The 85,674-nt window shown below is 52.6% G+C and carries 71 protein-coding genes, 1 tRNA gene and 1 CRISPR repeat array; of the genes, 14 read left to right on the plus strand and 58 right to left on the minus strand.

What is annotated here, in order from left to right:
- Window positions 1-101: 101 nt before the first annotated feature.
- From C7J97_RS10605 to C7J97_RS10640, 8 genes are all read right to left on the minus strand, one after another.
- Window positions 102-731 (minus strand): 5-bromo-4-chloroindolyl phosphate hydrolysis family protein, encoded by a 630-nt coding sequence (locus tag C7J97_RS10605; RefSeq protein ID WP_113992555.1) that lies wholly within the window; start codon window positions 729-731, stop codon window positions 102-104.
- 103 nt (window positions 732-834) lie between these two features.
- The gene (locus C7J97_RS10610) at window positions 835-1,323 is read right to left on the minus strand and encodes a DNA-deoxyinosine glycosylase (RefSeq protein WP_113992556.1); all 489 of its coding nucleotides are present in this window, start codon (window positions 1,321-1,323) and stop codon (window positions 835-837) included.
- A complete protein-coding gene (locus tag C7J97_RS10615) occupies window positions 1,320-2,213 on the minus strand; it encodes an HAD family hydrolase (protein WP_242983500.1) in 894 nt (297 codons plus the stop codon). The genes C7J97_RS10610 and C7J97_RS10615 overlap by 4 nt, the downstream gene beginning before the upstream one ends.
- A gap of 138 nt (window positions 2,214-2,351) precedes the next feature.
- Window positions 2,352-3,239, minus strand: a complete 888-nt coding sequence (locus C7J97_RS10620; protein ID WP_097779234.1) for a putative manganese transporter — start codon at window positions 3,237-3,239, stop codon at window positions 2,352-2,354.
- Between the two features lie 301 nt (window positions 3,240-3,540).
- Window positions 3,541-4,311 carry a tRNA threonylcarbamoyladenosine dehydratase gene (locus C7J97_RS10625; RefSeq protein WP_113992558.1) on the minus strand — a complete coding sequence of 257 codons (771 nt, stop codon included), beginning with the start codon at window positions 4,309-4,311 and terminating at the stop codon, window positions 3,541-3,543.
- Between the two features lie 10 nt (window positions 4,312-4,321).
- Window positions 4,322-5,425: a tRNA 2-thiouridine(34) synthase MnmA gene (gene mnmA / locus C7J97_RS10630; RefSeq protein ID WP_113992559.1), complete on the minus strand. Its 1,104-nt coding sequence runs from the start codon at window positions 5,423-5,425 to the stop codon at window positions 4,322-4,324.
- A 68-nt stretch (window positions 5,426-5,493) separates the two neighbouring features.
- Entirely contained in the window at window positions 5,494-6,816 is a 1,323-nt protein-coding gene (locus C7J97_RS10635) for a CCA tRNA nucleotidyltransferase (RefSeq protein ID WP_113992560.1), read from the minus strand.
- On the minus strand, window positions 6,813-7,751 hold the full coding sequence (locus C7J97_RS10640; RefSeq protein ID WP_113992561.1) for a ribonuclease Z: 939 nt from the start codon (window positions 7,749-7,751) through the stop codon (window positions 6,813-6,815). Before C7J97_RS10640 ends, C7J97_RS10635 begins: the two co-directional genes overlap by 4 nt.
- 113 nt (window positions 7,752-7,864) lie before the next feature.
- Between C7J97_RS10640 and C7J97_RS10645 the strand changes: the two genes are divergently transcribed.
- On the plus strand, window positions 7,865-8,047 hold the full coding sequence (locus C7J97_RS10645) for a hypothetical protein (RefSeq protein ID WP_005920766.1): 183 nt from the start codon (window positions 7,865-7,867) through the stop codon (window positions 8,045-8,047).
- An 84-nt stretch (window positions 8,048-8,131) separates the two neighbouring features.
- Here C7J97_RS10645 and pyrB read toward each other — a convergent pair whose 3' ends face one another.
- Together pyrB and C7J97_RS10655 are read right to left on the minus strand one after the other, a co-directional pair.
- Window positions 8,132-9,082: an aspartate carbamoyltransferase gene (pyrB, locus tag C7J97_RS10650; protein WP_170126663.1), complete on the minus strand. Its 951-nt coding sequence runs from the start codon at window positions 9,080-9,082 to the stop codon at window positions 8,132-8,134.
- On the minus strand, window positions 9,079-10,389 hold the full coding sequence (locus tag C7J97_RS10655) for an adenylosuccinate synthase (RefSeq protein WP_439711670.1): 1,311 nt from the start codon (window positions 10,387-10,389) through the stop codon (window positions 9,079-9,081). Before C7J97_RS10655 ends, pyrB begins: the two co-directional genes overlap by 4 nt.
- A 251-nt stretch (window positions 10,390-10,640) precedes the next feature.
- Here C7J97_RS10655 and C7J97_RS10660 point away from each other — a divergent pair, with 251 nt between their 5' ends.
- Window positions 10,641-11,552, plus strand: coding sequence for a LysR family transcriptional regulator (locus C7J97_RS10660; protein WP_015537486.1), 912 nt, complete (start codon window positions 10,641-10,643; stop codon window positions 11,550-11,552).
- 145 nt (window positions 11,553-11,697) lie between these two features.
- On the opposite strand, the gene C7J97_RS10665 is transcribed toward C7J97_RS10660, so the two are convergent.
- Window positions 11,698-12,489: a YoaK family protein gene (locus tag C7J97_RS10665; RefSeq protein WP_112120961.1), complete on the minus strand. Its 792-nt coding sequence runs from the start codon at window positions 12,487-12,489 to the stop codon at window positions 11,698-11,700.
- 182 nt (window positions 12,490-12,671) lie between these two features.
- Here C7J97_RS10665 and C7J97_RS10670 point away from each other — a divergent pair, with 182 nt between their 5' ends.
- Window positions 12,672-13,082, plus strand: a complete 411-nt coding sequence (locus C7J97_RS10670) for a NifB/NifX family molybdenum-iron cluster-binding protein (protein ID WP_113992563.1) — start codon at window positions 12,672-12,674, stop codon at window positions 13,080-13,082.
- Between the two features lie 466 nt (window positions 13,083-13,548).
- Here the strand turns inward: C7J97_RS10670 and C7J97_RS10680 are convergent, their stop codons facing one another.
- The 4 genes from C7J97_RS10680 to C7J97_RS10690 all read right to left on the minus strand — a co-directional run bounded on the left by C7J97_RS10680 (window position 13,549) and on the right by C7J97_RS10690 (window position 17,788).
- Complete coding sequence (locus C7J97_RS10680) at window positions 13,549-14,430, minus strand: aldose epimerase family protein (RefSeq protein WP_113992564.1); 882 nt, start codon at window positions 14,428-14,430, stop codon at window positions 13,549-13,551.
- Between the two features lie 43 nt (window positions 14,431-14,473).
- A complete protein-coding gene (locus C7J97_RS15035) occupies window positions 14,474-14,623 on the minus strand; it encodes a hypothetical protein (RefSeq protein WP_170126664.1) in 150 nt (49 codons plus the stop codon).
- Between the two features lie 75 nt (window positions 14,624-14,698).
- A complete protein-coding gene (locus tag C7J97_RS10685) occupies window positions 14,699-16,189 on the minus strand; it encodes a UxaA family hydrolase (RefSeq protein ID WP_113992565.1) in 1,491 nt (496 codons plus the stop codon).
- Window positions 16,190-16,273: 84 nt separating this feature from the next.
- A complete protein-coding gene (locus C7J97_RS10690) occupies window positions 16,274-17,788 on the minus strand; it encodes a tagaturonate reductase (RefSeq protein WP_113992566.1) in 1,515 nt (504 codons plus the stop codon).
- Window positions 17,789-18,109: 321 nt separating this feature from the next.
- Here C7J97_RS10690 and uxaC point away from each other — a divergent pair, with 321 nt between their 5' ends.
- From uxaC to C7J97_RS10710, 4 genes are all read left to right on the plus strand, one after another.
- Complete coding sequence (gene uxaC, locus C7J97_RS10695; RefSeq protein WP_005920792.1) at window positions 18,110-19,543, plus strand: glucuronate isomerase; 1,434 nt, start codon at window positions 18,110-18,112, stop codon at window positions 19,541-19,543.
- Between the two features lie 246 nt (window positions 19,544-19,789).
- Window positions 19,790-20,674, plus strand: coding sequence for a YitT family protein (locus tag C7J97_RS10700; RefSeq protein WP_113992567.1), 885 nt, complete (start codon window positions 19,790-19,792; stop codon window positions 20,672-20,674).
- A gap of 185 nt (window positions 20,675-20,859) precedes the next feature.
- The gene (locus tag C7J97_RS10705; RefSeq protein WP_113992568.1) at window positions 20,860-22,518 is read left to right on the plus strand and encodes a glutamine--tRNA ligase/YqeY domain fusion protein; all 1,659 of its coding nucleotides are present in this window, start codon (window positions 20,860-20,862) and stop codon (window positions 22,516-22,518) included.
- Between the two features lie 27 nt (window positions 22,519-22,545).
- Window positions 22,546-22,935 (plus strand): FMN-binding protein, encoded by a 390-nt coding sequence (locus tag C7J97_RS10710; RefSeq protein ID WP_097783180.1) that lies wholly within the window; start codon window positions 22,546-22,548, stop codon window positions 22,933-22,935.
- 56 nt (window positions 22,936-22,991) lie between these two features.
- On the opposite strand, the gene C7J97_RS10715 is transcribed toward C7J97_RS10710, so the two are convergent.
- Together C7J97_RS10715 and C7J97_RS10720 are read right to left on the minus strand one after the other, a co-directional pair.
- Window positions 22,992-23,984, minus strand: a complete 993-nt coding sequence (locus C7J97_RS10715) for a D-2-hydroxyacid dehydrogenase (protein ID WP_113992569.1) — start codon at window positions 23,982-23,984, stop codon at window positions 22,992-22,994.
- A gap of 141 nt (window positions 23,985-24,125) precedes the next feature.
- On the minus strand, window positions 24,126-24,473 hold the full coding sequence (locus C7J97_RS10720; RefSeq protein ID WP_113992570.1) for an Hpt domain-containing protein: 348 nt from the start codon (window positions 24,471-24,473) through the stop codon (window positions 24,126-24,128).
- 345 nt (window positions 24,474-24,818) lie between these two features.
- Between C7J97_RS10720 and C7J97_RS10725 the strand changes: the two genes are divergently transcribed.
- The 3 genes from C7J97_RS10725 to C7J97_RS10735 all read left to right on the plus strand — a co-directional run bounded on the left by C7J97_RS10725 (window position 24,819) and on the right by C7J97_RS10735 (window position 28,220).
- A tRNA-Pro gene (locus C7J97_RS10725) sits at window positions 24,819-24,891 on the plus strand.
- Window positions 24,892-25,120: 229 nt separating this feature from the next.
- Complete coding sequence (locus C7J97_RS10730; protein WP_113992610.1) at window positions 25,121-25,810, plus strand: methionine synthase; 690 nt, start codon at window positions 25,121-25,123, stop codon at window positions 25,808-25,810.
- On the plus strand, window positions 25,797-28,220 hold the full coding sequence (locus C7J97_RS10735; RefSeq protein ID WP_113992571.1) for a homocysteine S-methyltransferase family protein: 2,424 nt from the start codon (window positions 25,797-25,799) through the stop codon (window positions 28,218-28,220). The genes C7J97_RS10730 and C7J97_RS10735 overlap by 14 nt, the downstream gene beginning before the upstream one ends.
- 733 nt (window positions 28,221-28,953) lie before the next feature.
- Window positions 28,954-29,407: a CRISPR direct-repeat array (repeat unit 27 nt; unit sequence GGATCACCCCCGCGTATGCGGGGAAAA).
- 187 nt (window positions 29,408-29,594) lie between these two features.
- Here C7J97_RS10735 and cas6e read toward each other — a convergent pair.
- The 22 genes from cas6e to C7J97_RS10835 all read right to left on the minus strand — a co-directional run bounded on the left by cas6e (window position 29,595) and on the right by C7J97_RS10835 (window position 58,240).
- Window positions 29,595-30,227 carry a type I-E CRISPR-associated protein Cas6/Cse3/CasE gene (cas6e, locus tag C7J97_RS10740; protein ID WP_113992572.1) on the minus strand — a complete coding sequence of 211 codons (633 nt, stop codon included), beginning with the start codon at window positions 30,225-30,227 and terminating at the stop codon, window positions 29,595-29,597.
- 15 nt (window positions 30,228-30,242) lie between these two features.
- Entirely contained in the window at window positions 30,243-30,905 is a 663-nt protein-coding gene (cas5e, locus tag C7J97_RS10745; protein ID WP_113992573.1) for a type I-E CRISPR-associated protein Cas5/CasD, read from the minus strand.
- Window positions 30,905-31,963, minus strand: a complete 1,059-nt coding sequence (cas7e, locus tag C7J97_RS10750; RefSeq protein WP_113992574.1) for a type I-E CRISPR-associated protein Cas7/Cse4/CasC — start codon at window positions 31,961-31,963, stop codon at window positions 30,905-30,907. Before cas7e ends, cas5e begins: the two co-directional genes overlap by 1 nt.
- 2 nt (window positions 31,964-31,965) lie before the next feature.
- Window positions 31,966-32,580 carry a type I-E CRISPR-associated protein Cse2/CasB gene (casB, locus tag C7J97_RS10755; protein WP_113992575.1) on the minus strand — a complete coding sequence of 205 codons (615 nt, stop codon included), beginning with the start codon at window positions 32,578-32,580 and terminating at the stop codon, window positions 31,966-31,968.
- 12 nt (window positions 32,581-32,592) lie between these two features.
- On the minus strand, window positions 32,593-34,206 hold the full coding sequence (gene casA, locus C7J97_RS10760) for a type I-E CRISPR-associated protein Cse1/CasA (protein ID WP_113992576.1): 1,614 nt from the start codon (window positions 34,204-34,206) through the stop codon (window positions 32,593-32,595).
- Complete coding sequence (gene cas3 / locus C7J97_RS10765; protein WP_242983501.1) at window positions 34,193-36,877, minus strand: CRISPR-associated helicase Cas3'; 2,685 nt, start codon at window positions 36,875-36,877, stop codon at window positions 34,193-34,195. The genes casA and cas3 overlap by 14 nt, the downstream gene beginning before the upstream one ends.
- Window positions 36,878-37,290: 413 nt before the next feature.
- Window positions 37,291-37,653, minus strand: a complete 363-nt coding sequence (locus tag C7J97_RS10770) for a helix-turn-helix domain-containing protein (RefSeq protein ID WP_015537470.1) — start codon at window positions 37,651-37,653, stop codon at window positions 37,291-37,293.
- Between the two features lie 123 nt (window positions 37,654-37,776).
- Window positions 37,777-39,150: a hypothetical protein gene (locus C7J97_RS10775; protein WP_113992578.1), complete on the minus strand. Its 1,374-nt coding sequence runs from the start codon at window positions 39,148-39,150 to the stop codon at window positions 37,777-37,779.
- Window positions 39,125-41,092: a hypothetical protein gene (locus C7J97_RS10780; RefSeq protein WP_207657570.1), complete on the minus strand. Its 1,968-nt coding sequence runs from the start codon at window positions 41,090-41,092 to the stop codon at window positions 39,125-39,127. The genes C7J97_RS10775 and C7J97_RS10780 overlap by 26 nt, the downstream gene beginning before the upstream one ends.
- 61 nt (window positions 41,093-41,153) lie before the next feature.
- Window positions 41,154-43,361 (minus strand): P-loop NTPase family protein, encoded by a 2,208-nt coding sequence (locus C7J97_RS10785; protein WP_113992580.1) that lies wholly within the window; start codon window positions 43,359-43,361, stop codon window positions 41,154-41,156.
- A 19-nt stretch (window positions 43,362-43,380) separates the two neighbouring features.
- A complete protein-coding gene (locus C7J97_RS10790) occupies window positions 43,381-43,707 on the minus strand; it encodes a hypothetical protein (protein ID WP_113992581.1) in 327 nt (108 codons plus the stop codon).
- Between the two features lie 71 nt (window positions 43,708-43,778).
- Complete coding sequence (locus C7J97_RS10795; RefSeq protein WP_113992582.1) at window positions 43,779-44,711, minus strand: helix-turn-helix transcriptional regulator; 933 nt, start codon at window positions 44,709-44,711, stop codon at window positions 43,779-43,781.
- A gap of 178 nt (window positions 44,712-44,889) precedes the next feature.
- Complete coding sequence (locus C7J97_RS15040) at window positions 44,890-45,054, minus strand: hypothetical protein (protein WP_015537467.1); 165 nt, start codon at window positions 45,052-45,054, stop codon at window positions 44,890-44,892.
- Between the two features lie 275 nt (window positions 45,055-45,329).
- Window positions 45,330-46,076 carry a hypothetical protein gene (locus tag C7J97_RS10800; protein ID WP_113998224.1) on the minus strand — a complete coding sequence of 249 codons (747 nt, stop codon included), beginning with the start codon at window positions 46,074-46,076 and terminating at the stop codon, window positions 45,330-45,332.
- 14 nt (window positions 46,077-46,090) lie between these two features.
- On the minus strand, window positions 46,091-46,291 hold the full coding sequence (locus tag C7J97_RS14875; RefSeq protein WP_147232756.1) for a hypothetical protein: 201 nt from the start codon (window positions 46,289-46,291) through the stop codon (window positions 46,091-46,093).
- A gap of 3 nt (window positions 46,292-46,294) precedes the next feature.
- On the minus strand, window positions 46,295-49,978 hold the full coding sequence (locus tag C7J97_RS10805; protein ID WP_113992584.1) for a hypothetical protein: 3,684 nt from the start codon (window positions 49,976-49,978) through the stop codon (window positions 46,295-46,297).
- 25 nt (window positions 49,979-50,003) lie between these two features.
- Window positions 50,004-50,966, minus strand: a complete 963-nt coding sequence (locus tag C7J97_RS10810) for a translation initiation factor 2 (protein ID WP_113992585.1) — start codon at window positions 50,964-50,966, stop codon at window positions 50,004-50,006.
- Between the two features lie 14 nt (window positions 50,967-50,980).
- On the minus strand, window positions 50,981-51,418 hold the full coding sequence (locus C7J97_RS10815) for a DUF4869 domain-containing protein (RefSeq protein WP_015537463.1): 438 nt from the start codon (window positions 51,416-51,418) through the stop codon (window positions 50,981-50,983).
- Between the two features lie 245 nt (window positions 51,419-51,663).
- The gene (locus C7J97_RS10820) at window positions 51,664-52,902 is read right to left on the minus strand and encodes a Wadjet anti-phage system protein JetD domain-containing protein (protein ID WP_113992586.1); all 1,239 of its coding nucleotides are present in this window, start codon (window positions 52,900-52,902) and stop codon (window positions 51,664-51,666) included.
- Window positions 52,862-56,245: an ATP-binding protein gene (locus tag C7J97_RS10825; protein ID WP_113992587.1), complete on the minus strand. Its 3,384-nt coding sequence runs from the start codon at window positions 56,243-56,245 to the stop codon at window positions 52,862-52,864. Before C7J97_RS10825 ends, C7J97_RS10820 begins: the two co-directional genes overlap by 41 nt.
- On the minus strand, window positions 56,196-56,843 hold the full coding sequence (locus tag C7J97_RS10830) for a DUF4194 domain-containing protein (protein WP_005920847.1): 648 nt from the start codon (window positions 56,841-56,843) through the stop codon (window positions 56,196-56,198). The genes C7J97_RS10825 and C7J97_RS10830 overlap by 50 nt, the downstream gene beginning before the upstream one ends.
- A complete protein-coding gene (locus C7J97_RS10835) occupies window positions 56,840-58,240 on the minus strand; it encodes a Wadjet anti-phage system protein JetA family protein (RefSeq protein WP_113992588.1) in 1,401 nt (466 codons plus the stop codon). Before C7J97_RS10835 ends, C7J97_RS10830 begins: the two co-directional genes overlap by 4 nt.
- A gap of 337 nt (window positions 58,241-58,577) precedes the next feature.
- On the opposite strand from C7J97_RS10835, the gene C7J97_RS10840 reads away from it, so the two are divergent.
- On the plus strand, window positions 58,578-60,281 hold the full coding sequence (locus C7J97_RS10840; RefSeq protein WP_113992589.1) for an AAA family ATPase: 1,704 nt from the start codon (window positions 58,578-58,580) through the stop codon (window positions 60,279-60,281).
- A gap of 81 nt (window positions 60,282-60,362) precedes the next feature.
- Here C7J97_RS10840 and C7J97_RS10845 read toward each other — a convergent pair whose 3' ends face one another.
- The 19 genes from C7J97_RS10845 to C7J97_RS10930 form a co-directional block, all read right to left on the minus strand.
- A complete protein-coding gene (locus C7J97_RS10845; protein WP_113992590.1) occupies window positions 60,363-61,037 on the minus strand; it encodes an RloB family protein in 675 nt (224 codons plus the stop codon).
- Complete coding sequence (locus tag C7J97_RS10850) at window positions 61,034-62,239, minus strand: AAA family ATPase (RefSeq protein ID WP_113992591.1); 1,206 nt, start codon at window positions 62,237-62,239, stop codon at window positions 61,034-61,036. Before C7J97_RS10850 ends, C7J97_RS10845 begins: the two co-directional genes overlap by 4 nt.
- A gap of 202 nt (window positions 62,240-62,441) precedes the next feature.
- Complete coding sequence (locus tag C7J97_RS10855) at window positions 62,442-62,804, minus strand: helix-turn-helix domain-containing protein (RefSeq protein WP_113992592.1); 363 nt, start codon at window positions 62,802-62,804, stop codon at window positions 62,442-62,444.
- A 112-nt stretch (window positions 62,805-62,916) separates the two neighbouring features.
- Window positions 62,917-63,324: an SMI1/KNR4 family protein gene (locus tag C7J97_RS10860; protein WP_170126665.1), complete on the minus strand. Its 408-nt coding sequence runs from the start codon at window positions 63,322-63,324 to the stop codon at window positions 62,917-62,919.
- A gap of 11 nt (window positions 63,325-63,335) precedes the next feature.
- The gene (locus C7J97_RS10865) at window positions 63,336-63,860 is read right to left on the minus strand and encodes an HNH endonuclease (RefSeq protein ID WP_113992594.1); all 525 of its coding nucleotides are present in this window, start codon (window positions 63,858-63,860) and stop codon (window positions 63,336-63,338) included.
- A complete protein-coding gene (locus C7J97_RS10870) occupies window positions 63,857-67,315 on the minus strand; it encodes an ATP-binding protein (protein ID WP_113992595.1) in 3,459 nt (1,152 codons plus the stop codon). Before C7J97_RS10870 ends, C7J97_RS10865 begins: the two co-directional genes overlap by 4 nt.
- Window positions 67,315-71,157 carry a tetratricopeptide repeat protein gene (locus C7J97_RS10875; protein ID WP_113992596.1) on the minus strand — a complete coding sequence of 1,281 codons (3,843 nt, stop codon included), beginning with the start codon at window positions 71,155-71,157 and terminating at the stop codon, window positions 67,315-67,317. The genes C7J97_RS10870 and C7J97_RS10875 overlap by 1 nt, the downstream gene beginning before the upstream one ends.
- Before the next feature lie 13 nt (window positions 71,158-71,170).
- Window positions 71,171-72,106: a helix-turn-helix transcriptional regulator gene (locus C7J97_RS10880; protein ID WP_113992597.1), complete on the minus strand. Its 936-nt coding sequence runs from the start codon at window positions 72,104-72,106 to the stop codon at window positions 71,171-71,173.
- A 165-nt stretch (window positions 72,107-72,271) separates the two neighbouring features.
- A complete protein-coding gene (locus C7J97_RS10885; protein ID WP_113992598.1) occupies window positions 72,272-72,451 on the minus strand; it encodes a hypothetical protein in 180 nt (59 codons plus the stop codon).
- A gap of 172 nt (window positions 72,452-72,623) precedes the next feature.
- The gene (locus tag C7J97_RS10890; RefSeq protein ID WP_113992599.1) at window positions 72,624-73,316 is read right to left on the minus strand and encodes a recombinase family protein; all 693 of its coding nucleotides are present in this window, start codon (window positions 73,314-73,316) and stop codon (window positions 72,624-72,626) included.
- A 248-nt stretch (window positions 73,317-73,564) separates the two neighbouring features.
- On the minus strand, window positions 73,565-73,915 hold the full coding sequence (locus C7J97_RS10895; protein WP_113992600.1) for an LPD28 domain-containing protein: 351 nt from the start codon (window positions 73,913-73,915) through the stop codon (window positions 73,565-73,567).
- A gap of 13 nt (window positions 73,916-73,928) precedes the next feature.
- The gene (locus C7J97_RS10900; protein ID WP_113992601.1) at window positions 73,929-74,645 is read right to left on the minus strand and encodes a Sak single strand annealing protein; all 717 of its coding nucleotides are present in this window, start codon (window positions 74,643-74,645) and stop codon (window positions 73,929-73,931) included.
- A gap of 59 nt (window positions 74,646-74,704) precedes the next feature.
- Window positions 74,705-75,637, minus strand: coding sequence for a YqaJ viral recombinase family nuclease (locus C7J97_RS10905; protein ID WP_113992602.1), 933 nt, complete (start codon window positions 75,635-75,637; stop codon window positions 74,705-74,707).
- Window positions 75,634-75,972 carry a DUF3848 domain-containing protein gene (locus C7J97_RS10910; protein ID WP_113992603.1) on the minus strand — a complete coding sequence of 113 codons (339 nt, stop codon included), beginning with the start codon at window positions 75,970-75,972 and terminating at the stop codon, window positions 75,634-75,636. Before C7J97_RS10910 ends, C7J97_RS10905 begins: the two co-directional genes overlap by 4 nt.
- Window positions 75,973-75,982: 10 nt before the next feature.
- Window positions 75,983-76,918 (minus strand): DUF932 domain-containing protein, encoded by a 936-nt coding sequence (locus C7J97_RS10915; RefSeq protein ID WP_113992604.1) that lies wholly within the window; start codon window positions 76,916-76,918, stop codon window positions 75,983-75,985.
- Window positions 76,919-77,344: 426 nt separating this feature from the next.
- Entirely contained in the window at window positions 77,345-79,078 is a 1,734-nt protein-coding gene (locus C7J97_RS10920) for a recombinase family protein (protein ID WP_113992605.1), read from the minus strand.
- A 90-nt stretch (window positions 79,079-79,168) separates the two neighbouring features.
- Window positions 79,169-79,312: a hypothetical protein gene (locus tag C7J97_RS15045; protein WP_015537439.1), complete on the minus strand. Its 144-nt coding sequence runs from the start codon at window positions 79,310-79,312 to the stop codon at window positions 79,169-79,171.
- Between the two features lie 73 nt (window positions 79,313-79,385).
- On the minus strand, window positions 79,386-80,981 hold the full coding sequence (locus C7J97_RS10925) for a DNA primase family protein (RefSeq protein ID WP_113992606.1): 1,596 nt from the start codon (window positions 80,979-80,981) through the stop codon (window positions 79,386-79,388).
- 468 nt (window positions 80,982-81,449) lie between these two features.
- The gene (locus C7J97_RS10930) at window positions 81,450-82,475 is read right to left on the minus strand and encodes a hypothetical protein (protein WP_147232757.1); all 1,026 of its coding nucleotides are present in this window, start codon (window positions 82,473-82,475) and stop codon (window positions 81,450-81,452) included.
- Window positions 82,476-82,912: 437 nt separating this feature from the next.
- On the opposite strand from C7J97_RS10930, the gene C7J97_RS10935 reads away from it, so the two are divergent.
- The 3 genes from C7J97_RS10935 to C7J97_RS10945 are packed head-to-tail and all read left to right on the plus strand — an operon-like array spanning window position 82,913 to window position 85,497.
- On the plus strand, window positions 82,913-83,776 hold the full coding sequence (locus C7J97_RS10935; RefSeq protein WP_113992608.1) for a DUF6017 domain-containing protein: 864 nt from the start codon (window positions 82,913-82,915) through the stop codon (window positions 83,774-83,776).
- 4 nt (window positions 83,777-83,780) lie between these two features.
- The gene (locus tag C7J97_RS10940) at window positions 83,781-84,608 is read left to right on the plus strand and encodes a ParA family protein (protein ID WP_113992611.1); all 828 of its coding nucleotides are present in this window, start codon (window positions 83,781-83,783) and stop codon (window positions 84,606-84,608) included.
- The gene (locus C7J97_RS10945) at window positions 84,565-85,497 is read left to right on the plus strand and encodes a ParB/RepB/Spo0J family partition protein (protein ID WP_113992609.1); all 933 of its coding nucleotides are present in this window, start codon (window positions 84,565-84,567) and stop codon (window positions 85,495-85,497) included. Before C7J97_RS10940 ends, C7J97_RS10945 begins: the two co-directional genes overlap by 44 nt.
- Window positions 85,498-85,674 lie beyond the last annotated feature (177 nt).

Here is an 85,674-nt window from a genome sequence, read left to right on the forward strand (position 1 = left end):
GCGTCAGGGTGGGCACTGCGGGGGCATCCAGATCAAAGTTCAGAGTATTGTCAGCCATAAGTGATTCCTTCCTTTCAAAATCCCGAAGGGATATTCTGGTTTTACTTGCTCAGACCCTGTCCTTTCAGCATATTCTGCAAAACGGTCAGGTCTGCGGACAGGTCCATGCTCTCTGCCGCGTACAGGGCATCCAGCTGGTTTTCAAAAGCCGTGGCAATGGAGGCGGCGTTGTGCTCCACCTCGGCGCGGATGGCGGCGGCGTTCTCGCCCCGCACACCCTGCTTTGCAAGCTTTGCGTACTGCTGCAAAACGTTTACGGCGTCCGGCAGATAGTAGTTGGCAAACCGGCGCACCTGCTTTGCCTTGGCGGGGTTTGCTTCCACGGATTCCACGATGGAGCGTCCCGCCTTTTCCATGCGGGTCATGGCGGCAGACAGCTGCGGATCGGGCAAAGCCTCGTTCAGTGCGTGCAGGGTGTCCAGCTTCTGCTGGATATCGGTCAGCATCTGGTCCACATCCTCCACACCGGTGTGGAAGGGTACCTCGTGCTCCACCACCCGGGGCGGGCAGGTCTTTTTTGCCACACCAAAGGCCACGGCGGCACCGCCCAGCGCCACCAGCAGCGCCCATAATTTGTATACCGGCAGCACCGCGCACAGCACCACAAACACCAGCGCCATAGCGTAAAAAGGCAGCACGCTGGGCTTTTGGGTGCGGATGATCTTGCTCATGGTCATTTCTCCTTGTCCGGGGCAGTGCGCCCCTTATGATATCCATAATACAACGTCCGCAAAAAAACGCAAGTATCCCGCAAAAGAATTTACAGCCTTGTCATCATTTTACGATCCAGTCCGCCAGCGCAGCGCCCCAAATCTCCTCCAGCCGGGCGGGGCTGCAGGCGGCGTTTGCGGGGCTTGTACTTGGCAGACGGACAGCCGGGATGCCGGTAAGCGGCTGCTGATATTTTGTGTAGATACGGTAAGCTGTGGCACCGTTGCAGAACACCGCCCGGATGGGCGCTTTGCGCAGCAGCCCGGCGATATCGTTGGGCACCACATCCCGGATGGAGGCATCCGATGCGCCGGTGATGGTGCAGCTTTCCAGCGTATCCCACAGCGCCAGCCCGTGGCGCAAAAGCAACTGCTTTTTGGCGGCGATATCCTCCCGCACGGGCAGCGGCTCCCCGGTCAACGCCGCCAGCAGCGGCCAGAACCGGTTTTGCGGATGGCCGTAGTAAAAGGCCATCTCCCGGCTTTTGGGGCTGGGCCATGTGCCCAAGATCAGCGCCCGGCTGCGGTCATCGTACACCGGTGCAAAGCTCATAAGCTGCCGCCTGCGCTTTCAATATTGCCCCATGCAGAGCCAAAGTCCTTGCCGGAGGGCTCCGCGCGGGGGCCGTCGAACCACAGCTCCTCGATCAGCGCCGCCACGCCGTCCTCCCGCACGTCCCCGATGATCCGGTCGGCAGCGGCCTTGGCGTCCGGGGTGCCGTTTGCCATGCAGGCACTCAGGCCCGCGACTTTCAGCATTCCCACATCGTTGGCAGAATCACCCACAGCCACGGCATCTGCCAGCGTAAGCCCCATCTGTGCACACAGGTCGGCAAGCCCTACGCCCTTATCCATGCCGCCGCGCACGATATCGTAGTAGCAGTAGCCGTCCGCGTTCTGCGCGCCCGTCTGCATCCAGTGCAGGCCAAGGTAGCCGTATTTTTCGTGGAAGCGCTCCACTTCCTGCGGCGGCATGGCGGCAAAGGCGGCGTGGGGCATATCCAAAAGATGCCTGTCCTGATCCTCGCCGTCCACGCAGTCCAGCCCGGGGCTATTCATCATCTGATAGCCGGTGTGCAGATACTCGTACTCGCAGTAGGCGTAATAGGCATCCCGGAAGTTGAATTGCAGCGGGTAGTTATAATCCTCACAAAAATCCACCAGCACATACATCTCCTCGCTGGTAAGCGGATGTTCGGCTATCACGTTGCCCTGCCCGTCCACCACGCAGGCACCGTTGCAGGTAATGGCGTAGTCGTACCGGATGCCGCCCAGCTGGTTTTTATCCCGGATACCCGGGTAGGAGCGGCCGGTGCTGAGCACAAACTTACCCCCGGCGGCTTGCAGCTTTTTTACCGCCTTTACCACCGCCGGGCGGGGCTTTGCTTCCCCAAAGGGCATCAGCGTGTTGTCGTAATCGCTTGCCAGAATCTTATATTGCATGGTCATCTCTCCTGTGTGCATCGTTTTCTCCCAGTATAACACATTTCAAAGTCCAGCGGGAGAGGGAGAAAAGAAAAATGGGACAGCAGAATACCCGCAGGCATCCCACTGTCCCGAAATTCAAAATATCTTTCCTTATCAGGCAAACACCGCCACGACCACCTGCATCGCCACGCCCACAAAGGCACCGGCAGCCCATGTCAGGCCGGTGATGAAGAGGTTCTGCTTCCACGAGGGATTAGCGCGCCACAGCACAGCCAAGCCCACACCCGCACCGGTGCACAGACCCGCCACAAGGCTGGAAAAGCGCAGCGCACCCTCCACATACAGCTGGGTCAGCAGCACGCTGGCGGCGCAGTTGGGGATCAAGCCCACCAGAGCCGCTACCACCGGCTGGAAGAAGCCCATGCCGCCCAGCATTTCGGCGAATACGTCCTCGCCCACGCCCTCCACGATCATGCCGAACACCAGACTGAAGGCGAAGATGAACACAAAGATCTCCAGCGTATGGCGCAGCGCCGCCTGCCAGATGGGCTTTTCGTTGCCCTCGGCATCATTGTGCTCCTCGTGGCAGTCCACCTCGTCCGCATGGCCGGTGTAGCCGCCCCGCAGCCCCTTGGGCAGCACGCCCCGCAGCACAAAATCCAGCACAAAGCCCACCACAATGGCGTACACCACCTTGATGACCATCAGGACGGCCAGCTTATCCCAGTAAGCGGGCATGGACACCAGCAGCGGGATCGCTTCGTCGCTGGTGGCAAGGTACACCGCCATCAGCGTGCCCAGCGTGATGACCCGGGAGGCGTAGAAGTTGGACGCAATGGCGGAGAAGCCGCACTGCGGCACACAGCCCAGTACCGCACCCGGCACAGCACCCCAGCGCCCGCCGCCCGCCAGCAGCGCCTCGATGCGCTCGCCGTGGCGGTGCTCGATATACTCGATCAGCAGGTAGGCCAGAAACAGAAAGGGCAGCATCTTGGCGGTATCCACCAAGGTTTCGCCCAGAACATCCAAAAACAATTCCATAAATAATCGCTCCAAAGACCCGCAGGGGGTCGTCTCTCAACAATTTGCAATCAGTTTGCATTTTCGTGCAGGGAAGATTATACACGATATCCTTCCCAATTGCAATACCAAATTGCAAATTGGTTGCAATTTTATGTTATGGAACATTGCAGCGCGTAAAAAAGCGTGAAAAAGAGGTTCTGAAAAGCCCGCGGGCTTTTCAGAACCTCAAAATTTCAAATCGTTCTTTCGCTGATGATGCGCAGAGCAACGCGGAGCGCATTCCAAATCGTCCCACGCAGCAAGGATGCTGCGGTCTGTTTTACCCCTTCAGCGGTACAAAGCCCACGAGGTCCTTGACGACCTCGCCGCCGATGATCAGACCGGCCACCGAGGGTACAAAGGCGTTGGATCCCGGCACAGTGCGCCGTGCGGTGCACTTGCGCTGGGTGCCCGGGGGACAGATGCAGTAGTTCTTGCAGCTGATGGAGTCATCCTCGATGGGAGTCATGACAGGCTCCTTGGAGTAGACCACCTTCAGGTGCTTGATCTTGCGCTTGCGGCACTCGGTACGCATCACCTTGGCCAGCGGGCAGACCGAGGTCTTGTAGATATCGGTCACCTCAAAGCGGGTGGGGTCCATCTTGTTGCCTGCGCCCATGGAGCAGATGATGGGCGTACCCGCCTCCTTGCACTTCATCACCAGCGCCAGCTTGCCGGTAACGGTGTCGATGGCGTCCACCACATAGTCGTACTGGGTAAAGTCGAAGTCGTCCTGCGTCTCCGGGCCAAAGAAGCACCGGTGGGTGGTCACCTTGATGTTGGGGTCGATATCGTGGATGCGCTGTTCTGCCACATCCACCTTATACTGCCCTACCGTGCTGCGGGTGGCGATGATCTGACGGTTGAGATTGGTCAGGCAGACCTTATCGTCATCGATCAGATCCAGTGCGCCCACGCCGCTGCGTGCCAGTGCCTCCACCGTATAGCCGCCCACACCGCCAATGCCAAACACTGCCACCCGGGCGTGGTGCAGCTTTTCCATAGCCTCTGCACCCAGCAGCAGCTGGGTACGGGAATACTGATCCTGCATTTTGTTCTCCTTACTTTTCTACGCGGGTGATGGTGCCGCCGCCCAGCACCACATCGCCCTGATACAGCACGGCAGCCTGCCCCGGGGTGGGGGCACGCTGAGGCTGGTCGAATTCCAACCGGAAACCGTTCTCTGCGGGGTAGACGGTGGCCTGCTGCTCGGCCTGATGATACCGGGTGCGGGCGGTGACCCGCAGCGGCTCGGTCAGCGCCGGAATGGCGATCCAGTTCACATCCTCTGCGTAAACGATGCGGTCGAACAGCTCGCTTTCCGGCCCGACGGTGACGGTATTGGCCTGCATATCCTTGCCGCAGACGTACACCGGCGCACCCAGCGCAAGGCCAAGCCCCTTGCGCTGCCCCAGCGTGTAGCGCACTGCGCCGCTGTGGGTACCCACCACCTTGCCGCTCTGATCCAGAAAATCTCCGGCGGGGTAGTGCTTGCCGGTAAACTGCTCCATAAAGCGGGCATAATCGCCGTCCGGCACAAAGCAGATATCCTGACTGTCGTGCTTTTGGGCGTTGATAAAGCTGTGCTCCTGCGCGATCTTTCGCACCTCGGTCTTGTGCAGCGCCCCCAGCGGCAGGCGGATATGTGCCAGCTGCTCCTGCGTGAGGTTATACAGCACATAGCTCTGATCCTTGCCCTCGTCCAAGCCCTTTTTCAGCAGCCAGTGGCCGGTGGCTGCATCCTGCTCCACCCGGGCGTAGTGGCCGGTGACCACATACTCCATGCCGTGTTCTTCCGCCCAGTCCAGCAGGTGGCGGAACTTCATATATTTATTGCAGTCGATGCAGGGGTTGGGGGTGCCGCCCGCCTCGTAGACGCGGATAAACTTTTCAATGATCTGCGCCCGGAAATCGGCGGTGAAATCCAGCACCTGATACGGCATATCCAGCGCAAAGGCCACCTCGGCGGCGTCCTCGATATCCTTTTCCGAGCAGCAGGTCTGGTAGCCGGACTGTCCCAGCGTTTCGTTGTGGGTAAGCCGCATGGTGATGCCGGTGCAGTCGTAGCCTGCCTGCTGCATCAGACAGGCCGCCACCGAGCTGTCCACGCCGCCGCTCATGGCAATGAGGGCGCGGGGACGGTTTGCAGGGTTCTGAGTGGTCATAGGTTCTCCTTTTATGGGTTCAACATACTAAAGCAGTAGTATAATACTACCGCAGCATAAACCGCTTGTCAAGACGCTATAATTTTCTGCGCCGCAGCCAGCAGTGCCGGTTTTTCGTTGGGGTACTCTGCGCGTATCACGCCGTCCAGCAGCGTCTCCAGCACCCGGCGCAGCGCAGGCCCTGCCGGGATGCCCGCCGCCATCAGGTCGCGTCCGTTCACCGCCAGCTGGCTCACCCGGCAGCATACGCCGTCAGCCTCCAGCTGCCGTGCCCGCTGCGCCGCAAGGGCGCACTCCGAGGCAGCTTGCGGGTGCAGCGCCGCGCACAGCGCACACAGCCGCTCCACGGTGCACAGCCCGTATCGGCCTAAAAGCCGCCGGATGGCAACCTCTCCCGCGTGTGCGGGAGTTTCTCCGAGGACCGTCCGCTGGGGTGGGACCCTGCTGCCGCAGGCAGTAGGGCGGGCGATGGAATGGCCCGATTCGTGTCCGAGGAGAAAGCTCCCGCACACGCCCTCCCCTGCCGTTTCCCGCACCAGCACGGCGGTCTCCTCGATGCAGGCGTTGGAGCGGCGCAGCCGCTTGAGCACCCGGCGGGTATCGGCCTCGCCCAGAGTGCCCAGCAGCGCAGCCCAGCGCACCGGCAGGTTTTCCTCCCCTGCCGGGCAGGCATCCACCACCGGCTTTGCGGCTTCAAGCGCCGCCGGGGTCAGCTCCGGCAGCACCACAGCCAGCACGGCGGGTTCCAGATACGCCCCCGGCTGCGGGGCAGCCAGCAGCTTTGCCAGTTCCTCCTGAATGCGCTCGGCAGAGATGCAGTCTAAGTGCAGTGCCATCTGCCGCGCCGCCCGGGCGGTGGCTGCGTCCAGTGCAAAGCCGAACCTTGCGGCAAAGCGGTACAGCCGCAGGATACGCAGTGCATCCTCAGTAAACCGCTGCTGTGGCTCCCCCACCGCCCGCAGCAGACCGTTTTGCAAATCTGCCTGCCCGCCAAAGGGGTCTACCAGCCCCTCGGCTTCATTATACGCCATGGCGTTGATGGTAAAATCCCGCCGGGCAAGGTCCTCCCGCACGTCCGGTACGAACTGCACCGCGTCCGGGTGACGGCCATCGGTATAGCTGCCCTCGGTGCGGAAGGTGGTGGTCTCGTACAGCTGCCCGCCGTATTTGATGGTGACCGTACCGTGCTGCAAGCCGGTGGGGATGCACTGCTCTGTCCCGAACAACTCCATCACCTGCTGCGGCAGGGCACTGGTGCACAGGTCCCAGTCGTGGGCGGTGCGTCCCAAAAGACTGTCCCGCACGCAGCCGCCTACGGCATAGGCTGCGTAGCCCGCCGCGTGCAGGGCGTCCAGCAGGGCAGCTGCCCCGGGGTCAAGTGTCAGCTTCATTCCTCGTTCTCCTCGTAATGCAGGGTGATGCGTTTGCCGTCAAAACCACATTCTGCCGCCGGGAAGATGCTTTGCGCCTGTGCAAGATGCTCCTCCGGGTCGGTGATCATGGGGGAATAGTGCACCAGCCACAGCCGCTTTACACCAGCCTTTGCTGCCAGCGCCGCGCTTTGACCAAAGGTGCTGTGCCCCCACTGCGCGGCCTGCTCCTGCTGCTCCGGCAGGGCATAGGTGGCATCGCAGAGCAGCAGGTCTGCCCCCTGCGCTGCCTGTTCCAGCGCCGGGCAGGGCGCACTGTCGCCGGAAAAGACGAACCGCAGCCCCTTGCGGGGCGCGCCCAGCACCTCGGCGGGCTGCACCATACGCTCTGCCAGCGGGACAGCCTGTCCCCGCTGCAAAAGCCGCCACTGGGTCACCGGTACGCCCAGTGCCCGCGCCTTTTCCGGGTCGAACCTGCCTGCCCGGGGCAAGTCCAGCCGGTAGCCCAGACTGCGCACCCGGTGCTTTGTTGCCACCGGCAGCAGCGTTGCCCCGGCGAGCCATCCATCCGAAAGAGCATCCAGCGCCACAGGCTGCCCGGCGCGGCAGACCAGCGGCTTTACTGCGTAGGGCAGCGGCCCGGTCAGGGCATACACTGCCCGCCAGACCTCCAAAAGCCCCTCCGGCCCCAGCAGCACCAGCGGACGGGTGCGCCCCTGCGCCCCAAGGGTCTGCAAAAGCCCGGGCAGACCAAAGATATGGTCTCCGTGGTAGTGGGTCAGGCAGATAGCGTCTGCGCGCATCAGGTTCACCCCGGCGCGGCGGGCGGCGGTCTGGGTGCCCTCGCCGCAGTCCAGCAGCAGGCTGTGCCCGCCGCACTCCGCCACAGCGGCGGTCAGGGCGCGCTCCGGCAGCGGCATGGTGGCAGCCGTGCCCAGCAGTGTAATGGTCAGCATAAGCAGTTCCTCCGTGGTTCTTCCCTGTTATCTTACCACAAACCCCGCCGGTGCACAATTCTTTCTGCCGCGGCATAAACTGGGCAAAGCCTTGAAAAAGGAGGGCACAGCCTATGCAGCGTGACCGCAGAAAACGCTATTCCCCCGCCCGGCATCCGGTGCTTTTGCGCAGGGTGCTTTTGGTGCTGTGCATTCTGGCGGTGCTGTGGCTGGGGTACAGCTGCATGATGCCGCAGCTGCTTTTTTCTGCCCGGGGCACCATGATTTTTGTGCCCGACCCGCCGCTGCGGGGGTAGCGGGAAAAATTTTCATTTCATGAATCACCAGACGCAAAAACAGGGCTGCTGCACGTTACTTTGTGCAGCAGCCCTGTTCACAACTTATATACTTTCCAGTACCTTTTTCCCGGTCAGCGGGTCGGGGATGCCCAGCAGCGCCAGTATAATGGCCATGCGGATATACACACCGTTATGCACCTGATCGAAATAAGCGGCGCGGGGGTCGTTGTCCACGTCCGGCTTGATCTCGTCGATGCGGGGGAGCGGATGCAGCACCGGCATGGTGGGCGGTGCCAGCTGCAGCAGCTTTTCGTCCAGCGCATAGCAGCCTTTCAACCGCAGATAGTCCTCTTCGTTGAAAAAGCGCTCCTGCTGGATGCGGGTCATATACAGCACGTCCAGCCCGGGCAACTCGGCCTCAAGGTCGGCGGTCTCCTTGTAGTTCTGGTGCAGCGGGGTCAGGGTCTCGTCCTTGACGTACTGCGGGATGCGCAGTTCCTCGGGCGAGATGAACACGAACCGGTTGCCCTCGAACTGGCTCAGCGCGGCGGTGAGGGAGTGCACCGTCCGGCCGAACTTGAGGTCGCCGCAGAAACCGATGGTCAAATGATCCAGCCGCCCTTTGCGCTGGCGAATGGTCATCAGGTCGATCATGGTCTGGGAGGGGTGGGCGTGGCCGCCATCGCCTGCATTGATGACGGGCACACGCGCATACATGGACGCCCGCAGCGGTGCGCCCTCCTTGGGGTGGCGCATGGCAATGACGTCTGCATAGTTGCTCACCACGCGGGCGGTATCAGCCACCGTTTCGCCCTTGCTGGCGCTGGAAAGCTGCGCCCCGGCAAAGCCCAGCGTCTTGCCGCCCAGCCGCAGCATGGCCGACTCGAAGGAAAGGCGGGTGCGGGTGCTGGGCTCGTAGAACAAAGTGGCCAGAATGCGGCCGTCACACAGGTGGGCGTAGGGCGCGGGGTCAGCCTCCATCCGGTCGGCAAGGTCGAGCAGTGCCAGCTGCTCAGCCAGAGAAAAGCTGCCGGGCTCAATAAAATGTCTCACAGCCATTCTCCCTTCAGCACAAACTTTTCGCGCTCGGCGCCGGTGGAAACGAACTGAATCTCGTGCCCCAGCTGCTTTTCAAGGAACTCCACATAGGCCTTGGCTTCCTTGGGCAGCTCTGCCCAGCTGCGGCAGCCGGAGATATCCTTGTTCCAGCCGGGCAGCAGCGTGACCACCGGCTGCACACGGTCAAGGTCGGACAGGGTGTCGAAGCGGGGGACTTCCACGCCGTCCAGCTTGTAACCGGTGATGACCGGGATCTGCTTCATGCTGCTCAGCACGTCCAGCTTGGTCAGCGCGATCTTATCCGCACCCTGACATTGCAGGCCATAGCGGCTGGCAACGCAGTCAAAAGGACCCACCCGGCGGGGACGTCCGGTGGCTGCGCCGTACTCGCCGCCGGCCTTGCGCAGCTTTTCGTTCCACGCTTCGTCCATTGCATTCTCTGCTGCAAAGGGGCCAGCGCCCACACAGGTGGAGTAGGCTTTCAGCACGCCCACCACATGGTCAAGCTTGCAGTTGGGGATGCCCGCACCCAGCGGCGCGTAGGCTGCCAGCGTGTTGGAGCTGGAAGTGAACGGGAAGATGCCGTAGTCGATATCCCGCATTGCGCCCAGCTGCGCTTCCAGTACGATGCGCTTGCCGCTGTCGTGCGCCTGCTGCAAGAAAGCGCCTACATCACAGATGAAGGGCGCAAAGTACGCAGCCTGCTGCCTGCACCAGTTCAGCAGGGCATCGTAGCTCATGGGCTCCTGATGATAGCAGCCCGCCAGCTCCATGTTTTTGGCGTCCAGGATCATGTGCAGACGGTTCTGGGTGCGCTCCTCGTCCAGATGCAAAAGGTCACCCAGCCGCAGGGTCTTTTTGCGGTACTTGTCGCTGTAAGCGTAAGCAATGCCGCGCCGGGTAGAGCCGAACGCGCCGCCCTTTTTGGCAAGGCGGTCCTCTTCCAGCCCGTCCTGTACCTTGTGCCACGGCATGGAGATGGTAGCTTTATCGGAGAGCTTCAGGTTCTCCGGCTCCACCTTTACGCCGCGCGCTTCAATGGCCTCCATCTCTCCGGCCAGATGCTCGAGGTCGATCACCATACCGGTGCCCAGCACGCAGGTCACCTCCGGGTGCAGGATGCCGGAGGGCAGCAGGTTCAGGATGAACTTGCCCTTCTCGGTCACAACGGTATGACCGGCATTGTTGCCGCCCTGATAGCGCGCAACGATATCGGCATTTTCGGCCAGCAGGTCGATGACGCGGCCCTTGCCCTCATCGCCCCAGTTGATTCCAGTAACAGCGGTCAGCATAAACTTCATTTACCTTCTTTTCATTCTTGTTTCCTGTTCGCGGTGTCTATTATACGAGCGTGCAGAGAATATGTAAAAAGTATCCTGTGTATAGCAGCAATATGTTTTTTACATTGCAGAGGCTGCTGCCCGCATCCGGCACAGCCAAGCCGTAAAAAGCGCTTGCAATTCCGGCGCGCCGTGCTATGATACAAGAAGAGCATAAAGCCGCTTCTGCCGCTGGCCGCGCCGGAAGCCCGACAGGAAAGAGGGCCGCACCTATGTATGTGGACTGGGAATACTACAAAATCTTTTACTATGTGGCAAAGTATCAGAACTTTACCCGCGCGGCGCGGGTGCTGGGCAATAATCAGCCCAACATCACCCACGCCATGAACCGGCTGGAAAGCCAGCTGAACTGCGTGCTGTTCATCCGCTCCAACCGGGGCGTCACCTTAACGCCGGAGGGAGAGCTGCTGTATTCCCGCATTGCCTCAGCAGCGGTGCAGATACAGGATGCCGAGGAGGAACTGAGCGCCACCGCCACGCTGGAGCACGGTGCCATCAGCATCAGCACCACCGAGACCGCTTTGAACATCTACCTGTCCGAAAAGCTGCGCGCTTTCCATACAGAGTACCCGGGCATCCGGCTGCGCATCTCCAACCACTCCACTCCGCAGGCGGTGCAGGCGGTACGCAACGGCGAGGTAGATTTTGCCATCGTGACCACCCCCGCAGAGGTGGAAAACGGGCTGAAAATGGTAGAGCTGATGCCCTTTTATGAAGTCCTTGTGGGCGGAAAGACCTTTACGGCGCTGGCCAGCCAGACCCTGAGCCTGAAGGAACTGGCCGGTTATCCCCTGATCTGCCTGAACGAGGAGAGCATGACCCGCAGCTTTTACCGGCAATTCTTTCTGGAACATGACGCAGTGCTGAAACCTGACACCGAGGCCGCCACCACCGACCAGATGCTCACGCTGGTCAAAAGCGAGTTGGGACTGGCCTTTATGCCAGAGCCCATGGCAGCACCCCTGCTGGCCAGCGGAGAGCTGGTACAGCTGCACTTGCAGGAGATCATCCCCTCCCGCTCCATCTGCCTTGTCTACGACCATCACCGCCCGCTGAACACCGCCGCCCGGAAATTCCAGCAGCTGCTGACCAAGGCCGGGACACGGAGCGCAGAGCGTAAATAAAACCAATACTCCGGGCGTTATTACACGACTGCAATCCTAACGGTTTCTACAAAAGGCTTCCCCCGGTCGGGGGAAGCCTTTTGTTCCGACAGCTTTCAGCCAAAAAGGGCTGCTGCACCAATGATGTGCAACAGCCCCTTTTTTGTTATTTCCGGGCGCTCTGCGTCAGCTCCCGCTGCTCCTCCTGCAGCTCCTGCTTCAGGGTGCGGTCGATCTCCCGGGTCTCCTGCCGGATGGCGGTCAGGTCTTTTTCGATGACCGGGTTCTCTTCCAGTTCCTCCCGGATGAACATCAGCGTAAAGCTGACCAGCAAAAAGCAACAGGAGAGCCAGATGGCTCTGCCGCCCAGCTGCGCCGCGCTCTTGCTGCCCAGCCCTGCCCCCAACGCGAACAGGAATATGATGCCGAAGTAGCGCACCATCCTATCCTTTGCGTGGGGTTCATGGGACTTGCGCCAGATGCAAAAGGCCTCCACGCCGCTGCGCAGGTCGCCGATGCACATGGTACTGGCAAAGGCGTAGCCGTTCACCTTGCGGAAAGCCTGTACCTGCATGGCGCAGGAGAAGGAAACAATGGCGTTGGCCAGCAGGTTCTGCGATTGCGGCAGAAAGCCCACCGCGAACAGCAGCAGCACCTCGCCCAGCACCACCAGCTGCCGCCAGTGCAGCCGCTGCATCGCCTGAAAGTGCTCCCGCATTTTTTCCGCAGCCAGAACCCCCAGCGCAAAGGCGCACAACGGCACCAGATAGTGCAGCACCTTATCCCACCGGCCATCCATGATATTGGTGCTCAGCAGCACGATATTGCCGGTCTGGGCATTGGCAAACACCTTGCCCCGGAACAGATAGGTGTAGGCATCCTGCAAGCCGCCGGACAGCGAAAGGAACACCGCCGTAAGAAAGGACTCGGACATTTGCCCGTGATGCTTTGTTTTCATACTTGTACCCTCTTTTCGGGCTCTATTATAATACATTTTGCAGCAGTTTCTGATATCATTTTTACATACCGGCTATGTTTTCCGCTCCAAAAGGCACAAAAAGCGCGGGTGTCCTTCCCTATTTCACCGCAATCTGTTAGAATAGGGAAAGAGAATATTGCATACAGGAAGGAGCTCTTATTATGAAGATCGCAATTCCCTACGAAAACGGTCAGGTGTTCCAGCACTTCGGCCACTCTGCGCAGTTCAAGCTGTACACCGCCGAGGAGGGCCGCATCACCGGTGCCGAGGTGGTCTCCACCGACGGGCAAGGCCACGGTGCACTGGTGGGCTTTCTGGTGCGCAACGGCGTAAATGTGCTGCTGTGCGGCGGCATTGGCGGCGGGGCACAGATGGCGCTGGCACAGGCCGGCATCCGGCTGTGCGGCGGCATTACCGGCGACGCCGACAGCGCTGCGGCGGCTTATCTTGCCGGCACGCTGGTCTTTGACCCCAACGCCCGCTGCACCCACCACGACCACGAGGAGGGCCACAGCTGCGGCTCTCACGCCTGCCACGCCGACAAGGGCGGCTGCACCGGCAATTGCCATTAAGAGCCGTTCCGCTTTCCGGGCTGGACGATTTTGAATGCCCTCCGCTTGCGCTCTGGGCATAAGCTAAGGAAAAAATATTTATAATTTCGGAATACCGGAGCGTCTGCGGACGCTCCGGTATTCCATTTTCACAGGTGGGTCGTGGCTGAAAACGGCATTCGCAGCGCCGCTTTCTGCGAAAGCGCGGCACTGCGGGTCAGCGTGCTAAATTTTCTTTACTGAAATCAAAAGCTTTGCACCATCCTGAGAAGAGTGCTCCTTTCCCGTGAAAAAGGGGCTCAGGAAAGTCCGCGTTTGCGCAGCAATAAAAGCCCCAGTGAGGCTTTTAAGCGGCAGAGCGGTCTGCGCAAGCAGATGGAGGGGCTTTGCCCCGACAAGCTCCGCAGACTTTCCTGAGCCCCAAATTAAGAATAATTTTTCCGCTGACTATGCGCAAAGCAGCGCGGCGCGCATTTCAAATGGTTTTTCAGGCCTTCTCGATGGTGATGCTCCACTCGCTGGTCATGGCCTCGTCCGGCTCCAGCACCTCGTGCTTGCCGTCCTCGTTCACGCTGTTGGCCCAGCCGTTCCAAGGCTCCATGCAGACGAAGCTCTCGGCATCCTGCTGCCACAGCACGCCGTTTTCAAAGGTCTCGTCGGCGTCCACGGTCACCTTGTGGCCGTTGCCCTTGTCGGTCAGGGTCATGGGGAACTGCACGCCGGTCAGCAGACGGACAGAATTGTCTGCGCCCTCCTTGCGGGTGAGGGTGATCTTTTCCGGGGCGGCGGGCTGCTCGCCCTTGGCGTTATCGGAGCAGGTGGCGCACTTGATGTCGAACTCCACGTTCTCCAGCTTGGAGGCGGTAAAGTAGGGATGGTAGCCAAAGCTGAAGGGCATATCCGTGTTGCCCTCGTTGATGACGGTCAGACTGACCAGTGCCTTGTTGCCCTCCAGATTATAGTTGAGCAGCAGGGTGAAATCGAACGGGTACAGGAACTTGGTCAGCGGGGTGGACTCCAGTGCCAGCGTCACGCCGTCCGGGCCAACGCTTTCCACTCCCCATGCGCACAGGTCGGCAAATCCGTGGGTCTCCATGGGGTAAGCCTTGCCGTCAAAGATATGCACACCGTTATCCGGGTTGCCGCAGCTGGGGAACAGCACCGGCACGCCAAAGCGGGGACGGTTGCACTCGGAGAAATTGGGGCGGCGGGTCCAGACGAACTCCTCGCCGTCCAGCGTAAAGCTGGTGATCATACCGCCGCGCTCGGGGGTGATGGTGAGGGCGGTCTTTGCCTCGGGGTCGGTGATGACGTACTGCTCGTAGCAGGCGCCGTTCTCGGTGATGTACCGGGTGGTGATCTGATTCATAAGTAAAAGCCTCCTATTATTACCGCAGGGTCGCCCCGGCGGGTCATTCCTTGTGCTCCGGCTGCTGTTCCAACTTCTGGAAGTAGTAATCAATGCCGTAGCGGATAAAATATTTGATCAATCGTACTGCACCATAAATGATAGCTGCATAAAGCAGCAGTGTCAACAGCAGTACCCCATTTGTGCCCAACATTCCATACACTTCCCTTCTTTTTATGCACAAAAAGGCCGCCGTACCGCTTTTTGCCGTACAGCAGCCCTTTTTCAGTTACAGAACCACGCCGTCCTTGAAGATGGAGATCTCGCGGAAGCCGTGCTTTTCCGCCTTGGTCTGCTCACCGCTGGCCACGCGGATGACCAGATCCAGCAGATCCTTTGCAGCCTCGTCGATGGTCTTTTCACCGTCTGCGATGACACCGGTGTTGAAATCGATCCAGCCGCCCTTCTTCTCTGCCAGCGGGGTGTTGGTGGAGATCTTCAGGGTGGGAGCCGGAGCGGAGAACGGGGTGCCGCGGCCGGTGGAGAACAGGATCAGGTGTGCGCCTGCTGCCGTCATGGCGGTGGCGGAGACCAGATCGTTGCCGGGGCCGTACAGCATATTCAAGCCCTTGGTCACCACGGGGTCGCCGTAGCCGATGACGTCCATGATGGGGGCGGTGCCGCCCTTCTGCACGCAGCCGCAGCTCTTATCCTCCAGCGTGGTGATGCCGCCGGCCTTGTTGCCCGGAGAGGGATTATCGTACACCACCTCGTTGTGGCTGATGAAGTATTCCTTGAAGCCGTTGATCATGTGCTCGGCCTTGACGAACACTTCCTTGTTGATGCAGCGGTCCATCAGGAAGCCCTCTGCACCGAACATCTCGGGCACCTCGGTCAGCACGGTAGAGCCGCCGCGCTGACCCATCATGTCGGAGAAGCGGCCGATGGTGGGGTTGGCGGTGATGCCGGACAGGCCGTCCGAGCCGCCGCACTTCATGCCCACCACCAGCTCAGACACGGGGATAGGCTGGCGCTCAAACTGCCCGGCATAGGCAGCCAGCTGTTTCAGGATATCGCGGGCGGCGGCAAACTCGTCCTCCACATCCTGACAGGTCAGGAACTTGACGCGGTCGTGGTCGTACTCGCCCAACTCCTCCACGAACTGATCGTGCTGCAGGTTCTCGCAGCCCAGATGCAGCACCAGAACGGCGGCAGCATTGGGGTGGCGCACCAGCGCAGCCAGCAGCTTGCGGGTCTGTGCGTGGTCGTGACCGGTCTGACTGCAGCCGAAGGGATGGGTGAAGCTGTACAGACCCTCGATGGAGCCGGTGACCAGATCCTGATTGTCGGCAACCATCTTCTTGGCGATATCGTTCACGCAGCCCACGGTGGGGATGATCCAGATCTCGTTGCGGATAGCGGCGCGACCATCCTTGCGGCGGAAGCCCATAAAGGTCTCCGGCTCGACCTTAGGCAGCGGAGCCAGATCCGGGGCGGGGTTATAGCTGTACTCCACCTCGCCGGACAGGTTGGTGTGCACATTATGGGTGTGCATCCAGGTGCCGGGGGCGGCGTCTGCGGTGGCATGACCGATGGGGAAGCCGTACTTGATGACGTTCTCGCCGTTCTTAATGGGCTTGACTGCCATCTTGTGACCCTGCGGGATATCCTCCCGTGCGGTGACGGCAAGGCCGTCCACCTCCACCAGCGTGCCCTTGGCAATGGGGTGCAGGGCAACGACCACATTGTCGATGGGGCTGATATGAATTGCCTGCGGCATAGTTGTTCTCCTTATCGTATCGCACAAAAGGGCTGCTGCCCAAAGCAGCAGCCCTTTGTTGTGCGGGTAGGTTGATTTTTCAGCTTACAGGCAGCTCTTGTAAGCAGCCTCGGCACCCTGGGTGCGGATCATTTCCAGATCTGCCAGCACAGCAGCCTCCAGACCCTCGATCTTGGTCAGATCCTGATCCCACATCTGGGTGTTGGTCAGCACAGCGTGCACCAGCTGCGCAGCGGTGTCGTCCTTGTGTGCGTAGTAGAAGTCCAGAGCCCATGCGTCGTCCTGGATCTTGTAGGTGTTGCCTGCGGGGCGCTTGCAGATCAGGCCGTCTGCGGTGCGCTCCTGAATATCGTTGGAGTAGAAGGCGATGTAGGCTGCCAGAGACATGGTCAGGCACTTGGGCAGCTGCTTCTGCTCCTCGATGTAAGCAAGGAAGGAGGGCATGTTGCGGGCCTTCCACTTGGAGGTGGAGTTCAGGGAGATGCTCATCAGCTCGTGGTTGACGAAGGGGTTGTTGAAGCGGTCCTCAACAGCAGAGGCAAAGTCCTCCAGATCCTTCTTGTCCAGCGGCAGGGTGGGGATGATCTCCTCATGCAGCATCTTGTTCATAAAGCCGCGCACGGTGTCGTTGTGCATGCAGTCGCGCACGATATCAAAGCCTGCCAGATAAGCGCCCAGCACAAAGCCGGTGTGTGCGCCATTCAGGATGCGGACCTTGCGCTTCTTGTAGGGGGTAACGTCGGGCACGACCATGACGTTGACGCCGGCCTTCTTGAACGGCAGCTTGTCCTCCAGACCTGCGGGGCCCTCGATGACCCAGACGCCGAACACTTCGCCCACGTCCAGAGCGGTATCGTGGTAGCCGTTGGCCTCTTCCAGAGCAGCCAGCTCCTGCGGGTCACGGATGCGGCCCGGAACGATGCGGTCCACCAGAGTGGAGCAGAAGGTGTTGGCGGTGTTCATCCAGTCGATGAAGGCGGGCTCCAGATCCCAATCCTTAGCGTAGTTGTTGCAGCACTTCTGCAGCTCCTTGCCGTTGTTGTCAATCAGCTCGCAGCTCAGGATGACCAGACCCCTATCGGCAGCGCCGTTGAAGGCCTTGTAACGCTCGAACAGCACGCGGGTCAGCTTTGCGGGGAAGCTGTTAGGGGGAACCTGATCGAACTGGCTGTCGCCCTTGGTGTAGGCAATGCCGGCCTCGGTGGTGTTGGATACAACAGTTTCCAGATCCTCAGAGCGAGCCAGAGCCAGAACTTCGTCCCACTTGCCATCGATGTAGGGGCACACGCAGTCGGACACGCAGGAGATCACCCGCTTTGCGTCCACCTTCTGGCCCTTTTCGCTGCCGCGCAGGTACAGGGTGTACAGACCCTCCTGCTCGTTGATCCAGTCTGCCATCTGGGGGAAGTTGCCGATGGGCTGCACCAGCTTGACCTTGCCGTTGTAGCCGGCCTTCTCGTTTGCAATATCGTAGAAATAGTCCACGAAAGCGCGCAGGAAGTTGCCCTCGCCGAACTGCATCACCTTAACGGGAGCATCCTTCAGGATGTAGCCGTTGTAGCCAGTGCCTTCCAGAACCTTGTAGTTCAAAGTTTCCATCTTATTGATCTCCTTTATAAACTTGCTTTGCATGGCAGGCTCTCGTTTTCCCTGCCATCTTCTGCTCCTATTTTATGCTGTTGTATACAAAGAAGTCAAGTGTTTTGTGCAATGTTTTTAGTCCAAAAATGGCTATTCAGCGCATTTCCAGCGGTTTATACAATTCTGAGGGTGAAATTTTGGCAGTTTTTCAGTTGTATACATCGGCGTTTTCCGGTATACTAAGGATAAGGCAGCCTGCCCGTTCCAAGCAGGTGCAATTTCATGCCCGTTTTTGTCTAAATTTTAACAAATTTATCAGAGAAAAGGAGTTAAAATCCCATGAAAGCATTTATGGATAAGGACTTCATGCTCCAGTCTGCTACCGCACAGCATCTGTATCACGACTATGCAGCTGCTATGCCCATCTGCGACTATCACTGCCATATTCCTCCCCGCGAGATCTACGAGAACCGCCGCTTCGAGAACATTACTCAGGTGTGGCTGGGCGGCCGTAACCCGGACGGCAGCTACTTCGGCGATCATTATAAGTGGCGCGTGATGCGTTCCAACGGCGTGCCCGAGGAGTACATCACTGGTGACAAGCCCGACCGCGAGCGCTTCCAGAAGTTTGCCGAGGCTCTGCCCATGGCCATTGGCAACCCCATGTACCACTGGACCAATCTGGAGCTGCACGTTTTCTTCGGCTACGACGGCGTGCTGAACGGCGACACCGCTGAGGAAGTGTGGAACCTGTGCAACGACAAGCTGCAGCACGATCCCAAGCTGACCGTCCGCGGCCTGATCGAGCAGAGCAACGTGGCCTTCATCGGCACCACCGATGACCCCATCGACGACCTGTACTGGCACAAGAAGATCAAAGAAGATCCCACCATCAAGTTCACTGTGGCTCCCTCCTTCCGTCCTGATAAGGCCATCAACATCAACAAGCCCGGCTTTGCTGAGTACATGGCTAAGCTGGCTGCCGTTGTGGGCAAGGAAAAGCTGGCCTGCATCGACTGCGTGACCGATGCCCTGACCAAGCGCATCGAGTTCTTTGCCGAGATGGGCTGCCGCGCTTCCGACCACGGTCTGGACTATGTGCCCTACCGTGAGGCCACCAAGGACGAAGTGAACGCCATCTACCAGAAGGTGATGAAGGGCGAGAGCTGCACCGTGGAAGAGGCTGAGAAGTACCAGACCTACATCCTGATCCATCTGGGCAAGCAGTACCATCGTCTGGGCATTGCCATGCAGATCCACTACAACTGCCTGCGCGGCGTAAACCGCAAGATGAACAGCCTGCTGGGCCCCGACACCGGCTTTGACATGATCAACACCGCCACCTGCGGCGGCGAGATCGCACAGCTGCTCAGCGCCCTGAACGACACCGACGAGTGCCCCAAGACCATCATTTACAGCCTGAACCCCGCCGACGATGCACAGATCGGCACCATTCTGGGCTGCTTCCAGAACAGCGAGGTGCCGGGCAAGATCCAGCACGGTTCTGCATGGTGGTTCAACGACCACAAGATCGGCATGGAGGATCAGATGATCCGTCTGGCAAGCCTTGGCCTGCTGGGCAACTTTGTGGGTATGCTGACCGACAGCCGCAGCTTCCTGAGCTACACCCGTCACGATTACTTCCGCCGCATCCTGTGCAACATCATCGGCCAGTGGGTCGAGGACGGCGAGTATCCCAACGATGAGAAGGCTCTGGAGAAGATCGTCAAGGGCATCTGCTTCGACAATGCAAAGCGTTACTTCAACCTGTAAGCGCTTTCCCCTTTTCCTGAACTGAATCTCCGCGCCGCCCGCAGACAATGCAGTCTGCGGGCGGCGCTTTGTTTTGCCCTTTTACGTTCAAAATGCACCGGGCATTCCTGTTTTTTCACCTTTTATCGGTTGTTTTCCGTCTTTTTCTACAACTTCTCCGTTATCCCTTGACTTCCCCGTATAAGGGGAGTATATTTTTGCATGGCATTCAGGCCAAATTACTGTATTTTTTGATGGAGGAAACCCATGAACGGTTTAAAAGAAGCCTTCAGCCGCGAGAATCTGCTGAAGGATCTAAATTTCTTTGCCCTGCTGAACCTCGGTCTTGTGCTCACGGCAGTGGGCATCGTATATTTTAAAAATCCCAACCACTTCGCCTTCGGCGGCACCTCCGGCCTGTCCATCCTGCTGGCAGACCTGTTCCCCCGCATCAACGTGGGCGGCTTTATGTGGATCATCAACATCGTGCTGGTGGTGCTGGGCTTTATCTTTTTGGGCGTCAAGTGCATGGGCTGGACGATCTACTCCTCCTTTGCGCTCTCCTTTTTCGTGTCCTGCTGCGAGTGGCTGTACCCCTCCGGCGTGTCCCTGAGCGGCGACGCCATGCTGGATCTGGTGTTCGCGGTGTTCCTGCCCGCGCTGGGCGCTGCCATCGTGTTTGACATCGGTGCCTCCACCGGCGGCACCGACATCGTGGCACTGATCCTTGCCAAGTACACCTCCATGGAGATCGGCAAGGCGCTGATGGTCAGCGATATCCTCATTGTGCTGGCCGCCGCCGTGCGGTTCGGTATGGGCACCGGTCTGTACTGTATCCTCGGCCTGATCGGCAAGTCCTTTGTGGTGGACGGTGCCATTGAAAACATCCGCCTGCGCAAGGTGTGCACCATTATGACTGCGAACCCGCAGCCCATTCTGGACTTCATCATCCACAACTTGAACCGCTCTGCCACGGTGGAAAAGGCCTACGGTGCCTACACCCACCACGAGCTCAGCGTGCTGGTGACCGTACTTACCCGCCGTCAGGCTTTGCAGCTGCGCAACTTTCTGCGGGAGAACGACCCCCACAGCTTTATCACCATCGTTAACTCCAGCGAGATCATCGGCAAGGGCTTCCGCTCCTTCAACTAAGACTGCTTCGTATCCTTTTTCATCCATTTTCCGCTAAAGGCTTCCCCCGGCCGGGGGAAGCCTTTATTCAGAGGATTGCCCCCGTGTTCCGCGCAACTCCGTACTTGAAGAAAAACGCAAAATAGTGTATTATATAGTATTATGAGTAAAAGGGGGCACACTGTGCCCTGACAGGGGGAACCTATATGGCTGATAAAAACTTTCTGACAGATATCATCGACGCCGACCTTGCCGAGGGCAAGGTGCAGCAGATCCACACCCGCTTCCCGCCGGAGCCCAACGGCTATCTGCACATCGGCAGCGCCAAGGCCATCTATATCAACTGGTCCATTGCCAACCAGTACGGCGGCAAATTCAACCTGCGTCTGGACGACACCAACCCCGCCCGCGAAGGCGAGGAGTATGTCAACAGCATCATCGAGGACCTGCACTGGCTGGGTGCCGACCCCAACGGCGGCATCTTCTACGGCAGCGATTACTTTGATAAGTGCTACGAGTACGCCGAGAAGCTGATCACCGAGGGCAAGGCTTATGTAGACGATTTGACCCGCGAGGAGATGCGCGAGTACCGCGGCTCCGATGCCGGCAAGCCCTCCCGCCCCTCTCCGTGGCGCGACCGCAGCCCGGAAGAAAACCTCGACCTGTTCCGCCGGATGCGTGCCGGTGAGTTCAAGGAGGGCGAAAAGACCCTGCGTGCCAAGATCGATCTGGCAAGTCCCAACATGAATATGCGTGACCCGGCCATCTACCGCATCAAGTACGCCGAGCATCACCGTCAGGGCAACAAGTGGTGCATCTACCCCATGTACGACTTCGCCCACCCCATTCAGGACGCCATCGAGGGCATCACCCACAGCATGTGCAGTCTGGAGTTCGAGAACCACCGCCCGCTGTACAACTGGGTCATCGAGAACATTTTCGGTGCCGAGTTCCCCAAGCAGCGCGAGTTCGCCCGCCTGAACATGACCAACACGGTCATGAGCAAGCGCTACCTGCGTGAGCTGGTGGAGATGGGCATCGTGGACGGCTGGGACGATCCCCGTATGCCTACTCTGTGCGGTCTGCGCCGCCGCGGCTACACCCCCACCTCCATCTTCACCTTCGTGCGGGAGGCCGGCATCTCCAAGTCTGACAACCTGATCGATATGCGTCAGCTGGAAGCCTGCATCCGCAGCGAGCTGGACCTGACCGCACAGCGCCGCATTGCCGTGCTGGAGCCGGTCAAGCTGGTGGTGGACAACTACCCCGCCGACAAGACCGAGTACTTTGACGTAGCCAACAACCCCAACCGCGAAGCCAACGATACCACCACCCGCAAGGTAGCCTTTACCCGCGAGCTGTGGATCGACGCCGAGGACTTTGCTGAGGTGCCGCCTCCCAAGTTCAAGCGCCTGACCGTGGACGGCGAGGTGCGCCTAATGGGTGCTTATATCGTCAAGTGCACCGGCGTGGACAAGAACGCCGACGGCAGCATCGCCGCCATCCACTGCACCGCCGACCTGGAGACCGGCAACGGCAACCCCGCCGACGGCCGCAAGGTCAAGGGCACCATCCACTGGGTAAGCGCCGCACACTGCGTGGACGCCGAGGTGCGCCTGTACGACAAGCTGTTCACCGAAGCCAACATGAACGCCATCCCCGAAGGCAGCGATTACAAGGACTACCTGAACCCGGAAAGCGTCACCGTGCGCACCGGCTGCAAGCTGGAGGAGAGCCTGAAGGACGCAAAGCCCGGCGAAAAGTTCCAGTTCGTGCGCACCGGCTTCTTTACCCCGGACAGCAAGAACCCCGGCGTGTACAACCGGGTAGTCACCCTGCGCGACAGCTTCAAGCCCGCAAAATAATCATCCCCAAGGAGAAGATACCATACCATGACCGCAAAAATGACCCGTAATATCCTGCTCATGCTGGTGGCCACCGTGCTGATGGGCATTGTGCTGAACCTGTATATCCACAACACCGGCACCGTACCCGCCGCCGACAACGCCGCTCCCCTGACCGATGGCAGCTACACCTCCTCTGCGCAGGGTTGCCTGAGTGAAGTGACCGTCACGGTCACCGTGACCGGCGGCAAGGTGACCGCCGTACAGGTGGACGCCTCTGCCGAGACCCCGGAGCTGGGCGGCAAAGCTGCCGAGACGCTGGCTGCCCAGCTGACACAGACCGGTTCCACCGCCGGTGTGGACGCCATCACCGGTTCCACCATGACCAGCGAGGCCATCTTTACCGCCATGGACGCCTGCCTTGCACAGGCGCAGTGATGCTGTAAACTACAAAAACAAAAACTGCCGCACAATTGTGCGGCAGTTTTTGCTTTTTACAGGGTGCTTTGCAGCCGTGCGCCGCTGGCGTACTGGGTGCGGCGGTCCATCTGGTTATCCAGCGGCTGACCGGCGGCATAGCGCTTGAGGTTGTGTGCAAAAATATCCACGATATTGTCCAGCGTCTTGGGCAGGCTGAAGCCGCCGGTAACGTGGGGCGTGATGATCACGTTAGGCTCCGCCCACAGGGGATGCTCCGGCGGCAGCGGCTCGGGGTCGGTCACGTCCAGCCCTGCACCGGAAAGCCGCCCGCTGTGCACGGCGGCTGCCAGCGCCTCGCCGTCCACGGCAGTGCCGCGTCCCACATTGAGCAGGATAGCACCGGGCTTGCAGAGCGCCAGCCGCTCTGCGCCGAACAGATGCAGTGTCTCCGGCGTACCGGGCAGGCTCAGCGCCACAAGGTCGGCCTGCGGCAGCTCTGCGTCCAATGCGCTCTGCGCCACCACACGGGTGCAGTAGTCCGGGCAGGGGGCGTCCGGGTGCACGGTGCGGCGCACGCCCACCACCTCAGCACCCAGCGCATACGCCCGCCGGGCAAAGTTCGAGCCGATATCGCCCATGCCCACGCACAGCACCCGGCTGCCCGCAATGCTGCCCACAGAGTGGCCGGTGGGTGCCCAGCGGTGTTCCCGCTGGTTGTCCCGGTAGGCGGGCAGCTCCTTGAGCAGGCTGAGCCACATTGCCAGCATACACTCACTGATGGCAAGCCCATAAGCGCCGGTGGCGTTGGTCACGATGCACTTCTCCGGCAGCACCCCCGGCTCCAGATAGTTATTGGGGCCCGCTGCGTTGGACTGGAACCACTCCAGATGGTCGTTCTGCCGGATCAGCGGCACCGGCAGATTGCCCAGCACGGCATCTGCCCACAGGGCATCCTCCACCGTGGCAGTATCCGGGGTGGTAAAGCGATATGCAAAGCCCTGCACCGCCTCAATGCGGTTCCTCTGCTCTGCGCTGATGGGCAGACAGACAAGGATATGTTTGGACATAACAGGATCTCCTTTCCCCTTTTTTGTCTATCATACCGCAAACTGTGCGGCGGCACAAGGGGGCGGTTCTGTGCTTTCAGACGCATCCCGTAAAAGAACAATGCCGGGCAGCCCGAAAGCCGCCCGACACCGCATTCTATTTTAGTCCAGTGCACGGATGGCGTCCATCGTGCATTGATACTGCTCTTCCACCTTTGCAAACTGCTCCTGTGTGCCCTCCAGCTGCCCGGCGCGCAGGGTCTCGGTCAGGGTATAGGCGGGCGCATACAGGTTGGAAAAGCCAAGATTCTGGCAGACGCCCTTGAGGGTATGCGCCCCACGGAATGCCTCTTTTACGTCTCCCCTGCGCAGCGCTTCCTCCAGGATCTGAAAGCTGTCGTCCTGCAAAAACATCCGCACAAATTTGCCGATCATGGCTTCGTTGTGCAGCCGCCCCAGCACCTCCTGATAGTCTGCGCCCATCTTTTTATAGCATTCCTGTATCGTCATCGCTTACGCCGTGCCTTTCTTTTCAGCCTCTGTCTAATTTCCCACCGCCACATCTCACTACGCTTCACGGCGATATAGTGCTATGATAGCACCTTTCCGGCTTGCTTGCAACTAGAGCGCAACAAATTTTGTGTTCTGTCCAGTTTTTGCATCCGCTTTTCGGCAGTTGCACCAAAACCTCACCTTTTTGCAAAAGATGCCTGTCATCGCCCGCTTCCTCACTGCTGCTCTTATTGGCTGAAAAAGTCGAAAAGCACCGATGTCCCTAACTGCGGATTCTGTATTGACGAACCGCGCAAAAAACGATATACTATATTCTGGCGGTGCAGCTGTGCCGCCAGATGTCGGGGTGTTGCGCAGTTGGTAGCGCGCCTGCTTTGGGAGCAGGAGGCCGCGAGTTCGAGTCTCGCCACTCCGATACTGCAAACGCACGTTGATTCGGTAAGGATCGGCGTGCGTTTTTGTTTTGCTTGTGAAACTGCCGGTAAAAATCCGACTGTGCGCAAAAACTGCGCACACTGCAAGACCGTTTTCCAAAAACAGAGCAGCCTTTTTCTATTTCCTCCCCTTTTGCGGGATTGATAAAAGCCCACAAGTGCGGTATACTGAATAGTACTTTATTCGAGCGAAGTAAGGAGGTGCGGCCCATGGCGATCGGTGTGCCCCGCCCGCTGGCGATAGAAAAACCGCAGGCCGTAGATCTTGTACAGGCGGCGCGGTATTTCGGCGCGCACGGCGAACCGGACGCTACCACGCTGGCACTGCTGCAAAAATGCGCCGTGCCGCTGCTGGCGGCGGCGATGCCCCGGGCGGTGTGGCTGCTGGCAGACACCCCTGCCCTGACCGAGGCCGGGCTTCTGCCCGGCGAGGATGTGCACAAGCACCTGACCGGCTGCGGGCAGGCCATTCTGCTGGCGGTGACGCTGGGTCCCGGGGTGGATGCCCAGATCCGCCGGGCGGGCGTGGGCGATATTGCCGCCGGGGTAGCCTCCGATGCCTTGGGCAGCGCACTGGCTGAGCAGGCCGCCGATGCCGCCGAGGCACAGCTGCGTCAGTGGGCGGCAACAGAGGGAAAGTATCTGACCGGGCGCTTTTCGCCCGGCTACGGCGATTGGGACATCGCGGTGCAGCCGCTGGTGGCAGCAGCGCTGGACACCGTGCGCAAGGCCGGGCTGTGCGTCACCGACACCAACCTGATGACCCCGCGCAAGAGCGTGACTGCCCTGTTGGGGGTCAGCGACCACCCGGTAAAAGGACAACTGGCCGGGTGCGGCCATTGCGTGCTGCGCACCCGCTGCGAATACAGAAAGAGGGGAAAGACCTGTGCAAGTGAATGAACTTTTCAGACAGAGCAATACCATCCTGCTGGACGGCGGCATGGGCACCATGCTGCAAGCTGCCGGGCTCAAGCTGGGCGCACGCCCGGAAGAGCTGAACATCACCGACCCGGCGCTCATCGAGGGCATCCATGGGCAGTACGCTGCGGCGGGCAGCCGCATCGTCAACGCCAACACCTTTGGTGCTTCTGCCCACAAGCTGGCAGGCAGTGCCTACACGCTGGAGCAGGTCATCACCGCAGGCATTGAAAACTGCAAGCGCGCCTGTGCGCCCTACGGTGCGCTGACCGCGCTGGACGTAGGCCCGCTGGGCGAGCTGCTGGAACCCAGCGGAACGCTGGCCTTTGAGGATGCTGTGGCTGAGTATGCCCGCATCGTCAAGGCAGGCGAAGCCGCCGGGGCGGACCTGATCTTTTTTGAGACCTACACCGACCTGTACGAGTTGAAGGCCGCCCTGCTGGCTGCCAAGGAGAACACCCACCTGCCCATTCTGGCCAGCATGAGCTTTGAAGCAGGCGGGCGCACCTTTACCGGCTGCACAGTGGAAAGCTTTGCCGCCACCGCCCGGGGCTTGGGGGCAGACGCCGTGGGCATCAACTGTTCGCTGGGACCCAAAGAGATCTTTCCTATGGCAAAGCGGCTGGCCGAGGCTGTACCCGGCAACTTCCCAGTGTTCGTCAAGCCCAACGCCGGTCTGCCCCGGGCGGACGGCAGCGGCTACGACATCACCCCGCAGCTGTTCGCCTTGCAGATGAAGCCCTACCGGGAGCTGCACCTGTTTGCCGCCGGCGGCTGCTGCGGCACCACCCCGGAGTTCATCAAGCTGCTCAACGGCACCTTTGCAGGCTGCACCCCGGGGCGTCCTGCGCACCGGATGCCCTCGGTGCTGTGCACCCCGGTGGACACCGTTACGGTAGACGGCATCACGGTGGTGGGCGAGCGCATCAACCCCACCGGCAAAAAGCGCTTCCAGCAGGCATTGCGGGAAGGCGACATGAACTATGTGCTGGAACAGGCCGTCAGTCAGGCAGAGGCCGGGGCGCAGATTCTGGACGTGAACGTGGGCGCACCCGGCGTGGACGAGCCGGTGCTGATGGAGCAGGTGGTCAAGGCTCTGCAAAGCGTGACCAGTCTGCCTTTGCAGCTGGACTCCTCCAACGTGGAGGCGCTGGCGCGGGGTCTGCGGGTGTACAACGGCAAGCCCATCGTCAACTCCACCAACGGCGAGCCGGAAAAGCTTGCCACCATCCTGCCGCTGTGCAAGAAGTACGGTGCCGCCATCGTGGGACTTGCCATCGACGAAAAAGGCATCCAGCCCAAAGCCGCAGACCGCGTAGCCATTGCCCGCCGCATCACCGAGGCGGCGCTGGCAGCGGGCATTCCCCGGGAGGATATCTACATCGACTGCCTTACCCTGACCGCCAGCGCCCAGCAGGAGGATGTGCTGGCCACGGTACAAGCGCTGGAAGCCTGCAAAAAGGAGCTGGGAGTGCGCACCGTGCTGGGCGTGTCCAACATCAGCTTTGGTCTGCCATGCCGCACCTACCTGAACACCACCTTTTTGACCATGGCCATGTACGCCGGGCTGGACCTTGCCATCATGAACCCCTCCAGCGAAGAGATGATGGCGGCGGTGTACGCCTACAACGTGCTGACCAACCGGGACAAGCAGAGCACAAAGTACATCGAGCGCTTTGCCGACCGTGTGCCCGCCAGCACCGCACTGGCACAGGCTGCAAAAGCCGCGCCTGCCGCCAGTGCTGCCGAAGCAGAACTTACCGGTCCCTACGCCGCCCTGATGAAAGCGGTGGAAAAGGGCTTGAAGGGTGACGCCGCCGCCCATACCCGCGCCCTGCTGGCAGAAAAGCAGCCGCTGGAGGTGGTGGACAAAGCCTTGATCCCCGCTTTGGACATCGTGGGTGCCAAGTACGAAAAAGGCACTCTCTTCCTGCCACAGCTGCTGCAGGCTGCCAGCGCCGCCCAGAGCGCCTTTGAGGAGATCAAAACTGCCATTGCCCAAAAGGGCGAGGGCAGCGCCAGCAAGGGGCGTATCGTCCTTGCCACCGTCAAGGGCGATGTACACGACATCGGCAAAAACATCGTCCGGGTCATTCTGGAAAACTACGGCTTTGAGGTACTGGACCTTGGCCGGGACGTACCGGTGGAGACGGTGGTGGACACCGTGCGGGAAAAGGACGTGCATCTGGTAGGTCTTTCGGCCCTGATGACCACCACCCTGAAAAGCATGGAGGAGACCATCGCCGCCCTGCACGCCGCTAAGCTCGACTGCAAGATCATGGTGGGCGGTGCCGTGCTGACCCCGGAATACGCCGAAAAGATCGGCGCGGACTGGTACGCCAAGGACGCCAAGCGCAGCGCCGACATCGCCAAGGAGTTCTTTGGAGTGTAACGCGGAATATTTCAGATTCAGACTGCTGAAAAGTGCGGACTTTTCAGCAGTCTTTTTTCATGGGCAGGGCGTTTATCGCAATTTTCAAAAACAGTGCCTGTCAAAACGGCATATTTGCGATATGCAGTTTGCGGATGTTGCTCGGACATTATAAACGCAAACTGCAATATTTGCAAACTGTTCAAATTTACCACAAAGAATTGCCACGATTGTCTGGCATAATAAGGGTGCACTCAGGGAGAACGGAACGGACATCCCCCATAACCTCCGAAAGGTTCTCCCCGCAAAAACCCATGCAGGCACATTTCCCTGCGGGTGCGGCCGCAGCAGCGGCGCACAGCAGGCCCATAAAAAACTGTCTCCCGTTTCTATGCGAGGCAATAGCCAGAACGGCGGACAGACTACCAAATCCCTCCTGATCAAGCCGCAATGTTCAGGGGTTCCTATACAGCAGGCAGTGTCGCTTTCCTCCTCCTTTCCACGACACTGCCTGCTTTTTGTTTACGCATTTTCCCCTGAAATGCCAGAAAGCGCAAGGTCGGAGGAACTGCCCTTGCCCCCGGTCTCCTGCATACAAAACCGCCCCGGCTTCCATCACGGAAACCGGGGCGGTTCGTTTGCTTTATGGGTACTTTTTTCAGGCGCTCACGCAAAACCTTGCGAGGGGGCTTTTGGTAAGCCCCGCGGATGCAGGGAAAAGGTCCGTAGGAGGAATAGACATCAAGAGGGTCTAGGATCACCCCCGCGGATGCAGGGAAAAGATAAGGCAGAGCATCTGGTACAGCACCACGTAGGGATCACCCCCGCATATGCGGGGAAAAGCGGTTATCGCCGTAGCCAACCGGATGCAAGCCGGGATCACCCCCGCGCATGCGGGGAAAAGATTGCCGCGAGTATGTGCCCCATCTGGGTGCGAGGATCACCCCCGCGTATGCGGGGAAAGGGCCACCTGACGCTTGCAGTCAGCCATATGCATAGGATCAACCCCGCGTATGCGGGGAAAAGTAGTCCATCATGCCGCGGAAGTTGGCGTTGCAGGGATCACCCCCGCGCATGCGGGGAAAAGATTTGTTGTTGCGTATATCCACGCAATAACATAGGATCACCCCCGCGTATGCGGGGAAAATGCCGTTGCCATCATTCGATGATACTCGTGAATGGGATCACCCCCGCGTATGCGGGGAAAAGACTAAAAAGATCCCGTAGCACCGTGTCTCCCGTTGCTATTGTACCGCTGTTCCCTTCAGTTTGCAATAAACCTGTTGTATCAAATGGCAGTCCGGCAGGGCGCGATGCTCCACTTTTTCTGCCAGCTGAAAATACTGTGCCAGCGCCTGCAGGTCCGGCCGGATCATGCCCGGCATCTCGTCCCTCTCAGTTTCCTCCGCGCATAATGGTCATCAGCCCAAGGCCGTAGGCCTTGCCGCGCCCTATGCCCTGACACAGCAGCGCCCGGAACTGCTCTGCATCGGTCACCTGTAAAACGCCCTCGTAGGTCACTGCCAGCAGGGTCACCGGCCGGGTGCCGTGCTTGGCAAAGTGCTGCCACTGCACCCGGGTCACGGTAAATTCCTCCTCCCGCAGGGCAAAGCCGTGCTTTTCAGCGCGCTCCAACAGCCACTGCTTCTGGTACTGTGTTGTGCAGTGTGCGGCCACGGTCCCCCGCGCTGCGGGGTTTTGGGGGTCTTTGCAGCTTTTGGTGGGGTTTGCAGTCAGCCGAAACTGCCAGCAGCTGCCCGGCTCCACCCGCTGCAAAAGCGGGTCGTAGCTGCGGGTCTCCGCAGCCGCTCCGGTGCCAAACTGCTCCACCACGCCGGACAGCTCCGGCGCGTCCTCGCTGAGCAGCAGCAGATACAGCCGCTCTCCCAGACGATCCAACCGCCACAGCCTGCGGCGGCGCTCCCCTGCAAAAGCGCTTTCCACTGCGCCATGCAGTTTTTGCGGTGCCGCCAGCGCAGCCATCGTGCTGCGGCGGGTGAGATCGAGTTCTACCCGTGATAAATACATTCTCTCGCCCCCTTTTTACAATTCCCGGAACGGATCGTGCTCCGTAGTCTCCGGGCTGTCCGGCATCTTCTGCCATAGTTCCCGTACCGAGCGGTAGCCGTACTGCCGATGATGCGGGTCAAAGCTCACCGGCACATCCCGCTGCGGAGCCGTGCCCGGCTCCAGCGGATCGGCGTCCAACAAGATCCGGCTCTGCCGTCCCGGGCACAGGGGCGGTTCCGCTTGCAGCACCTCCTGCAAGCTGCCCGGGCGTACGCCCAGACAGAGCGGCAGGGTAGGCGGGCAGCAGCGGCGGCCGAGATACAGCGGAAACGCCGGGTGCAGAAGCGCCTGCTGCAGTTGCTGCAAAAGGGCGGCATCCTCGCTTTCAATGCCGGCCAGAAACACGGCATCCTGCAAATAATGGCGGTAGGTCACATAAGAGGTCTTTTCGTCCTGCGTCTTTGCCGTGTGGTAGTCCACCAGCAGCTGCCCTTCCCGCTCCACACGGACACCGAACCGCAGCCCGGTCAGCCGGGTCAGCGCTTCGCTCTCGTCCCGCCGCAGCCCCAGAGCTGCCGCCAGCAGACCGATCACGCCGCTCTTGGTGGGTTCCCGGCCCGTCTTGCGGGTCTCAAATTTAGAGTCCGCGCCCCACGCCTGCAAAGGCGCTGCCAGCCGAAGCAACAGCGTTGCCATTACCCCACCTCATTTCCGGCAAGCGCATCCCGGACAGCCTTTTCCAGTGCGTCCAGCATCGCCTTTGCCGTCTGCGCCGGAGCCAGCACCTCCAGCCCGCTGCCCACGGTAAAGCTTTGCGCGGGAGCCTCGGCAAAGCTGCTGTACATCTGCTGCGCATACTGCGCCAGTGCCGCCTTGGAAGGTGCGGCGTAACCCTGCGCACTGCGGGGCACGGCACGCTCGAATGCGCCGCACAGGTTCACCGGCTGATCCTCCCGCAGGGTCACATATACCGCGTCCGGCAGAGTGCGGTTTGCAAAGGTGTTCTGCTTGCCGGTGGGCATGGAGAAGAGGAACGCCTCACCAAAGGCCCGCACCGTCTCCGCTGCCTGCGCTGCACCCAGCTGCCCGGCCAGCTCCATCACGTTCACCGTAGCATAGCGGTACAAGGTGGAGGAGTTGTACTCCACCGTGCCCAGATGGCTTGCACCGGCGTTGTCCTCTGCCTGACAGTCATCCACGGCGGTAAAGTAATCGTACTCGTTCTGCACGGCATGGGTGGAGATGCTGTGCGCCACCTGCGCAGCGGCGTCATAGTTCAGAGAAGGGTCATCTGCCACCATGCGGCCAAACAGCGCCATGTCCATCGAGGGCACTGCTTTCAGGGCATCCCGATACTGCTTTTTATCCGCAGAGCCCTCCACAGCCAGCTCTGCCAACGCCTTTGCCTGCGCAACGCTCATGAAGAACAGTGCCTTGGTGCCCTTATCGTCGCTCTTGATGCCCGCATTCTCCAGCGCTTTCTTTGCCAGCTTGTCCGCATCCAGCTCCGGAGCCAGTGCAAGGATCTGCGCCTTCACCAGTTCTGCGGCCTTTTTGGTGCGCTTGCCCACGTCTAGCTGAGCATTCTCCGCAAAGGCTGCGCGCATGGCGTGCTTCCATGCCTGTGAGGAAACTCTGGCGCGGAGCACACCGCCGTACACTGCCGTTTTGGGGCTGCCGGTATCGTCCCGGTTGATGCAGCTGGGCGGGACGGTCTGCAAAATGTGGAAATCAACATACAGGCGCTTATTCATGATCAATTCTCCTTTTCTTTCTCTTCCGGTGCAGGCTTCGGGTCGCGGTACAGATCCTGCCCCCACCGCAGACGGACATTGGCGGGAATCTGTGCATACCGCGGGTCGGTGCATTGCAATTCATACAGGTCTGCCGCAAGCTGCGGATAGTCCAGCGGGATGCCGCCATCCTTTGCCGTGCTCAACAGCTGGATCATGCCCCGCAGATGGTGGCTGATCTCGGTAATTTCTTCTGCGGTGGCCAGCGCATTGAACCGCCGGAGCACACTGGCCTCGGTCCAGTCCTGTCCGGCACTGCTCCGCTCTGCCAGCTGCCGCACCGCACGCCCCAGCGTGTTGCCGGGGCAGTTCATGGGGCGGTCGTTCCCCTGCTGATGCATAGCATACAGGGTCAGGGCGAGGTAGACCGCCCACTCTGCCGCCGAGGGAGCACTGCGGCCCTGAAAGCTTTCCGGCATTCCCAGCAAAAAACTTCCCCACAGTTCCGGCAGCTCGCCGGGTGCGTGGCCGATACCCCGCCGCAGCTTTGCCAGTTCTGCCCGCCGCTGGTTGTCCGGCAGAGCCTGAAGCCTGTGCAGCTGCTGCGCCGCATACAGTTTGACATCCTGTGTTTTCATACAACTCCCCCTTTATGGTTCTGCTTTGGGATAGATCTCCCAAAGCCTTGCGCGGAAATGATTATAGGCCTTTGGCGCGGTATACAGAATGGTGCGCTCGGTCTTTTTGTCCTTATCCACCACAATGCGGTGTCCCTTCAGGGCGGCGTTTCCGGCCTCCATCACCATCTGCTTTCCCAGCTTTTCCGCGATGCTGCGCGCCCGTGTCTGCCAGCGCAGTGCCGCCTCATCCGGGTCGTCCTGCTCCGGGTCGATCGCCTGCAGCCACTGCCGGAAAGGCTGATCCACTGCAAAGTAGAATTGTGCACGAACCGCGCCGCCTGCATTTTCATTCCGGTCACCGGCGGCAATTGCCAGCTCCTGTGCAAAACGCCCGATCAGCGCCGCTGTCTGTTCACAGCGCTCGATTTCTCTGACGATCCGGCTCTGCCATGGACGCCCTATCTCATCCAGAATCCCTGCCTGAAAGGTCAGGCTGTCGCTGAAAGAATCATTTACAAAGAAGTCCTTATCGCCATATTGGACACCGGAGATACGGAAATGTACCTTTCTGCGGGGATCCAGAAGTTTCAATCTCTTTTCCTGCAACTTTTCGATCCAGCATACAACGCCCGGGCGATGCCCGCTGCCCTGACAAAAGACCGCCGGGAACTCCCGCCAGAATTGTTTGGCCGGGTCATGACGGCAGGGCACAAACATCACCGGTTCATTTTTCTTGATTGGCATCGTGCGCCAGATGGTCATCTGTTCAGCAAAGACGTTTTCTCTGGGGAAGAAATCTCCTCCCAGCAGACAGAACCCATCCACATTCTCCCCTGTCCTGTGCAGCAACAGCCTTCTGGATTGCAGGGTGAGCAGCTGTGCCGGGTTGTCCGGGCAGCAAATTTCTGTCCGTTCCGCGCTCTTTGGTGCTTCCAGTTCCCAACAGGGCTTGCTTTCGCCCCAGCATTCCCGGCCGTCGCGCAGCAGTGTCAGGTTCAGCATCAGGGTCTCGTACAGATTATCACCCTGTGCCTGAATAAAACCGATCTTGCCCAGCCACCCGGCTCCTACGGACGGAAGTCCCTTTCCTTTTGGCTTTGCAGAGGTGTCATCATAGCCGTTCACACACAGCAGCCACCGCGCCGCCTGCGGATAGCTCAGCTGATCCTTGCTCTGCCCCGCATACAGAGGAAAGAGCCGGAGTTTATTGCTGCTTTCCGACATTTCACCGTTAAGTTTGGCCGCACCGTATTCCGTGCCGATCTTTGCCTGCGGCACCTGCCAGAAGGGGTGTGTCGGGTGGAACAGCCAGAAGCGGTCCTTCCACTGCTCCAGATAGTCCCGGACAGGCGCCGCCGGAAAATGCCCAAGCTGCCACAGCACGCTCCAGCGCTCCAGTGCATCATCGCTCTGCATCAGCGGGCGGGGCGCTCCCTTTGCATCCACCCGGGAGAACACGGTGAACAGCACCGCCAGCAGCAGCCGCAGCACTGCGGCGTTCTGGGTGGGCATCTCGCCCGCAAGGTCCGCATAATCCTGCGCCGACACCAGCGCCTCGGTCAGGGACACCTCCCGCACCGTGTTGTCCCGCAGCCGCACCCGTATCCACGGTTCGGTCAGCAGGTTGAATTCAATTTCCTTCATCCGTTTTCTCCTTTTGGTAATACAGGCCGTTTTCACGGTCATAACAAAGTTCCATGCCCGCAAGCCGGGCAGTCAGGTTTTCGTCCAGCAGCAGGATCAGTTCTCCGTGCAGCAGCGGCGACAGCTGCCACGCCGCAAGGCGGCTGCGGTTGTCCGCTTCCAACTCCCGGATGACCCTATCCACCTTCCACGCCTTGCCGAACACCGCCGGGAGCCGCAGCTTCTGCCGGGCGATCTTTAGTGCCGTTTCCGGCAGGGGCGGGCTGTCGGCAGCTACGGCACTGCCGCCCTCCTGCCACGGCAGAAAGTGGATGCTGCCGTCTGCCCGACGCTGCATTACCAGCACCTCCACCGAGGGGTCGCCGTCCCGCACTGCCGCCCGGGCTGCCGGGTCGGAGCGGGCGCCCTCGTTCTGCATCCAGTCGTCCAGCGTATTCAGCTGCGCCAGCCGGTGCGTTTCCGGCTGCGGCACAAGGTATGCCTCGGCGCGTGCTTTCTTTTTCTCCTGCGTCTGCTCATATATGGAGCGCATTTCCTCGCCCTGTGCTCCGCCGGGGGCTTCCCGCTCCCAGCCGTAGACCCGCTGCACCAGCGGAGAGATCTCCTCCGGCAGCCTGATGCTCCGGGGCAGAAAGTTCCGGGTGCGCCAGAGCAGCCACCGTCCATATACCGCCTCGCTGCCCGCGTCAAAGGCATCTTCCCCGGTGTCCAGCACCGCGCAGCAGGCCTGCTGCAACGGAGCGGGGCGGCTGCGGTGGTGGCGGTGCAGCCGTCCAATGCGCTGCAGCAGCAGATCCATGGGGCAAAGCTCTGTGACAAGAACGTCCAGATCAATGTCCAGCGACTGCTCCATCACCTGCGTGCCCACCACGATCAGGTCATTCCGGCACTCCGGTGCAGAGCCCTTGCCGACGCGTGCCATCAGCTGGTTTTCCCGCGCTGCGCGGTCCGGCATCAGGAACTGCGCATGGAACAGCTGCACCTCTTTGTCCGGCAGGCTTTCCCGCAGCAGCTGTGCGATCTTCTGCGCTTTTTTGACCGTGTTTACGATTACCCCCGCGCAGCCGCCCTCGACCAGTTTCTGGCGCAGCAGCGCGGGCAGCTCCGGCTCTGTGAGCGTAGTCAGCTGCACCGTTTGACCGGGTGCATCCGATGAGATGGCCGTCTGCTTTACCTCTGCGCCATCCGTCCATGTCAGCAGCGGATAGCCGCAGCTGGTTTCCCACGGAGCGTCCGGGGCGGCCTTTTTCTGCTGGTAGGCCTCGACCAGCTCTGTGCGCCGCCGGGCGGGCAGGGTGGCCGACAGCAGAATGACCGGCACCTTGTACCAGCCCAGCCATTCCAGTGCGCGGTCCAGATAGCAGTTCATGTAGGTATCGTAGGCGTGGCACTCATCAATAATGACCACCTTGCCCGCAAGCCCCAGATGCCGCAGCATAACGTGCTTCTGGGCAAGTGCCGCCAGCAGCAGCTGATCCACTGTGCCAACCACGAAGTTTGCCAGCAGTGCCTGCTTGTTTCCCCGAAACCACTGGTGTACCTGCACCTGATGCTCTTCCTGCGCATCTTCCTCCAGCTGCACCCCGCGCCCCTGTAACCGCAAATAGTTCTCGTTCAGTTCTGCCATGCCGTGCGCCAGCTTTATAGCCTGCAGCAGCGTCTCCTCAGACTGCGTGTCTGCCCAGCCAAGCAGCCGGGGAAAGATGCCGTTTGCCGTGGCCTGTGTGGGCAGCCCGAAAAAGACACCGCCCAGCCCGAACCGGCTGGCCATGATCTCCGCAGCGGCCAGCGCCGCCTCGGTTTTGCCCACGCCCATCTGTGCTTCCAAAATCAGAATGCCCGGTTCCGCTGCGGTATCTGCAGCTTCCAGAACAGCCCTCTGCACCGCATTGGGCGCAAAGCCGAACCGCACCGCAAACTCCTGCGGGTCTGCGATGCCCGGCTGTGCCTCCCACGGAAAGGGCAGGGCCAGCTTTTCCCAAGCCCTGTCCACCCGCGCCGGGTAATCCTCCATGCTGCCCAGCTCCTCTACCGGGATCAGGGGGAAGTATTCCGTATTGCTGGCGATCCAGTCTGCCATGATCAGAAGTCCGGTCAGAAGCACTTCCTCCTGCGGGTCCAGGTCGTACAGTTCCGCCGTATCATCAAAGCCGCAGTCCTGCAAAACAGTCATGAGCAGTTCTGTCCAAAAGCTCTCCCAGACCTTTTTTTGTCCCTTGGGGTAGTAGTTGCTCTCCCAGCACTCCAACTGGTCATCGACCGCCGCGCAGCTCTGTGGCCTGCCGTGATGCGCTCCCACAATGGAGGCTAGCCCGCCGGGACAATCATTCCACAACAGAATTGCCTCGCCCGCCCGGGCATGCGGCGACTCCCGGCGGTTCTGTTCAGGACAGTCCAGCGGCGTCAACATTTCCAGCCGCTGCCGCGCCTCCGGCAGCGTGCGCAGGATATTTGCCTGAAAGGCTACCGTAGCCTTGCCTATATCATGGATCCCGCCCAGAAACCGGGCATGCGCGAGCAACGCTTCCTCGCGCTCAAAGCCCATGGCCCGTTTTGCACTTTCCGGGAGCCACTGCCGGACCAGCCGCTCCATGATGCCCGCCGTATCCCACAGGTGCATCCAGAGCGGCAGCCACAGGCTGGTATTCTCCGGGTCCGTTTTACCAGCCAAAAGCCTTGTTTTATTCAACGTCCAGCGCATTTTTGCTCCTTTTCCGGTGTGTGTGCCTTCCGTGTACCGAGCATAGCAGATAATGTGTACTATAATCCGTACTTTTTGCATTTTATCTTCGCAAATGAAAAAAGCGGCACACCGGGTCGTGCCTCATCAAAACGAAAGTGTCCTTGCAAGGTAAAGAAAACTGCTATTTATGGCCCTGTTCTGCCTTCTGTTCCAAAGATACGCTTCTGCCCTTCTGCTGTCAATGACTCTGCGCCAATTCATCAAAGCTACAAAAAAACGATTTCTTTTTTGTATAAAAAACCGCCCCGGCTTCCATTGCGGAAACCGGGGCGGTTCATTCTGTTTATTGGTGTTCTTTCAGACACTCAATGCCTACCAACTGGCATTCAGTTTTTGAAGTTTTAGTCATATCTGTATTTAGAGGACTTTCCGTACACTTTTCGGAGCGATTTTTTCAGGCTGACCACCGTTTCTTTGATGATCTTTGCCTCATCGGCGGAGCAATCTGCAAGCTGTTCGGTCATCCAGCTGTCGAACACCGGCTTTGCTTTTTTGATCTCGATACACAGCAGCTCGTCCGCCGAACAGTCCAGCGCGTTGATGATGTCGATCAGCGTTTTCAGGCTGGGCACGGAGTTGCCCGTCTCGATATGGCTGATGTGCGTGACCACAACGCCGACCTCATTGGCCAGCTGTTCCTGCGTCATGCCCTTTGCAAGGCGGCAGGCACGGATGCGTTTTCCGATGTCGGCGTAGTCCACCATAGTACAAGCACCCTCCGTTTTGTGAAGTGATACTTGTATTGTATGTGCAATCGACCGGGATTGTAATAACCTGAAAGTGCAGTGGACCGATAAAGTATTTTCAAAAAACGCATCAGCAGATGCTCAAGGCATAAAGTTGAGGTACAGAAGGAGCGCGATGCCCAGAAAATTCACGATACCAAACGCCAGCGAGGTGCCCAGCAGCAGCTTGTATTTCTGCACTGCGAACTGCTGCTGCGTCTTTTGGTATTCTGCCAGCTCTGCCTTTGCATCATCGCGGTACTCCGTCATCTGGGTATCGCTGTCGCCCAGTGCTGTAAGCAACTGCTGCTCCAGCGCTGCAACTCTTTCCAGCACAGCCTTTTGATCGGCATCATTCTGCCTTGTAAGCTGGGCAGCGCTTTTCGCAAGGCTGCCGCACAGGTCATTCTTGAGCGTTCCCAGATGGCTCGTCAGGCTGCTTTCCAGCGTTTCGCTCTGGACGGTGAGTGTTTCCTGTATGCCAGCGTGGTACTCCGTCATCCGGGTGCTGCTGTTGCCAAGTGCTGTGAGCAGCTGCTGCTCCAGCGCTGCAACTCTTTTCAGCACAATCTTTTGGTCGGCATCGCTCTGCTGCGTAAGCAGGGCAGTGTTTTCCGCAAGGCTCCCGCACAGGGCATTCTGAAGCGTTTCCAGATGGCTCGTCAGGCTGCTTTCCAGCGTTTCGTTCTGGGCGGTGAGTGTTTTCTGTATGCCAGCGTGGTACTCCGTCATCCGGGTGCTACTGTTGCCAAGTGCTGTGAGCAGCTGCTGCTCCAGCGTTGCAACTCTTTCCAGCACAATCTTTTGGTCGGCATCGCTTTGCTCCGTAAGTTGGGCGGTGTTTTTCGCAAGGCTGCCGCACAAGGCATCCTGAAGCGTTCCCAAATGGCCTATCAGGCTGGTTTCCAGCGTTTCGCTCTGGGCGGTGAGTGTTTCCTGTATGCCAGCGTGGTACTCCGTCATCTGGGTGCTGCTGTTACCCACCGCTGTGAGCAGCTGCTGCTCCAGCGCTGCAACTCTTTCCAGCACAATCTTTTGGTCAGCATCACTTTGCTCCGTAAGTTGGGCGGTGTTTTCCGCAAGACTCCCGCACAGGGCATCCTGAAGCATTCCCAGATGGCTCGTCAGGCTGGTTTCCAGCGTTTCGTTCTGGTCGGTGAGCTTGTCCTCCAGTTCAAGATCTTCAAACTTCTCCTCAAGATTATTTAGTGCCCCTGACATCGCATCCACTGTCTTTTTCTGCGTGCCAAGCGCCCAAAGCACATCATTCAACCTGCCATTTGTGCCGTCAAGTTTGGGTTTAAGGTCATTCTTGAGCGTATCTATTTGTGTTTCTTCATCGGATTTGATCTTCGATTCAGCTTCCTTCAGCTCTTTGCCCAGCGGGTCGACCACATAATCATTGAACAGTTTTCTGACCTGCTCCACGGATCCCTGATCCAGCTCCACTTCAGGTTTTTCCAGCACTGATTTCATCCTGACATCCTCCAATCGCAGCCTTATAATCTTCCTCCAGCATTCCCAGCAGCAGGATCAGCTTGGTCTTTTCGGCAACACCCGGGGTCTGACGGATACGCCGTACGATCCCAGCATACTGCTCTGTGTACGCTTCTTTGGCTATCCGGCGGTAATCCTCCAGATTTTCTCTGTCCTGCCGGATCTCCTCAACAATGTGTTCCCGGGCTTTTTCCAGCACAGCCTTCTGCGCCTCTAAGGTGCTTTTCCGGGCCTTTGCATCATCGGCTTTTTTTCTTTTTTCTGCCAACAGCTGCTGGCCCTGCCGTTCCAGACGTTCCTCATTGCAGAGGACTTTTTCAAGCTCACCAAGCCATGTTGTTTCGTATTTCAGCAGCTCCTTTGCCACCTTTTCTACGATCTCGCCGTTCAGCTCCCGCACATCCTCAAGCCAGACCTTTTCTCTGTGGAACAGCGACTGTTTGGGGTAGTACTCCTGATAAAAGTCCTCGTGGATGTCCTGCTCCAGCTTCTGCCAAAGCGCGTTTTTATTGTAGGATACCGACATCCCGGCATCCTTCAGTATCTTGACATATTGATCCAGATAGCCTTCATCCCCGGACACTTTCTCGCGCAGGTAATCAAGGAGCGCCGCAAACACCTTCCGGTCTGAGTCATTCTGCCTGAGCGCACTGACACGGTCCACAAGATAGCGGCCGCCGCCGGAGGTTCTGAACAGATGCTCATCCTTGATCAGCGTATCGATCTTCTCGTTCAGCTTCGGCTTGCAGCATTTCCCGAACCGTTCTACACAGCCCGTAAGCATATTCTTTGCCGCTTGCAGCCCTTTGATCTTCCGCAGACGTTCCTCCCGGTCTGTCTGCTTATCTCCGGTGGTCTCACTTTTTATAAAATCCTCGCTTTGCTTTATGATATTCTCCTCGGCCTTGATCTCCTTTTCCTTTTTATCAAGCTGCCCGTCGCTTTCTGCCAGCCTGCTTTTCTCGGCGATCTTCAGTTCCCCTTGCAACCGCTGAAGCGCTGCCTGAAAGCGCTGTCCCTCCCGCTGTTGGATGCTTTGCCGCAGTTCCTGAAGGATACGGTCCCGGGTTTCGGTCATCTCCTTCCGGTCTTCTTCCTCCAGACTCTCGCACAGCTTTTGGAACGAGTCCGCCAGCTCTACGGGAAACACCTCCACCTTGCTGGTCTCGCCCAGATATTTTCCGGTTTCGGTTTTATACGTTTCCATTACAAAGTCATAAAAACTTTTTTCGCGTTGCTGACGCGGCTTTTTAAAGTAATCCTTGACTGTTCCCAGCGAGAACGCCTTGGTCGCCGCCACGATGTACTGCCCCGGCTTGTCCCGCCAGTACGGTTCCAGACCGTCCTGCACCTCCAGCGACTGGATGGTATTTGCCGTACATACCACAAGGCACACCTGTGCAACCGGCAGATACCTGCGCATCAACTTTTGCACATGAGCGGCCTCGCCCTCCGTTTTGCTGCCAACGCCGGGCAGATCCATCACATATAGATTTTCTGCCGCAGTTTTCGCTGTAAAAAACTTCCGCGGGATATCAATATGCAGGACACTGCGCGCGGATTCTCTGTTTTTTACCACCCGGCTGCGCACCTCTATAAGCTTTGCCTCCAGCTCTTTTTCGTCGCTGAAAAAGAGCTTTTCCGAAACTTTGCCCGGCTCATCCTCCACCGCAAGCGCATACTGCTCTGTATCGGAGCGGGCGTAGAGGATGGCAGTAGAGGTAGACGAGTTGCCCCGCGTGATCTCCTTGGTGCGCAAGGTCTGGCTGACCTTCTGGAAACAATCGTCGTCATCCCGTATCCCGATCAGCTTCAGGATCAGGCTGGTCTTGCCGATCTGGGAGGGGCCGTAAACAACGACCAGATAGCTTTCCTGCATTCCATCGTATTGCAAAAACGCGTTGTCCCGCGCCGTCAGCAAGCTGGCCTTTATCCGGTCAAATGCGTTCTTCTGCCAAAAGTTTCTTTCCTTAAAAAGTTCCTCACATCGCATAAAGCGCCTCTCTGGATCTGGCCGAGATCGTTTGCAGCAGTTCCAAAGCAGCATCCACCTGCGCCTTGGCGTTATACGCTTTCATAGGCTTTTTCACATCGCCGTTCCGATCCTCGAGGTTATTTTGGATGGTGTCCCGCAGCCTTGCCATCTGCTTGTCGAAGCGCTTCAGCTCCTCTTCCTTCAGTGCCGTATAGATCGAGTCGATCGCGGTGTTCGCCCTTCTCAGATTCTCGCACTGCACCCCGGAAAGATCCCGCAGGGCTGCAATCCCGCTGCCGCCCGCGATCAGCGCCATAGCTACAGCACCCACTACCGGTACCGAAACGCCAAAGGAGGCTGCGATCTGCGGGATCATGTTGATGGTCGCATCGCCCAGCATATCCATACCTGCCATGCCGCCCAGACCAACGGCGAATTTCCCCATAGAGGAGCTGTTCATTTTGGCGGGACGGCGGAACAGCTTATCTATACCGGTGCGCTTGGAGGCATCTGCCATATCCTTAAAGCCTGCTCCCGTTGTTCCGAGATCCACAAAGAGCTTCCATGCCTCTTGTGCACCATTCTGGATATGGTCCATTTCCAGTTTGCTTTCGCTGGGCGTGTAGCCCTCCACCTGTCTTCCTTCCGTACTGCACACCATTGCCAGATCATCGCTGCTCAGCACGCCATAATAATAAACGGCAATATCCACCAGCGCGCTCATCAGCCTTCTGGTGTTTTGGGTTTGGATCTCGTAGTCCTTTGGGGGCTGCTGGCTGACCAGTGCACAGACATCATTCGTCAGCTGAAGGCTCTTTTCGCCCCCTGCCTTCAGAGCCTTTTTACTGTCCTTGTTCTCACTCTCAAGCAGCCGCTGAAGGTCAGTTTTTTTCTGCGGAGTATCCAGCGCTTTCATCGTGGTCGCCAGTGCGCTCAGCATACACTGATCCGACAGATATTTCGGCTGATCCGATGCACCGTCCCACACCTGTAACGAGCGCATCACATTCTTGCGTGCCGCCTGAACGTCTTTGATGCTGTTTCCTCTGGTGAAGATCATCGAGATAAGGCTTCGTCCCTTTTCCTTGTTGCTGTTCAGAATGTTCTCCATCTGCCGCTTGCTCTCGCCGGCACCCTTCTCAAACTCTTTTTCCAGCACCTCTTCATATTCTTTGCGCTTTTTTGCAAGCGCTAAGTCAAAATAGTTCAGGATGGTGTTATCCTTGTAGTCCGCAACAGCTGCGCTGTCGTCGCTTTTCAGTACTTCCTTGATGGAATACAGGGTATCCTTGATATGCTCCACTTCCTCATACAGGTAGCGGGTATTATCGCGGGCAGACTGATCCGTAGTGCTGGCGTACCGCTCAATGGCATTTTTCAGCTTTTCGATCCATGCCTCGTTCTTTTTCTCGTCATCATACTGTCCGGTACAGACCACGCGGTCCGCATTTGCCTGTGGGATCTCCAGCGCCTTGATGCAGGACTGCCGCACCTCCTCGTTGTCGTCCTTGCTGGCATCCGACTGGGTAATGGCGTAAATGATATTGTTGCCGAACCGATCCGTCAGCTTTTTCAGCTGCTCAAAGTTATCCCCCTGCGAGAAACGGGACTCGTCGAACGCAAAGACCGCTGCATCCGAAGAGTTGACCGCAAAGTTGATCAACTCCCGCCAGTAGTCGTTATTTTTTTCAAAGCCGGGCAGCAGCATAAAGGAAACCGCCGAGTTATGCGTATGGCGATAGGGCACAAACATCTCCAGATACAGGATACTGTTGTCCTCACCTTTGGAGGCGTGGGCAAACTCGTTTGCCTCCATCCTGCACTCCACAGCCGCATACTCTCCCGCCTCGTTCTTCTGGACGCGGATCGCATTCATGACCGGCGCAGTCACATCCGTCTCCGTGATCAGCACAGGGATGCGCTCGCCGCGGCCCAGCTCGATGCTCAGCGCATCGTCCTTCAGGCCGTAAAAGTTCTTCATCAGGGTAGTCTTGCCCGCGCCCTGCATACCCGCAACGCAGATCAGCGTTTTGTTCTCCATCAGAGAGGCGATCTTCAGTTTCCGAATGGAGTTTTCCAACTCCTTAGCTTTCTCATAAGCCTGTTTCAGTGCTGTATCGTCCCGCAGTTCATCCGTATAGGTCAGGATCTTCAGGCAGTACTTCGTAAGTTCATTCACCTCATAGGGGCTGATCATCGATTTCTGGGCACTCATTTTACTTCCTCCGTTCTATTTATTTCACGTCTCGCACTGTGTCTGCAACTACTTTTACTGCGTCCTCCACGGTCCGCCGCCATTCCGGCACAAGGTACAGCGCAGTCCCTGTCAGGATCGCCGCACCCGCCGCCTTACGCAAAAGCGAAGGCTTGCGGGGCGTTTTCTGCACGGTATACTGCCCCAGCAGCTCCAGTGCACTGCTGGCAATGTTTTGAGCTTGCTCCAGCAGCTGCTGCACCGCTTCCCCGGCGGCACCGCCTGCCAGCATTTCCGCTGCCGTTCCGGCAAGCTCCCCGGAGCGCTTTAACATTTCTGCTGCGTGTTTTGCATTTTCTGCCTGCATAATGGTTCCTCCTGTATTACAAAATATTTTATTATCGCTGTGCAGCTACTGCACATTTGTTTTCTGTCCGCTCAACCGATCACCTTCACATAATCTCCCTGACTTCTCACCCACATCTGGATGCCCGTGCCAAACACCTCGGCTTCCACGATCCAGCCCTTTTCCGTCACCTGCAAAACCTTTGCAGTGGGCAGTCGGTCGAGCACGGATTCCAGACTTGGCCCGGTATACTCGAACCGGATGGTCTGCAACTCGCCGCCGTACATGAACTGGATGCGCTTGCGCATCTCGCCCTCCTGAAAGCGGTCGGTATAGCGCTGGGCAAAGTGCCGGTCGAGGGTCTTATAGTTCTGGATACGGTCGATGCGGTAAATGGTGGGGGAGTTATCCTGCGGGTTCCGGAAGTGCTTATCCTTGTCGATGCCCTCGATGAACGCTGCCAGATAGAAATAATACTCGCTGAACAGGATGCCCACCGGCTCAATGGTGCGCACGCGGGTCTCGCCATCATGGGTGCGGCAGTAGGTAATCTCCATAACATTGTGATTTTCTACTGCCGTGCCGATGTCCCACAGGCTTTCAATGAACTTCCGGCCGTGCTGCGGCTCAACGTAATGGAAGCGTTCGTTGCTGATGAGGTCTTTCACTTGATTCAACCTGTCCAGTGGTGTACAGGCCAGAATGAGCTTATCCAGAATCGGGAACATCTCTTCCTTGACCATGGAGCGGCTTTCCAGCAAAATTTTGCACACTGCCAGAATCTCGCTGCTGGTGAGGAAACGGGAAAGCGTATCATCCAGCAGGTAGCCGCCCTTTGCGGAGTTGTATAAGATCTCCCGGCGCGGCTCGCTGTCTGCAAAATAGCTGCGCAGGGTATCAAGATCGCGCTGGATGGTTTTCTCACTGACACCGAAGCGGTCAGCCGTTTGCTGTTTGTTCAGCACACCGCCCTGTACCAGAATCTGCTGAATATAGAGTATACGGTCTAATCTACTATTACGCACGGTTCATTCTCCTTCTCTGCTCATTGTAACACAGTGCAACAACAGTCGCAATTCTTTGTGTGAAATTTTGTTGTTTTGTGAAACAACTACAAAATTTTTGTCTCTTTTGCACAACCCCAGTATACAAAAAAAGATGGACAGCTTGTCTGTCCATCCTCCAAAAAGCCAAGTGCTTTTCTCACAAATTCCATCTGCGGTTCAGCCGGTAGATCACATCCCATACATCATCCTTAAAAGTGTACATTACCTGACGCGGTGATGCACTTCTGCTTGCCATGCAGACAACCAGAAACAGTTCGGCGGCAAATGCCGCGCCCAGCAGAAACATCCATATTTTTTTCATTGCGCACTCTCCTTTGATGGCGTTTATGCCCTTTTGTCTGTCTATTATAACGATCCTGTTGGACAGTTTGCTTGTCCTTTCTGTAAAAGATATTTTCTGCTTTTCCTGTACGTTGCAACACAAAAACCGCCCTGGCTTCCTGTTACGGAAACCGGGGCGGTTCGTTTGCTTTATTTGTGCTTTTTCAAGCGCTCACGCAATTACTTGCGGGGGTTCTTGATGGCAGCCTGAGCGGGTGCCAAAATTACAGGGCGTTCGGAACAACAGTATGAAATTCAGGAACTACTGTTTTCGCCTTTTGCAATTGCTTCAACCTGATACTGTAATAGGTCCTCCGGCAACATTGAACACTTCTTCTCATCAAGTGTTTTGCGTAGCTTTTGTTCCAATTCCTTAAACAAAAGGTCTTGAAAACACCATGGGCTTGCGCTATTCGAGTACTCTTTAGCTTTTCTCTCAGCCAATGCTTTTTCTTCCCGTAGTTCAGCAATTTTATCTTCCAACTTTGGTGCCCGGCCTATGCACTCTAGCAAACCCTCCAATCGTTTGATTTTCTCTCCTTTTGTATAATATTCTTCAATCATGCTCGCCGCATCCCGTTTCAATGTAGTCTTTGAACGTCCTTCAAATTTAGGATCTGCTGCACACCAAGCATATAACTGATTTAAAAAAATCGCTTGATTTGCAGAGCTTGTATACCATTCAAATGTAGCATTTTCCCAGCTTTGAATCAAATACATCCTTTGAGGATTTTTTTCTAGAGACTCAATGCATTTACAGAGCATTTCATAAGTCTCACCCCCTAATTCTTCTAAGCTTTTTAGAAGTACTGCATAGTCTTCCGTCGTTGTTGGTTTTTCTTTTCTTAGGTGGCGCTGCACCCATTGATCGTATTTTTGTTTCTCAATGTCGTTTGTCTCTTCGGATTGATTGTGCGCCCAAGCCGTTCTCAATACTTTAATCGTATCAACACATGCCCTTAAATCTTCAGATGCTTCACACGGATACTCATTATTCTTCAACCAACCTTTTTTCGTTAGCTTACGAATATAATACAGCTGCTGTCTATTACCGCCTTATACAAATTCAAACAGCCTGCCACAAATTTTGCATCTTCACTAAATACATCCACACATGGCTCATAATGACATATCAGAAAAAGATGCTCTGCTATTTTTGTTCGGACAAGTTTATTCAACTCTTCTGCAGGAGTATTTGAAAACAGAATATTTTCCATTTTTTACCTCCGCTCCTGCCCATTATCTTTATATGCCGAGAATCCATTATAGCCAATTCCCAAAATCAGCCCACGCAGATATTCGTTTTCCCGGGGTGGATTGTTCATACTGGTTACACCAACCATACGGTAACGAACCTTGTGCATCCCACTCAAGTAAGGGTCATCTGTTTCCAAATGGATCCAAGCTGTCCTCCCTTCCAGCTTTTCAATCATACCATTATAATGAATTGGACCATCCTGGTCACAATAAATAAACGGAACTCTCATTCTAGGAGATCTAGTAAAGAGATCCACTCCAATACCTTGAATAATCTCCTCACATTTTTTGAAATCGCGAGTACATTGCAATACCGCCAGCGCTCGAATCAATGAAAAAATCGGCCGTGCGCGATTTCCAACAGTGTTGCTCTGCGCAGCTTCACAGCACAACTCGCTGATACGCCTTATCTCTTTCCATTGAGTTGGTAAGAGTTGAATTTTCTGTCCTTCTTTTTCCATCAGGCGGTAACCTGTGGCGTTCATCCATACCGCTCTTAGGAGAAGACTCAGTGCAAAGTAATTTCCCTGAATGCATGTTTTATTGGGTTCCTCTTGCATAAATTCTGCAACTTTTCGGCAAGTATTACGCTGCTCTTTCGTAAGTTCTAAGTCGCCAAGCTTCCTGTTTTCTCCCGTAACACCTGCCGCATCCAGTTCTTGCTGGCAAACAAATGTAACCGCCGTTGCCTGATTCGTTTCAATCATCTCATGATATAGCTGTGCAAACTCCGGTTTCATTGTATTTTTCTGAACATCTCGAATTGTAACTTTGTACTCCGTAGCGAACTCTTGAATTTTGAGAAGGTGTTCTTGGATCTCATCGTGGTCATCCGCACCCCTGTTTTGAATCTCAAGAACTGCACAATCATCTGCAATTAGCTTTGTTTCACTTAAGTATTTCAGTTTTTGCTGTTCATTCAGATCTCCGTGTTCATATACTTCCTCAAATGCATCAAAGAGTGCATTATAAACATGGCCATTCTCTGGACTATAAAGGATTGCCTTATAGAGTTGCTCATAGATATCTCTATAATTCAATCCCGGCAACATGCCCATGGTTTTACCAAACTTATCGCGATATCTTCGATAATTTTTCTGCAGCCAAATATTGCAGCGAGTTATTTCAACAATCAAACCGTTTTTCTGATCCGAAAGGTATTTTTTCTCTCTGGTACCTGTCGGCACTTCATCAATTCCTCGTTCAAGATATTCCAGTTGACGATTTGCAAAAGTAATGGTCTCTTCCAACTCTTTAATTCGCTTTTCATAACTTTCTTCTGTGTAAGTCTCCGGCTTAGACTTATAAAGTTCTTCCCACTTTTTTCCATAATATTCACGAGAGTATGTTACTAACAGTGTAGCAAATCCTGCATCCCTGTCCGGAACAACATTGCATACCGTTCTCAATGTTTGAACAATTTTTTCACTTTGCCGTAAAATGTCACTATGTTCCTGCCTTTTTTCACCGTTTTCACGAAATGCTGTATACTGTGAGTTCGGCCCCATCAGTCGGATAAGTTGCTGTAGGTTTCGTGCAAAAGAAGACGGAAGTTCTTCCCAATGTTCTTGATATACTCTCAGAATTTCGCACAGTAGTTCAACCTGTTGATTTGCATTAATTCCATTCCGACTCAAAAAAATCTCTGCCTCTAATGGGTTACGGAAGCTAAATGCGTAATCACTTCCATCTTTCATTTCACTGTAATGAATCCATGGAATTCTTGTTGTAAGAACATTATACAATTCCACATTGATAGGTTTATCTTTTTCATAACTATTTTCTTTTAGCATCCATACCGCAATCGCATATGGAACTTCCAGTTTAAACCGTCCAAACAGCGCAATGCACGCATTAAATTTTTCCAAGTTATATTCGCTCGAACTTTCCTCGGCCTGTTTTTCAATCCGTTGCCGGATACTTTCCATTTCCTCCCTCGAAAGCCCCGCTTCTATAAACGCCTGCGCGATTGAACCCAAATTATTCGTGTTTTCTTGTGAGAACGTCTTGTCCAGTTGTTTCACCACATAATGATTGACCATTAATTCTTCTCGACCAAGTGCTCTTTCCAGATTTGGTCGTAGCAAATTTATGATTCGATAAAAGCATTGGAAAATGTCCATCTGATCCTGAAGATTTTTCTTTTCCAACTGTAATTTCTGATTTTCAATCCCTGAGTATGTCTTAATTTTTTCCCAGAAATCATTTTTTTCCTTGGTATTCATTTCACGGTCAGTGTTAATATAGCAACAGCCATTCTCCAAAAACATTTGTGATGTCACATCTGTACTTTGCACAAAATGTTTTTTTCCATCCTCTATATAAGAGAAACATCTTCTCTTACTTGTTTTCTCAACAGGTGTTTCATATGCACTGCATACCAAAACAAACCTCCGCCCTCGATTCAGTAGCATCTGTGAAAGATGCTGTGCGTTGGAGGTAACATTTCGATACGATGAGCAATCCCAAATCAAAAGAATTCGGGCATCTCCATCACAAGCATCAATTCTTTCCATCAAAGTTTTCAGCGCATCACCTTCTTCGCTTTTATCAGAGAACAGTAGCGTGTCATTGTCAATAAAGATAACAGGATTATTATGCTCACTATAAATTTCATACGCCAATGCTGCAAGAGCAACACTTTTACTGCTACCAGGCGCTCCACACAAAATAATAGGCATTTCCTTATCAGCACCAGCAATTGCTTCTCCTAACAGTTCCCGTTTTACGGCACACTTTAATACTATTTCAAATTCTCGTGAAACATGAAAGTCCGAATTTTTCAAATAACCATACCACTGTGGTCCATCCGCAGAACTTCTTATCAAGAAATTATAGAACCATTTTGCTTGCATTACCTTTCCATAAGGTCGCACTGCAAAAACTTTCTGCTCGGTCAAAACAAATGCTAGTTTTCGATATGGTAAGAATTCTCGGCTAGAAATTGTAACTGCCTTTCCATTTTTATAGAAAATTTCATATTGCGCATCAGAGTCGTTAGATTTCACCTCGTCAGATTGATTCCATTCATATCTCGCCTTAAGTACTTCATCCAGCGACTCCGTATGAAATTCTATTCCTTTCAAATCTGCCAATTTTTTCAGTTTTGTTTCTTCACTTTTTTCACTCCAAAACTGAATATTGTCTGCGATTGCGCAATCATTATAGACTGCTGTAGCAAAGGCGCGATACGGCATATCATTGTCTGTTTCTGGGGCATATCCAACAACTACCATCGCGTTATGATTGTCAATCATTTTGCACAGTCTCTTCATCATTCCCTGCGCACGCCGAACACGGTATTCTTCTTCACTCTCTCCAGTAATTTCAAGCGTTTGGCATTCTTCCTCATTTAACGACTCATCTTTTTTCCAAACGTACACAACCGGAAATTCATCATTTTTCCATAGATTTGCCGCCGTAATGTCGCCTTCATCGCTGTAGATCTTAATATGGATACCTTGAAGTTCTTCCAACGGAAGTGTGTTTCGACTTGTTGCAATAATTTTCCAAGGGTACAAACCTATGATTTGTCTTACTACATCCTCTTTCATATTCCGTCCAATGAACAGGATTGCGTTTTTCATTCTTAACTTGCCTTCAAAATCCGCAGCAAGTCCCACAAATCGTTCTTCACCAAGAGCCATTAAAGGTTCTCCTTTCGTATAATGATTAATCTATCTTTAATTTTCCCATCTGTCTCAAAATCGCATTTTTCGTACCATCATTCAAATAAGCCTCGTTCAGTGTTTTCTTAGTATAATTCAAATACGTTCTAGAAGTTTTTTCTGTCAGAAGTTCTGTAAAGTAACGCTCCCAACTAAAATATTTCTTACTATCGATGTAGTTAGATGGTGTTTGCAAAATCTGTGTGGTCTCTGCATCTTTCAAAATTCCAGAGGAAAGTATCAGCCATTCAAAAGATTCCGGCAGATATAGTGCCAGATTTTTTCTTGTCTGCACCAACTGCAACACTCTATCCATTTCCGGGCCAAAGGCAGCGCCATCTGCAATTACCAAGATTTTTTCATCCCTATGAGCTTTCAAATAGGAAAACACATTTGACTTTCCGTTTGCAGTGTCACACTGCATTTGATGCTCTGCGCAGACCGCATCAAAGAATTGATAACCCGAATTGCTGTCCTCAGTCAAGATCTTCTCCAGCTTAATATTCTCAGTCGTACTATCCGGGTAAATTCGATAGAACGAATGATAGCTCTGTTTCAGCGAGCCATACTTTCCAGAGGTTCGGATTCCATACACTTCTTCCACACTGTATGGCAAGGCCGGCAAACCCTCTCTGGTCACGATGACATAATAGTTGTCGGTCTGCTGAATCGCACGTGCAAAATCTTTGGTCTTGACAAACTCGTTTCCTTCGTCGATAAAAACAATGCTGTCCTGAATATTGTCAAGTTGTCCCTTCCAAAGATTTCCTTCTACCACATAGCAACCTTTGTCACAATTCAGAGTGACCGGTCCACTTTCTCCATCGTTCATATGTGTACGAATCATATCCACGAGGGTCGTTTTACCCGTTGCGCTATCCCCGCGAATGATAGTTAAGTTGCGCCGCAGTTCAAATTCATATTTCAGGTACTTTGTGCCAACGACCACTTTATGAATGCCTTTCATTTTTGTCAGCCCCTTTACACAAACTCACCTGCGACCAAAATCAGCTCTTCCATACTGTGAACGATTTGATTCGTATTCAGCACTTTTACTGTAAATGGCTTTTTGCCAAAATCCATCAGGTGACGCAAATTCACCGTGCGATCCTCCTGCTCTGCAATTTTGAGCAGCCACTTTGCACAGTTGTTGCCACAAGTCGATACATTGAACACTTTCTCCGGCTCAAACTTTACCAAAATCAGTGTCTTTACGCCACCAGACAAACCAATCGGTGGAATTTTACCCAAGACCGGGCTGTCAATGATACCACTGTCAATCACAGTGGATCTATCTACATCCTGAATCATTTCCTTGACCATCGGGTCAACGATCCAGCCTTCCTCGTAATCATATTTGAAATAGGAAGCTGTATTATACACAGCTTCCTTCATATCACCGTAAAAAATGTTCAGCATCTTATCACCTCATCGATGTGCGTACTTCTGCTATCATTGTACCCTCTTTCAGCCTACAAAACAAGATGCAAAAAGCTCTTGGCCTCCATTACAGAAGCCAAGAGCTTTTATCTTCTTTGTCCTACCAGATTTTATTTCCGGGGAGACTTAATTGCAGCCTGAGCGGATGTCAAAATTGCAGAGCGTTGGAAAGAATAATAGTACGTTTTTATGGGGCAACAAGCGTTTTTATCTTCGCATGAATTCTACTCCAGAAATGTTTCTTGTTCGATTGTGACCCCATATTGCAAAATCTTATCAATTGCATCAACAAACAGCGTATGTCTTCCCGCATTCCGCTCTTCCTTCAGCTTCTTCAGATACTGCTCCGGCCGCTTCAGGCCATTTTTGTGGTACTGTTCCACAAAGCGCCCTTCCATACGCATGGGTTCAAGCTGTGGAAACACCGTTTGCAGGTTTTCAAACATACAAAAACCGCCCAGATCAATATCCGCCCAGAATCGAATTTGCATAGTTTCCCCTGCCGCAGCAGCCAGTTTTTCAAAAAGTTTTTTCTTCCGCGGGCTCAGAAAGCCGCCGTGATAAACAACAAGTTCTTCCGGCTGTTTTTCCGCCAGCAAATATTCATCATAGTTCGTTTTATTTTCGATAAAGGTAATGCAGCAGATGTTTTTTAGTTCAATGTCCACAATCTCTGACACAAGTGTACTGGGCAAAGCCAATCCATAAGGTTCTGTTGCGCTGAGCCGTAGTTCTCCCTTCTTCAAGCAGATTGCGCCATCGCCCGAGAGTTCGTAAAGCTCCGGGCGGGCATAGATTCCCAGAAATGCAAGCTGATCCCGCTCACCAAGTTCCGCTTCTGTACAGGCCGCCGACAGTTGGGTATTGTACTTTCGTGCAATGGTAAGAAACAGCTCCCGTACATTTCGCTCAAAATACTTGGTATCGTGAAAACACTGGCTGCTGAATGCACGCATCGTCACACTGCCGGACAGCTCCGCATACCGTTGAAACGTGAGCAAAAGCTCCTGCAGCAGACCGTCGTTTTCCCTGCAATACGTCGGCACTTTCATGCTGTTCCGCACCTGAGCACATACAGCATCCCTCCATGCCGCGATCCATGGAACGGGATTGTCTTCCAGCTTCTGCATGATGATGTTTGCAACCTCTTCTGCCTTTTTTCGCGGATGCACTCTGTCGGCGCATTCATAGCACTGTGCGACCCGTTCCAGATCCAGCACAATGCAGGAGAGAACGCTCTGCTTTCTCGCCCATTCCAGACGCACCAAAGCCTGCTGCTCCAGCTCCCGCGCTGCAATATTGTAAGCATCCCGAACCACCGCATCTTCGTATTGATACTCCGGCAACTCCCTTTTATCAATGCGCAGCATTACCCGACGTCTGGATGTGTTGGGTTCAGAAAGATGCTTACTGTTTTCAAACTTATCCAGCAGACGATTCAGGATCACCTGTGCTTCCTTCATTCTGCATCTCCTTTCCAAATGGAATGATATGCATCCGGTATCCGGATTTGTCCACTAATAATGTACGGTCTGCAATGGGCATAATGTCCGAGACCTTATCCGGCGGCGTACAGATGATCGCCTGCAGCCCCATCTTTCGGAGAAGGAGTACACTCTCCGTGATCCGGTCACTATCCATTTTATTGAAAGCTTCATCGAACACCACCAGACGCACCGTATTACCAAAACGGGTAGCGTCGTTGACGCGGTACAGCTGGGCAAACGAGGCCAGCACCGCAATATAGAATGGCGTTTGTGTTTCGCCACCGGACTTCATATTCAGTGTTTGAGAAAGCAGCTGCTTGGAACCATTCTGATCGGTCGTTTCCAAATCAAACTTCAGATATGTCCGGAAGTCTGTATAGCGGACGATATTCTCCTGCAGTTCGCTCTGTTTGCGGGCATTGAGCTGCGTATCGTCTGCCATTGTGATCTGGCTGAACAGTTTTTCGATCAATGGGCCGTATTTTTGCTGAAAGGGCAGTGCGAATAGACCGGATTCGCCTTCCATCAGTTCATCTGCCGTGATCATGTTATAGTAATCCAGATAATCCGGGTTTGGCCCTACGCGGAATTGGTACTTGTCTGTGCCAAATTGTGCCTGACGCAGAGCCTTGTTCAGATTGTGCACCTGGTCTTGCACCTGGTCGATGCTGGATTTCAGTTTGGCAAGGAAATCGTTCTGGAATTGCTCCATTGCGCTTTCCCGTGCCGCCCGGATCTTTTCTTTGTATCGGGGCAGCTCGCTTTCCCGCAGAGTGCGCCGTTCTTCCTCGTATTCGGTGTTATCCATCACCTCGATCTGGAATGCACAAGGTTTGAACCGTTCTGCATATTCTCTGCGTGCTGCAAGCAGTTTCTTCTGAGCCCCGTCCATCGCCTTTGTGCTCTGCGCCAAACTGTCGCCGAAGTTCTTGCGGATGACATCTGCCTTTTTCAAGCGGACAAGCTCCTGCCGATAGCGGGGAATGCCGATGGTTTCTCGGTATTCCTTCGTGAACTCCTCGTTCAAAATATCTTCGATGGCCTCATACCGTTGGTATTTTTCCGGCAAGATCTCATATTCCAGCTGATGGATGCGGCCTTCCAACTTCCCTTTTTGCACATTTTTCGCATCTTTTTCCTTATTGAATGCAAGGATCTCTTCTTTCAACTGTTCAATGATGCGCCGCTGCTCATCCAACCAGAACAGATTCAGCTGGGAAAGCTGATTTTTGACTTCTGCGATTTCCTTGATGATCGTCTGGACGCGCTGGTAGTCCTCCTGCTTTTGCGCCACATCGATTCGGACAAATCTTTGGGTAAAAAGCGGCTCCTGCAGGCCGGTCAGCTGCTTCTGGAGCGGCTGCCAATGCCGCAGCTCTTCCTGCAGACAGGCCAGTTCCTTTTCCAGATGGTCGATGCGGAGCTGCACCGCACGCCGCCCGATGAAGGCGTCTTCCATCCAGCCCTTCCGAAGTGCGCGGGCCACATAGCCCTGATACAGCATTCCCTCTGCCGTAATTGCCGTCTTATAGCAGCGCAACTGTTCTGCCATGTCGCAGCATATCACCCGACCCAGAAGATAGTCCACATAGCTGCGTGCCAGCTTGTTTTCTGTCTCCACCTTTTCTGCCAGACTGCCGGGCAGCGGGCGAAGTGTTTCTTTTTCCCGCAGTTTTCCGATATCTACCAGACCAAACGCACGGTACTCTGCTTCCTGCTTCAGCCGGTCGTAAATGTTAAGTGCATCCTGATAACGTCCCGGCTCCACCAGCAGATAATATTTCTGGTTATTTAGGTAGCCTTCTACCGCTCCACGCCAGCGCTCATCTGCCATTTCCAGCACATCAGCCAGAATATAAACGGGAACCGCATGCCCCGTTTTATCCGCCAGATCCTTTTCCAGCCGGTCTTTGAACAGCAGAAGCCCATGGGGATAATCTTTGATGTTCCTGCGCAGATTTGCAAGCACCGCACTTTTCTGGTCGGCTTGCTTCTTCAGCTCTACAATACGATCCTCTGTTTTATGAGCCGCACTGCGGACAGCATCCGACAATTCAGCCGCTGCCTGCTGCCCCGTTTCAAACAACTCCACAGGCCGGGCAAACAATCCCTTCTCGTCCCCAGTAAATACAGCATATGCTTTCTGCACAGTGTTCGCCGCTTCCTGCACCGGTATGAGAAGTTCTTCCGGTTCCAGTTCTTGTATCTCCCCACAGAATCTCTGCAAATGCCGTGCTTCCCGCTTAATCTCCACTTCAAGATTTTGCAGACCCTGTTCCAGCTTTTTCTGCTCATCTCTCAGAGCCTTTTCCGTGTTGAGCAGACGCTCTTCCTCCTGGAAAACGTTGCTCTGCCTACAGGCCAGCTCCAGCTCACTGCGGCGCGTTTCTTTCTGTTCGATCTGCCGCTCAAGCTCCTTCAGTTGCTCATTCACATTTGCAAGGTTCTCCTTGCATTCAGTTCGTTCCAATTCCCTCTGGTCGATCTCTGTCTGCGCAGCTTCTTTTTCGGCCCACCGTACCAGAAACTTCTGGATCTGGCAGCGGTCTATGGCTTGGTTCATCTCCTGATACAGCCTGCTGATTTGCTGCAGTGCATCCAGCTTTTCCTGCTGACGCTGCGCCAGCAATTCGTGCCGTTTATAATCCCGGATGTTTTGCTGCATCAGCTCAATATTGGGTTTATCCGGAATATCGCAGATGTTCTCCGTAATAAATTTTTGGATATCCACAATTGGCCGGAACGAAACAGCCTTCTTCATCATCCGTAAGACCTGCTCGTTGTGGACGTTCCACTTTGCAAGCATGTTGCAGCGATACTCTTTTTGAGTATCGTAAAATTCTGCCCGTGCATAGTTCTGCTTCAAAAAACGGCGAAGTGCAGAAGTCTCCATTGCCTCACCCTGCTCAATAAAGCAATTTTCCGGCAGTGTCCCCGTGTAAATAAAGAATGTATCACGGTAACTTCCATCGCTGCGGCAGTCAAAGGTAACGCCCGTCACAAAGCTGCTGCCCTCCATCTCATCCTGAAATTCGCAGACAATATAGGTGGAAAAGTCCTTACCACGACGGGAATACGGGCTGTTATCATCCATGTCGGCGCGCAGATAGCCTTCCAGTGTGCGCTGCGATTTTTCGTTGGCCGCCTGATTAAAGTTGCGGGCGTTGGTCTCGCCCAGCAGTACGATCTGCAGTGCATCGATGACCGTTGACTTTCCGGCGCCGTTCTTGCCTGTCAGAAAATTGATGTCGCCCACTTCAATCAGTTCCTTACTGAAATAGAGCCAGTTGATCAGCAGGATCTTCTTCAGCTTCTTCATCTGTTTCCTCCTTTTTCAAAACAGACACCACCAAGTTCAGCTTTTCGCTGGAGACCGCAGAGAGAATGGTGGGCAATATTGCGATCCTGCAGCTGCCCTGGTTGAATTTTCCTTCCAGTCTTTGAATCACAGAATGGTTTTCCAGTACCGTAAACGCGCGTTTGACCTCTTCCATATTCGGCTTAGCCGGAAAAACGGGATAGTCGGTCACCACTTTTTCCAGCACATCCCGCACAGTACACACGGCATCCTGCTCCAAACCCAAACGCTCCATATTTTCTTCGTAGATCAGCCGTAATGCCAGCAAAATCGCCGTTTCTTTTTTATTGAGGTTGCAACGGTTAGCCTCGTCTGTGTTCAACACATAAAAGTATCCGTTCAGTTCATCCCTGCGCAAATCCCAGTCCAGCAGGCTCAGGTACTCCTGTACAGCCTCATAGTGCCGTGATAGAAAAAGATAGTCTGGGTTATCCACCCTGCCTTTTCCCGGCTGGTAGATGGTTCGCACAATGTATGTGCGGCTGAGCAGCTGATTGCAGACAGATTTGAATTGTTCCAGTTCTTTTGCCGTTGCATTGGTAACAAAATCAAAATTCACGGCTTCTTCTCCTTCCTCCGGATCTGCATTTGCGGGATCGAATAGCCATTTTTGCAAAAAATGCCACCGAGTTCCTGGACCACATAACCGGCAGATGCATCCTTGCTTCCAAGGATTGCCAGCAAACTCATGATATAATCCTTGTCTTCTTCAAGCGAGAGCTCCTCCGAGCAACGAATGTCAGCGTCTCCCAGCCATCCCTGCACGTAATCATTTACTGCTGCCCGGCCATATTTCGATTGCAGTAACTGTGCCGCTCTGACCTGTTCTTCCGTATTCGGTGCCTGATCATCTTGTATCAGCACCGACGCGGTTTTTGTCCGTTTTTCGGGGCGCTTACGGTACCACAGACTTTTTTCTGACAAAAAAGACTGCTCATACAATTGAAATGCCGGTTGTATCTGGTCCACCAGCTCAGACGCCCTGCGGTTTCTGGACAGTGCCGTCAGCAAAACATTCAAATTGCCGCGCACGCTTTGATCTCGGTTCGTCAGGTTCTCGATTTTCTGTGTTGCTGCCCTGGTATAGCGCCGGACCTGCGTATCAATTTCCTCAAGATAGTCCTTCTCTAAATTGTCATAGCGTTCTTCGATCCAGAAAATTTTCCTCAGCAGATCGGCACGGCAGTCTTCCAATGTCTTGCCCCGCTTATCACGCAATGCTTCATTTGCCATCGCCATCAGCAAGGTGTCATCCTCTTCCCAGCGCCTAAGCACAGACTGAATGGGCACACGATACTTCGGCACTGAATCTTTGATTTTCAGCGGACGGATATATGCCTCCACAACCTTTTGTCCGAAGTCGTTAAAGTGTGCAGCCAGCACCTGGTTGATATCCTGCATATCGATCTGCGTCTGAAAATAATGCTTCACATTATGATAGACCATTTGCAACAAGCTAATCAGCGCCGTTGTGTTATCGTAGGCACTATAGAGAGCCGTCATTTTATCGTAAGCATTGTTGCTGTCGTCGGCGGTCTTTAAGACTGAGAAAGTTCCGAACACATAGGAATATCCACGAGCCGGACTATCATCCCTGAGTTGATGAAATAGTTCCAGCAGGCGACTGCTGTAATTAGGAATCGTGATGTACTCTTCAAAGTCGTCCCCGCGTTCTTTCTCAAACCACCCCTTACTACACAGCTTGCGGATCAAAAAACGAGCGCGGCCAGAGATATCCCTCAGTTCCTCTTCGTCAATGTCTTCATCTTCAAACGTAGCATCCGCCAGTTCCTGCTCCAGCCTGCCGCGCAGCATGGAATACAAGACATCTTCCCGTATTTTCAGGTTTTCTTGGTATGCTGCGTACAGTACGTCCAGCGCATCCGCATATAAAATACGGTTGGGCGAAGCCAGCGGCGAGAAAAGTTCGCTTGGAACCGCTTCAAAAAACTTCATAGGCCTACCACCTTATTCGACTGATATACGCTTTCTTTTCTATTATTGTAACCTCTTTCCTCTTACAAAACAAGATGCAAAAAGCTCTTGGCCTCCATTACAGAAGCCAAGAGCTTTTATCTTCTTTGTCCTATCAGATTTTATTTCCGGGGAGACTTAATCGCAGCCTGGGCGGGTGCCAAAATTGCAGAGCGTTCAAATCAGCTTGAATTTTCATTTCGAATGTGCTAGATTCTCTTATATTTCTCCATTGTTCTTGCCAAAGGCCCCGTATTTGATGTAGAATACCTATAGAATTGCAGTTAAATTTACTTTCTACCATAACTGAGGTTTCTACATGGTTAAGCAAGTCAAAATTGAGCGTTTCAAGTCAATCAGTAGCGCCACCCTTGATTTAAGCAAAATAAATGTTCTTGTCGGTACTAACAATGCTGGGAAAAGCAGTGTCCTTCAAGCTCTTCAATTTGCAACATCTGTTGCTCAAACCGCTAAGACCTATTCGCAAAATGTAAAGTTTGATAAAAATGGAGTATGGGCAACTTCTGTCTATCCGGATCAATTAGTATACTCTCCTGTAAAAGATCCTTATACACTCGCCCAAGGCGGTGTTCTTAAAGAAGACTCAGATTTAGGCATTGCAGTTTCTTTTTTAGAAGATTCCGGTGATATTGCTACTGCAACTTTTCGAAAAGGCAGAAATAAAAATATTGCTGCTCGCTTTGAGGGTGCAAATGTAGGTCAAAAGCTTGCATCCCTCGAGGCTCCTTTTTGTATGTATGTCCCTGGTCTTGCAGGAATTCCTTTTGAGGAAGAAATTCGAACCGTCGGTGTTGTCCGCCGAATCGCGGCTAAAGGTGACTCCAATACGGTGTTTCGCAATGTTATCAATCTTCTGAGTCAAGACCATGAAGGCTGGTGTAGATTTTTAACCGATATAAAAGTTATTTTTCCAGAAATCGAATTTGAAATCAACGCTAGACCTGAGGTCGATGGTTTTATTGATATAAAATTCAGACTAACATCTTCTGCGCCACTATTGCCTATTGATCTCGCAGGAACAGGCGTTCTTCAAGCAACACAAATTGCTGCATATGTTAATTATTTCAAACCCGCCCTGCTTCTTCTTGATGAACCCGATTCTCATCTGCACCCCGACAATCAACGCGCTCTTGCAACACTTCTGGTTTCTATCTCTGATAAAACACAAACTACCGTCCTTATTTCTACTCACTCACGGCATCTGATGGCTGCTCTTCAAGAAGATGCCAAATTTTTCTTGGTAAAGAACGGAACTGTTTCTGATTCCGAGTATAATCACTATATCGGACTTTTGGAATTGGGTGCTTTAGATGAATATGATCATATTCGAAACGGAGACTTGAAGTACATTATCCTTACTGAAGACTCATCAGAAACCAGTCATAAATATTTACGAGGAATATTAGAAGCATCAGGATATGCGCGAGATGAATTTCAGATTTATTCATATAACAGTGTAACCAAGATTGACTCCGCAAAAATGTTTGCTCAGTTCTTATTAGATATCAATCCAGACTTAAGGATTATTGTCTATCGTGATCGTGACGGATTATATGATGATGAGGTTTCCGAAACTAAAAGAGCTATCGAATTCGATTCTCGAGTCACTTGTGTTATTTCAAAATTCAACGATGTTGAAATGTATTATTGCGATGAAAATCACGTGTGTGAAATTTGCAATCGTTTAAGTCTTCCTTTAACAATTTCAGAAGCACAAGAGTTCTTGCTTTCCTCTATTAACGAGCAGGATGAAAAATCCAAAAATAAATTTTTTACGCATCGACTAAGTTTAAATAAAAACAAGAGTGATGGTAGTTTCATAACGATTGCCCAGAGCAAATACGATGAAAACAAGCGCGTTTATGCCTATGGAAAAACTATTGCAGGCGTCTTGAAATCCAAATTACAACAGAAGTTCGGAAGAAACATCGATTTATATCAAGTAACGCCTTACCTTTCAGAATCGCAATTTTCTGCTGTTGTCGCAAGCAATCACTCATAGTTTTTTTACATAAAGCCCCGAAACTTATTTGAGTTTCGGGGCTTTTATTCATGTGGCATCACTCAATGCCATATTACAAAGCTACTTCAAATACGGCTTCAGCATCTCAACCAGTTCGTAAACTTTTGTTCCGGGTGCTGATTCAGACGGCTTCCGTCCTTCGTTTTGCTTGTCCAATCGCTTTGCATTGGCAATCGCAATGTCCATGTAAGGTCGCAGCACTTCATACATATCCGGGCGGTTCTTCTCGTAACTCCCTGCACCAATGTTTTTCAGCCAATCGCTCAGCTTCGGCCAGTAACGAGATCTGTCAATATCAGTATCCATATACATAAAATGCAGCAAATACCACAGTTCTACGCACTGGTTCGACCATACAGCATGGTAAATCGTCTCACCTTGTGCACTGTATTCTTCGCACAGCTGTGCTACCATGTCGATATTTTCTGCCGGAAAATCATCTGTGTCATAGACAATCCAGACGTGCTTAAACACAATGCCGTTATTCTGAACGTATTGACGAGCTTTCATCAACAAATTCACCGTATTGTCGCCAATGCCCTCTACCTTTAGCTGGATTCTATCACGGTATTTAGAATTGATAATCCGTTGAATTGCGCCAAAATACTGCGGCTCGGTTTCTGTACCTTCAGATGCAATTAAGTGGTATTCCGGCTGAATCATCCTCGCCTTATCACGGCGATTCTTCATCCAGCTTTTTCCAAGGTCGCTCTTTTTCGGAGGTTTCAGACTCATGCCCAATCCCTCCCTGTCAGCATATTAGAAAGGTAGGGGTCTGCACCATATCGGCCTTCCAGATACTGCTTGTCAAAGGCCGCTGTGCTCTTGACGCGAGTATTGTCCTCCTGCCGGAATTCGTAAAGCGAATAAATCTCGCTCTCATGATTATCATTCATCGCAGCAAACCAAATTTCATCACGGCGGAAAACAGTGTTTTTCATCGTAGTCAGGTCGTGAGAACTGAATAACAGTTGTGCGCCCTTCTTGTTCAGTTCTTGGTTCTTGAACATCTGAATCACATACCGGAGCAGCTTCGGATGCAGCTTGGCATCCAGCTCGTCCACAACCACTGTGCGGCCTTCCTGCAATGCTACCATCAGAACCGGCAAGGCTGCAATCATTTTCTTGGTTCCATCCGACTCTGCTTCAAAGGGAAGCTCGTAGACCTTGCCGTTGATCGTTCTTTGCGTAAACAGGTGCTTGCTATCTTCATCATAGCGATAACCGGACAAATCAATACCCACATCATTCAGTGCATGAATCAGGCTTTCCTTAGTCGTCTCACTCTTGGACACCAGCACAATGTTTTCTACTCTGGGGTTTGCGTAGCTCTGTGTAATACAGGATTCAAACCAATTCTGCACTTCTGCAATCACAGGGATATTGTAGTTGATTGCCAAAAAAGAAAGATACGGCATCTTCGGGTTGACGTCCAAGTTGATGCTTGCCTTATTGATACTTGCACCCAATTCAATCTTCTGGCCGTCTCGCTCAAAAATCAGGCCCGTCTTCTTGCCGCCAAGAGTACGCCACAGCAGCGACTCAAAAACAATTTCTTCCTTGAGAGAAATATAATACTGGTACTCCTTCTCGCCTACACGGAAAAACACCTGAAAAATCGTAGGCTCATTTACAGAGTTTTCATCCAGCATAAAAGGAGCCACACTGCTGCCCTGCTGGAAGATCATAGGCTGTCGATTCTTCTCCAGCGCATGGATTGGCTTTACGACAAGGTTAATCAGGCAAAAGAATGCCTGAAGCAGATTTGTCTTACCGCCACCATTGGGGCCGTAGACTGCACTGACCGGAAGTAGGTCTTCTGCCTTCTCCTGTCGGATCAATGCATCTTGAAACTCCGGAATCGCCATTGCACGGAAATCAAATGTTGTTTCATCCTTATAAGACTTAAAATTCTGAAAAGAAAACTGGCAAAGCATTCTTTCAACTCCTTTCTGTTATTATTATAGCTCATTTTCAGTTTTTATTCCAGTATTCTGGAAATTTTATTTCTCAAATGCCGCTTAAAAGCATTCTTATGTCATCAACCAAAAACCGCCCCAGATGCCTGTTACGGAATCTGGGGCGGTTAATTCTGTTTACTGATGCTTTTCAGGCTCTTAATATTAGCCTTTTGAGATTTTAGTCATACCGATTCTTAGATGGTTTCCCATACACTTTTCGGAGCGATTTTTTCAGGCTGACCACCGTTTCTTTGATGATCTTTGCCTCATCGGCAGAGCAATCCGCAAGCTGTTCGGTCATCCAGCTGTCGAACACCGGCTTTGCTTTTTTGATCTCGATGCACAGCAGCTCGTCTGCGGAGCAGTCCAGTGCGTTGATGATGTCGATCAGCGTTTTCAGGCTGGGCACGGAGTTGCCTGTTTCGATATGGCTGATGTGCGTGACCACCACGCCAACCTCATTGGCCAGCTGCTCCTGCGTCATGCCTTTTGCAAGGCGGCAGGCACGGATGCGTTTTCCGATGTCGGCGTAGTCCAACATAGTACAAGTACCCTCCGTTCCATGAAGTGATACTTGTATTGTATGTGCAATCGATTCAGATTATAATAACTCAAAAGTGCAATAGACTCATAAATTATAGTTTTTAACCATTTTATTTGATTGGGTGCAGCCCTTTCAGGAAGCTTTCCAATTCATCGCCCGCAACTGTCATTTCATCCGTTTCATGGCTCCAGAATAAAATTTTTCCATTTTCCATCGAAAGGCAGATATAGTTTCCAAATGGGTCTTCTGCAAATGGAATCACCGACTTGTTCTGAACGGTATCCATCGCCTGATATATAGTTGTTTTGCAAGTTTCTCCGCTGTCAAAAGACAGTACTGCACCAAACAAATGTTCCCCACCCTCCGAGTCGAACACACACTCGCTCGGGCTGGCACCATTATGTTCTGCCACAAAATCTTTCAATTTTTCCGGGATTTTGATGTCATACTGTTTTTCAATTTTTTCAAAGGCTTCCGGGTCTTGTAAATCTTCCTTATAGTTCCATGTGTTGTTCATCGTTGCTCTCCTTATCTGCATTCCGTACCACCGCCCCAGATATTCCGGCCTCCCGTATGGCGACAGCTATCATGAATTGTGCGGTCTACAAGCTGCATTTTACCCGGGTGCTCCGTATGATGCCATGTATAGCCATCTATCGTCGGATTTTTGCCAAAAATCTGTTCCAGCTGGGTCTTATTGAATTTTTCTGCAAACTCCGGGTGCCGGAGCGCATAATCCGCCAGACTGTCCGTGCAATATTTGAACTGTGCCACATCGGACATTTGCCGCATATCTTTAGGCAGCGTCGTTTCAAATACTGGACTAAATTTCGGGAAGACGCCTTCCTTTAATCTTCCATCCTGTACAAATACGCTTTTCCGATATGACACATCCGTGCCCGGGTAGGTCTGCCCTTCCCATTTCTGGTTTCGCGTTTCGATATGTTCTGGTTTGAGAACTTTTTCTGGAACGCTTTCTATTGTTTTTACCACCGCACTTTCAATCTTCTGCTTAATTTCCAGATTTCGTCCTACCTCATGAAAACCGCTCACACTTGTTCACTCCTTTGCTCATTGTATTTCTTACGAATGGCTTCTACGCCCTCTTTGTTTTTTGCTTCTTCCAGACCTGTTGTCATGATACAGTCCAGAATTTCTTTTGCGATTTTCTCGCTCAACCGGTAACGGCCGCACAGTCGCTCTATCAGCTCACCGTAGGCATCCGTTCTAGACTCCATCTTGTTTCCGTACCAACCAAACAGCTGCTTTCCTTCAAAAATATCATAAACAGCTTTTTGGATTACTTCATCGCATTTATCATTCTGGTTTTCCAGCACTTCACAAAGATATTGCCCCGTTGTCGTGTCTATCCGGTTCTGCCAATGTTTCCACCAGTGTTCCAGAACTTCCTTCGGCAGCTCGCTTTCTTCTTTTTCCGACAGAAGCTCTCGCATTACAAGTTCTGTGTCAGAATCCATCTCCATACTGCAAGGTTTCTGATAGCAGTTCTCCGGCTCTGGATAGTAGTTCACCTTGCACAGTATCGGCTCATTCCATTCATTCTGATATACCGCCGCAACACCCATTTCCAGTTTTGCCAGTTCTTCAATTTGCTTATCGTTCAGCCCTGCTGATTTGCCAACCAGTTTTCTATCTTCTTCACTCGGCAGCCGAAGAATCATCTTCGTGTTGGTGTTTCGGATGACCGCCGGGTCCAGCAAACCGGGGGACTGGTCTGCGATTACAAAACCCTCGCCGTAAGTGCGCATTTCTGCAATGGCATCCGTCAGCATCTCTACAGATTTTCCTTGTAGGTTTGCACTTTCCTGTGCCTGTACATCCGATGTTCTGCGCAGCAAGTTATGTGCTTCCTCCAAAACGGTAATATGTCGCAGCGGCTGGTTCATCTCAGACGTACACATCCGGTACTCCTGCAATTTTATTACCAAAAGTCCCATCAGGAGCGATTTTGTCTCCATCGAAGTGACCCGGCTCAAGTCCACGATTACATTGCAATCAAACAGCTCAGCGTCTTCCAGTCCATCCTCTGCACAGAGAATATTTCCGTAAATTCCTGTTGTCAGAGAACGTACACGAGTGTACAAAGCACCCGTATAATCGCTCTGGGTATCTTTAGAATACTCCGACTCCTGAATGACCGACGGAAGAATATCCATCAAATCATAGAACGTCGGGTAAGTCATCTGTACATTTACCGACCGCCGCAAATCCCATCCTGTATTACGATAGCACCGTTCCACTGCATCCTTCAGAATGGCAGGCATCGCTGCATACATCGGCCAGCAGGCATTGAAGATTTCCACAAGCCGGTCAATGTGCTCCCGGACATGAATTTCTGGCGGGAATGTAAATGGATTTATCCGCAGCAGCGGTGTCAGGTTTTCGTTTGTGCCATACACCTTTGCTTTTCCATTTCCAAAAATATGCTTGTACTCGCCTTTGGCTGGTTCAACCACAAGAAATGTGGTATCAGAGTCTTTTGTTACTTCTGCCAATAGCTGATAGACCGCATTGGATTTACCCGAGCCGGTAGAGCCTGTGATGAAAGTATGCGACCGCAGTGCCTGCTTCTGTAAAAAGACCTTATTTTCTTTTTCCTCATTTCCCATGTGGTAGATACAGCCCAACGCAAGCTGCTCTTTTTTATCCGCGGAAACAATCGGCACATTCCGTCCGAACTCTGCGTGTTCGATTACCGCCATACCGTGTACCGAGCGTGTCGGCAATCCAAGATGCATCGGCAGTTCCCGACCGCTGACCATTGTTCCGGGAGTATAAAGCAGGCTGACATCTCCATCTTCCCGCAGCTGCCGCATAAAAACGGGGTGTTCAAAATGCTTCAGATATTCGCGCATCGCCGGTACAACATATTTCTGTTCCTGCCAAATGTTGACCGCACCGCTTTCCACAGCAGAGCCTTCGCCAATCATCAACGCACGATATGTATTTGCCGCAAGAATAGCAGTTTGCGCCTGCGGTGCAAGGAAATACGCCGAGCAATTATAGCATCCGTAGTCTTCACTTTCACGCGTTCTCTGCAGCTGTTCATCAATTCGCTCAAGGAGATTTTCGATGGATTTATTGTCAAATTCAATTTGCAGCGTCGTGCCGTTTCCATCGGTTTTTGTGTTTCCACTGGTTTCATTACGGGCAGTGCCTTTTGCTTCGTTGTGTGATTCTCCGGTTTCTTCGTTGCTGGAACGAGAAATATTATGGCTCAGGCTGCACCCCATCGTATGGATGAGCATATCTGCTGCGCCGTGCGAAATCGTATCTCTTCCATCGAAAAGGTTCTTCTTCTCAATAGCTGCGCCTTTGGCCAGTCCCACTGCACTGGCTGCTTTCGTCAAAATCGGCCCGGCTTTCGCCGCAGCCGCTGCTGCGAGTTCTGGTTGAAAGACGCAGAGAGCCGCCGTTCCTGCTGCAACTACCACTCCTGCCGCAATCACTCCGGTCTTTTTCCAGTTAATTTTCTTTTCCTCTGCGACAGCTCTTCCTGCCCCAGAAGTTGCGTCTTGAGGCGCCGCGGGCTTTTCTCGCTCAAAGATTCCTTTTTGATGCGATTTCTCAAAATTCTCCGTATGACCCTTTTCTATTCCCAAATTAAGTGAAAAGCCCGTATCGGAACCACGGCTCTTGCTGGAAGAAGCACTGGTGCCATCTGTAATGACATTCGATTTTCCGTCGCATACACTGGACATTACAGCGTTACTGTGGTTTTCATTATACGACCATGTACTTTTTCGAAACGGTGAAAGCGTGCTGTAAAGTTGCTCATAGCTGCTGCGGATACTCGCCTGGTCGTTTTCTGATACCGGGTCAGCAAGAAACAAAGCCGTATAGACATGGTCTCCCATCGCATCCATAAATCGTTCGATACCCTGAATAAACGCCTTATTTTCCGTTTTGGATTTATCCCGCAAGGCAGCCACGCAGGAAGCCGATGTAATCGTCCGCATTTTATCGCCAAATGCACCATCCAGCAAATAATTCAGGCTTTCTGTATCTTGCTGGTCATCGCTGGCATAGATTCGGCTCGTTTGAGAACCCGGAAAGTTGCTTTTCATTCCTTCGTGAAGAGTCTTGAACGAAATATCCAGATTTTCTATCGCTTCGCTGTTCTTCTGCCGTAAATTCCGCCGTACACCAAGGTAGATTGATGCAGGCGCCCCAGACTTTTTGACGCTGACCAAAACTGCCAGACTGCATCCAAGTGCCATGCTGGAATGGTACACCGTTGAGAGTTTCTGGAGCTGGTCTTCCCCCTGCTTCACGGTCAGTTCTTCCAGCTTGAACACCTTCATATAGTCATCGGTAATTTTCCCGCCCACCATTTGTTCCGTCGGGTCAACCAGCGCATAGTTCTGAAGGTCTGGAAGATACTTTTTGTAAACCAGATGGTCTGCCAGTGTCAACTGGTCCATCAGATTTTGCTTTGTCTGTTCACTTAATGGCTTTTGCTCATAGCGTTCAAGTTGTTCCGGCATTATTTCATACCCTCCTTTTTAAGCTGCTTTTTCACCCACGATTTCCAGAATGGCGAACCTACCGTTAAAAAGACACTCACTACAGGATTTTTATACGTTTCTTCAATTTCTTGCAGAACTTTCTTAGCATCCTTGCTTCCCTGTGCCACCGCTCTGTTGCAATATTCTCTCGCCTTTTTCATGTTGCGTCTTACGCCAAGTCCCGTACCATAGAGCGCAACCATCATTGCTTGCGCATCCACATCGCCGGCATCCGCTGCGGCGCGCACCAGTTTTGCGCCTTTGGACAGATTTTGAGAGACTCCGTATCCTGCTATATAAAACATCCCCAACGCATACTGGGCCTCAACTTTTCCGCTCTCTGCCGCCTTTTTGCACCAGCTAAAAGCTGCTGCTGCATCTTCTTTTACGCCAGTTCCATTCAAATAACAGCCTGCCAATTCAAATTCCGCATCCACATGCCCTTTCTGGGCAGCTTTTTTGTACCAGCTAAACGCCTGACTGGGGGATTTTTCCGTACCAGAACCGGTCTCATAGCAGCAACCAAGTTCGCATTCTACGTCTGCATCTCCTCCCTTTGCTGCTGCCGCCTGCTCTGCTTTCTGATAGCACTCAAATGCCTTGGTTTGATTTGCCTCGACACCACATCCGTTCTTGTAGCAGTCTCCCAAATGGTACAGTCCGCGGGAGTGGCCTTTCTCTGCCGCCTTCTGATACCATAAAGCTGCACTGGTCATGCTTTTTGCAGTGCCGCAACCTGTCTCATAGCAGAATCCAACGCCATTCATAGCACTTGCCACTCCATGATTTGCAGATGCCAAATACCAGTTAAATCCTTCTTTTGTATCTTTCGGCACACCAACTCCATACAGCAGACAGTTACCATACCAATACTCTGCTTCTGGGTGTCCCTGCTTGGCAGCTTTTGCAAAGCATTTTACTTCCTGCTCTTTGTCATACTTGTCTGGTACGGAGGCGCCATTTTTGAACCACATTCCCAATCTGTACTGCGCCTCGACGTGACCTGCACTAGAAGCTTTTATATAATAAATCTCCGACATAATCCGGTCTTTTTTTACTTCTTCATAGAGACGCCCCATCCGATACTGCGCTTCTGCAACAATCTCATTTGATGCATCTTCATTGGATAGTGCGTTTCCATACCAATTCTCAGCAGATTTCCATAGGGCATCTTCTTCCTGACAGATCGCATAGGCAAGCTCCGCTTTGGCATATTTCTGCTTTGCAGCTTTCAAATACAATTCCTTGGTTCGCACTTTATCCTTCGCCACAACTTCATTGCCTTTTTCATACCATGTACCGAGTATATACTGTGCTTCTGCACAGCCATTATTGGCTGCCTTCTGATACCATTTTCCGGCCTCCTTCAAATCCTGCGGAACTCCTTTTCCCATTTCGCAACACCGGCCATAATGGTACTGTGCGTCTTTTTCGTCCTTCTCTGCAGCCTTGCGGAACAGCTCAGCAGCCTTGAATGCGTCATACGTCTTACCATCCTTGTCTTCATAGCAGCAGCCAAGTCTATACTGCGCAGGTGCATATTCCTGTTCTGCTGCTTTTTCGTACCACTCCGCAGCCTTATTCGCACTTTTTTCTACGCCGGTTCCTTTGCGGCAACACTCGCCCATCATATATTGAGCCTCTGCCAACCCAAGTTTTGCAGCCTTTTCAAACCAGCTCACACTGTCTTTCAAACTTTTGGGCGCACCTTCCCCCTGTAAACAGCAGCCGCCAAGGCTGTTCATTGCGCGGGCATGACCCTTGTCGGCCGCTTTCGTATACCAATATGTCGCGGTACGGAAGCTCTGTTTCGCTCCCAGACCATAATAGCTACAGTTTGCATATTCAAATTGTGCTTCCGTATCATCATTTTTTGCAGCTGCCTGATACAGTGTTGCGGCCTTTACGATGTTCTTCCCTACTCCGATGCCATCCATATAACACTGCGCCGTTTCACGCTGCACCTCCGCGAGTGTCTTTATTTTATCCTCGGCGGCATCCGCTTTATTTTTTTCCGCTTCTTCGCACCAATACGCAGCCTGTTCCGGATTCTTTTCGACGCCGATTCCAGAGTTATAACATTCTGCCAATCGAACTCGTGCCTTAAAATCACCTTGCTTGGCCGCTTCCTGATACCAATGAACTGCTTTTTCTGTGTCCCCAAGAATTTCACAGCACTGCGCGTAATTAAGTTGTGCTTCGACCAGCCCTGCTTTGGCAGCTTTTTTCAGCCACTTTTCTGCCATTTCGGTGTCTTTCTTTACACCGCTTCCCACCATGTAGCAGACGCCCAAATTATTCTGTGCTTTTGTGTGTCCCTGCTCTGCCGCTTTATCATACCAGCACGCCGCTTCCTCATCACTTTGCACGATTCCAAAACTGGAACCAGTTTTGCAGCATTTGCCCAAGCGATACTGTGCTTCCGCCAACCCCTGATTTGCTGCTTCACGATACCATTTTGCCGCTTGGACAGGATTTTTTACTATTCCAGCACCGTTTTCAAAGTATTCGCCTAATTTTAATTGAGCCGGTGCATAACCATCTAAGGCTGCTTTGCGCATAGATTGAAAAGCCAGTTCTGCCTTTTCCTCTCCAAATTTTCCCTTTTCATATCCCAAACCAAGCTCATATTGAGCCAGCGTGTACCCCTTATCCGCTGACCTTTTGTAATACAGCCACGCCTGCGCATAGTCACCCTTTTGGAAGCGGCACGCCGCATAATGATATTCCGCCTCCGTATTCCCCTGCTGTGCCGAAAGATTGTAATATTTTTCGGCCTCTTCCGTATTCTGCGGCACACCGATTCCCTTTGTCAGACAATCGCCAAATTTATTTTGTGCTTCTGCATTTCCCTGCTGCGCTGCTTTCTGATACCAATGTGCTGCGCTCGCTGGGGTACAAGCTATGCCGACACCATTCCAAAGACAGTTTGCAAGAGCCAGCTGTGCTTTTTCAAGCCCCTTTTCCGCCGCTTTTTGATACCAAATAACAGCCTCGTTCTTATCAGCCGGTCTTCCTTTTCCTTCAAAACAGCAGTCGGCATAATCCAGCTGTGCCTGCCCGTGTCCTTGCTCTGCCGCCTGACGATACCAGTTGGCCGCTTTTTCATCGTCCTGCTTCACACCAGTACCAGCGGAATAGGCATTAGCCATGTAGAATTGCGCCTCTGCATTTTCATTTTCCGCCGCCATGCCATACCATTTTGCAGCTTCCGTCAAATCAACCGCAACGTCTTCTCCCTTTTGAAAACGCATTCCCAGTTGGAATTGGATTTCTGTGTTCTGATTTTCCGCAGCCATTCTCCAATACTGAAGTGCAATGTCCAGCCACTTTTCTGCATCCGGCTGATTTTTTTGCTTATTATCCTGATAACCACGATAGTGATATTCCGCAATCCATTTCATTGCCGGCACAGAATGATATTCTTCTGCCGCAATCTGATAACCCCAAAGTGCTTCTGAAACCTCTCCGTCCTTCCATGCCAGTTCCGCCGTGGCAATGTACTTTTGCGCTACTTGTTCCTCAGAAAGCCACAACCCCACTCTGCCTTTTATCTGAGTTTCTACGCATTGGTTAAATTCCAGTTTCTCCTTTTCCGGACCATGAAACTCGTACGCATAGCTGGCATTGGGGTCATCCACAGCGACCGCTTTTTCCAATCCGTGCCACTCCTCATAGTCACTTTCTGCCGAGGAAAACCATTTTTCAATAGGTTTTCCTTGAATCGCACTAAAATCCAGAAGGTTCATCTTTTTATAATCCTGCCGAATTTCCCGAATCTCACCATTCTGAAAAAGGATTTCAATCTGAACCTGTCTCATGCCATATTTCCTCCTATGGTTTTATTATTTTGATGTAATTCCCCTGACTTCTCACCCACATATCAATACCCGTTCCAAACACTTCCGCTTCTACAATCCAGCCTTTTTCCGTCACCTGTAGGACCTTTGCCGTCGGCAGACGGTCAAGCACTGATTCCAGACTTGGCCCGGTATACTCAAACCGGATGGTCTGCAACTCACCGCCGTACATGAACTGGATGCGCTTGCGCATTTCGCCTTCCTGAAAACGGTCAGCATACCGCTGGGCGAAATGCCGGTCGAGGGTTTTGTAATTTTGAATGCGGTCGATGCGGTAAATTGTCGGGGAGTTATCCTGCGGGTTCTGGAAATGCTTATCCTTGTCGATGCCCTCAATGAACGCAGCCAGATAAAAATAATACTCGCTGAATGGGATGCCCACCGGCTCAATGGTACGCACACGGGTCTCGCCGTCGTGGGTGCGGCAGTAGATAATTTCCATAACATTGTGATTTTCTACTGCCGTGCCGATCTCCCACAGGCTCTCGATAAACTTCCGGCCATGCTGCGGCTCAACGTAATGGAAACGCTCATTGCTGATGAGGTCTTTGACCTGATTCAGCCTGTCCAGCGGCGTACAGGCCAGAATAAGCTTGTCCAGAATCGGGAACATTTCTTCTTTGACCATCGAGCGGCTTTCCAGCAGAATTTTGCATACTGCCAGAATCTCGCTGCTGGTGAGGAAGCGTGAAAGCGTATCATCCAGCAGATAGCCGCCCTTTGCGGAGTTATACAGAATTTCCCGACGCGGCTCACTGTCGGCGAAATAATTGCGCAGGGTATCAAGGTCACGCTGAATCGTTTTCTCGCTGACACCAAAGTGGTCGGCCGTCTGCTGCTTATTCAGCACACCGCCCTGTACCAGCACTTGTTGGATATAGAGTATACGATCTAATCTACTATTGTGCACAGTTCATTCTCCTTCTCTGCTCATTGTAACACAGCACAATTATCACTGCAATTCTTTGTGTGAAGTTTTGTCGTTTCACTGAAGCACAAAAAAATTTTTGTTTCTTTTGTACAATTTCAGTATACAAAAAAAGATGGACACGCTGTCTGTCCATCTCTTCAAAAGTCAAGGCAAACGATTCCTGAGCTGCCATCCTCGCCTGAACCGATAGGCTGTGTTCATCATCTCATCGGTGATGGTATAAAACGCCTGTCGCGGCGAAATGTACTCGCCAATCATTCCAACCACAAGCACAAAGTTCAGCGCAAATGCAACATTCAGTAGTATCATCAAGAATTTTTTCATACACTCTTCTCCTTTTATCACACAATCTTATCAGCTTTTCTAACCTCATTATAAAGATTTTGATGGACGGTATGTCTGTCCATCCTACGATAACCCACAAAAAGGAACACGGTATTCGCAGAGTTCACCGTGTTCCTCCTATCATCTTTTGCGGTTGGCACTTTTACAAAGCTCAACCTTGCGTTTTAGCCTCCTCCCGAATCTGCCTTTTATATTTATAATAGGTATTCCGGGCAAGCCCTGTCAGCTTCATGCACTCCACATCGTCCAGTGTACCACCAAAAGCCTTACAATGGATGCGGATTTTCTCTTTGGCCGCTTTAGACTTCTTGGTTTCAAATCCAGTGCCTTTTTTACGTCCAACCTGTTTTCCATTCAGCTTTGCTGTTACAAGACCCTCACGAGTACGCTGGTGCAAATCGGCCACTTCTTTTTCAGACTGCTCAAAAGCCAACTTGATTTGCTCTTTTGCCAATGCCATCAGATACTCGTTGATTCCCTTTAAGATAAAATCCACATTGGTTCCTGTCATAGCAATGCTGCCAGACAGGGCCTTTTTGTACGTTTCGGTATCAATGTGATGCTCTTTCAGGAATACCAGCTGGATACCTTTATTATAGAGATCCTCATACAGTGAAAATCCTTCTTCGGCATTTCTGGACATTCGAGAGACGGAATCGAACACCACAGTATCGCCCTCTTTCAGAATCCGATACAACTTGCTCCATTCTGGCCTTAAGATGGAAGTTCCCGTATAGGCTTCCTGTACAATGTGAACTGTCGGGTATTCAGCCCTGATATTACGAACCTGACGGTCAATGCTCTGCTTTGCAGTGGAAATTCTGCAATAACCATAAACGCTCATAACTATTTTCTTTCCGTATCAAAAATGCCGAACGTCATTTTAGCGTCACCGATTTGCTAAGGCAAATCGGTTTCATCACGCTATGATTGATACTTTTCTGTACCCACGGCATTTTTAATACTTTTTCCTGCGAGCCTTAGTCATCCCTCATAAACTTCAAAAGATTATCTCCGTTGACGAACGGTTCGCACCGTCCGTCTCCTGCGATGACTTTTGAATTTTATAAGGAACGACACGGCTCGCTCTTATCAACGGTTCAGATACTGATTCATAAACTCTTCCACCGTCACACAGGGCTTTTGATCTTTCTCTGCTCCTCCAAATGGGTCATAGTTCCAGTCACTCTCTTCGTCGATATACCGCCGTCCATCATCGGGCAGCTCCAGCGGCTCTGCAAGAATAATCGTTCCCCAGTGATTGACCATGATAAATGGTGCAATCTCACAGGGAATTCCTCGGCAGTCATCATCATGCCGCACATCGTAGACATACAGACTATCCGGGACGGTATCTCTTTTGATGCGGAAGTTAGTGAATAATGCAGGCTTTCCGCAGACAGTGATTTCTTCATAGTGTTCGGTCATCGCATTGCAAGACATATAAATTTCTCCTTTATGCCACATTAAGTCGGGTAGCTTTATAGCAGTCAACGCACATCCCCTCATGGGTGGCTGCAAACTCTGCCGCCTGCATGATAGAACCGTCCTTCAGCTTGACCCTCTTGATGGTCTGATTGCATCGGGCGCAGATGCAGGGCACAGGCGGCTGTTCCTGCTTCGGGGTAGAGGATTTCGGTTTCGGCTGCTTTTGAGGTTCAGCCTCCGGCTGCGGTGCAGCATCTTCCGGCAAATCCTCTCCGGCATAAATGTACAGGCCCAGCCCAAACATAGCGAGGTTCTTCACCAAGCACCGCATGATAGCCTTATTCACATCGAACATGGAGGCTGCTTCTACGGTGCGTTCTTCCATGCCGATCTTTTCACGGCGGCGGGTCTGCGGATTGTAGTCCCATTTCGGGGTGGTGTAGGTATAAGGCACGGCTTTCATGGCTTTGTTTGCGCCATCCAGTACCGGCAGCCACATTTCGTGCGAAACGCCCTCAATCGTGACCGAGGTGTATACCATGAAGCCGGTTATGGGGTCATAAACATAGGGCAGGCCGTTGAATTTCTTGACCTCATAGCTGGCAGCGGGATACAGCTTCTTCACCTCTGCCCAAGCATACGCCCAGCTTACATATTTCAGTTCCGTGTTTCCGGACTTTTTGACTTCCAGATGATCTTTGAAGTCGATAGCGAATAATTTTACGAACGGATTTTCTGTGACCATAATAAACCTCCAAGAAAAAAGGCGGCAGAGAATTTACTCCCTGCCACCTGATACAAGATTTATGCCGCATGAACGATGGTGAATCTGCGGCTGCTTACATTTTTGCTGTACTGGTTGAAAATGTCCGGCTGCTCTTTCCGCAGACGTTGGGAATCCACACGCTTACTTTCGGAGGATACCCATGATACCTTGTAGCCCGGTGCTGTACCATAGGCAGCATCCTGCATTTGCAGCTTGACCTGTTGCTCGATGGCCGTTTTCTCCTGTTCCATCTGCTCGATTTGGTCGGAAAGCTCCTGCCGCTTATCCAGAAGTCCATGCAGCGCACTCAGGTCAGCGGTCTTATCCCGGTTGTCTACCTCATACATCTGGTTGATCTGCTGGGTGTCACAATCGCAACCGTTGGGTGCAGGGGGAATCTGGGGAACCACATGACGTGTCCAGAAAAGCTCTTCCTTATCAATGAGGTCAGAAAGCACCTGCTTATCCGTCACGATCTTGTGGATCACCAGCTCTCTGCCAAAAATCAAAGCCGCCACATACCAGCAGTCGAAACCGCTGACGGCTAAGTAATGGTCAACCTGCGTCAGATAGTGAGCCGGGATTTTCCCATCAGCCCACTTGTCCGCAGAAAACGGTGAAACCGTTTTGCACTCCAGCCCTGCTTTCTGCCCAACGATCAGGCGGTCAAAGTCTGCCAGAAGCAGCGGATGTTCCTCGCTCTGGTAAATGGCATTTGCGCGGCGTACTTTCAGACCGGTTGCTTCGGTGAAGCGCTGCGCCACATAATCCTCCAAATCACGACCCTGCCGCATGGCTTCGTTGTCGATATTTTCAATGGTATCGCTGATTTTATCGTGGTAAACCTGAAATGCCGAACGGTAGGGATTCAGGCCAAGGATAGCTCCGGCATCCGTGCCGGTAATGCCGCATTTGCGGTAACGGAGCCAATCTTCTTTGGGTAAATTCAATGTAGATACAAGTCGTTTCATGCAATGTTCAACCTCTCTTTCATCTGTTCTTCTGCGATAGAGAAATCATATTCCACCAAGTCCTTCATAATAGTGGAAAACTTATCCACCAAGGTGCGGTCATCATCCAACCACAGGGTATACAGGAAATCCAGAATATTCCGCTGCACCCGGAGATGGTTCCAGAAACGCTCGTCCATCTGCTTTTCGGTGTCCAGCGTAATTAAAGCACTGACGATGGTGCTTTTCATCGTGATCTCGTATGCCGTGGTACAAGTTGGCTTTGGAAAATCGGCTTCAATGCTGTTCAGGAACTCAGAAAACTCCCGGACAGCCCGGTTGCTCACATCGTTCATATGTCCTCCTTTATGCTGCTGACAGCACCATCTTGTAGGCTTTGTCAATCATGGGATTGCCCTCTGCGGTACGCAGGAACAGATTTTCATTGTAGTTGCGAGTTTTACGGATGGGGTCTGCATGGGTGGCAAAGTCGGAAACAGCGTTCACGAACCGCCAGCCGTTCTTTCCGACCCACTCCAGATCGGGTGCATTATAATAGCGAGCCTTCAAATCTTCCTGCATACGCAGGTTATTTTTCCGCTGGCCATCGGTTAAGTCTTCCGTGATGGGGAAGAACTCATTGATAAACTCCTGCACCTTGCGGTCAGACAGCTTGATGGTGGTCAGCTCATGGATGCCCTTGCCCAGTTCCCCCATGTAGTTGTTGGCAAGCTGTAAGGTTTCACGGGCATCCTGCACCCGGAGCAGAACATTTTCAGTGTGGCGAGCAGTCCAGATGCGCTTTGCAGTACCCAGAGCCAGATTCAGTGTGTTCTGGCAGACAACACGAACAGGGGTCATAGCTACTTTCACACCAGAGCTGCCATCGTGACTGTTGAAGAACACAAGATATGGGGTCACTTCGTCTCCGGCGATGATGTATTTCTCCGGTAGCTTTGCCAGCATCCAGACTTTCTTGCCGCCCTGCAAAGAACCGGCAGTTTCGTAAGTAACACCTTCACCCAGCAGGTCATCGGTGAACTGAAATGCTTCTTCGTTCTGCACAATGCGGTAACGATCAGACACAACACCAAGCACGGCATCATCTGTACTACGGACGTTAGCCCGATAGCTGGGGATCATAGCACCCGTGCCGGAATAGATGTTGCGGCTCTCCACCTGCCAATCAAGACCAGCCAGTTCCAGTGCCTCACGGCTTGCAGGGGCATCCATCACGATACGGCCAAGGCCGTGCCAAGGGGTTTCGCGGACAGAGAACATGGTTTCAACATTTGCAGACATAACTACTACCTCCTAAAATTTTAATGTGATTACTTGTTTTCGAGTTTATGGGCGATCCAAATAATGAGTATTACGGCAGTTTTCCCGATTGCCTTTGCACCCTTCATCAGAATCTTTACCATAACATCAGCCATTGTTTTTCCTCCATTTTCAAGTAAAAAGTAAAGACCTGTGGACAGAATTAAACTGCTCACAGGTCTTTCTACAAAGATAATATATAACTGTAATTTTTTCAGATACGCCTCGTCTTGTGTCGGGTGTGTCAAATGTGTCAGGTTTTTATGAAACTCTCTATATATTCTTCTTTATTTTTATCCCCTTCCTCTCTATTTTTCTTAGATATGCGATAGGGTAAAAATATAAAATATAATAAAGGTTTCTCGGAAATTCTGACACATCCGGCACAGCTGACACAGTGTTTTACGTTCAAGTCTTTGTGCGGATACCCACGGCTACTGTGAGGTCATGCCACTCATTTTTACGAATCCCCTGATTTCGGGAAGCCTTAAAAGCCTTTGCTTCTTCAAATGAAATCGTAAAACGAGCCATCTCCATAAAGCCATCCAACGTACAAGTGGCACTATTTCCACTCTGCACTTCTGTCAGTTGGAAATCAAGTACCCAGCGGTAGTCCTCATTCGTCAGCGGCGTGATCTGCGCCACACAGCTATTGATAAGCTCCCGGTTAACATCATTTCTAGATGCCTTCTGCCACTCATCCAACTTCTGCGCAATTAAATTCATATCAAGGGTTCCACTGCACTCATCCGCCTGTTCCACATTCTCATATTGAGATTGCAATTCTGCAATCTGCGCATCCAATCCCTTTCGCCGTTCTGCCAATTCCTGTTTTGTGATGATTCCGTCTGCACACAGGTCTATATACTTATCCAGACGCTCCCTCTGTCTGGCGATGCTGTTTTCCAGCATCGCCTTTCTGGAAATGCGGACAGTCTTTTCTTCTGCCATGCAGCGGTTCAAAATTTTATAGACCTCTTTGACTGTTTTGCCCTTGTCAAAGGTAAGATGTTCAAACACCTTTGCTGCCATCAAGTCCAGCTTCCACTCACAGATTGCCTTGATTTGGCAACTAATTCCCAAGTCCAAGCCATGCTCCTGCAAATAGCTGATGCTTGGCCTACGGGTACGGCGATAACACTGAAATCCATGAACCACTGCACCATCCCGATTTACACGCCATTTGAACTGGATAAATCCTGCGCCACAGCTGCACCGCAGTTTTGCCGTCCAGACTGACTTTGGCGTATTTCTCATGTACTTGTGCTTTTTCCCATTTTCATCTATTACCCGTGCTGATTTCGATGCCAAAATCTGCTGGCATCTATCCCACATTTCTTCTGATACCAAAGGCTCAAAGTCACCTTTCACATAGATGTAGCTGCTCTCGTCCAGATTTTTAACACGTTTCTGTGTCAAATATCCGTCGCTGTGGGATTTATTGTAGCAAATACACCCCTTATAGGTTGCATTATGTAGGACTCTGCTCACCTTGGAAGCGTCCCACGAAACATGGCCGCCTGCATCTAATCGGCCAAGGCGGTATAATTCGTTTACGATTTTAACCAGCCCATTTTCTCCGGTAGAATACATTTGGAAAATCAGCCTTACTGTTTCAGCTTGGTCAGGGTCAGGAACATAGGTTCCGTTCTCCCTGCGGTATCCTAAGATATTTCCGCTGCCATACAGAACGTGCTTTTCTCTGCTGACTTTCTGCCCAGCCTTTACGCGCTCTGAAATTTTGCGGCTCTCATCTTGTGCCATAGAAGACATGATTGTCAACCGAAGTTCACCATCATTGGTCGCGGTGTTGATACCATCGTTGATGAAAAACACATCCACCCCACGTGCTTTCAACTCACGTGTATAGGACAGCGTATCAACCGTATTTCGTGCAAAGCGGCTCACTTCGCGAGTAATAATAAGGTCAAATTTTCCCTTCTGGGCATCCTCCATCATGCGCAAAAACTCCGGCCGCTTCTGTGCTTGTGTTCCGGTGATGCCTTGGTCTACGTAGACCTCCACGATTTCCCAATCCGGGTGGCGAGAACCTTCAATTTTATACCACTCCAACTGATTTTCTAGTGCGTTGATTTGCGCTTCATGTTCGGTTGAAACACGAGCGTACACAGCTACTCTCATAAATTTTAACCTCCACTGTCTCTGACTCTTTTCTGCGGCAAAAAGAAAGGCTCTGGCCGAATCCCCTCCGCCAGAGCCTTTCTCTGTTGTTTACGAAGCCTTTGCAGGCGGTTCTTCCTCCTGCTCACGCTTCATCCGAAGGAAGTTCTGATAGGTAGGCAGGTTGATTACCCCTGCCGCAAAGAGAGCTTCCACCAGACAATAGGCCATCGCCTTTTCGTCAATTTCCAGCATTGTGATACCTCCCTTGGTTATCGTTAATGGTGCTTAGAGTCAGAGGTATAACGTATCATCGAAGAATCAGAAGTTACGGACGGAGCTTGATTCCATAAAATCCCCATACCGCATTTTCTGATGAATTGAGACGTTTCCGATCATGTTCTCCTCCAAATTTAATGACGCACTTGTTAATCACTATCGAGCTACACGGACAAACTCCTTTTTCCTCACAATAGTTTTCGTAGGCATTTTTCAAATCAGTTGTCGGACAAAAAGTTTCATGATCGACCTTTTCACAGTGCAAGTTAATAAACTCCCAGAGATAGTCAATTGGAGGCTTTCTTTGCACCCCCTTCATGCTATCCACATCTGGAATTTCTGGAAAATGCCAGTCCAATTCTTCGAGTCTTCGAGCATAGAATGTAGCCTTCGTGACTATTTCATTGCGTTCTTTCCATATCTTCTTTTCCAAATTTGGATCCTGTTCATCATCTGGAATTGAATGAGTAAAAGGAAGATATACAACACGTTTGAAAAAAGCCTCATCCTCTCCCTCAATTTCAAGTGGAAAATTACTGGCGAACAGAAATTTTATTCTGCGGTGAAGCTTTTTTGAGCGTTGGTTTTTTCGTTGAATTTCAACTCCATCGCCACCTGTAATACGCTTTAATTTTGACACTGCACTCACATCCAGCCTTTCTCGCGGTAAATCAAGCGAGATGTTTATTCTCGCATCAAGCAACGATTCCGTTTCAAATTTTCCTCCGAGTTCTCTCAAAGAGAGGTTGCTTATTGCCTCCTCTGGAAAAAGTTTTTGTACAAAATTGCCCCATATACTTTTTCCTGAATCTCTGGCATATCCCATAATAAAGAAAAATTTTCCTCTAGCTGGCTCAACTAAGAGGTAACCCAATGCCATCCAGAGGCGTTCCTCAATGTCCTTACGTCCGCCAGAAATTTCTTTCATAAATTTATCGAACACTGGACAATCTGCCTCTTCAGGGCTTTCTACATCTTCATTGTACTTTGCGTTCAAGCAGGTAAATGTGACAAATTCAGGGTCATGGTCTTCAAATCTACCTTTCTTAACAAAAAGAATTCCGTTTTCGAATGGGCAGTACAATTTTTCATTTTTGGGCATCTCGTATTTCAGGATTTGCTCCATCTTTATGTAGTCATAAAGATCTCTGTAATTTCTCAGATTCACTGCACCATGAAGCTTCGGATCAACTCTCAATTTATATAATTCGATTATCTGATCTTTTGTCAGATGCATATAGTATGTGTTTTCATAGTAGTACACCTCACCATCTACAACCTTAAGATCGCAAAATTCCTCCAGTGCATGTGCCATTTCATACATCGGGTGGTATTTTGATTGACTCCTTCTTTCAACCTCTTCATCCTCTGATTCTAAGTCATCCTCTTTCTTTTCATCATACTTGAACAATTTTTTCAACGGGTTATTTTCCTGCGTACTTTTTTCCTTCTTTTTCCTTTTCTTTTTCTTCTTTTCTTTCTTCGCCGCGTTATTCCTGCAAAGTGATGCCGCAAGAACCACATCGGTTTCATCGCTGTTATCCGGGTACCACTCACCATCCTCTGCGTCGAAGCTATCGTCCAAAGATTTTAGAGAAAAGTCACCTCCCTGACAGTCAAAATTATTTTTGTTTTGCTTGCCCATAATATCGCTCCTTTGTACATATTCCTTTTTAGGGGTACTTTTATTGTGCCACTAATAAAATTTATAGGTGTGGGCAAGCCAAAAATTATTTAATCGAATTTTCGTCATTTTATTTTCGTCTCATATTTCATCCATTCATATCGTTCATACTTTATTCATATTTCCACTTATGCCCCCAGCTTAGCCGGGGCTTGAGTAAGTCCTAGAAGGACACCTTACTGGCAAAGCCCCTGCAAGTGGCCACGAGCAAGCATCTTTCATCTGCATTACTTGCCATGCCGCTCTAACGAGCTATGCCTACAAAGCGCATCTTCTAAGATGACAACTTCTTTGTCATCTCGCTTCGCTCGAATCTTATAGCTAAAGCATTTTCACTCCACCAGCTTAGCTGGTGGTTTTGAATTGCTCAAGCTAACCAAAGAAAAAGGCCCTTACGCGAAAAATGTTTTTCGCGTAAGGGCCTTCACTTTATTTCGATTCCTTGTTTTCTAGAGACTTTAGAAATTTTTCTACTGCTTCTTCATCCCTGTATAGACTCATATAATATCTATACTCTTCCGTTACTTTATCTCGACATTTATCCAAAGCCTTCGTAACCCTTTTAAAAATTCCTCTTTGCCCCTCTGATGTGCATTGAAGCGATTGCATTTCGTTCACCATAGTAATCAAACTTTGTAACGCCTCTTCTGTTTTGCCGCTTCCTGTTCCAAATAATTCCGTCAACCTATTCTCTATTATACTCTCTTCAAACTTCGTCCTCGGATTATTGGCCAAGGAATACATTCCTTCTTTTATTTGATCTTTCACTCTTTCATCCAGCTCTTCTACTTTTTTTGACTTTATGCACCCTATAATATCATACTCTATGTACTCACAATCTTCATCATTTCCCATAAACAGCTTAAAGAATTCACAATTTTGCTCTGTAAGATAGATGTATCCGCCCCTTGACAGATAGCTATATGCTGGAACATCCGAATCCGGCATTTGTCCCATTACAATATTAAACTTGCTTGTAAATTCATATTGTAACGCTCTCAACTTGCTTACTACAGCTCCCCCATCTGTCGAAATCTCTGACTCGACACTTCTTTCTGTTATTCTTTCTTTCCAATTCGGAAGCTTGCCAGTTTCTCTTTCTCTCAATATATTTAGCAAAAATTGTCTAAGTGTAATGTATCCCTTTTCTATATTTTCTATTTCTGCTAAATCCACCTTGTCTATCGTTTCTTCTCTTACCTTTTCTTTAATGCGTCTATATCTTCCAACAATCTTTTTTAATTTTTCTTTTCTTTCTTTTTTTAGTTTCTTTATAGATACGCTGTATTTTTTATCTATCAATTTTTTCTTTCGTTCAATTCTTTGCTCTACTCTTTGCATCTCACGGTATTGACATTCCATATGTTGGGAAATTTTTTCAAGATAAGCTTCGTTTGCTTCTGTTAACTGCTCCATCAGTTCTGCTTTTTTCATTTCTTTTGTAAGTCTGCCCACAACCATTTTCCTCCTAATATACAAAACCCTCCCCGGCAAAACCATTCAGTTTCACCGGGGAGGGTTTATCATACGTTTATCTTCCCATGTTTTGCACGATTAGTGCATCTTCATGCAACAATCTTACTTTCTGGGATTTTTGATAGCAGCCTGTTCTGCACTTTATAAACAGAGAGTACAAGAAAACGCACATTTACGTTATTTATTTTTTCAAACATTCGATTTTTTATCCTTTTCGTAATATTATCAAAAAATAACACATTTTTGCTTTTGCAGTTTTCGGGACAAACTACAACGCTTTTTTTCATCTTTTTTCACCCATTTTTCCATCCATTTTTTCTCAAAAATGGAACTTCAAAAAATTTTCCATATCACAAAAAGGAGGTATTTTTCCACATGAACACACCCATACAGTTGAAAATCCGAGGTCACACCAAATGACGCTGGACTACTTCTATGGTCAGTCGGGCGAATTGTTCTCCTACTTCCGCATCCCGAAAGCACTGTTCCATGACTGCCGCTTCCGGCAGCTCTCCACGGATGCCCGGACGCTATACGGCATCCTGCTTGACCGCATGAGCCTGTCTGTAAAGAACGGCTGGCTGGACGAGCAAGGGCGGGTGTATATCATCTACACCGTTCGAGAGGTGCAGGAATCCCTTTGCTGCGCCGAGCATAAGGCGGTCAAGCTGTTCCGGGAACTGGAGGACTTCAACCTTATCGAGCGCAAACGCCGTGGTCTGGGCAGACCCAGCCTGATCTACGTCAAGGACTTTTCCTCCGGCTTGCCAAAAGCGCAAGTACAGAATTGCCCAAACAGCAATTCTGGTGCTGCCGAAAGCGCAATTCTGGTGCAGCCAAAACCGCAAGCAAATAAGACTGATAAGAATAAAACTGAGTGGAACGATCCTGACCCTATCTATTCCGGGGGCATCCGGGAGCAGCTTGAGGATTATTTTTATCAGGCATTGGAGGTAGACCTTCTGCTCCGGCTCTGCCCAGACGATGAGGACACCATCTACCAGATCGTGGACTTGCTTGTGGACACCTGTTCCACAAAACGCAAGATGTTGCGGATCGCCGGAGATGACAAGCCTGCCGAGGTGGTACGCAGTCGACTGAAAAAGCTGAACGCCGACCACATCCGTTTTGTGCTGGATTTTCTGGCAGAAAACACCGCCCCGGTGCGGAACATGAAGCAGTATCTGCTGGCAATGCTCTACAATGCGCCCACCACCATGAACCTCTACTATCAGAACAAAACGAACCACGACTTTGCGCGCGGTTCTCCGGGGAGGTGATGTTATCGCAAAGAAAGCTACGATTATCGCAGTCACCAATCAAAAAGGTGGTGTGGGGAAAAGCACCACCTGTGAAAATCTGGGTGTTGGCCTTGCAGCCGAGGGCAAGAAAGTCCTGTTGGTGGATACCGATCCACAGGGCAGCTTGACCATCAGCATGGGCTGGCAGCAGCCCGACGAACTGCCTACCACCCTCTCCACCCTGATGGCAAAAGCCATGAACGACCAGCCCATCCAGCCCGGCGAGGGCATTCTGCACCACGCAGAGGGCGTTGACCTGATTCCTGCCAACATCGAACTGGCAGGGCTGGAAGTGGCTCTGGTAAACAGCATGAACCGGGAAAAGATGCTGAAACAGGTGCTGGATAGTGCCAAGCGGGAGTACGATTTTATTCTGCTGGACTGTATGCCCTCGCTGGGGATGCTGACTATTAACGCATTGGCGGCAGCAGACGCTGCCCTGATTCCCGTGCAGGCGCAGTACCTGTCCGCAAAAGGTCTGGAACAACTTTTGCAGACCGTCCAAAAGGTCCGGCGGCAGATCAACCCGAAGCTGAAAATCGAGGGTATTCTGCTGACCATGACCGACAGCCGCACCAACTACGGAAAGCAGATCAGCAATCTGATCCGGCAGGCATACGGAAAGCACCTGAAGGTGTTCGAGCAGACCATCCCACGGTCCGTCCGAGCAGCAGAAACCAGTGCGGCAGGCAAAAGCATCTTTGCCTATGACCCCAAAGGCAAGGTGGCACAAGCCTACAAATCTCTTGCAAAGGAGGTGCTGGCGGATGCCGATCGACAACGGAAACTTAGCTCTGAAAGGGCTAGATGACCTGTTTTCCACCGAGGAAAACCGACAGGAGGAACAGCGGGAGCAGGTACAGCAGATTCCCATTGATGCGCTGCATCCCTTCACCAACCACCCCTTCAAGGTACTGGACGATGAAGCCATGACCCGGACGGTGGAGAGCATCGCACAGTACGGCGTGCTGGCTCCGCTGATCGCCCGTCCACGCCCGGACGGTGACGGCTACGAGATCATCTCCGGGCACCGCCGCCAGTATGCAGCTAAACTTGCCGGGCTGGAAACGCTGCCAGTCATTGTGCGGCAGATGTCGGACGATGCTGCTGTGATATTGATGGTGGATTCCAATTTACAGCGTGAACACATTCTGCCCAGTGAACGTGCCTTGGCGTACAAGATGAAACTGGATGCCATGCGAAGAACTAGCGGTAGACCGTCAAAAGAAAATTCCCGACAACTTGTCGGGAATTTTGAAACTGCCGATGTTGTCGGAAAGGAAAGCGGAGAAAGCGGCAGACAAGTCCAGCGTTTTATCCGCCTGACCAGCCTTATCCCGGAACTGCTGGACATGGTGGACGAAAAGAAAATTGCCTTTAATCCCGCTGTGGAGCTGTCCTATTTGGACGAAAGCCAACAGCGGGATTTTTTAGAAGCCATGGAGGACACTCAGAATGCGCCGTCCTTATCGCAGGCGCAGCAACTGAAAAAGATGGCACAGCAGGGAGAGTTCAGCTACGAAAAAGCCTTTGATGTGATGGGACAGGAGAAAAAGAGTGAGAAAGACACCGTGACCATCAAAAATGAGACCCTGCGGAAGTATTTTCCCCGCAGCTACACGCCAAAACAGATGGAGGAGAAGATCATTCAGCTTTTGGATGCGTGGCAGAAAAAGCAGCAGCGCCGCAACGAGCGCTGACCCGTAACGCAAGACCCGATGGGGTCTTTTTTGTTTGCAAAAATTTGGAGACTAACTATTAAAAGTCAAGCCCCAAAATGAAAAAATCCGTCTGCCGACCGCTGCCCCTGACAAACAGCATTCAAATGCCATAATCAATGCAGCGAGGGCGACGGAGAGAATAGCAAAGCAAGCCCG

Origin of the sequence: Faecalibacterium prausnitzii, from assembly GCF_003324185.1 — a bacterium.
Taxonomy (GTDB): Bacteria; Bacillota; Clostridia; order Oscillospirales; family Ruminococcaceae; genus Faecalibacterium; species Faecalibacterium prausnitzii.

Bases quoted from the DNA above. Each gene is read 5' to 3' on its own strand.
- C7J97_RS10905 (WP_113992602.1), bottom strand. From the start codon at position 75,637: ATGAAACGACTTGTATCTACATTGAATTTACCCAAAGAAGATTGGCTC.
- C7J97_RS10655 (WP_439711670.1), bottom strand. From the start codon at position 10,389: ATGAAGTTTATGCTGACCGCTGTTACTGGAATCAACTGGGGCGATGAG.
- C7J97_RS10810 (WP_113992585.1), bottom strand. From the start codon at position 50,966: ATGAAAGGCATTCATAAAGTGGTCGTTGGCACAAAGTACCTGAAATAT.
- cas7e (WP_113992574.1), bottom strand. From the start codon at position 31,963: ATGAATAAGCGCCTGTATGTTGATTTCCACATTTTGCAGACCGTCCCG.
- C7J97_RS10785 (WP_113992580.1), bottom strand. From the start codon at position 43,361: ATGAGTGCCCAGAAATCGATGATCAGCCCCTATGAGGTGAATGAACTT.
- C7J97_RS15040 (WP_015537467.1), bottom strand. From the start codon at position 45,054: ATGAAAAAAATATGGATGTTTCTGCTGGGCGCGGCATTTGCCGCCGAA.
- C7J97_RS15045 (WP_015537439.1), bottom strand. From the start codon at position 79,312: ATGCTGGAAATTGACGAAAAGGCGATGGCCTATTGTCTGGTGGAAGCT.
- C7J97_RS10910 (WP_113992603.1), bottom strand. From the start codon at position 75,972: ATGAACGATGTGAGCAACCGGGCTGTCCGGGAGTTTTCTGAGTTCCTG.
- C7J97_RS10925 (WP_113992606.1), bottom strand. From the start codon at position 80,981: ATGGGCAAGCAAAACAAAAATAATTTTGACTGTCAGGGAGGTGACTTT.
- C7J97_RS10620 (WP_097779234.1), bottom strand. From the start codon at position 3,239: ATGGAATTGTTTTTGGATGTTCTGGGCGAAACCTTGGTGGATACCGCC.
- cas6e (WP_113992572.1), bottom strand. From the start codon at position 30,227: ATGTATTTATCACGGGTAGAACTCGATCTCACCCGCCGCAGCACGATG.
- C7J97_RS10710 (WP_097783180.1), top strand. From the start codon at position 22,546: ATGACCGCAAAAATGACCCGTAATATCCTGCTCATGCTGGTGGCCACC.
- C7J97_RS10825 (WP_113992587.1), bottom strand. From the start codon at position 56,245: ATGAAGAAGCTGAAGAAGATCCTGCTGATCAACTGGCTCTATTTCAGT.
- C7J97_RS10705 (WP_113992568.1), top strand. From the start codon at position 20,860: ATGGCTGATAAAAACTTTCTGACAGATATCATCGACGCCGACCTTGCC.
- cas5e (WP_113992573.1), bottom strand. From the start codon at position 30,905: ATGGCAACGCTGTTGCTTCGGCTGGCAGCGCCTTTGCAGGCGTGGGGC.
- C7J97_RS10870 (WP_113992595.1), bottom strand. From the start codon at position 67,315: ATGCCGGAACAACTTGAACGCTATGAGCAAAAGCCATTAAGTGAACAG.
- C7J97_RS10690 (WP_113992566.1), bottom strand. From the start codon at position 17,788: ATGGAAACTTTGAACTACAAGGTTCTGGAAGGCACTGGCTACAACGGC.
- C7J97_RS10605 (WP_113992555.1), bottom strand. From the start codon at position 731: ATGAGCAAGATCATCCGCACCCAAAAGCCCAGCGTGCTGCCTTTTTAC.
- C7J97_RS10700 (WP_113992567.1), top strand. From the start codon at position 19,790: ATGAACGGTTTAAAAGAAGCCTTCAGCCGCGAGAATCTGCTGAAGGAT.
- C7J97_RS10860 (WP_170126665.1), bottom strand. From the start codon at position 63,324: ATGAACAACACATGGAACTATAAGGAAGATTTACAAGACCCGGAAGCC.
- C7J97_RS10890 (WP_113992599.1), bottom strand. From the start codon at position 73,316: ATGAGCGTTTATGGTTATTGCAGAATTTCCACTGCAAAGCAGAGCATT.
- C7J97_RS10730 (WP_113992610.1), top strand. From the start codon at position 25,121: ATGGCGATCGGTGTGCCCCGCCCGCTGGCGATAGAAAAACCGCAGGCC.
- C7J97_RS10635 (WP_113992560.1), bottom strand. From the start codon at position 6,816: ATGAAGCTGACACTTGACCCCGGGGCAGCTGCCCTGCTGGACGCCCTG.
- C7J97_RS10840 (WP_113992589.1), top strand. From the start codon at position 58,578: ATGGTTAAGCAAGTCAAAATTGAGCGTTTCAAGTCAATCAGTAGCGCC.
- C7J97_RS10900 (WP_113992601.1), bottom strand. From the start codon at position 74,645: ATGGTCACAGAAAATCCGTTCGTAAAATTATTCGCTATCGACTTCAAA.
- C7J97_RS10850 (WP_113992591.1), bottom strand. From the start codon at position 62,239: ATGCTTTGCCAGTTTTCTTTTCAGAATTTTAAGTCTTATAAGGATGAA.
- C7J97_RS10920 (WP_113992605.1), bottom strand. From the start codon at position 79,078: ATGAGAGTAGCTGTGTACGCTCGTGTTTCAACCGAACATGAAGCGCAA.
- uxaC (WP_005920792.1), top strand. From the start codon at position 18,110: ATGAAAGCATTTATGGATAAGGACTTCATGCTCCAGTCTGCTACCGCA.
- C7J97_RS10820 (WP_113992586.1), bottom strand. From the start codon at position 52,902: ATGAAGGAAGCACAGGTGATCCTGAATCGTCTGCTGGATAAGTTTGAA.
- casB (WP_113992575.1), bottom strand. From the start codon at position 32,580: ATGAAAACACAGGATGTCAAACTGTATGCGGCGCAGCAGCTGCACAGG.
- C7J97_RS10815 (WP_015537463.1), bottom strand. From the start codon at position 51,418: ATGCTGAACATTTTTTACGGTGATATGAAGGAAGCTGTGTATAATACA.
- C7J97_RS10945 (WP_113992609.1), top strand. From the start codon at position 84,565: ATGCCGATCGACAACGGAAACTTAGCTCTGAAAGGGCTAGATGACCTG.
- C7J97_RS10625 (WP_113992558.1), bottom strand. From the start codon at position 4,311: ATGCAGGATCAGTATTCCCGTACCCAGCTGCTGCTGGGTGCAGAGGCT.
- C7J97_RS10685 (WP_113992565.1), bottom strand. From the start codon at position 16,189: ATGCCGCAGGCAATTCATATCAGCCCCATCGACAATGTGGTCGTTGCC.
- C7J97_RS10665 (WP_112120961.1), bottom strand. From the start codon at position 12,489: ATGAAAACAAAGCATCACGGGCAAATGTCCGAGTCCTTTCTTACGGCG.
- C7J97_RS10670 (WP_113992563.1), top strand. From the start codon at position 12,672: ATGAAGATCGCAATTCCCTACGAAAACGGTCAGGTGTTCCAGCACTTC.
- C7J97_RS10645 (WP_005920766.1), top strand. From the start codon at position 7,865: ATGCAGCGTGACCGCAGAAAACGCTATTCCCCCGCCCGGCATCCGGTG.
- C7J97_RS10775 (WP_113992578.1), bottom strand. From the start codon at position 39,150: ATGAAATCAGTGCTGGAAAAACCTGAAGTGGAGCTGGATCAGGGATCC.
- casA (WP_113992576.1), bottom strand. From the start codon at position 34,206: ATGAAGGAAATTGAATTCAACCTGCTGACCGAACCGTGGATACGGGTG.
- C7J97_RS10660 (WP_015537486.1), top strand. From the start codon at position 10,641: ATGTATGTGGACTGGGAATACTACAAAATCTTTTACTATGTGGCAAAG.
- C7J97_RS10845 (WP_113992590.1), bottom strand. From the start codon at position 61,037: ATGAGTCTGAAACCTCCGAAAAAGAGCGACCTTGGAAAAAGCTGGATG.
- C7J97_RS10855 (WP_113992592.1), bottom strand. From the start codon at position 62,804: ATGTTGGACTACGCCGACATCGGAAAACGCATCCGTGCCTGCCGCCTT.
- C7J97_RS10715 (WP_113992569.1), bottom strand. From the start codon at position 23,984: ATGTCCAAACATATCCTTGTCTGTCTGCCCATCAGCGCAGAGCAGAGG.
- C7J97_RS10835 (WP_113992588.1), bottom strand. From the start codon at position 58,240: ATGAAGTTTTTTGAAGCGGTTCCAAGCGAACTTTTCTCGCCGCTGGCT.
- C7J97_RS10790 (WP_113992581.1), bottom strand. From the start codon at position 43,707: ATGCAGGCAGAAAATGCAAAACACGCAGCAGAAATGTTAAAGCGCTCC.
- C7J97_RS10895 (WP_113992600.1), bottom strand. From the start codon at position 73,915: ATGTCTTGCAATGCGATGACCGAACACTATGAAGAAATCACTGTCTGC.
- C7J97_RS10875 (WP_113992596.1), bottom strand. From the start codon at position 71,157: ATGAGACAGGTTCAGATTGAAATCCTTTTTCAGAATGGTGAGATTCGG.
- C7J97_RS10680 (WP_113992564.1), bottom strand. From the start codon at position 14,430: ATGAATCAGATCACCACCCGGTACATCACCGAGAACGGCGCCTGCTAC.
- mnmA (WP_113992559.1), bottom strand. From the start codon at position 5,425: ATGACCACTCAGAACCCTGCAAACCGTCCCCGCGCCCTCATTGCCATG.
- C7J97_RS15035 (WP_170126664.1), bottom strand. From the start codon at position 14,623: ATGTTGGGCACAAATGGGGTACTGCTGTTGACACTGCTGCTTTATGCA.
- C7J97_RS10615 (WP_242983500.1), bottom strand. From the start codon at position 2,213: ATGCAATATAAGATTCTGGCAAGCGATTACGACAACACGCTGATGCCC.
- C7J97_RS14875 (WP_147232756.1), bottom strand. From the start codon at position 46,291: ATGGAAAATATTCTGTTTTCAAATACTCCTGCAGAAGAGTTGAATAAA.
- C7J97_RS10720 (WP_113992570.1), bottom strand. From the start codon at position 24,473: ATGACGATACAGGAATGCTATAAAAAGATGGGCGCAGACTATCAGGAG.
- C7J97_RS10805 (WP_113992584.1), bottom strand. From the start codon at position 49,978: ATGGCTCTTGGTGAAGAACGATTTGTGGGACTTGCTGCGGATTTTGAA.
- C7J97_RS10935 (WP_113992608.1), top strand. From the start codon at position 82,913: ATGACGCTGGACTACTTCTATGGTCAGTCGGGCGAATTGTTCTCCTAC.
- C7J97_RS10610 (WP_113992556.1), bottom strand. From the start codon at position 1,323: ATGAGCTTTGCACCGGTGTACGATGACCGCAGCCGGGCGCTGATCTTG.
- C7J97_RS10915 (WP_113992604.1), bottom strand. From the start codon at position 76,918: ATGTCTGCAAATGTTGAAACCATGTTCTCTGTCCGCGAAACCCCTTGG.
- C7J97_RS10770 (WP_015537470.1), bottom strand. From the start codon at position 37,653: ATGGTGGACTACGCCGACATCGGAAAACGCATCCGTGCCTGCCGCCTT.
- C7J97_RS10885 (WP_113992598.1), bottom strand. From the start codon at position 72,451: ATGAAAAAATTCTTGATGATACTACTGAATGTTGCATTTGCGCTGAAC.
- C7J97_RS10640 (WP_113992561.1), bottom strand. From the start codon at position 7,751: ATGCTGACCATTACACTGCTGGGCACGGCTGCCACCATGCCGCTGCCG.